87 protein-coding genes and 10 pseudogenes (2 of these 97 cut by a window edge) are annotated in these 115343 nt (G+C 62.7%); 55 read left to right on the top strand and 42 right to left on the bottom strand.

Translation table 11 applies throughout. From position 1 onward, the window contains the following. Window positions 1–538, top strand: the 3' portion of a protein-coding gene (locus XpruCFBP8353_RS08705; protein WP_101362860.1) for a GntR family transcriptional regulator. Its footprint begins 182 nt before the window's first position; 538 of the gene's 720 nt are visible here — the last part of the coding sequence; its start codon lies beyond the left edge, outside the window; it ends in the stop codon at window positions 536–538. Window positions 539–606: 68 nt separating this feature from the next. Here XpruCFBP8353_RS08705 and XpruCFBP8353_RS08700 read toward each other — a convergent pair. The 4 genes and pseudogenes from XpruCFBP8353_RS08700 to XpruCFBP8353_RS08685 all read right to left on the bottom strand — a co-directional run. Next, window positions 607–951 (bottom strand): annotated as a pseudogene (locus XpruCFBP8353_RS08700) (HAD hydrolase-like protein); the annotation flags it as partial. Window positions 952–1045: 94 nt separating this feature from the next. Continuing rightward, window positions 1046–1465, bottom strand: coding sequence for an STAS domain-containing protein (locus tag XpruCFBP8353_RS08695; protein ID WP_101362859.1), 420 nt, complete (start codon window positions 1463–1465; stop codon window positions 1046–1048). Next, window positions 1462–1893: an ATP-binding protein gene (locus tag XpruCFBP8353_RS08690; RefSeq protein WP_101362858.1), complete on the bottom strand. Its 432-nt coding sequence runs from the start codon at window positions 1891–1893 to the stop codon at window positions 1462–1464. Before XpruCFBP8353_RS08690 ends, XpruCFBP8353_RS08695 begins: the two co-directional genes overlap by 4 nt. Next, window positions 1890–3899, bottom strand: a complete 2010-nt coding sequence (locus tag XpruCFBP8353_RS08685; protein ID WP_101362857.1) for a SpoIIE family protein phosphatase — start codon at window positions 3897–3899, stop codon at window positions 1890–1892. The genes XpruCFBP8353_RS08690 and XpruCFBP8353_RS08685 overlap by 4 nt, the downstream gene beginning before the upstream one ends. Before the next feature lie 223 nt (window positions 3900–4122). On the opposite strand from XpruCFBP8353_RS08685, the gene XpruCFBP8353_RS08680 reads away from it, so the two are divergent. From XpruCFBP8353_RS08680 to XpruCFBP8353_RS23375, 7 genes are all read left to right on the top strand, one after another. After that, window positions 4123–4722 (top strand): hypothetical protein, encoded by a 600-nt coding sequence (locus XpruCFBP8353_RS08680; RefSeq protein WP_207759604.1) that lies wholly within the window; start codon window positions 4123–4125, stop codon window positions 4720–4722. After that, on the top strand, window positions 4719–6044 hold the full coding sequence (locus XpruCFBP8353_RS08675) for an XVIPCD domain-containing protein (RefSeq protein WP_101362856.1): 1326 nt from the start codon (window positions 4719–4721) through the stop codon (window positions 6042–6044). Before XpruCFBP8353_RS08680 ends, XpruCFBP8353_RS08675 begins: the two co-directional genes overlap by 4 nt. A 435-nt stretch (window positions 6045–6479) precedes the next feature. After that, the gene (locus tag XpruCFBP8353_RS08670; protein ID WP_101362855.1) at window positions 6480–7481 is read left to right on the top strand and encodes an arabinogalactan endo-1,4-beta-galactosidase; all 1002 of its coding nucleotides are present in this window, start codon (window positions 6480–6482) and stop codon (window positions 7479–7481) included. A 516-nt stretch (window positions 7482–7997) separates the two neighbouring features. Beyond that, on the top strand, window positions 7998–10685 hold the full coding sequence (gene aceE / locus XpruCFBP8353_RS08660; protein ID WP_101362854.1) for a pyruvate dehydrogenase (acetyl-transferring), homodimeric type: 2688 nt from the start codon (window positions 7998–8000) through the stop codon (window positions 10683–10685). A gap of 553 nt (window positions 10686–11238) precedes the next feature. After that, on the top strand, window positions 11239–12876 hold the full coding sequence (locus tag XpruCFBP8353_RS08655; RefSeq protein ID WP_101362853.1) for an anti-phage dCTP deaminase: 1638 nt from the start codon (window positions 11239–11241) through the stop codon (window positions 12874–12876). A 274-nt stretch (window positions 12877–13150) separates the two neighbouring features. Continuing rightward, window positions 13151–13369, top strand: coding sequence for a transposase (locus XpruCFBP8353_RS08650; RefSeq protein WP_101362852.1), 219 nt, complete (start codon window positions 13151–13153; stop codon window positions 13367–13369). A gap of 4 nt (window positions 13370–13373) precedes the next feature. Beyond that, window positions 13374–14108 (top strand): hypothetical protein, encoded by a 735-nt coding sequence (locus XpruCFBP8353_RS23375; protein ID WP_133125633.1) that lies wholly within the window; start codon window positions 13374–13376, stop codon window positions 14106–14108. A gap of 409 nt (window positions 14109–14517) precedes the next feature. Here the strand turns inward: XpruCFBP8353_RS23375 and XpruCFBP8353_RS08645 are convergent, their stop codons facing one another. Continuing rightward, entirely contained in the window at window positions 14518–15216 is a 699-nt protein-coding gene (locus XpruCFBP8353_RS08645) for a transposase (protein WP_101362851.1), read from the bottom strand. Between the two features lie 241 nt (window positions 15217–15457). On the opposite strand from XpruCFBP8353_RS08645, the gene XpruCFBP8353_RS08640 reads away from it, so the two are divergent. The 3 genes and pseudogenes from XpruCFBP8353_RS08640 to XpruCFBP8353_RS08630 all read left to right on the top strand — a co-directional run bounded on the left by XpruCFBP8353_RS08640 (window position 15458) and on the right by XpruCFBP8353_RS08630 (window position 18536). Beyond that, window positions 15458–16012 (top strand): hypothetical protein, encoded by a 555-nt coding sequence (locus XpruCFBP8353_RS08640; RefSeq protein ID WP_243391081.1) that lies wholly within the window; start codon window positions 15458–15460, stop codon window positions 16010–16012. Then, entirely contained in the window at window positions 16009–17652 is a 1644-nt protein-coding gene (locus XpruCFBP8353_RS08635; RefSeq protein WP_101362849.1) for an XVIPCD domain-containing protein, read from the top strand. Before XpruCFBP8353_RS08640 ends, XpruCFBP8353_RS08635 begins: the two co-directional genes overlap by 4 nt. Window positions 17653–17850: 198 nt before the next feature. Continuing rightward, window positions 17851–18536 (top strand): annotated as a pseudogene (locus XpruCFBP8353_RS08630) (transposase). A gap of 71 nt (window positions 18537–18607) precedes the next feature. On the opposite strand, the gene XpruCFBP8353_RS08625 reads toward XpruCFBP8353_RS08630, so the two are convergent. The 5 genes and pseudogenes from XpruCFBP8353_RS08625 to XpruCFBP8353_RS24250 form a co-directional block, all read right to left on the bottom strand. Beyond that, window positions 18608–19303, bottom strand: a complete 696-nt coding sequence (locus XpruCFBP8353_RS08625) for a hypothetical protein (RefSeq protein WP_101362848.1) — start codon at window positions 19301–19303, stop codon at window positions 18608–18610. After that, on the bottom strand, window positions 19300–20142 hold the full coding sequence (locus XpruCFBP8353_RS08620; RefSeq protein ID WP_243391080.1) for a hypothetical protein: 843 nt from the start codon (window positions 20140–20142) through the stop codon (window positions 19300–19302). The genes XpruCFBP8353_RS08625 and XpruCFBP8353_RS08620 overlap by 4 nt, the downstream gene beginning before the upstream one ends. A gap of 12 nt (window positions 20143–20154) precedes the next feature. After that, a complete protein-coding gene (locus XpruCFBP8353_RS24255; RefSeq protein ID WP_243391079.1) occupies window positions 20155–20682 on the bottom strand; it encodes a hypothetical protein in 528 nt (175 codons plus the stop codon). A gap of 396 nt (window positions 20683–21078) precedes the next feature. Further along, window positions 21079–21481: pseudogene (locus XpruCFBP8353_RS08615) on the bottom strand (transposase); the annotation flags it as partial. A 732-nt stretch (window positions 21482–22213) separates the two neighbouring features. Continuing rightward, window positions 22214–22603: a transposase gene (locus tag XpruCFBP8353_RS24250; RefSeq protein WP_243391078.1), complete on the bottom strand. Its 390-nt coding sequence runs from the start codon at window positions 22601–22603 to the stop codon at window positions 22214–22216. A gap of 184 nt (window positions 22604–22787) precedes the next feature. Here XpruCFBP8353_RS24250 and XpruCFBP8353_RS08605 point away from each other — a divergent pair, with 184 nt between their 5' ends. Continuing rightward, window positions 22788–24728, top strand: coding sequence for a WD40 repeat domain-containing protein (locus XpruCFBP8353_RS08605; RefSeq protein ID WP_133125632.1), 1941 nt, complete (start codon window positions 22788–22790; stop codon window positions 24726–24728). An 882-nt stretch (window positions 24729–25610) separates the two neighbouring features. Here the strand turns inward: XpruCFBP8353_RS08605 and XpruCFBP8353_RS08595 are convergent. The 4 genes from XpruCFBP8353_RS08595 to XpruCFBP8353_RS08580 all read right to left on the bottom strand — a co-directional run bounded on the left by XpruCFBP8353_RS08595 (window position 25611) and on the right by XpruCFBP8353_RS08580 (window position 28602). Beyond that, complete coding sequence (locus XpruCFBP8353_RS08595) at window positions 25611–25991, bottom strand: hypothetical protein (protein WP_243391077.1); 381 nt, start codon at window positions 25989–25991, stop codon at window positions 25611–25613. Window positions 25992–26159: 168 nt separating this feature from the next. Further along, a complete protein-coding gene (locus XpruCFBP8353_RS08590; protein ID WP_101362844.1) occupies window positions 26160–27347 on the bottom strand; it encodes an XVIPCD domain-containing protein in 1188 nt (395 codons plus the stop codon). A 3-nt stretch (window positions 27348–27350) separates the two neighbouring features. Then, the gene (locus tag XpruCFBP8353_RS08585) at window positions 27351–27683 is read right to left on the bottom strand and encodes a hypothetical protein (RefSeq protein ID WP_243391076.1); all 333 of its coding nucleotides are present in this window, start codon (window positions 27681–27683) and stop codon (window positions 27351–27353) included. A gap of 220 nt (window positions 27684–27903) precedes the next feature. After that, complete coding sequence (locus XpruCFBP8353_RS08580; protein ID WP_244298147.1) at window positions 27904–28602, bottom strand: hypothetical protein; 699 nt, start codon at window positions 28600–28602, stop codon at window positions 27904–27906. Between the two features lie 725 nt (window positions 28603–29327). Between XpruCFBP8353_RS08580 and XpruCFBP8353_RS08565 the strand changes: the two are divergent. The 7 genes and pseudogenes from XpruCFBP8353_RS08565 to XpruCFBP8353_RS08535 all read left to right on the top strand — a co-directional run bounded on the left by XpruCFBP8353_RS08565 (window position 29328) and on the right by XpruCFBP8353_RS08535 (window position 34839). Beyond that, window positions 29328–29740: pseudogene (locus XpruCFBP8353_RS08565) on the top strand (SymE family type I addiction module toxin). Window positions 29741–29826: 86 nt separating this feature from the next. After that, a complete protein-coding gene (locus XpruCFBP8353_RS24090) occupies window positions 29827–30456 on the top strand; it encodes a hypothetical protein (RefSeq protein ID WP_101362841.1) in 630 nt (209 codons plus the stop codon). 14 nt (window positions 30457–30470) lie between these two features. Then, window positions 30471–31937, top strand: a complete 1467-nt coding sequence (locus tag XpruCFBP8353_RS08555) for an XVIPCD domain-containing protein (RefSeq protein ID WP_207759603.1) — start codon at window positions 30471–30473, stop codon at window positions 31935–31937. 54 nt (window positions 31938–31991) lie between these two features. After that, a pseudogene (locus XpruCFBP8353_RS08550) lies at window positions 31992–32195 on the top strand (SymE family type I addiction module toxin); the annotation flags it as partial. Between the two features lie 248 nt (window positions 32196–32443). Then, window positions 32444–32965: a hypothetical protein gene (locus tag XpruCFBP8353_RS08545; RefSeq protein ID WP_243391073.1), complete on the top strand. Its 522-nt coding sequence runs from the start codon at window positions 32444–32446 to the stop codon at window positions 32963–32965. Window positions 32966–33072: 107 nt separating this feature from the next. Further along, entirely contained in the window at window positions 33073–33975 is a 903-nt protein-coding gene (locus tag XpruCFBP8353_RS08540; protein WP_162301008.1) for an XVIPCD domain-containing protein, read from the top strand. Window positions 33976–34218: 243 nt separating this feature from the next. Continuing rightward, window positions 34219–34839, top strand: a complete 621-nt coding sequence (locus XpruCFBP8353_RS08535; RefSeq protein ID WP_243391072.1) for a hypothetical protein — start codon at window positions 34219–34221, stop codon at window positions 34837–34839. Window positions 34840–34937: 98 nt separating this feature from the next. Here XpruCFBP8353_RS08535 and XpruCFBP8353_RS08530 read toward each other — a convergent pair whose 3' ends face one another. Then, window positions 34938–37196: an ankyrin repeat domain-containing protein gene (locus tag XpruCFBP8353_RS08530; protein WP_101362838.1), complete on the bottom strand. Its 2259-nt coding sequence runs from the start codon at window positions 37194–37196 to the stop codon at window positions 34938–34940. Between the two features lie 179 nt (window positions 37197–37375). Here XpruCFBP8353_RS08530 and XpruCFBP8353_RS08525 point away from each other — a divergent pair, with 179 nt between their 5' ends. Further along, the gene (locus XpruCFBP8353_RS08525) at window positions 37376–38296 is read left to right on the top strand and encodes a hypothetical protein (RefSeq protein ID WP_243391071.1); all 921 of its coding nucleotides are present in this window, start codon (window positions 37376–37378) and stop codon (window positions 38294–38296) included. 172 nt (window positions 38297–38468) lie between these two features. Here XpruCFBP8353_RS08525 and XpruCFBP8353_RS08520 read toward each other — a convergent pair whose 3' ends face one another. Beyond that, window positions 38469–39965 (bottom strand): hypothetical protein, encoded by a 1497-nt coding sequence (locus XpruCFBP8353_RS08520; RefSeq protein WP_101362837.1) that lies wholly within the window; start codon window positions 39963–39965, stop codon window positions 38469–38471. Window positions 39966–40248: 283 nt separating this feature from the next. Between XpruCFBP8353_RS08520 and XpruCFBP8353_RS08515 the strand changes: the two genes are divergently transcribed. Further along, complete coding sequence (locus XpruCFBP8353_RS08515) at window positions 40249–40794, top strand: hypothetical protein (protein ID WP_243391091.1); 546 nt, start codon at window positions 40249–40251, stop codon at window positions 40792–40794. A 75-nt stretch (window positions 40795–40869) separates the two neighbouring features. Continuing rightward, window positions 40870–41229, top strand: coding sequence for an excalibur calcium-binding domain-containing protein (locus XpruCFBP8353_RS24610; RefSeq protein ID WP_407071306.1), 360 nt, complete (start codon window positions 40870–40872; stop codon window positions 41227–41229). 103 nt (window positions 41230–41332) lie between these two features. Here XpruCFBP8353_RS24610 and XpruCFBP8353_RS08505 read toward each other — a convergent pair whose 3' ends face one another. Further along, a complete protein-coding gene (locus tag XpruCFBP8353_RS08505) occupies window positions 41333–42922 on the bottom strand; it encodes an SDR family NAD(P)-dependent oxidoreductase (protein ID WP_101362834.1) in 1590 nt (529 codons plus the stop codon). Window positions 42923–43157: 235 nt separating this feature from the next. Next, window positions 43158–43595: a hypothetical protein gene (locus XpruCFBP8353_RS08500; protein WP_133125631.1), complete on the bottom strand. Its 438-nt coding sequence runs from the start codon at window positions 43593–43595 to the stop codon at window positions 43158–43160. A gap of 671 nt (window positions 43596–44266) precedes the next feature. On the opposite strand from XpruCFBP8353_RS08500, the gene XpruCFBP8353_RS08495 reads away from it, so the two are divergent. Together XpruCFBP8353_RS08495 and XpruCFBP8353_RS08490 are read left to right on the top strand one after the other, a co-directional pair. Further along, window positions 44267–45241, top strand: coding sequence for a glutathione S-transferase family protein (locus XpruCFBP8353_RS08495; RefSeq protein ID WP_101362832.1), 975 nt, complete (start codon window positions 44267–44269; stop codon window positions 45239–45241). A gap of 73 nt (window positions 45242–45314) precedes the next feature. Continuing rightward, window positions 45315–45710 (top strand): VOC family protein, encoded by a 396-nt coding sequence (locus XpruCFBP8353_RS08490; RefSeq protein ID WP_101362831.1) that lies wholly within the window; start codon window positions 45315–45317, stop codon window positions 45708–45710. A gap of 488 nt (window positions 45711–46198) precedes the next feature. Here the strand turns inward: XpruCFBP8353_RS08490 and XpruCFBP8353_RS08485 are convergent, their stop codons facing one another. From XpruCFBP8353_RS08485 to XpruCFBP8353_RS08475, 3 genes are all read right to left on the bottom strand, one after another. Then, window positions 46199–46660, bottom strand: a complete 462-nt coding sequence (locus XpruCFBP8353_RS08485; protein ID WP_162300987.1) for a DUF4126 family protein — start codon at window positions 46658–46660, stop codon at window positions 46199–46201. Between the two features lie 256 nt (window positions 46661–46916). Further along, window positions 46917–47849 carry an alpha/beta hydrolase gene (locus XpruCFBP8353_RS08480; RefSeq protein WP_101363087.1) on the bottom strand — a complete coding sequence of 311 codons (933 nt, stop codon included), beginning with the start codon at window positions 47847–47849 and terminating at the stop codon, window positions 46917–46919. Window positions 47850–47934: 85 nt separating this feature from the next. Next, window positions 47935–48570, bottom strand: coding sequence for a YiiX/YebB-like N1pC/P60 family cysteine hydrolase (locus XpruCFBP8353_RS08475; protein ID WP_133125643.1), 636 nt, complete (start codon window positions 48568–48570; stop codon window positions 47935–47937). Between the two features lie 213 nt (window positions 48571–48783). Between XpruCFBP8353_RS08475 and XpruCFBP8353_RS08470 the strand changes: the two genes are divergently transcribed. Continuing rightward, complete coding sequence (locus XpruCFBP8353_RS08470) at window positions 48784–49119, top strand: DUF3817 domain-containing protein (RefSeq protein WP_101362830.1); 336 nt, start codon at window positions 48784–48786, stop codon at window positions 49117–49119. Window positions 49120–49130: 11 nt separating this feature from the next. Then, window positions 49131–49408: pseudogene (locus XpruCFBP8353_RS08465) on the top strand (alpha/beta hydrolase family protein); the annotation flags it as partial. 118 nt (window positions 49409–49526) lie between these two features. Here XpruCFBP8353_RS08465 and XpruCFBP8353_RS08460 read toward each other — a convergent pair. Next, window positions 49527–51851: a S9 family peptidase gene (locus XpruCFBP8353_RS08460; RefSeq protein ID WP_101362829.1), complete on the bottom strand. Its 2325-nt coding sequence runs from the start codon at window positions 51849–51851 to the stop codon at window positions 49527–49529. 377 nt (window positions 51852–52228) lie between these two features. On the opposite strand from XpruCFBP8353_RS08460, the gene XpruCFBP8353_RS08455 reads away from it, so the two are divergent. Beyond that, window positions 52229–53662, top strand: coding sequence for a GAD-like domain-containing protein (locus tag XpruCFBP8353_RS08455; RefSeq protein ID WP_101362828.1), 1434 nt, complete (start codon window positions 52229–52231; stop codon window positions 53660–53662). Window positions 53663–53712: 50 nt separating this feature from the next. Here XpruCFBP8353_RS08455 and XpruCFBP8353_RS08450 read toward each other — a convergent pair whose 3' ends face one another. Continuing rightward, window positions 53713–54804 (bottom strand): DUF1615 domain-containing protein, encoded by a 1092-nt coding sequence (locus XpruCFBP8353_RS08450; RefSeq protein WP_101362827.1) that lies wholly within the window; start codon window positions 54802–54804, stop codon window positions 53713–53715. Between the two features lie 695 nt (window positions 54805–55499). On the opposite strand from XpruCFBP8353_RS08450, the gene XpruCFBP8353_RS08445 reads away from it, so the two are divergent. Beyond that, window positions 55500–57374: a GGDEF domain-containing protein gene (locus XpruCFBP8353_RS08445; RefSeq protein ID WP_101362826.1), complete on the top strand. Its 1875-nt coding sequence runs from the start codon at window positions 55500–55502 to the stop codon at window positions 57372–57374. Window positions 57375–57569: 195 nt separating this feature from the next. On the opposite strand, the gene XpruCFBP8353_RS08440 is transcribed toward XpruCFBP8353_RS08445, so the two are convergent. Further along, window positions 57570–58115 carry a hypothetical protein gene (locus tag XpruCFBP8353_RS08440; RefSeq protein WP_101362825.1) on the bottom strand — a complete coding sequence of 182 codons (546 nt, stop codon included), beginning with the start codon at window positions 58113–58115 and terminating at the stop codon, window positions 57570–57572. Between the two features lie 674 nt (window positions 58116–58789). Between XpruCFBP8353_RS08440 and XpruCFBP8353_RS08435 the strand changes: the two genes are divergently transcribed. Then, the gene (locus XpruCFBP8353_RS08435; RefSeq protein ID WP_101363085.1) at window positions 58790–58984 is read left to right on the top strand and encodes a hypothetical protein; all 195 of its coding nucleotides are present in this window, start codon (window positions 58790–58792) and stop codon (window positions 58982–58984) included. 20 nt (window positions 58985–59004) lie between these two features. Here the strand turns inward: XpruCFBP8353_RS08435 and XpruCFBP8353_RS08430 are convergent, their stop codons facing one another. Together XpruCFBP8353_RS08430 and XpruCFBP8353_RS08420 are read right to left on the bottom strand one after the other, a co-directional pair. After that, on the bottom strand, window positions 59005–59556 hold the full coding sequence (locus XpruCFBP8353_RS08430) for a hypothetical protein (RefSeq protein WP_165786155.1): 552 nt from the start codon (window positions 59554–59556) through the stop codon (window positions 59005–59007). A gap of 215 nt (window positions 59557–59771) precedes the next feature. Continuing rightward, entirely contained in the window at window positions 59772–60686 is a 915-nt protein-coding gene (locus tag XpruCFBP8353_RS08420) for a class I SAM-dependent methyltransferase (protein WP_108723509.1), read from the bottom strand. Window positions 60687–60855: 169 nt separating this feature from the next. Here XpruCFBP8353_RS08420 and XpruCFBP8353_RS08415 point away from each other — a divergent pair, with 169 nt between their 5' ends. After that, the gene (locus tag XpruCFBP8353_RS08415) at window positions 60856–61731 is read left to right on the top strand and encodes a DMT family transporter (protein WP_162300986.1); all 876 of its coding nucleotides are present in this window, start codon (window positions 60856–60858) and stop codon (window positions 61729–61731) included. Between the two features lie 168 nt (window positions 61732–61899). Here the strand turns inward: XpruCFBP8353_RS08415 and XpruCFBP8353_RS23810 are convergent. After that, window positions 61900–62100: pseudogene (locus XpruCFBP8353_RS23810) on the bottom strand (expansin EXLX1 family cellulose-binding protein); the annotation flags it as partial. Between the two features lie 399 nt (window positions 62101–62499). Next, window positions 62500–64146 (bottom strand): glycoside hydrolase family 6 protein, encoded by a 1647-nt coding sequence (locus tag XpruCFBP8353_RS08410; protein ID WP_207759619.1) that lies wholly within the window; start codon window positions 64144–64146, stop codon window positions 62500–62502. 200 nt (window positions 64147–64346) lie between these two features. On the opposite strand from XpruCFBP8353_RS08410, the pseudogene XpruCFBP8353_RS08405 reads away from it, so the two are divergent. Next, a pseudogene (locus XpruCFBP8353_RS08405) lies at window positions 64347–64679 on the top strand (hypothetical protein). 677 nt (window positions 64680–65356) lie between these two features. Further along, entirely contained in the window at window positions 65357–66733 is a 1377-nt protein-coding gene (gene cycA / locus XpruCFBP8353_RS08400; protein WP_101362821.1) for a D-serine/D-alanine/glycine transporter, read from the top strand. Between the two features lie 87 nt (window positions 66734–66820). Here the strand turns inward: cycA and xopV are convergent, their stop codons facing one another. After that, entirely contained in the window at window positions 66821–67807 is a 987-nt protein-coding gene (gene xopV / locus XpruCFBP8353_RS08395) for a XopV/AopV family type III secretion system effector (RefSeq protein ID WP_165786154.1), read from the bottom strand. Window positions 67808–68051: 244 nt separating this feature from the next. Here xopV and XpruCFBP8353_RS08390 point away from each other — a divergent pair, with 244 nt between their 5' ends. After that, a complete protein-coding gene (locus XpruCFBP8353_RS08390; protein WP_101362820.1) occupies window positions 68052–68963 on the top strand; it encodes a CorA family divalent cation transporter in 912 nt (303 codons plus the stop codon). Between the two features lie 61 nt (window positions 68964–69024). On the opposite strand, the gene XpruCFBP8353_RS08385 is transcribed toward XpruCFBP8353_RS08390, so the two are convergent. From XpruCFBP8353_RS08385 to XpruCFBP8353_RS08360, 4 genes are all read right to left on the bottom strand, one after another. Continuing rightward, window positions 69025–69201, bottom strand: a complete 177-nt coding sequence (locus XpruCFBP8353_RS08385; RefSeq protein ID WP_243391070.1) for a hypothetical protein — start codon at window positions 69199–69201, stop codon at window positions 69025–69027. Window positions 69202–69348: 147 nt separating this feature from the next. Beyond that, window positions 69349–70050 carry an AIM24 family protein gene (locus XpruCFBP8353_RS08380; RefSeq protein ID WP_101362819.1) on the bottom strand — a complete coding sequence of 234 codons (702 nt, stop codon included), beginning with the start codon at window positions 70048–70050 and terminating at the stop codon, window positions 69349–69351. Between the two features lie 410 nt (window positions 70051–70460). Beyond that, entirely contained in the window at window positions 70461–72134 is a 1674-nt protein-coding gene (gene treA / locus XpruCFBP8353_RS08370) for an alpha,alpha-trehalase TreA (protein ID WP_101362817.1), read from the bottom strand. A 262-nt stretch (window positions 72135–72396) separates the two neighbouring features. Then, window positions 72397–73173: a DUF72 domain-containing protein gene (locus XpruCFBP8353_RS08360; RefSeq protein ID WP_101362816.1), complete on the bottom strand. Its 777-nt coding sequence runs from the start codon at window positions 73171–73173 to the stop codon at window positions 72397–72399. A gap of 104 nt (window positions 73174–73277) precedes the next feature. Between XpruCFBP8353_RS08360 and XpruCFBP8353_RS08355 the strand changes: the two are divergent. Together XpruCFBP8353_RS08355 and XpruCFBP8353_RS08350 are read left to right on the top strand one after the other, a co-directional pair. Then, window positions 73278–74037 (top strand): annotated as a pseudogene (locus XpruCFBP8353_RS08355) (DNA-formamidopyrimidine glycosylase family protein). A 352-nt stretch (window positions 74038–74389) separates the two neighbouring features. Further along, window positions 74390–75388, top strand: a complete 999-nt coding sequence (locus tag XpruCFBP8353_RS08350; RefSeq protein WP_101362815.1) for a hypothetical protein — start codon at window positions 74390–74392, stop codon at window positions 75386–75388. A 340-nt stretch (window positions 75389–75728) separates the two neighbouring features. Here XpruCFBP8353_RS08350 and XpruCFBP8353_RS08345 read toward each other — a convergent pair whose 3' ends face one another. Both XpruCFBP8353_RS08345 and XpruCFBP8353_RS08340 read right to left on the bottom strand, forming a co-directional pair. Beyond that, on the bottom strand, window positions 75729–76658 hold the full coding sequence (locus XpruCFBP8353_RS08345) for a GAF domain-containing protein (protein ID WP_101362814.1): 930 nt from the start codon (window positions 76656–76658) through the stop codon (window positions 75729–75731). 552 nt (window positions 76659–77210) lie between these two features. Further along, the gene (locus XpruCFBP8353_RS08340; protein WP_101362813.1) at window positions 77211–80090 is read right to left on the bottom strand and encodes a M16 family metallopeptidase; all 2880 of its coding nucleotides are present in this window, start codon (window positions 80088–80090) and stop codon (window positions 77211–77213) included. Window positions 80091–80319: 229 nt separating this feature from the next. On the opposite strand from XpruCFBP8353_RS08340, the gene XpruCFBP8353_RS08335 reads away from it, so the two are divergent. Continuing rightward, window positions 80320–82926 carry a PAS domain S-box protein gene (locus XpruCFBP8353_RS08335; protein WP_243391089.1) on the top strand — a complete coding sequence of 869 codons (2607 nt, stop codon included), beginning with the start codon at window positions 80320–80322 and terminating at the stop codon, window positions 82924–82926. Between the two features lie 78 nt (window positions 82927–83004). Here the strand turns inward: XpruCFBP8353_RS08335 and XpruCFBP8353_RS08330 are convergent, their stop codons facing one another. The 4 genes from XpruCFBP8353_RS08330 to XpruCFBP8353_RS08315 form a co-directional block, all read right to left on the bottom strand. Beyond that, window positions 83005–83892: an SDR family oxidoreductase gene (locus tag XpruCFBP8353_RS08330; RefSeq protein WP_101362812.1), complete on the bottom strand. Its 888-nt coding sequence runs from the start codon at window positions 83890–83892 to the stop codon at window positions 83005–83007. 149 nt (window positions 83893–84041) lie between these two features. Further along, window positions 84042–84713, bottom strand: a complete 672-nt coding sequence (locus XpruCFBP8353_RS24245; protein ID WP_243391069.1) for a TetR/AcrR family transcriptional regulator — start codon at window positions 84711–84713, stop codon at window positions 84042–84044. Window positions 84714–84809: 96 nt separating this feature from the next. Beyond that, a complete protein-coding gene (locus XpruCFBP8353_RS08320; protein WP_243391088.1) occupies window positions 84810–86996 on the bottom strand; it encodes a methyl-accepting chemotaxis protein in 2187 nt (728 codons plus the stop codon). Window positions 86997–87393: 397 nt separating this feature from the next. Next, a complete protein-coding gene (locus XpruCFBP8353_RS08315) occupies window positions 87394–88818 on the bottom strand; it encodes a cellulase family glycosylhydrolase (RefSeq protein ID WP_101362810.1) in 1425 nt (474 codons plus the stop codon). Window positions 88819–89028: 210 nt separating this feature from the next. Here XpruCFBP8353_RS08315 and XpruCFBP8353_RS08310 point away from each other — a divergent pair, with 210 nt between their 5' ends. The 8 genes from XpruCFBP8353_RS08310 to hemC all read left to right on the top strand — a co-directional run bounded on the left by XpruCFBP8353_RS08310 (window position 89029) and on the right by hemC (window position 99924). After that, window positions 89029–90516, top strand: a complete 1488-nt coding sequence (locus XpruCFBP8353_RS08310; protein ID WP_101362809.1) for a SulP family inorganic anion transporter — start codon at window positions 89029–89031, stop codon at window positions 90514–90516. A 234-nt stretch (window positions 90517–90750) separates the two neighbouring features. Further along, entirely contained in the window at window positions 90751–91731 is a 981-nt protein-coding gene (locus XpruCFBP8353_RS08305) for a GGDEF domain-containing protein (RefSeq protein ID WP_162300985.1), read from the top strand. A 169-nt stretch (window positions 91732–91900) separates the two neighbouring features. After that, window positions 91901–93550 (top strand): M28 family metallopeptidase, encoded by a 1650-nt coding sequence (locus XpruCFBP8353_RS08300; RefSeq protein WP_101362808.1) that lies wholly within the window; start codon window positions 91901–91903, stop codon window positions 93548–93550. A gap of 841 nt (window positions 93551–94391) precedes the next feature. Beyond that, window positions 94392–96329, top strand: coding sequence for a glucans biosynthesis glucosyltransferase MdoH (mdoH, locus tag XpruCFBP8353_RS08290; protein WP_101362807.1), 1938 nt, complete (start codon window positions 94392–94394; stop codon window positions 96327–96329). 154 nt (window positions 96330–96483) lie between these two features. Continuing rightward, window positions 96484–97152, top strand: coding sequence for an alpha/beta hydrolase (locus XpruCFBP8353_RS08285; protein ID WP_101362806.1), 669 nt, complete (start codon window positions 96484–96486; stop codon window positions 97150–97152). 5 nt (window positions 97153–97157) lie between these two features. Beyond that, the gene (locus XpruCFBP8353_RS08280; RefSeq protein ID WP_101362805.1) at window positions 97158–98210 is read left to right on the top strand and encodes a sensor histidine kinase; all 1053 of its coding nucleotides are present in this window, start codon (window positions 97158–97160) and stop codon (window positions 98208–98210) included. A 31-nt stretch (window positions 98211–98241) separates the two neighbouring features. After that, window positions 98242–98979, top strand: a complete 738-nt coding sequence (locus XpruCFBP8353_RS08275) for a LytR/AlgR family response regulator transcription factor (RefSeq protein WP_162300984.1) — start codon at window positions 98242–98244, stop codon at window positions 98977–98979. 30 nt (window positions 98980–99009) lie between these two features. Further along, on the top strand, window positions 99010–99924 hold the full coding sequence (hemC, locus tag XpruCFBP8353_RS08270) for a hydroxymethylbilane synthase (protein ID WP_101362803.1): 915 nt from the start codon (window positions 99010–99012) through the stop codon (window positions 99922–99924). Between the two features lie 254 nt (window positions 99925–100178). Here the strand turns inward: hemC and XpruCFBP8353_RS08265 are convergent, their stop codons facing one another. Further along, window positions 100179–100985 carry a DUF481 domain-containing protein gene (locus XpruCFBP8353_RS08265; protein WP_101362802.1) on the bottom strand — a complete coding sequence of 269 codons (807 nt, stop codon included), beginning with the start codon at window positions 100983–100985 and terminating at the stop codon, window positions 100179–100181. Between the two features lie 585 nt (window positions 100986–101570). Here XpruCFBP8353_RS08265 and XpruCFBP8353_RS08260 point away from each other — a divergent pair. Then, a complete protein-coding gene (locus XpruCFBP8353_RS08260; protein ID WP_101362801.1) occupies window positions 101571–102536 on the top strand; it encodes a helix-turn-helix transcriptional regulator in 966 nt (321 codons plus the stop codon). Between the two features lie 109 nt (window positions 102537–102645). Here the strand turns inward: XpruCFBP8353_RS08260 and XpruCFBP8353_RS08255 are convergent, their stop codons facing one another. After that, window positions 102646–103215 carry a lipocalin family protein gene (locus XpruCFBP8353_RS08255; protein ID WP_101362800.1) on the bottom strand — a complete coding sequence of 190 codons (570 nt, stop codon included), beginning with the start codon at window positions 103213–103215 and terminating at the stop codon, window positions 102646–102648. Between the two features lie 383 nt (window positions 103216–103598). Here XpruCFBP8353_RS08255 and XpruCFBP8353_RS08250 point away from each other — a divergent pair, with 383 nt between their 5' ends. From XpruCFBP8353_RS08250 to XpruCFBP8353_RS24080, 5 genes and pseudogenes are all read left to right on the top strand, one after another. Beyond that, the gene (locus XpruCFBP8353_RS08250; protein WP_101362799.1) at window positions 103599–103910 is read left to right on the top strand and encodes a hypothetical protein; all 312 of its coding nucleotides are present in this window, start codon (window positions 103599–103601) and stop codon (window positions 103908–103910) included. 70 nt (window positions 103911–103980) lie between these two features. Next, a complete protein-coding gene (locus XpruCFBP8353_RS08245) occupies window positions 103981–106074 on the top strand; it encodes a prolyl oligopeptidase family serine peptidase (RefSeq protein WP_101362798.1) in 2094 nt (697 codons plus the stop codon). Between the two features lie 276 nt (window positions 106075–106350). Then, a complete protein-coding gene (locus XpruCFBP8353_RS08240) occupies window positions 106351–108444 on the top strand; it encodes a prolyl oligopeptidase family serine peptidase (protein ID WP_101362797.1) in 2094 nt (697 codons plus the stop codon). Between the two features lie 117 nt (window positions 108445–108561). Next, on the top strand, window positions 108562–109041 hold the full coding sequence (locus XpruCFBP8353_RS08235; RefSeq protein ID WP_243391067.1) for a hypothetical protein: 480 nt from the start codon (window positions 108562–108564) through the stop codon (window positions 109039–109041). Between the two features lie 136 nt (window positions 109042–109177). Continuing rightward, window positions 109178–109453 (top strand): annotated as a pseudogene (locus XpruCFBP8353_RS24080) (AAA family ATPase); the annotation flags it as partial. A gap of 304 nt (window positions 109454–109757) precedes the next feature. Here the strand turns inward: XpruCFBP8353_RS24080 and XpruCFBP8353_RS08225 are convergent. Further along, window positions 109758–110942, bottom strand: a complete 1185-nt coding sequence (locus XpruCFBP8353_RS08225; RefSeq protein WP_101362795.1) for a pyridoxal phosphate-dependent aminotransferase — start codon at window positions 110940–110942, stop codon at window positions 109758–109760. 109 nt (window positions 110943–111051) lie between these two features. On the opposite strand from XpruCFBP8353_RS08225, the gene XpruCFBP8353_RS08220 reads away from it, so the two are divergent. The 5 genes from XpruCFBP8353_RS08220 to XpruCFBP8353_RS08200 all read left to right on the top strand — a co-directional run. Beyond that, window positions 111052–113187, top strand: coding sequence for a S9 family peptidase (locus XpruCFBP8353_RS08220; RefSeq protein ID WP_101362794.1), 2136 nt, complete (start codon window positions 111052–111054; stop codon window positions 113185–113187). 335 nt (window positions 113188–113522) lie between these two features. Next, a complete protein-coding gene (locus XpruCFBP8353_RS08215) occupies window positions 113523–113921 on the top strand; it encodes a YbaN family protein (RefSeq protein ID WP_101362793.1) in 399 nt (132 codons plus the stop codon). A 57-nt stretch (window positions 113922–113978) separates the two neighbouring features. Beyond that, entirely contained in the window at window positions 113979–114224 is a 246-nt protein-coding gene (gene lptM / locus XpruCFBP8353_RS08210; RefSeq protein WP_101362792.1) for an LPS translocon maturation chaperone LptM, read from the top strand. Beyond that, complete coding sequence (gene dapF, locus XpruCFBP8353_RS08205) at window positions 114214–115068, top strand: diaminopimelate epimerase (protein ID WP_101362791.1); 855 nt, start codon at window positions 114214–114216, stop codon at window positions 115066–115068. Before lptM ends, dapF begins: the two co-directional genes overlap by 11 nt. Beyond that, on the top strand, window positions 115065–115343 hold the 5' end (the start) of the coding sequence (locus XpruCFBP8353_RS08200) for a DUF484 family protein (protein ID WP_162300983.1). It continues 393 nt past the right edge of the window; 279 of the gene's 672 nt are visible here — the first part of the coding sequence; it begins with the start codon at window positions 115065–115067; its stop codon lies off the right edge, out of view. Before dapF ends, XpruCFBP8353_RS08200 begins: the two co-directional genes overlap by 4 nt.

Here is a 115343-nt window from a genome sequence, read left to right as displayed (position 1 = left end):
GCTCGCTGCCGAAGGCCTGGTGCAACTGGATGCCGGCCGCGGCAGTCGGGTGACGCGGCTGACGCTGGAAGACCTCAATCAGCTGTTCCCGGTAATGGCGATGCTGGAAGGCCGTTGCGCGCACGACGCGGTCAAGCGCATCGATGCGGCCTGCGTGCAGCGGCTGGAAGACCTGCATGCGGCGATGGAAGCCGCATCGACGGCCGGCGACGTGGCCGAGTACTACCGCAATAATTATCTGATCCACGAAACCGTGCAGCAGTACGCCGGCAATCCGTGGTTGATCCGGGTGACGCACGATCTGCACCGCATCTTGAAGATGCATCGTGGCCGTCAGTTGTTGACGCCCGGGCGCATGGCGCAATCGCTGGCAGAACATCGCGCGCTGATGGACTGCGTGCGACGCGGCGATGCCGAAGGTGCCGAGCGCACCATGCACGGGCACCTGCTGAGCCAGGGCCAGGCCTTGGCAGCATACGTAGCGTCAGGGGGGATGTTGAACGTGCCGGCGCCGTTGCCGCGGATGGGCGGTGTGTAGTGGTTGCCGCGCTGCGTCCAAGTGCATGTGGCATACGGCGCAGAGCGCCGCCTAGATCCCTTCTCTCATAATGCGCGTTGCACGTTCTCCACCGAGTTGGACGACACCACCGCGAGCCGGGTGCCACCGGCGTGCAGCGCACTGAGGGTCTGCGCAATGCCAGGGAACAAGGCCGCCGGCGGTGCGGCGCGCATCAGCCGGATGAAGTTGGCCGCTACCAGCGGCACTCGCCAGGTGGGCAAACCGGACTGCTTGAGCAACGCGCGCGTGCTCAATCGACGGGCATCGTCCACCTCATGCGCTTGCGCTGCACGAAAGCCATGCTGCGCCGCGAGCAGCTGCTGTGTACTCAGAAAAAAACCGAACGAATCGGCCAGCGTGCCGTCGAAATCGAAAATGATCAGTGCAGCCATCGCAAGACGCAGGGCAGGGCGTCATAGCCTAACCAGGATTGCGCCTGCACCCACGCACACATGTCCCCACATGTGCGCGCAGGCGATGGGGCGCTCAGGCTTCTTCGAAGTGCGGCACGATCGGCGTATCGCTGTGCGCGCTCTGTTCGATGACCTTGCGCTGCATCGCGGCCAAGTAGGCGTCCAGCTCTTCGGTGGAGGCAAACACATCGCTTAATGGCACCGCCTTCACCACATCGAAGACCTTGCGGATCTGCGGTTGCGGATTGCTCACCAGCACCTTCCCGTGGCGCGTGGCCAGCGCCTTGCGTGCCTTGAAGATGCAGCGGATGCCGGCGCTGGAAATGTATTCCAGTGCGCTCAGATCCAGCACCAGCGTGGTGATCAGGGTTCCCAGCAACGGCGACAGCGCCGCGTCCAGGTCCTGGTAGGTGTGGGTGTCCAGCCGCCCAGTCAGGATGACGCGTTGACGGGTGTCTTGCGGCGGGTCGATCTGGATGGCAAGCGTGGTCATGACAAAACCTCGGGAACAGGGGCATACGGGTGAAGCAGGGTGACGCGCACCACGTTATATGCACCATCGCGGCGGTAGTCGATGTGATCGGCGAACTGATGCACCAAAAATAACCCCAGCCCGCCGATCGGACGCTGATCGAGCTCGGCATTCAGGTCTGGCAGAGGAATCGCGCGCGGGTCAAAAGCCTTGCCGGGATCGTGCAGCTCCAGCACCAGCGCTTGCGGATCCAGTTTCAGTTGTAGTCGTAACGGTTGTTCCGCGGGCTGACCGTGGGTGAGGGCGTTGCAGCCGAGCTCCTCCACGATCAGCCGCACTTGGCCGATGCGCTCTTCGCCCAGGCCCTCGCGCATCAGCGAGTCTTCCAGCGTGTCGGTGACATAGGCCAGATAGTCCAGCGACGGGGCGATGGCAAGCTCAAGCATCACGGTGTGGTTGCCTCCCCGGCAACATTTCGCCCAGCATGCTCCTGGCGCAGCCGAATCGCCAGCAGCGTGATGTCGTCGTACGGATCGGCCGTGCCGGTGAAGCGGGCGACGTTGGCCATTACCGCCTTGCACTGCGACGCTGCACTGCGATGCGGGTGCAGCGCCGCCTGTAACCGCTCCAATCCGTAGCTGGCGCCGTGCTCGTCCATCGCCTCGGTCACCCCATCGGTGTAGCCGAGCAAGGTCTGCCCGGCGCTCATGCGGCCCTGCAGCACCGGGTAGGACACCTGCGGTTCGATCCCCAGCGGTGCACCGGTTTCCAGCGGCAACGGGTACGCCCTGCCATCGATATCGATCAGTACCGGCGGCTCGTGCCCGGCGCTGGCCAACCAGTAGTCCCCGCTCACCACGTTGATCAGGCCGCACAGCACGGTGGCGAACATGCAGGTTTCGTTGTTTTCGGCCAGTCGGGTGGAAGCGGCAATCAGGATGGCGTCCGGGCGCGTGTACCGGCGCGCGGCAATTTCCAGCACGCTCACCGCGCGCGCCATGAACAGCGCCGCCGGCACGCCCTTGTCGGAGACATCGCCCACCACGAACCACAGCAAGCCCGGTTCGGTTTCGACGAAATGGTAGAAATCTCCGCCCACCGCCTTGGCCGGTTCCAGCCACGCGCAGGTTTCCAGATGCGAACTGGCGCGGTCGAAGGTGCGCCCGGAAGGCAGCATTGCCTGCTGTATCTCGCGCGCAATCTGCAGCTCGCTGTGCATGCGCTCGCGTGCGGCGGTCATTTCGCCGATCTGCGCGATGTGGTGGCGGATCGCATCGCGTGCGCTATCGAACGCGCGTGCCATCACGCCCACTTCGTCGTCGCGTTCGATGTGCTGCAACGGGTATTCGAATTCGCCACGACGAAAATGCTCGGCGGTATCGGTCAGTTCTTCGATCGGCCGCGTCAACGTGCGTGTGATCCGCTGCATCAACCACCACCACACCACCGCACCCAGCAGTGCCGCCAGCGCCACCCATGCCGCCAGCCAGTTCAGACCGGCCAGCACATAGCCTTCCGAGGCCGACAACACGAAGGTCCACCCGCTGCGCCCCACCGCCGCGCTATGGGTCAGAAAGCGCTCGCCGTCGGGCGAGGTATGTGTAAACGAAATCGGCTGGCCAGCAACGACCGCGCGTTGCAACGGCCGCAGATCCGGTCGCGAGCGGGTCACGTACGCATTCAACGAATGATGCAGATTGAGCGCGGGGTCGGGGCTGAAAACCAGCATGCCTTCCGGCGACAACAGCATCGGCTGGATGCCGATATCGCGCGGCAGCTGGTCGATGATCTCGCGCAGATGCTGCAGCGGCAGGTCCACGCTCACCATGCCCACCGGCGGCGCATCCGGCGCATCGCCCGGCCGCCGCAGCGGCAGGTTGTAACTGGTATACAGCTCGTTGCCGCCATTGGTGTTGAGGTACGGCTCGGACCACCACGCGCGGCCTTCGCGCTGCGTGCGCAGGTACCACGGCATCGCGCGATAGTCGTAGCCCAACTCCGCCGCCGACTTTTCGACGGTGCGCGTGCCGTTGCGATGCACGTACCAGACGAACCCCGTATCGCGGGCTTTTTGCGTTCGTGGTTCGATGATCAGCCGCGCTGCACCGATATCCGGGTCGCCACTGAGCGTGGCCAGCAGCAACGCGCGCAGGTTGAACGGCTGCAACCCCACTGCGCTACTGCTGGCCGCCAGCGTGCGCCCGCTCACCTGCACCGAATCGAGTAGCGCCGCCAGGCTGCGCGCGGTCTGCTCGGTCAAGCCATCCACCTCGGTGCGCGCCGCCTCCACCAGCTCGGCGCGCGCGCCCAGGTAGAACACCGTTCCCAGCACCGCCAGCAACACCACCAGCACGGCGGTGGCCGCCAGCAGCACGCGCATGCGCAAGCTGCGGTGCCAGGGCATGCGCACGGCGACCGATGTCTGTTGCGGCAGTGATCGCGAACGGTTGCGCATGGCGCGCTCTCTCCCTGGCAGCAACTGCGTCTGATGATGGCAGTTTCGCTGCCATGCACAACTTTCTATAGCAGGCTCATCCTCACGTGGCCTCGATTGACCGGCCGAGCGCGCGCGAACTAGATTGGCCGCCCACCTGCCACGGAGGCCGGCCTTGCGCCAGATTCTGACCCCAAGCCTGCTGGCCCTTTTGTTTACGGCCTGTAACTCCCCGGAGACCAGCATGACCCAGACCCATTCCCCCGCCACAGAGGCCACCGCAGAAGCCGACGTCGAGGCCGGAGGCCGCGGTCTTGCCAAGTTGAATCCGAGCCCGCGTAAGGCCTATGCGCTGACGCTTACCTTGGATAAGGCGCCGGGTCCGTTTGCGGCAGTGAATGGGTATGCGCAGTACGACGTCAGCAACGACAGCGAATGCGGCCAGATTCATCCTCAAATAGGCGTTGGGCAGCGCATCACGAGCAGCGAGCCTGTTGTGCTGAAAAAGGTCTCTGGGCAGGAATATCAAGGAGTCATCTATCTTGATCTCATGCTCGATGAAGATTATTACGGGCGTGGGGTCTGTCATTGGGGTATGACAGGTGCACGTGTTTCTCTGAAGGCCAGCGGAAAGAAAGAGGAAACCGCATTTTTGCCATTCATCGAGACCAAGGATGTCATTGCAGGAAAGCCGGTCACTCTGTACTTCTGGAAGGGCGGTTATCCCAAGGAAGATATCGCAGACTACGCCGATAATGGCTTGCCCTCGGCGTCGGATTTCAAGCCGGAATTGCGCGATCAATTATTCTCGGTAACGCTCGTCGCTAAAGAGGTTTCGCCGTGAAGCCTACCTCGCAGCAATACGCCATCCTTTCTAACGAGGGCTACGTCGATCACAAGGTCGGTAAGCGTGGCCCCGGTGACCGTGAGCGAGTGGATGTTGGCGGCGAGAGCTACGAAATTCTGGAACACGTCAACAATCGAAAGACGGGGTATCAGGGAACGATCTATCAACGCGTTAGCGGTGGAGATATCGTCGTCGCTCATCGGGGCACCGAGGAAATTCTGCGTGACGCGTTACAGGCAGATGGCTCCATGGTGCTTCAGCGCATCAACCCGCAGGCCGATGATGCGATAGCCCTGACAAAAAGTGCACTTGGCTATGCGGCCAAGCAGGAACAGCGCACTGGGCACGCTCCCGAGGTCACCGTGACTGGTCACTCGCTAGGCGGAGCGCTTGCGCAAATCAGTGCGCACCACTTCGATCTGAAAGGGGAAACCTTCAACGCCTACGGCGCAGCGAGCTTGGCGTATCGCATTCCGGAAGGTGGCACCAGCGTGGTCAACCATGTCATGGCGGCTGACCCGGTGAGTGCAGCATCTCCGCATTACGGAGAGGTTCGGGTGTATGCCAGACCTGACGAGATTGAAACGCTCAGCGCCATGGGCTACAGCAACAGCAGATTGAATTTCCTGATTCCCGATTCACCTGTGGCCTCCGCGGTCAATTCGTTGGGTTCGCACACCATCAAAAACTTCTTGGATGAACGATCCCCGCTCAATGACCCGCAGGCGCGTCAACTCGCAGATCAAAACAAGCGAATGATCAACGAGTACCGATCCGATCTGGACGGGATCCGCGCCGGGATCACCTTGTTGAGTCGGGGGCCGAAGGGCCTGGGCCAAGACGCCATCGATGCCATCCGCGGCCAGCTTGCGCCGGGCGAGCCGGCCAGGCGCGACGCGCGCGAGCATGGCAACAACCACACGTCGTTGCGGATCGATCAACCGGGGCATGTGGGCAATGCGTTGTTCCAGGATGCCCAGCGCGGCGTGCATGCGCAGGATGCACGTGCAGGGCGCACGCCGGATCAGCACAGCGCACAGTTATCCGGTTCGCTCGCATCGGAAATGCATGCCGCTGGCGGTCAGCGCATCGATGCGGTGATGATGAGCCCAGATGCCGCACGGACCTTCGCTGTGCAAGGTCGCGTCGACGACCCGGCACAGTTGCGTGTAAGTGTCGAGACCATGGCTGCAATGAACACCCCGTTGGAGCAGAGCAGCCAGCGTGTTGCCGAAAACGCAGCACGCCAGTCGGTCGCGCTGGAACAGCAGCAGTCGCAGACCCAGCAACAGCAGCAGGGTGCACGCGCCATGGGGTGAGTGGTGCCAGGATCGTGTAACGGTTGCGTCTGGGTGCAGTGACATATCGCCCACGCGCGCATGGCCGCAAGGCGCCGAGCCTGCGCCTGCGCATGAGCATGAGCATGAGCATCTTCGAACGTTGCAGCAAACGCCGGGCTTGCCCGGCGTTTTGCGTTCTTTCGCGCAGTGAAGAGCGGGGTTGCTGCTGCACCCGCACAACAACCCGCCCGCACGACGTGCACGGACGTAAGGTTTTCCTATGTCCAGATATGCCGCAAGTCGCTTGCAGCTATAGCGACCTCAACTGCGCTGTACTGCCGTGTTTGAATCGCCACCGTTTGCAGCGAGGCACGGCCAAGCGCTTGCCACGCCGCGCTCGCGCGCACGACGCAATGCAGGGGAATCAAGCAAGGCGCCATCCGGCGCGTTATCCATCGATCAAGGGAGCGTTCCATGACCATTTTTCGCAGGCACTACCACCGCGTCTTGCTCGTATTGCTGCTGTGTCTGGGCAGCGCCGGCGTCAGCGCGCAGGGCATCGCCAAAGGCGCAGACGTCAGCTGGCTCAACCAGCAGGCCGCAAGCACTCCACCGCAGGTGTTTCGCGATGCAGCCGGCAACACCACCGACTTCATCAAGCTGTTCAAGGATGTCGGCGGCAACGCCATCCGCCTGCGCGTGTGGGTCAACCCTGCAGGCGGTTGGAACGATGGCCGCGACACCCTGGACAAGGCCAAACGCGCCGCCGCGCAGGGCATGCGCATCATGATCGACTTCCATTACAGCGACAGCTGGGCCGACCCCGGCAAACAGACCAAACCAGCCGCCTGGGCGGGCCACTCCGTCGCCCAGCTCAATACCGATGTCTACAGCCACACCCAGGGCATCCTCAAATACCTCAAGGACAACGGCATCACCGTCAGCTGGGTGCAGGTGGGCAACGAGATCAACAGCGGCATGTTGTGGAACGAGGGCAAGACGCCCAACTTCGCCACGCTGGGCCAGTTCATCAACAGCGGTTACAACGCCACCAAGGCGGTGTATCCCAATGCCAAGGTTGTCGTGCATCTGGCCAATGGCTACGACAACGCCAACTTCCGCTGGTTCTTCGACAACCTGCGCTCGGCCGGCGGCAAGTGGGACGTCATCGGCATGTCGCATTACCCGCCCGTCGGCAGCTGGCAGGATTACAACAATCGCCTGGACACCAACATGCGCGACATGATTACGCGCTACGGGAGCGATGTGGTGATTTCCGAGGTCGGCATGGACTGGCAGCAAGCCGCCACCACCCGCGCCATGCTCAGCAACCTGCTCACCCGCAGCAGCAACATCGGTTCGCGCGTCCTCGGCGTGTTTTATTGGGAACCCAACGCCTACCCGGGCTGGCAGGGCTACACCATGGGCGCAGTCAACAACAACGGCCAACTGACCGAAGCGTTGCAGGCGTTCTGACCAGCACGCGTCCAATCGCTCGGCCTTCGTCCGTTCGTCCCGCCCTCTCTCGGTGCGGCATCAAAGCCCCTCTCCCCTCGGGACGAGAAGGCACGGCTTGCGCGCCACTGGCGCGCGTGCCTTGGAGCGCCCGCGCCGCAAGCGCGGGCCGGGGCGCGGAGCGGGGGGTGAGGGGACGGGGCCAAGGCCAAGCCCTCGTGTCATGACAACGGCACAAGGCTTCGCCCGTCCCCGCATCCGCCCCTGCGGGGCACCTTTTCCCCCATGAAGGAGGACAATGTCCCGCTGGGAGAAGGACGCATGCGGCGGCTCCGCCGCGTGCTGGCCCTCATCCTTTGGTCGTACACCGGTCGCGCCCGCGTGCGCAGCACCCGGCATCGCTGCGCCCAAGCACACACCGTCCCATTCCATACGCACCCGTAGCGAGGAATGGCAACAGGTGCGTGCGGTACACTTGCGGGTTCACGAATTCACGATGTCGACACACCCGCGGGGTGTGTCCCCCCGGGAGCGCTAATGAACTGGTTGAACGAAGTGCTGCACAACGATCCGAACCCGCTTGAGACGCAGGAGTGGCTCGAATCGATCAAGGCCGTCATCGACGTCGAAGGCCCGGAGCGCGCCCATCAGCTGCTGGAAGGCATGGTCGAACAGACCCGCCGCGCCGGCGCTTACCTGCCGTTCTCGCCCACCACCGAGTACGTCAACACCATCGCACCGGCCAACGAGGCCAAGAACCCGGGCGACTCCGCGCTGGAGTGGAAGATCCGCTCGATCATCCGCTGGAACGCCATGGCCACCGTCGTGCGGGCCAACCGCAAGCCGGGCGACCTGGGCGGCCACATCGCCTCGTTCGCGTCCAGCGCCACGCTGTACGACGTGGGCTTCAACCACTTCTGGCGTGCGCCCTCGGACACCCATCCGGGCGACCTGCTGTTCGTCCAGGGTCACAGCGCACCGGGCATCTACGCCCGCGCCTTCCTGGAAGGCCGCATCAGCCAGGCCCAGCTGGACAACTTCCGCATGGAAGTGGACGGCCAGGGCATCTCGTCCTACCCGCACCCGTGGCTGATGCCCGAGTTCTGGCAGACCCCCACCGTGTCGATGGGCCTGGGCCCGCTGGCCGCCATCTACCAGGCGCAGTTCATGCGCTACCTGGAAAACCGCGGCCTGATCGAGAAGTCCGACCGCAAGGTGTGGTGCTTCATCGGCGACGGCGAGAGCGACGAGCCGGAAACCCTCGGCGCCATCGCGCTGGCCGGCCGCGAAGGCCTGGACAACCTGATCTTCGTGGTCAACTGCAACCTGCAGCGCCTGGACGGCCCGGTGCGCGGCAACGGCAAGATCATCCAGGAACTGGAAGGCGTGTTCCGTGGCGGCGGCTGGAACGTCATCAAGCTGCTGTGGGGCGGTTACTGGGATGCCCTGCTGGCCAAGGACACCGACGGTGTCCTCAAGAAGCTGATGATGGAAACCGTCGACGGCGAATACCAGAACTGCAAGGCCTTCGGCGGCGCCTACACGCGCGCCAACTTCTTCGGCAAGTACCCGGAGACCGCGGCCATGGTCGCCGGCCTGTCCGACGACGACATCTGGCGGCTGAACCGTGGCGGCCACGACCCGCACAAGGTGTATGCCGCGTACAACCAGGCCGTGAACACCACCGGCATGCCCACCGTGATCCTGGCCAAGACGGTCAAGGGCTACGGCATGGGCTCGGCCGGTGAGGCGCTCAACCCCACCCACCAGACCAAGAAGCTGGACGATGCGGCAGTCAAGCACTTCCGCGACCGTTTCAACATTCCGGTCACCGACGCGCAGCTGGAAGACGGCAAGGTGCCGTTCTACCACCCCGGCGAAGACTCCCCGGAAGTGCAGTACCTCAAGGAGCGCCGCAGCGTGCTCGGTGGCTTCCTGCCCTCGCGCCGTCCCAAGGCCAGCAAGTCGTTTGTCGCGCCCACGCTCGACAAGTTCGAGCGCCTGCTCAAGGACAGCGGCGAGCGTAGCTATTCCACCACCATGTCGTTTGTGCAGAGCCTCAACATCGCCCTGCGCGACAAGGAACTGGGCCCGCGCATCGTGCCGATCGTGGCCGATGAAGCGCGCACTTTCGGTATGGAAGGCATGTTCCGCCAGATCGGCATCTATGCCCCGTTCGGCCAGAAGTACAAGCCGGTCGATGCCGACCAGCTGATGTACTACCGCGAAGACCAGACCGGCCAGGTGCTGCAGCAGGGCATCAGCGAGCCGGGCGCCATCGCCTCGTGGATGGCCGCCGGCACCAGCTACTCGGTCTCCGACGTGCCGATGCTGCCGTTCTACATCTACTACTCCATGTTCGGCTTCCAGCGCGTGGGCGACATTGCCTGGCAGGCAGCGGACATGCGCACGCGTGGCTTCCTGCTCGGCGGCACCGCCGGCCGCACCACCTTGAACGGTGAAGGCCTGCAGCACGAAGACGGCTTCAGCCAGGTCATCGCCGGCTCCATTCCGAACGTGCGTAGCTATGACCCGACCTTCGGTTTCGAAGTCACCGTCATCATGCAGCACGGCATGAAGGCGATGATGGAAGACCAGATCGACGAGTACTACTACATCACCCTGATGAACGAGAACTACGCACACCCCGGCATGCCGGACGGTGCGCAGGAAGGCATCATCAAGGGCATGTACCTGCTCAAGGACGCCGGCAAGCCCAAGAAGGGCGAGCTGCGCGTGCAGCTGCTGGGCAGCGGCACCATCCTGCGTGAGGCCATTGCCGCAGCCGAGCTGCTGGACAAGGACTTCGGCGTCACCGCCGACATCTGGTCTTGCCCCAGCTTCAACGAACTGCGCCGCGACGGCTTCGACGCCGAACGTTGGAACCGTCTGCACCCGGAAGCCGAACAGCGCAAGCCCTACGTCACCCAGCTGCTGGAAGGCCGCCAGGGCCCGGCGATTGCCGCAACGGATTACGTGCGCCTGTTCGCCGACCAGATCCGCGCCTTCGTCCCGATGACCTACAGCGTGCTCGGCACGGATGGGTTCGGTCGCTCGGATACGCGTGCCAATCTGCGCCGGTTCTTCGAGGTCGACCGTTACTACATCGCGCACGCGGCGATTGCCGCGCTGGCGAAGGATGGCAAGATGACGGGTAAGGATGTGGCCAGGGCGATCAAGCAGTACAAGATTGATCCTGAGAAGGCGAATCCTGTTGGGGTTTGATTGGCCCTTAGCCGGGAGCCCTGCGCTCCCGGCTGGCGTCACGCCATCCTAACTTTTAGGTGGCGCGTTAGGCGAAATTGTTGAAAAAGAAAGGCAAAAATTTGACGGTACCGGCACTTGCCTTCATTGGACTGCTGGCTAAACTAGTCTTAGGTACCAGACCGGAGCAGGGGACATGTCGGCGCAAGCGAAGGAGGGGGCAATGGATGGGCAGCTTTCGTTTTCGTTCGAAGCCAATCGTGACATTGATGTGCGTCCAACAGCCTCAACGGTACAGGATCCTTCACCCGCAAGGCAGGCACACATAAATCTCGCTCCAGTGACGTGTATATCCTCGCGTAGATCCTCTGCAGAAAAGCGGGAAGAGAGCGACGCCTATCTGCGAGTAATGGAATATGCGCGCAGTCTTCGGCGCATTTAGGGTGTGCCATCGATTCCAAGAATGGGCGTTCTTAGAATTGTCGTAAATGGGTAGGCTTCGCCAAAGTATTGGCGCACTTGATTAAGCTCCAGTCAAGGTTTACCGTTCTCCCTAATTCTCAGGGAGGGGGCGATGAATTCTGCACTAACACTTGTTTCGTCAGATGCATCTGACGACCAAAAGTTTGATCCCAAACGATCGCTTAAGGATATCTTGGATGGCATTGCCTCTAAGGAGCTGGTCCTGGCGTTCAGTGGCCCGATCGGGGCGGGAGTCAAAGAGGTCATCGACCTTGTTGATAACGAACTGCTTGGCCTTGGATACTCGATAGAGAGAATCAAGCTTAGCGACCTTATCAGGCAAGCCGCGTCCAAGCTGGCTATCACTCCCACCGAGCAAGAATCCGCATCTGCAGCCAGTCGGTACAGGACGCTGCAGGATCTGGGAAATAGACTGCGGGATAGTAAGGGGAATGATGTCCTGGCGCAGCTCTCCGTTCGGCATATTTCCCTCGATCGCGCGAAGAAGAACAAGGGCCAAATCAAAGACCTGGTGCCCGGTAGGGTCGTATATTTGATCGATCAACTCAAGAATCCAAGCGAGGTGGCTCTCCTTAGGGCTGTCTATAGAGAGAATTTTTACCTACTAGGAACGCTTTGCGGTTCGGATCAGAGAAAGAGGAATCTGCAGGCCGAGGGACTCTCTGTAACAGATGCAGAGTCGCTAATGGAGCGTGATCGGAAGGAAGGGATGAGTCATGGGCAGAATCTAGAGAAGACTCTCCAGCTCGCGGATTTCTTCGTCCGAAACTCAAGCTCGAATACCAAGGCGATCAAGGGCCCAGTTGATCGTTTTCTGCGTCTCGTCCATGGCGACCTGTCTGTAACTCCTACGATTCACGAGCAAGGTATGTACGCTGCCTTCTCTGCGGGCTTGGGCTCAGCTTGTATGTCGAGACAGGTGGGTGCTGCGATTATAGATCGCGAGGGGAAGCTCATCGCAATGGGTTGCAATGATGTTCCTCGTGGTGGTGGCGGATTGTATAGAGAAAGTCTGCAACCCGATGATCATCGCTGCATCCACCTAAAGGGTGGGAACTGCTTCAATGACGAGAAGAAGAACAAGGTCAGTGCAGAAATTGGGGTGATGATACTCCCTGACCTTGAAGAGTTTCTAAAAAACAGCGGGGTTTCCGGTTTTGAATCTAAGTCAAAGGAGTTGGCTTCGATAATTTCTAGAAAGATACGCGGAGAATCAAGGCTTAAGGATCTCATTGAGTTCTCTCGCGCGGTCCATGCGGAGATGGATGCTCTTGTCAATCTGGGCAGGACCGGTCAGGGAACATCCCAGGATTCTGTTCTCTATACCACAACATATCCTTGTCATAACTGCGCAAGACATATAGTTGCTGCGGGCGTAAGGGCCGTGTACTTCATAGAGCCCTATGAGAAGAGCTTGGCGACCGAGCTTCACTCGGACGCAATCAGCCATGATGTCGATCAGGAAGTTCCCCTAAGCGAATGGCTAGATCCCGATAGAACCAAACATCGAAAAGTCGCATTTCTCCATTTTGAGGGCGTCTCACCGCGCCGATATATGGATCTTTTCTTTGCCGAGACTAGGAAGGACGCGCACGGGAAAGGTAGAAAGTGGGTTGGTCGGTCTGCGTCTAAGAAAATTCCAGAATACCTCGAAGCGTACCCGGCACTCGAATCCCGAGTTGTGGAGCACCTCGACGAGACAGGGATGGGATTGGATAACGGGGAGTAGATACGCGTTCGGATATTCTGGGATACCTAAGCGGATACCTAAGGGTCAGGTTCACTTATCAGTCGATGGCGCTCTGCTTGCGCGGCCGCTTTGCTGGCCTGATGCCTGCAAAGCGGCGTGTCTTGGCTTCGACCATTGGGGCAAAAGTGGGGCAAAAGCGGACGGAGGTAATTAAGCGAACCGCGATTGTACCGGCCCACGCGGCGATATCTGATAGCGGGGCTGTGTCGCTGCCGTCAGGCCGAGGTCTTCTTCTTGAGCAGGAGGGCCGGCCATGCCGCGTCAGCCGCTTCTGGAACTACCCGGCGTTCTGATGCATGTCGTCCAGAGAGGCGTGAACCGGTGCGCGATCTTCTTGGACAATGAGGATCGGCATCACTACTGCCTGCTACTACGCATGGCCTGCGAGCGCTTTGCTGTGCAGGTGCAAGCGTTTCTGCTGATGGACAACAGTGTGCACCTGCTAAACTTAAAAGCACTAACTAAAGGATGATGCTTTGAAGAAAATAATCCCACTGTTTCTGTTGGTATTTTCGTTGGCGTCGGAAATTGCGTCGGCCGAGATTAATCATGAAAAAGATAGTTATGGCATTGCTATAAACAGGCATATCCAGAAGTGGTGGGAAAACGATTCGCAAAGTACGATTCTGTCGTCTGGCTCAAGTTGCGCTGTGCGTATTTTGCAGATTCCAGGTGGTGAGATCGTGGCTGTTGACGTTCTGCCAAACTGTGAGTTTAACGATTTGGGTCGTTCCATCGCTGTTGAAGCTATCCGTCGCGCCAGCCCTCTTCCCTATCGTGGGTTTGAGAGTTCCTATGAGCGTGAGTTGACGATAGTTTTACGAGCGTCTAATTCGGAAGATCGGCGACTTGCATCCGAGCGTAAGCGGGAAACGGAGGAACTAAGCCGGGGGAACGCCAAGTCTGACGCGCAATGGAAAGCGGGTGCCGGTGCTAGCATGAAGCGAATTCTCTATTCAAATGAGTGCCTTGGTCACCTGCGCTGGGAGCTCCATACATTGCAGCTAAGTGATCCATCTCCCGTCTTTATCACGCTTAAAGAAGATGGTCGGGTGCGGAAGGTCGATGCCGTCGCAGATGGCGTCGTGGATAGATATTTAATTGTAGCGCTGAATTCTGCTCGGCCATGCCAGCGGGTTCCATCTGAGCTACTAGATAGTTCGGGAAGTATCCAGCTTGGCCCAGTTATTCTGGGATCTCGTATCGGGTAATAACGCGAATAACGGGGTCAGGTTCACTTATCCGCGAATAACGGGGTCCGAATAACGGGGTCAGGTTCACTTATCAGTCAATGGCGGTCGGCTTGCGTGGCCGATGCGCGGGCCTGACGCCCGCAAAGCGGCGGGTCTTGGCTTCGACCATCGCGCGGAAGGCGTCGTGGCCCAGGGCGCGCTGCTGCTGTAGATGAAGTCGGATGCTGGCGAGCAGATCATCCGATAGGACTTCTTCGAGCAGAATGCGGTAGGCGTTGGATCGTTCAGTCGGATCATTGCCGAGCGCAAGCCAGCAGGGATGTAGTGTTAGTGCAGAGGGCCCACGCTGATCCAGATTGGCTGGGTAACGGGACCAGCGATATGCCGCCGGGTCGTCGGTCCGGGATAACGGGGTCAGGTTAACTTATCAGTCGATGGCGCTCGGCTTGCGTGGCCGATGAGCGGGCCTGATGCCCGCAAAGCGGCGGGTCTTGGCTTCGACCATTGCGCGGAAGGCATCGTGGCCCAATGCTCGCTGCTGCTGTAGATGAAGGCGAATGCTAGCGAGCAGTTCGTCGGAGAGGGCTTCATCGAGCAGAGCACGGTAGGCGTTGGATCGCTCGATCGGGTCGCTGCCAAGCGCAAGCCAACAGGGATGTGGTGTCAATGCGGAGTGCTTGCGCTGGCCTAGGTTGGCTGGGCAACTGGACCAGCGATACGCTGCCGGGTTATCGGTCAGGCGAGCACGCACCGGATTGAGCTCAATGTAGCGATAGCAGCGAAGGACGTAGTCCGCACTGTCCACAAGACACGCTTTGTACCGCCCCTCCCATAGCGTACCAGTGCGCCCGTGGCGGCCATTGAACAATGCGACGTAGTTTCGTCCAAGCCGCTGCATCAGTTGCCCGATCCGTCCCGCATCAGGTGGCGTGACTAGAAAGTGCACATGGTTGTCCATTAATACGAAAGCATGCAGCTGGCAGCCTGTGGCGTGCATGGCCTCATGCGTCAGTTGCAGATAGCGCAATCGATCGCCATCATCCAGAAAGCAGGGCAAGCGGTTGTTCCCGCGTTGCACGATGTGCTGCGGGATGCCGGGAAGGTCGATGCGTGGAAGGCTGGCCATGGCACAAGACTCGCAGCCCGGCGTTGGTGCTGATATCGAGGAAACCTCTCGAGAGCTGACGACGTAGCCTGAAATTTGTGAAGGAAGTGAACCTGACCCCGTTGGTGCCGTTGGTGACCCCATTGGTACCAAGATCACGGCCTGCGCTGGCGCGTCGGTCATGTCGGTGATGCAAGCATGCATCCCCGGCCATTGGTCCAAAGGCTGACGACCTAGTCGCGGGTCTATTGGTCCTCTTGGTATGCGGATCATGTTGTTGTTATCGTCTTACTGTCTTTTCAAGGCCACTAAGGGTGGATCAGAGGAGTTGCCGATGTTTTGCACGGGAAATTATCGACTCCGACCGCTGCATACGTTGCTTTCCGTAGCGATGGTGCTGGCCACTTCATGTTCAAGCGCTGCGCCCGCGGCCAAAGCTCCCTCCTTTTCCGGAACATGGGGATACGCAAAGAAGTGCGATTCCGGGCACTTTTTGGGCATCACGTTGGAGCAACATGGTAACCACGTAACGGGTGACTGGAGCGAAGGCACAAACTCTCGCGGTGGCGATGGGAAACTCGAGGGAGACATGCGCGAGGCAAAGCTATACGTTCGCTACTGTAGCGACGACGGAGAGGCCGGATACTCGGCCTGCCCTGTTTTTTCCGGAAACGAAGATTATTTCATTTTTGAAAATGGGACGTTGGTTCGCTATCAGAAATATGGCTCCCGCTATGAGCGTGATGTTGTCCTGCATCCCAGTAAGAAAGGACAAGAAGTACCTTTTGATACGAATTGCATGGAGGACGAGCAATGAGCAGGCTGACGGATCAGGAATTACGCGCAACGCTGTACTTTGCGGTAGGAGTTACATCTGAAAGTAGATATGAATCATACAGCCTTGAAGTTGCCGGTGATAATCCTAGAACGCCGAGGCTAGAGCCAGCTGACAATAGCGGATACACCATCGGTACCATTCAGGTTGATCTGGGTCAGCACTATCAACCTGGCAATCCTAATGGCGAGAACGTTCCCCGGGACTTGGTCAATGCCTATCAGGGATGGGCCGCTATCAATCAGCCGCAAAGTGTGCTGAGCGAAGATCAGGTGTCGCAGACCATCGCGGATCTAGGCCGTAACGGCAGAACGATCAAAAGCGAGTTGGGGCGGCCGCTGGATGCGGAGGTCAAGTCGCGATTGGATCAATTCCTTTCTTCCGATGCGGGTATTAACTGGGTGCATGAGCAAGATGTTACGCAGATCAACAAGATCATGGACCGCGCGATTGCACCTTTGCAGCGAAGCGAACTTTATCAGAATGCTTCGTTGGACGATCAGGTGAAATTGGCAGCCATGGTTGGAAAAGCATTCAATCAAAATGAAGCGCTCACGGCGCCTATGATTCGTAACCTCGAAAAAAATCAATACCATTCTGTGGCAGATGTCAGTGTTGCCATCGATGGCCTTAGCCCAAGACGTTCGGGACCACTGGACTACTTGGAGTCGGGCCGCGACGGCGCCTTGAGAGGTGCCGATGTCGTCAACGCGCTGCGCAACGCAAATCGAGAAAGCCCTCTCTCGACGGCATGGGCGAGTGTCCTGGCTGATCCGCTTGTCAATCCAACCGCCCTCAATGCGGACAGGACGCACCAGAACTTGCCGCACGAGTACCCGGTCATCAAAAACCTGTTCATCCATGACGATCGCGCGGGGCAGTTCATCGGGGCTTTGGATAGAGGTGCGACGCATCAGTACGGTCCTGCGGATCGCGCGCACCCAGAGCGTTTCAATGGGCCAGGCTTCTATGCCGCAGGGAATGACCTGGTCAACTGGAACAAGCATGGGCAGGGCCATGCTTTCTTGAACGGTGAATGGAGCTCTGTCGCGCGCGAGAATTTGACGCGCGCCCGAAACCAGGATGGCACCACCGATCTCAATGTGCGGCAGGGAGACCAGACGCAACGGCTAATGCATGTAGACCCTCATGCACCGGAACTTCGTCCTGCCCCGCAACAGCACGGTGGCAGGGCCGGCCCCGACAATCCTGCGCACCCCGATCACGCAATGCTGCTGCAAATCAGGGACGGAGTGCAGCGGCTCGGGAGCCAGGCTGGTGTGCCATTCGATGAGAACAGCGAGCGCGTGTGCAGGAGCTTTCTTGCCGCCTGCAAGGATAATCGAGACCAGTACCCGAATGGCTCCAGCACCTCACTATCCGACAATGCATTAAGCAGAGTGGATCATGTTGTCGCTGGTCCCGAGCGTCTGTTCGCGGTTCAAGGCGAGTTGAACGATCCCGCGCACCTGCGTGCTCATGTGCCCGTGCAGCAGGCGATGCAGACGCCTATAGAGCAGTCCGACGCCAAGCTGATGGTGGCGAACCAGGCAATTGCTCAGGAACAAGCGATGACGCAACAGCGCGAGGTGTCCAGAAATCAGGGGCAGTCCTTGGGGTGACGTTTTCGAGGTGGCTTCGTGTTTCCCGGTTGCCAGGATGACAACGGATAAGTGAGTGGTCGCAACTCCGCATCCGGGCGAAAGGGGATGGAGGTAACTAAGCGAGCCGGTCGTACAGGCACGCGCGGCGATGTCTGATAGCGGGCCTGTGTCGCTGCCATCAGGCTCAGGTCTTCTTCTTGAGCAGGAGGCCCGGCCATGTCCCGTCAGCCGCGTCTGGAACTGCCCGGCGTTCCGATGCATGTCGTCCAGAGAGGCGTGAACCGGTGCGCGATCTTCTTGGACGATGAGGATCGGCGTCATTATTGCCAGCTACTACACGTGGCCTGCGAGCGCTTTGCTGTGCGGGTGCATGCGTTTGTGCTGATGGACAACCACGTGCACCTGCTGGTCTCGGCGGATAAGGCTGGCGCAGTGTCTTCGGCGATGCGGCTCAGCGGCCAATCGTATGTGCAAGCCTTCAACGTCAGGCACCGGCGCAGCGGAACCCTGTGGCAGGGGCGGTTCAAGTCCTGCTTAGTGCAAACCGAACGGTATGTGCTCACGGTCTTGCGCTACTTCGAACTCAATCCGGTACGCGCCCGCATGGTGGCATTGCCAACCGAGTACCGCTGGTCAAGCGTGCACACGCATCTGGGGCTTGCGAAAAGCCAGCTCATCACGTTGCATGAGGTCCATCTGCATCTTGGCTGCGATGCAGCCGAGCGGGTGTCTGTCTATGCAAAATGGCTTCATGCGGGTCTAGCCCGAGAGGACGAACATGCAATCCGCCTTCACCTCATGCAGGAGCGCGCCTTGGGTGACTCGCGCTTCTCCAGGCAATGGTGGAACGTGCATTGGGCAGACCAACGACGTGCCGCCCGCGTGGTCGTCCTGCCGGGTGACTCAGGTTGGTTAATTGCCCCCGTCCCTTTAAATTAAAGGGCCCCAGCAGATATGCCAGAGCCCCTTCTAATCACTCGCCCAGTGTCTGCATTCGGGTGCGCTCCAATTCCTGCCTGAGCACGAACTTTTCGTCCCGCTCGGTTGGACTTGTTGAACTGGCTGTACTTGCGCTCTTGGCACTGCCGCCTGCAGAATTTCCAGCCTGTTTTTCAAGCACGTCTAGGCGCTTAAAGTAGTAGTCGCGATGCTGTTTGCTTACATCTTGCAAACTACCCGAATAGAGTTCGAGCAACCGCTGCTCCTTTGGACTGGGTAACGAGCCTTCGTACCGATCAATGAAGCGGTCTACGACCAAGAGCTTCTTCGGTGAGCCCGGCTTAGAAATGATCCGCTGATCCAAGTCCTGCATGTTTGTGCCGTTGCTTCGATAGGTCGTAACGACCGGACTGCCTGCTCGCGCTGTAATGATGGCGAGATTGTTGAAGAACAGACGGCCGGAGTAATCAACCAGTGCAACAAGCTCCAAGATCCCATCACCATCCAGGTCAACGAACTTGGCTTCGCTAACCGTGGGTTGCACGGTGTCGCCATCAAGGTCGTATTGGACGATAAGCCTCTCAGCGACCCTAGCAAGGTCCGGTGTTTGATTGAGCTTGGCGGCCTGGGATGATTGCCAAGTCACAGGTTTGCCAAGATCGGCGCTCCAAGCGACGAGTGGGGCGGAAGAAGCTATAACGAGTGCGAGTAGTAAGTCATTCATCTTCATTGGATTTTCGACCTCACTTCATTGGTGTAATTCACACCCGTCGGGTTGTTCTGGGTGTTGACCACCCAATTCCAGGAACCATCATTGTTCACAGCTCGGTAATACTGATTCTCCAGGCCCGACGCGGCGCCAGGGCCGTAGAGCGTGATGGCCATACTCTCTAGTTCTACTCCGGTTAGCTCGCGAATACCGGGGGCTGCGGTACGCATCCGACGGTAAAGACGCACTGCTGTGCGCATCTTCTCTCGAAAGAGCGTGTCTGCAGAGGCTGTGTTTTCGATCCAACTCCATGCGTTAAAAACGCCTTGTGAGCCAGTAATTGTGCTGCCTGAGGTCGCAACTTGCATCAGCCCTACATGGCTTCCGCCATCGTAGCTCTCTGTCGGCCATAGACCTGCGTGACCATACTTCGTGATTTGCGTGAACTGACGGTAGTTGCTTTCCTGGTTGGCAATGCCTGTGTAAAGACGCGGAGTGGCTCCGTCGGTGTAAAGCGAAACCAGGCGCGTAGTGATGGTGTCATCCGGGATCTGACTGCCCAAGATGTAGACATACTCAACCGGGCATGCTTGCGCTGCGCTGGTCGAAGCTGCAACCTTCAAACGCCCGCCTCGCGACTGATAGTAGAGCTTGTGCGTAGCAGTGCCATTCGTGGTGAAAGTGCTGGTGAGGCCTGGCATTGACCGAGGTGTGGATGTGTCGTATTCCAGCTCGGCGGTCCAATTCACAGTGCCGGTTGCCGCGCTACCTGCTGCCGTGAAGCTAATATCCCCAGATCGGGTCTGGTTCTGCTGATTAAGCTCGAACTCTGCATCTTTGGTCGGGATTGAAATGCGCAATGCGCCGCCGCTTTAAGCGCTGAATTGCAGATTGTCGATGGCAAAGCCATTTTGATCACCGCCTGCGTCTGCAATTTGGAAGGAGTGCGTACCTGCGGGCGCAGTAAAGGTCACAATTCCGGTGGACTGGTTGCTTGCTGTGCTAAGAACGGCGCCGTTGATGTCACGAAATTCGACCACGGTGGAGGCTACCTGATCGAAGTATCCAGCTTGGAAGCTTAGTGAGGTTGCAGTCAGCTTCGTAGCAGGATTGCTGGGATCAACCAGTTCGGCAACGATCGGCCCCTGGAACTTGGGCGTGCCAGACAATACAGGTGAAGTTGGATTGGAGCTATCGGAGGTAATTTGCGCTGCCGGACTTGCGGGAAAATTGAAGCCTTTGTCTTGATACTGCGTGGTAATGGTAGTTCCAACCGGAAACTCACTGAATGTCAGTTGTGCGCTAGTTGATGTGCACTGTTGTGCGAAACCTGACCCAGCTACGCTCATTGTCATAGCGAGAAGCGAGATGCGGCTACGATTAATTGCAGTCATTTTCATCCATGTCCTTTGGTTGATTGGTCCTGATCTTGATCTTGAGCGGCGAGACGGCATCTACCTCCTTTAATGAGCAGAAAGATGACAGGCAAGGACGGCCTCGTCCTTGTGCGACGAAAGTAAGAGCGTCAGGTCTCTGGGCGCGTTATGTGCGTCATACAGTCCTTTGAACAGGCCGCTTTGCTGCGTCCTAGAGGTACTTCCTGTGTATGGCGTTCCGCCTCGTGCGGCGCCATATGTGCTGTATACGCCACCGCTGAGATCAGCGCAATACCCTACTCTGGCAGCTTACGAAGTTAGGGAAACTCTGGGGGAAAACGGAGAAAAGAAGCAAAAGAAGGGGGCGGAGGCAATTAAGCGAGCGATAACGGGGTCAGGTCCTTGGGTATCCCCAAGTTTTTACGGCACCAGCGTCGTCTGCGAGCGCTCTGCGTCGGGGAGTGTGCGCAAGCGTTCTAGCCAGCGTGAGACAGGTTCCATCGGCCAGCGTCTGACCAACGCCTCGCGGCCGACACGAAGCTTCGAATTGAGCTTGCGTGTGCTGTTGCGCGGCGATAGCCAGTGCGCGGCCGGTGGACTCGCAGCTCAGGCCTGCCTACCAGCCGGCGAAGGTCGCCAGCGTGTTGAGCAACAGCAGGATCTGCAGACGCTCACCGCGTCGGGTCAGGCTGTCTTCCATTGTCTGACCGTAGCGATGCGACTTCAGATCACGAAATGCCAGCTCGATCTGTATCCGTTGTGCGTGCAGGTTGACCAACTGCTTTGCGCTAGGCGCTGGCAGCTGTGGGGAGGCAACGATCAGCTATGGCTCGTGCCAATAAAAAGGCTCAGGTTCACGTGTTCGCTGTCTTGAGTCGCGCCCTGATACCTTGATCGTTGCGCTGCCCGCGTGGACGACACGACCTGCCAGTGGCCTATCGGGTGGGAGCAGGGGGCTGCGGTAGGAATAGGCAAGGGCTGGGGGCGCTATGGAGTAGCCTTGTAGCGGCAAGGCCGGCAGAGATTCCAAGAGCAATCATGACAATTGCGGCGTACTGTCGACGCGATCCAGTGTTCACTGATGTGGATGCCTCTGTGCAATGCGTGCTCCTGGTGAGCATGTCGAGCATTCGCGCTGCACTATCCCAATCATCGCCATGAACAAAAACTTGATGTAATTCATCAGCATCATTTATCTGGGAATAACGGGGTCAGGTTAACTTATCAATCGACGGTGTTCGGTTTGCGTGGCCGATGAGCGGGCCTGACGCCCGCAAAGCGGCGGGTCTTGGCTTCGACCATCGCGCGGGGGCGTCGTGGCCCAGAGCTCGCTGCTGCTGTAGATGAAGACCAATGCTAGCGAGCAGTTTGTCGGAGAGGGCTTCATCGAGCAGGGTACGGTAGGTGTTGGATCGCTTGATCGGGTCGCTTCCAAGCGCAAGCCAACAGGGATGTGGTGTCAATGCGGAGTGCCTGCGTTGGCTAGGTTGGCTGAGCAGCTGGACCAGCGATACGCCGCCGGGTTGTCGGTCAGACGAGCACGCACCGGATTGAGCTAAATGTAGCGATAGCAGCGAAGGACGTAGTCCGCACTGTCCACAAGACACGCTTTGTACCGCCCTTCCCATAGCGTACCAGTGCGCCCGTGGCGGCCATTGAACAATGCGACGTAGTGTCGTCCAAGCCGCTGCATCAGTTGCCCGCTCCGTCCCGCATCAGATGGCGTGACTAGCAAGTGCACATGGTTGTCCATCAAGACGTAAGCGTGCAACTGGCAGCCTGTGGCGTGCAAGGCCTCATGCATCAGGTGCAGATAGCGCAATCGATCGCCATCATCCAGAAAGCAGGGCAAGCGGTTGTTCCCACGCTGCACGATGTGCTGCGGGATGCCCGGAAGGTCGATACGCGGAAGTCTGGCCACCTGGCAGGACTCGCAGAAAGGCATTGGTGCTGATAGCGAGGAAGCCCTCCCGAAAGCTGAGGCCGTAGCCTGAAATTTGGGTAGGAAGTGAACCTGACCCCGTTAGCGCCGCCGTTAGCGCCGCAATAGGCAGGCGACGATCACCTCGGCTATGATCTGCCAGCCTTTCGAGCCACGCGCTCGGAACGAAGACCACTTGGGGATGGGTATGAAATTTCTGACACGGAATGTTGCGTTGCTCGCCATGGCTGCGTGCCTGGGTGGCTGCGGCAATCTCGGCAAAACGATGGAAGAACGCATTACCGATGCGATGCCGCCAGGGAGTGAGGTTCTCGCCGGCAAAGCTGGCCTGGATGCGACGGCGAAGATATTTGCGGCTGATGTTGCGGCGCTGGAATCCGAATATCAGTCAAGGTTGATACGTCGCGCTCGGGAATGCTCGGGGAGTTATGTGCCCTCTTTTCTCTCAAGCGCGCAGGATATCCGCTCTGCGCTGAGCGACAAGGCATGCTTTGTCCGTGCCGATGCGTCGCTCAGCCAATGGCTGGGAATGCGTCGAGCCAGCCTGCTAATCGCCGCTCCGCCGTTGCGCGCTGTCCCCAAATCTCCATTGCAGGTGCTGACGGCGCCTAGTTACATTGCAGATGCGGCATTCGCAACACGGGCTGGCGTCGCCTTGCTGCAACTTGCCGACAAGTACCTGGTGGTGGATATCGGTAGCGGTCAGGTCCTGGCAGAGAGGAATGGTCTCTTCACCTCGGCGACCTTATCACCAAACGGACGGGTGGTGATTTCCAGCAATAGCGAGGGGCGCGTGCAACTCAGTGACACCGAGTCCGGTGACGCGCTCGCGACCTTCTCGATGACGCCTTCGGGAATCCACCTTGTTGGGGATGTAGGTGTGATCTACACGCCACGAAACAACTCCGACCAAAAAATGGGTAACGCGGGGCCTGTGTTTCTGGATTTGGCCAGTGGAAATATGCAGTCGCTCCTTCTGTCATCGCCGGGCCTGCAGATGGTATATCCAGTGCCGGGCAAGCCACTACATTTTCTACTGATGGCGTGGAAAACCATTGCAGAAATCGAGCTGCACCGTGATGCTGAGGGATGGACTACGCGAATCCTTTCCGAACGCGAGATGCCGATCTCTGGATGGGGGCGCTCCAACCTTTCGTCCGATGAGACATTTGCTTTTTCTGTGGCCGGGGGGATCAAACGGATTGCGCTGCCATCACTGCAGGCGTCAAGTATTACGCTATCGCCGCTTATGGCGACGTCTGCAACGACTACGCCGGATCCCGATGCCCTTGTTATCACCGGTTATTTCACCAACGACCCGGAGGGCAGTCGGACATACATTTACTCGATCAGCAAACGCACGCTGGCTGTACTGGACGATGTTCCAGGAGTGGGTAGTCGCGTGCTCTACGTGCCCTCGTTACGCCGCAATGCCGTGATCGACAACGCGCAGATCAGGTTGGTGGAGAGGTTCCAGTCGCAGCCGCCCGTAGACGTGAATACCTATCTTGAGGTGCGGACACAGGCGATTGCCCAGTTGGTGGCTGCACGTAATGCACAACTGAACCAGTCATTGCTCCGGGCTGCTGAAGTAGAGCGGCATGCAGCAGGCAGGATTCCGATGACAACCGAGCAATTGCGCCTACTGCGCGCAGCGCTATTGCGATCTACTGCAACTAACAGCGCACGGGCGACGGCACCACGTTTGCCGCATGGAGAAATGGCTGAGCTTGGGCGAACCTCGCATATTGAAGCGGTCGGCGTTTACGAGGGGCGTAGAGAAACCAGTACGTCAGGGGCCGGCGCCCGCATCGGGACCGTGCAGGTGCGGGTACGACGTTCGAACAAGCCGATCATCCTGGTGCTGAGCTCGTATGAGTCTGTCCGCTGGATAGTGACGCTTGAGCCGGGCGCCAAGCTGGCAGCAGTGCTGACTAGTGGCTACTCGCAATCGCAAGTGTATGGAGCTGGCGCGGCGCGCATCCATCAGGTGGGAAACGCCTATTCCTACCAGCGAGGCGGCGATGGGTACACAGCGCTCGATGCAGAAGTCGTTGCGATGACCGGAAAATCGATTGAGAAATTCCAGGGCCGCTATACCGGTGAAATGTTCATGATCGGTATGTAATCAGTCCAGTACCTGAGAGCAAGGCAATGCCAAGTTGCCACACGCGTAACTTGTTGGACTCACGGCTTGGCTTGGCGAGAAACGAGGAATGCTGGCGGTGTAGGGACCGACTAAGCGTTTGGTTCCCGGCATATCGATGCATACCGCTAGGTCTGCCACTGCAGTCACAATGTCATGTGGCGGAAAGTGATGCGTAAGCGCCTATCCATCGATATCGACGAAACCTCCCGAACGCTGAGGCCGTAGCCTGAAATTTGCGTAGGGAGTTAACCTGACCCCGTTAGCGACCCCGTTAGCGCCCGATACCTTGATCGCTGCGTTGCCGGCGTCGACGACATGTCCACCAGTCGTCTATCGGGTGGGAGCATGGGGCTGCGGTAAGAATAGGCAAGGATTGGGGGCGCTATGGAGTAGCTTTGTAGCGGCAAGGCCGGCAGAGATTCCAAGAGCAATCATGATCACTGCGGCGTACTGGGGACGTGATCCGGGATTCACTGACGCGGGTGCCTCTTTGTGTTGCGTCCTCCTGGTAAGCATGTCGAGCTGTCGGGCTGCACTGTCCCAATCATTGCACTGAACCAAAACCTGATGCACTTCATCGCCATCATTTATCTGCACTCTGTAAAAGCGCCTGCTAGTCTCGTGCTCGATTCGAGATTCAGTGAGCATCAAAGTGAGCGAGTCGCAAAGTATCTTGTCCGTACCCGAGTAGAGGATTTCCATGGAGTGAACGCTCCCATTGGGCCGTGCAGAAAAACGCTGGCGGCTTGAGTGAATAGTGAGATAGGTAGCCGCATGACCGACTGAATGTTGCGGTTACGCATTTTATTGCTAAGACTAACGCGGTCAGGTTGACCTGACCCGCTAGCACAGACTTTAAAACTAAGGTGAAAATTTTTCTTCTGTATCCATGTAAACCAGCAAGACCTCTTCGCCCGCATAGGGCACGGTGACTTTCGGCATCCAAAGCTCGGCTGGTGGTATGACAGCTTTCGCCATCGCATCGCACCTAGCACTAAAGCCACATCTGCGGATGGCAATGCGCAAGACGCCGCGGTCACTTAAAAAGTCAACGCCGGGAGAATAAAATTGGCTTTCCGCTGGCATGCGATAGGTGATTTGGAGTGATGTGGATCCCAGCTTCGCAACTTTGACCGGCTGCACATCACTCTTCCTATAATCAGAGCGCATACTTACTTCTGCAGAAGCAGTAGAGATTGATAGCGAAAGTAATGCTGTCCCAAAGATGAGCCAATTTTTCATATTTAGGTTCATGCCAAGGTTTGGGATCCGTCTAGAAACGTTAGCACCTGCCATCTCGGAAAGCCAAAAGCTAACCTCAAACGCCGGAAGCGAGCTACTTGCAAAGTGTCTGAATACTTACGTGTTGTCTCTGCTAGGCTGGTCGAAAGGCTGCTATGACCAGGGTAATCAGACTTGCAGCCTTGGTGCATCCTGCTTTTGATTCTGCTCCTGAGCTTCAGCAGTCATCGCAAGCGCACGCGTCTGTTCGGCGGATTGCACGCGCGCTTGGCTTTGCTCAACCGAACTCTCCACTGCATCTGCCGTGCGCATTTGCTCACGGTGGTATACGGAGGTGGAGGGATCTCCCTGGACCAGAAAAACGTACTCGCCGGCCGCCGCCCGGGTACCCGCTTGGCCAAGCACCACGTTGTCTACACCTTCTAGACCCTGCTCTTTGGCAAGGGCATACAGGCTCCAGGTCATACGGTCACTTGCCGCATCGGGAACACGATTCAGCGAATGATCGATCCGATGTACGCCATCCTGGATTTGAGCAAACATGGGATCGCTAGGCGATGGAGCCTGTGCGCTGAGCTTGAAACCATCCGATGATCCACGCGACGGTGCGGCCGGATCCTGAGGTACCAATGGCTGCCCACTCGTAGGTGGCACGATTCTACGATCGTCCGCATCGAACCACTGCTTACCGTCAAACCTGTATCCGCTGCGTACCGATGCCGCGCCGACGTCCTGATAAAGGTCTTCCCCAAAATCCGGGGCGTTGACTGTCTCACCTTGTGCGTTCTTCGGCAGAACAGGTTGAACGCCGCTGGCCTTCAGCAAGTTGCTGACAACACCGTTGCTGTTGTTGTACAGCGGAGAATATTCTAGTTGTGCTTGATTGATCTGATCCCCAGCCTTCAGGGCAGACTCAAGTTTTGTGGATAACTCCTGGTCTGAACCGCTCCAGGCAACGATGCGCTCGTGGCGCTCGCCCGGTGCGGGCCAGTCTGGTGCGGTGACTGCCGCTTTCACGATGTTGCCCTTGGCATCCCTCGCAAGAGCCGGCTCGGAAGGATCCAACTGGTTTAAAAGTACTGGCTCGTAGTTGCCGTCTTGTTTTAGCCGGTACCCAATTTCATAAGGGGCAATGTAAGGAGCTGCTTCAACTCGAATGTGCCCAAACTTCTCCCAGCCAAGAACTGTGCTCTCGGCAAAGTTCGCCAGGTCATTCCCTTCGGCCCTGGTGTCTGGTCCCCCGCGTACTACAGTCTGGCTGCCATCGGACTTCTGAAAGAGCAGGTAAAGATGGCGGCGGTCACCAGCAACCTCGCTTGCACCAACCAAGATCATTGCCTTCTTCTGCTCATCCATGACTTATTCCCCAATATCCTGCGGAGCTCGATTCACCACCAGCTTGCTCAAGTAGATTCCGTCAGCAGAATGAAAGCCGACCATCCAGGTAACCGGCACAGCTGGCGCTGTCACCGATGGCGGCACCTCTTTCACGACAGGTGAAAGCGTGCACACCATCGATGCTTTGTAACCTGCGCCGGGAGAGCTCAGCGTTTGGCAGCGAAATCCAAGATCCTCAAGGTTCTTCTGCGCAGTCGTAAGCAGTGACCCGATAGGATTAGCGGCCTGAAGCTCTTGCCTCGCCTTGGAGACAGACTGCTGAGTATTAAAGCCGGCCCGTGAGTCTTGCTGCATGGCAGAGCACCCTGATATGAAGAAGAGACTAGCAGCTGCTAGCAATGCTAAAGAGCTAAGGTTGGCGTGAGGATTCGTTTGCATGACTTGACAGCTCCAACGCAATCACACAGATGGTCATCCATGCGTAGTTCGGTTGCAAGTATGCGCCCCAAGAGATAGCGGAGCTATGAAGTTACAGTGGCAGGTTGACCTGACCTGACCTAGCCTGGCCCCAATATTATGCGTCAGCTGCTATTACGTCTTTCTCTTTGCCCTTTAGCGCCATGTCGAGCAAGTACTCATAGGTCTGCAGCTTACCCCTAGCCGATGTGGCAACCCAGCAGATCATCCAGAAGAACAGCAGGAAAATCCCCACTATTGCTGTCAATTGAGACATCGCTAGAGGATTGCCACCAGCGCGCAGAACCAGAAAGAGCGACGCCGCAACCGGCAGAAGGCCTAGCTTGTCGATGCTTCCGGCCAATAGCGCAATGCGGCCCGCACGGCGTGTATGGCTGTAGCGAGCGTGATCCAGCATGATTTGCAAGGTAGCTGCCGGATACCCTTGCAGCCAGGTCACCTCCTGCATAAATTGCTCTAGCTGATGATCAGTGCGCATTGCTTGATCTAATGTCCATCGACGCAGATCACTCGCGATCCCGTAAATGCCGAGCAGCATCAGGACGCCCAATGCTACTAATGCAACCCGGAGGCCGGCGGTTGCTACCTTTACTAGCAACTGAGGCGGAACACTCGTGAAGCTGAGGAATGATGCAATCAGGGTCGAAGCGATTGCCAAAGCCATGACGATGCCTGCGCCGCGCACGAGGCGGCTTGGGCTGGCGGTATCTGCTGGAAACTCCGGTAGCGCGCTGAGGCGCTCTTCTAATGCCTTGAAAGTCAAGGGCACGACCGGTGCTACGCCGCTACTTTCCATGACGCCTGCCATCGTTGAGTGATACGGCAAGATTAGAGGTGTCTGATCTATACGGCCAGGTGGAAACGTTGGGACAGCACGAAAAATTTTCTCCTAGTGCGCCCGGTGCGTAGCGGGTCTGTGATCTTAAATATCTGAGCACACAGGCTGTGCGTCCGTGCCTTTTGGATCTGCCTTTTAAGAACAGATGGCGACAGTTGACATCGCGATCCGTGCGCTGCAATCTCCAAATCAAGGAGCGTCGAAACTCCTCACACAGCGGTGCCCACCTCCGTCAAACCGGTGGGTTTTTTGTGCCTGCATCCTGCAGGGACAAGCCGACGCAATGCCTGCGTCGGGAGGGCGGCTAATACAACACCCGCAAGGGGAATACGCCCGCCGGCTGTGTGCGGTTTCGAACCTCCCGACATCCCGTCGCCGTTGGCGGCGGTTCTTGGGTTGTTCCAGGATGGCGTTGCCATGTCTACCGCACCATCCATGCCGGCATCTGTGTCGGTTGATCTATTGCCAGCTTCTGCTCACCGCCTGCTGTTAGATGTAGGCGAGGTGCTGTGCCGGCGCGTCGCACGCGCGGCTGTTGAGAAGGCGAGCGTCCATTCCGCGCGTCCGCTGAGTTGCCAGCCCGCTGTGTTGCCGCACACCTTGCGCCGCCGGTTCGCACGCAAGGCCGTGGCATTGCAGCAGTGCGTCGCCGCATCCATCACCCGCCACCAGCCGGAGGCGCCATGACACGCCGCCGCCCACCCACGGCATCTGCCAGCGCACGGCCCGCACGCGGACGCGCCCCGCGCCGCCCAAGCGGATGCAGTGGGTTGTTGTGGAACCCGACCGCATCAAGCTGCCACCGATGCTGCCGCCCGACCCGGACGCTTCCCCGCAAGGCCCCGGAACGCTACGCGCACCCCGCCGCGCCCGCCGCCCGCGCCAATGCACCGTCAGCTACACCCATTACCCCGGCGCCCACGACCACGCCGGCGACCAGCACGTACCCCACGTCCGCCTCAGCGGCCTATGGCTGGAACAACTGGGCTTTGCCATCGGCACCAAGCTGCGCATCAACGCGAGCGAAGGACAACTGCTGATGGAGGTGTTGCCGCCGGTGAAGGTGCCGGCCAAGGCGCGTAGCGTGCGGCGATGATGCGGCAGCTGACATAAGCCTTGCGATTGACCTCGGTGCCGGATGCCACTAGCGTCGCAGCCACACCAGCGCACAACGGACGCTTCATGATCGCGCGCCCCCTCTACGCCTTGCTCGCCACCCTCGCTCTGGGCGCATGCGCCCACACCGCGGCCACCCCAGCACCGGCAACCGTCACGGAGACATCTGCCATGAGTTCCTCAGCCGATCACGTACCTGCAGATCCTTCCAAAGGTGGACCACGTACCGCGCAGGAAGCATTGGAGCGGGTACTGGAGCTGATTCGCACAAGTGCCAGTATTGAATCGTTCACTGCCGACCATGTGTCTCGAGCAATGGGCCAGTCGGTACAGCATCGCGATGATGGTTCCGGGCGGTTCGGTGCCAGCGGAGTGCTGACCCGAAACTGGAACTACGGGTTTGGTCTCAACAAAACCGAAATAAAGCGTGCATGGTTCGAGTTCCTGTTCCTGCCTAATCCGCCAGAAGCGTCTCCGTCTATGTCGGATATCTGCCAGATCGACTTCGAGGCATTTGCAGCGCACCTAGAGAAAATGGGTTTTTCGCGGCAGCGCAATCTTGTCGAGGATGGGCGATGGATGAGCGATATTTTTCAACGCCCAGGGATGCGCGTAGAGCTCTTCCCGCGTGGAGAGGCTGACAAACCTTCGGCGCGCACCACTCATCAGTGCGTCGAGTGGGTTCAAATTCGCTAGTCCAAGGAGCGGACATGTTGAGCCAAGAAGCAAGTCCCGTGGTGGCGTCATTGGGTCAGCAACCAGGTGTCACACGTGAGCATCTGGACAACTTCAACCGGGTCCTGAACGATTCGCCCGAGTTGACCCGCCAGATCAACGAGGCGGTGCAGAGAAAGGTGCTGAAAGGCTTCGCGCCGTTAAACGATCCGCATGCGGGAGGCACCTATGATCCACGCGATCAGGAAATTCACCTGCCGCTTGCAGCGCTGGTGAATGATGCCAACGGCAAGCATGCAGCAGCAGGCGATTTGACTTTCGTCTTGGGACATGAAATTCAGCATAGCCTTTACAGTCCCACTGCTGCGCTTGCGCGGGAACAGTTCAAAACAGAGGCAATAAAAATTGCCCGTAGCACGCACGATTACACTGCTGCTGGCGAGAAGCTGCTGGCCAGTAACCGTGCGGACGAAGCAACGGCCGAAATAGCCGGATGGAACGCTATCGTGAGCGCGGTCAAGAGTCGTAATCCTAATCCTACGCTTGAAGATGTGTACCTGTTTGCGGATGGTCGGGCCAGAGATTTCGTCACGCGCAGCGGTTATCCAGGCGTCTATACGCCCAAGGCAAACCTGACGTTCAATAGCGACCTGACGTTGTCGCCCACGGCGGGTAATGTCGAGGCAACGGGAGTGAATTACTTCGACAAATCGGTCAAGGACACCCGTATCGGTCATGCGGGCCAGTCCGACTACGTCAACCATTACGGTCCGTGGGTGGTCGGCACAGCCGCCATCTACGAGCGACACTACAACAAGTCAAAGCCCGGCGAGCCGGAGCAGCCAATGATCCTGGACATGCAGCGCCTGGGATTCAAAGAAGAAATTTTGGAGCACAACGGCATTGACCTGGGCAGCGACACCCGTCCCATGCCATACCTGGACAGTAGTACGCAGCCGCCAATCCCTGGGCTCTTCCAGCACAGCAAGGACACTCACCTGCACGTCTCGCCGATTTCTGCCCAGGCGCTGGAACAGGAGCTGCGAGAGCGCGACCCGCAGTCGCCACCTTCCCCGTCGCAGACGCCCTCACAGCCAGGCCACCCAGACCACGCGCTGTATCAGCAGATCAAAAGTGGTGTGATGCAGCTCGACGCCCAGCACGGCAAAGAGTGGGACGGGGCAAGCCAGCGTATGACCGCCAGCCTGCTTGCGTTGGCCAAAGAGGAAGGGCTGTCGCGGGTGGACCATGTAGTGCTCAACAATCCGACACCTCAATTGGCTGGCGGCGAAAAGGTCTTTGTCGTCCAGGGCGCCCTCAACGACCCGGCACACCAGCGCGCACACGTGCCGATGGTGGACGCCGTGCAGGCGCCAGAGAACCAGTCGTTCGATCGCCTGCAGGCAATCAACCAGACTCAGGCCCAGGCACGCGAACAGCAGCAGGCGCTGGAGCAGTCGCAGCAAGCCGTTACCCAGGCCGGCCCGTCGATCACGCGTTGAGGTTCAACAACGCAGGATGAAGTCTGGACGCCGCTCGCTATGCGCGTCAATGCACGCCAGTGTGCCGTCAGCTATACCCATTACCCCGACGACCAGCACGTGCCCCATGTCCGCCTCAGTGGCCTATGGCTGGAACAACTGGGCTTTGCCATCGGCACCAAGCTGCGCACCACTGCGAGCGCGGGGGGGGGGGATGGAGCTGCTGGTGTTGGCGGTTCCGGTGGAGCGGTTGTAGCGTCCAGCGAAAAGCGGAGTTAGCCGTGGAGAGGGGCAAGCGATACGATGCAGCATGTTAGCCGCAAGCAGCGGCCAAATGGCCTCATGCTCTTCGAAGCCTACTTCCGTCAAACGTCAGCTTAAAGCTTCACATTTTTAGGAGAGATACGGTGCCCATTGCAAACGATCGAGTGCGCTTTGCAGTTATGGCACTGGCCATTTGCCTGATTGTAGGCTGCAGAATGCAATCACCTCCCGCAAATACACCCATCGCAAAGGAGCAGTCAGGTATGCAATCCACAGTGCCATTCACGCGAAACTTGCCTTCGCACGACGGCGAAGAAATGGTGCTTGAGTTCGAGGTGCCTGCTCTGCCGGACGATACGCATCCGCCGATCTTTGTTGGTGTTCTACTAACTGGAAGTGACACCGACGCGGTGGCAGATGTCGCTGAGCGTCTAGTACGCGCTGACGTCGTTGCAGTCGTGCATCTGGAGCACACTGAGCAGGCCGGATCGGTCCCGGTGGAGCTGCTACGCAGCCAACGTGTTGGAAGAGAGCAAGAGAAGCCCGTCACGATCGCAGTAGACGGTATTGCGAAGGGATTGTTCGCGCTCAATGCAGATGTTGCGACAATGGAAAACGCCGGATTGCCCCCGAGGGATATGGTTTCAGAGGAACTTGCATTCGCTTACAGTACTTCCCTCCCGTCTGGTCGCTATCGTCTTCGTTTGCGCATTGATCAGAATCGGCAGGTTTTGGTGGACGCTAACGCGCAGCTGCTCATTGCTTACACTCACAAAGCAAAATAGGTGTGCATGACATGGATGATCACGGCAAGCGCTACACCGTCACCATTTACGTCGCTTCGGCAGGTACTCCGCTCTTGATCAGTGGCGGAAACTCAATGGCCGGCCACATGTATTACACAGTGAGTGATGGCGCGGAAGTTAATAGCTATGGATTTGCTCCCGCAAAGCACGGTGAGTCAAGTGGGCCAGGAAAGGTCTTCAAAGACGATGTCAGGAATTATAAAGATCCTTATTATTCGCGCACGATGGAGATCGATCAGTCGCAATACGAGAAGCTAAAAGAATTTGGCAGGTCGCCGGCGAAGCATAATTTTGATATGGAGTACGGCGGTGCTTCCAATAGCTGCATCGACTTCACTTGGGGCGCGCTGAACTATGCGGGATTGCACCGCACCACCAAGCAGGGGGTCGACAAGGATTTTGAGGGCGCGCTTAAGCCTGTAGGAAATGTTGATGACATCAAGAGCATCCATGCTCCGATGCCGAACAGTGACTTGAACAAAGAGCACAGCAATCCGAAGCCGCCTCAACTTTTCTGGCAGAAGGTGATTGGAGATGCGCAGGCGCCAGGGGATCAGAGATCTACAGGCGACGCTAACGCAACCGCCGCGAACCAACAGCCTCGTGACCCACTCCATCGCCAAGCCGAGGAGGCAGTTCGCCGCCTGGAGCAGAGCCTGGGCCGTGAATACGACGACAATAGTGCCCGGCTGGCTGCAAGCAGCGCATATCTTGCAAAAGAGAACGGGTTAACAAGGATCGATCATGTCGTGCTGAGCGAGAGCTATAAGTCGGTGCGACAGGGCGAGAACGTGTTCGTTGTAGAGGGGGCGTTGAACGATCCCGCACACAAGATGGCCCACATGAAGACCAACGACGCCATCGCACAGCCGGTTGAACAGTCCCTGGCGCAATTGCAGTCCTTGGGTGAGACGCAGCGGCAGCAACAGTCTCAGCAACAAGAGCAGCAACGCGACCAGTCGATCACTCCGCCGCCTCGGATGGTGTGAGAGCGCTGCATTATTTCTGCGGCTACTGAAAGTTCTGACAACTGTAAAAGATTCGAACCTCCCAACGTGTCGCCTCTGGCGGCGTCGCCTGAGCTTTTTTCAGTAAGACGCTGCCAACAGATGTGCGAGGCAACCGGGTGTGGAATCGCGTCTCCTTGACATGATCGTGCAGATCTATCCTGAGTTCTCAATCTCGGCGTCCGCGCTCACTGGAGAGGTACTGTGCTCACTGCATATCATCGAATGCGTTCTTTGCTTGCGGTAGTGATGATGTGTCTGCTTGCCGGGTGCGGCAAGCAATCGCCGCCTACAAGCGCACTTATCACGAAGGAGCAAGCAGAGGCGCGATCGACGGTGCCGTTGGTGCGAAGCTTGGCCCCCGACGACGATGGGCCGATGGAACTGGAGTTCGATGTGCCCGCACAGGCTGACGATGCGGAGCCGCCGATCTTTATCGGCGTTCGATTTACTGCCAGTGATCCGGATGCGTTGGCCGATGTTGCCGATCGGCTAATAAGCTCCAATATTCTGGCCTTTGTACATCTCGAGCGTATGCAAAAGGTCGGATCGACCAGTGTGCCACTCGAAATTAGTAGGCGGATAGGATGGGGGCAGGTGGCGCCTGCCGCTCTGGGTGCAGATGGTATTGCGCCTGGTTTATTCGCACTCGATGCAGATGTTACGACGATGCAGGATGCTGGGCTGTCTTCTGCGGCGACAGTCTCCCGAGAGCTTGCATTTTCCTATAACAGCTCACTCAAGGCAGGGCATTACCGGCTTAAGTTGCGTATCGAGAAGAACCGTGATGCGCTAGTGAAGGCGAATGCGCAGATCTTGATTGCTTACCCGCATAAAGGGAAGTAACTGCGGAAAAATTCCGACCATCGGTGAGTTATGACTGCCCTACTGGCAGTGCCTGACATCAGCATCGCTGATACGGCTGTCCACAGAGCAGTGCGGTTTTACCGCAACGCCGCACGCACCGTCTGCAACGAGGTGGCAAACAGGTCGACGGCGCGCTTGCCATCGTTGTCCTTGATGGTCTTGTCGGCACCCCTGGCCAGGACGAGCGCGTAGTTGGGCGCGCTCTCATCGTTGCTTTCCTGTTCGGCGGCATAGTGCAGCAGGGTGCGGCCCCTGGCGTCGCGGGCGTTGATGTCGATCCCCAGGCTCAGCAGAAAATCGAGAAAGGCCACTTCCTTCGGAAAGGTATGGCGCGGTAGCCAGTGACGGGCGGTGAGGTTATGCAACAGGGTTTGTTGGCCCGGTTGCAGGGCCAGCGGGTCCAGCCCCTTGCTCATGATCAGGCGCACCAGGTCCGGCTGGAAGCAATAGGCCAGCGACGAACGGCCATCGGCGTCGTTGCGGGTGGCGTCCGCGCCCAGTTCCAGCAGCGCGGTGATGGGGCTGTCGCCGTCGAGCGTGTGGGAGAGCAGCGCCGACTGCAGCGGTGTGTAGTGCAGCGAGTCGTCGGTGTTCTGTGCGATGGCCTGCGCGTTGATGTCGGCGCCGCCGGCGACCAGCACGCGCACCTTTTCGCCGGTGCTGGCGGTGTGCAGCGGCGTGGTGCCGTGGATGTCGCGTGCGTTGGGATCGGCACCGTGTGCCAGCAGCACGCGTGCGGTGGCCACGCCGCCCCAGCCGAGCATGGTGGTGCCGTTGTCCCAGCGTGCGTCCGGGTCGGCGCCGGCGTCCAGCAGCGCTTCCAGCATGTCCAGATAGTCCTGCAGGCTGAGGTGGTTGCGCAGCTTGCTGTCGACGTCTTTCACCGCTTCCTGGCTGGCCTGTTGCAGGGCGCGCTTGGCGGCGCGATAGCGTTCGCGCGTCTCTGCGTCCTTGGCGTGCGCGATCATGCCATCCAGTGAGTCGAGGCTGCCGACACTGTGGCTGTCGATCAGGTACTGGCGATACTGCGCGCGCGTCATTGCGGCGATCGGCCCGCGGGTGACCACCAGGTCGTGCAGCGGCCAGTAACGCTGATTGGCCCAGCCGTTGACGCGTGCGCCGTGCGTGATGAGCCAGTGCACGGTGGCCAGCGTGCTGTGTTTGACCGCGGTATTGAGCGGCAGCAGCCGTGTGTTGAGCGTTGCGCCGGCCTTGAGCAGGCGCTCGATCATGGCCGTGTTGTCGTGCCGGGTGGCGTAATTGATGGCGGTGGAAAACTCCTGGTCGGATGCGGTGTGTTCCATCAGCCAGTCGCTGTCCGGCGTGCAGTCGGGGACGGCGCCTGCCAGCAATGCTGCCTCAACGCCGACGAGTGAATTGGCGCGTGCGGCGTCCAGCAATGCGCGATCGGCCGCGCTGCGCTCCACGATCGGCAGCGGCGGCGTATCGGGGCCGGGTTGCGCCGGGTCGCGTTGCAGCCAGGCCAGCCACGCCTTTGAGCCCTCGTTGCCGGCATCCAGGTAGAAGGTGTCGTCTTTCTGGCCATTGCCGAAGCGCATCCACGAGGCCCATTCGGTGCCGGCCATGCCTAGCGCCGACATCTGGGTGATGAAGCTGAAGAAGTCCGGCGCCAGCGCCAGGCCGTGCAGCATCTCCAGCTCGTGCGAGAAATAGCGCACCGGTTGCCTGGCCGGATCCGCATGCGTGGTGTCGATGGTCAGCCAGTCGCCGTTGATGAGGCTGTAGAAAGCGAACTGGTGTTCCCACAGTGCAGGACTGTTGGGTGCCTCGGACAGATCGCGCGTGGCCAGCTCCTGCTTCCAGTCCAGAAACACGGGCAGGGCCATCGTGTCGATATGGGTAAGGCTCCACACCGCGTCGCGGTTGCAGCTCATCGACGGCAGGTCTTGCTGTTCCATCGCGCGCAGGTGCGAGGGCACAGACCAGCCAAAGCTCACTTGCGCCGACAGCTCGCGCAGGACATGGCGCAGTTGGGCGGGGATCGGCAGGCGGTGACGGCGTTCGAGCGATAGCAGCTGGCGTTCGGTTGCAGGCGGGGCGATCCGCAACGGCGTCACCTGCCAACGGCGCTTGCGGGCGATGGCTTCCATCCAGCGCCATTTCGCTTGCCAGTGCGTCCAGCGCGTCTGCAGGGTGGTGTCCTGCGTGGTGCAGGCGCCGAGCACGCCCGCTGTGGCCAGGGCGACGAGGCCGGCTTCGAGAAACTGACGACGGGTGACCTTGCTCAGGTGCGGTTCCTCGCGGAAGGCGAAAAAGACAGCTGCGTGCAGGGTAAAGGATAACCCGCGAGGCGATCGGTGCCCGGCGGCAGGCAACGTGTACGCGACACACCAGGGCGCGACGCCGGAATGCCTGCAGCGCAGACCTTGCGCTCTGTTGCCCGGGCTCGATAATCGGCACGACACCGTGCGGCGGCTGCGATACGTGCTGCCTGCAGCCAGATGTGGCTGAACTGCATCGGTGCGGGAGCGACGTCAATCCACGGAGGATGCAGATGCAATCGACATCGCAGATGGAAGACAGGTTCACCGCGGCCACACGGCTGTATGTCCTGCTGGCGCGGGACGCACGCACCGGGGTGATCTTCCGGCGTGGGCCCAGCAAGCAGGTACAGCTGATCCGCTGGGACTTGCGCACGGACACGTTCGAGCACGGGCAGTGGTTCAAGGGCCGCATCTACGAGCGGCGTTGCGACCTGTCGCCGTCGGGGCGGCTGTTGGTGTATTTCGCGGCCAAGCACAAGGGCGATTTCGGAACCTGGACCGCGCTGTCGCGCCCACCGTTCTTCACCGCGCTGGCGCTCTGGCCCAAAGGGGATGCGTGGGGCGGTGGTGGCATGTTTGAAGACGAGCAGACGCTGCTGTTGAATCATCGCCCACAGGCAGGCCGGGAGCCGTTCCCGCTGCCGACCGGCTTCGGTCTGAAGCACGGGATGACGGTGCGGCCGTTCGGGCAATGGTCCGGCGGTGGCGAAGACGAGCCGATCGACAGCATGCTGCGGCAGCGCGCTGGCTGGCGAACGCTCGACGGCGGTGAGGGCGAATGCGGCGGTTTGCGAAGCGGCGTGCTCTACGGCTTCACGCGCCCACGCGTGTGGGAGAAGGACGGCAGTGGCGGGCGTCGGCTGCAATCGCTATTGCATGCCGTGGGGCGCCAGAACGATGCGTGGTATGCGATGGATCATCGCGTGCTGGATCGCGACGGCGCCGTGCTGGTGGAGTTGCCCGGCACCGACTGGGCCGACTGGGATGGCGGCGACCTGGTGTTCGCGCGGGGCGGCTGCCTGTATCGATTGTGCAAAAGCGATTTCCGGCGCTATTCCGAGCAGGGTGAGCAGGCGGCTCGGCTGCTGCATGACTTCAGCAAAGCGCGGTTTGCGCCGGTGGCACCCACAGCGGAGGCGCTACGCTATTGAGGGGCTGTGCGCGATGCCTGTGCGCTGCCGGCATTGCAAGCGGACAAGGCCTTGGAATGCGGCGCCGCGTTGCCTGCGCGGCGCCGCGGCTTGCGGCAGCAAAAGGTCGAGCTGCAGGCCTCGGTACACGGCGTCGCCGCGCCAGCCGCGTATCGGCGGCGTGGTGCGGCAATCAGGCGCCATCGTTTGCGCGCAGGTGATCGAGCAGCAGCGGGTGCAGCAGCGGTGGCATGGGAGCAGTGCCTGCCCCGTGCTCCCACTGCTGCAGGAATGGCGCCAGCCATTGGCGATGCCAGACAGTTGGACGGGCGCGTGCGGCCAGCCGCTGGCGCAACTGTTCGACATGTGCGTTGGCACGTGTCTGTTCGCCGAACTCCAGGTGGAAGAACACGAATACCAGCAGCACGCTGTCCGGGCTGGCGAATATCACCTCGGGCGGCACCACGCCGTTGTCGTCGCCGTGTTCCAGCAGCTGCAGCCAGGTGTCGGCGGAGCGTTGGAACCAGGGGCCGGCCAGCTGATCGGTGATGCGGCTGAAGAAGTGCACATCCAGTGCGGGCAGTGCCGTCGCCAGACGGGCCAGGGCAGCGCTCAGCACGGCGTCGCTGTGAGCTGGATTCAGTGCCCAGCCGCCGTAGTCGCCTACGTCCGCGCTGTCCAGGACCTGCTTGCCCAGGAAGGTGGTCGCATCAGCCACGCAATGCAGGTCATGCAGCTGGGTGGTCGCCGCGCGCTGCTGCCAGGCCAGCAGGCGGGCATGCTGCAGCCCCGCCTGGACCATCAGCTCGCCCAGGTTCGGGTCATAGCTGGCCCACAGACACTGACGGCTGCCGTCGTGGTCGCGGATCCATTGCCAACGATGGCTCGCTTCAACCGTGACAGCAGACCAGCCAGCAGCGCGCAGCGATGTGCCCAGGTGTTGCTCCACCAGTTGCGGGAGCAGCTCGCGCAGACGCACCTGCTGACGTCGGGCCTTGTCGCGCGCAGTGCGTAACGCCGCAGGCGTGCGCTTGGGCTGCAGGAAAAACCGCAGACCCATCTCGCGCTCGATCTCACCGGAGGTGCCGCTGTCGGCCAGCCGCGGTACGGCCAGGTCCTCGGGCGCGCCACGGCGAGGCTTGAGCCCACGGAGTGCGGCCAGCGCACGGATGGCGCGCAGGGTGTCGGAAGCGAGCAGGCCGTCCAGGGTGGGGGCGATACCGTCGGCGGCGTCGAAGGTCTCGTCCAGCCAGCCGTTGACCAACAGGCCGTAGCAGTCGGTGAACAACGCGATGTCATCGGCCTGGTGGGCGAGGTCGAGAACGTCGCCGAACACTTCTGCCAGCGGTAGCGTGTGGCCGGTGTCTGGTCGGCGGTAGACCACGCGTGCCTGGTCTTGCCATTGCAGATAGACCTCTCCCTGTGCGCCCTCCAGCCAACCGGGCGCTTCGGCGGCCAGGGCCTGCGCGCGCAGGGTCGCATCGTCGATCTCCTCGACCGCCGTACGCACCAGCACGCCATGGCGCAGTAGCTCGGTGTGCACGCGGAACCAGGTCAGGCCGGTGTCGTAGCGCGCCTGCAGCCCCAGCAGGCTACGCATGAGCGCTGCCTTGTGCGTGCGACTCAAGCTGCCGCGATCGACCAGCTGGACGCAGCGCTCGATCAACTCCTCGATAGCGTGTTGTGACATCCGTGCCTCCTGTGCGTCAGTGGTCAACGTGCGGGCATCATCATGCCAGTGGTCCGGGCGACCGCGTGAGCGGGAAAGGTCGCGGGCGGGAGCCGTGCCGCCTGGCGCGGATCCGCTGCCTGTTCGTGCGCTGCTGCGCACTTTTCATCTCAAGCCATCATCTGTGATCAAGAACCGGCACATCGCGCCGCTATCGCAAGCTCAATGGAATCGTCGGATTGCGATAGTGGAGAGTGCGTTGAACGTATTGCGTGGCTTAGTGATCTTGTCTCTGGTGTCTGCGATGCCTGCCATGGCCGCAGAGCCTGCGCCCTCATCCACTGCAGGTGCCGGCGCGCGCATCCGGATGTTTGGTCAGAATGGCGTTGGCATCGTGCTGTACAAGGATGCGGTGTGCACGGCCAAGTATGGCGAGAAGGTGCGCGCATCCGGCTCGCTGAAGAGCGCTTTCGGGTCGTTGATGGGCTCGGTGAAGAATGAGCCGATCGGGATCCCGGAGACGGAGAATGTACGTCGTCTGGGCGACCGGAAGATGATCGGCTCCAAGCCGTTCTACAAGGAATACGCGATAGAGCCGGGTAAGCCGGTCGTTGTGGAGGCTGGTGCGAGTTCACCGGCACATTGGAATCAGGCGCCTGGGTACCACGTTGGCTGGAGCTGCGGCGCACTGCTTGCGTCCACGTTTGTCCCGGAGCCGGGCGCAGATTACGAAGTGGCCCTGAACCTGGATTTTCGTAGTTCGGTGTGCACGTTGGCGGTCAACCGTGTGGATGCCAGTGGTCAGGTCAGCCCGGTGGATGTGGCGCCGGTTGCCAAAGACTGCAAGTAACTGCAGCCCATCGTCGCAGCAGAAACAAGACAGGTGCAGCGCAAGCGCTGCACGATTGGTAGTGGCGATTCCCGGATGCTTGATTCAATGCCATCACGCCTGTCATTGCTGGCAGCGTGTATCACCGCGATTGCCTGGGTAACCCCCGCAGCTGTCGCGCATCCGGGTGGATTGAACAAGCAGGGCTGCCACAACGACCGCAAGAACGGTGGCTACCACTGTCACCGCGCCGCCAGTGGCGAAGGAAGACCGGCGGCCGCTGCAGAGCCGCTTGATCCGTCCGCGTGGATGCCATCGACCGGGGCGGTCTTCCGCAATTGCGCAGAAGCGCGTGCAGCGGGTGCTGCACCGGTGCGGCGTGGCGATCCAGGATACGGCCCGCATCTGGATCGCGATCATGATGGCGTGGGATGCGAGCCGTCGCGTCGGCGCTGATTCACGACGCCATCCCGCCAGCGCTTCACTGCCACGTAGGGCGCATCCGTGCTGCTAGCATGGGCCACGCATCTGTCCTGGATGCGCGGCCCGGTACCGCCACTCACCAATCCGTCGGCGCGTAATCCTTCAGGAACTGCCCCCACACGTGCTCGCCGGTGTTGAAGCCGTGGATGATCGGGTCGACGATGCGGGCGGCGCCGTCGACGATGTCCAGCGGCGGGTGGAAACGCTCCTGCTGCACCTTGAGTGCGGCGATGTCGGCCGGATCTTCGTCGGTGACCCAGCCGGTGTCCACGCTGTTCATGTGGATGCCGTCGTTCTGGTAATCGGCCGCCGAGGTGCGCGTCATCATGTTCAGCGCGGCCTTGGCCATGTTGGTGTGCGGGTGGCGGGTGGTCTTGAAATTGCGGTAGAACTGGCCCTCCATCGCCGAGACGTTGACGATGTGCTTGTCGCGCTCGGGCGTGCGCAGCATCAGCGGCTTGAGCCGCGCGTTGATGATGAACGGTGCGATGGCGTTGACCAGTTGCGTTTCCAGTAACTCGACCGACGGCACTTCGGCCATCAGCAGTCGCCAGGAATTACGACCGCGCAAATCGACCTGTTGCAGGTCCTGATCCAGGCGCCCGTCGGGGAACAGATGCTGCTGGCCCACCAGTTCGTCGTCCAGCAGCGCGATTTGCGACAGCTCGGCAGCGCGGGTGAGGCCGTCGGCGCTGTCCAGGCCACGTCCGTGTACCGCCGGCAGTGCGGTGGCCGAGGCATCGCGGAGCAACTCCGGAGTGCGCAGTCCCTCATAGTGCCCGACAAGGTTACGCACCGTCTCCGGCAATTCGTGCAGCGCTGCGGTTTCGCCGGCCATCATGTGCGCGTAGAACTGCGGCGGGCGGCGCACGGTCTGGCAGGCGTTGTTGATGATGAAATCCAGCCGCTCACGCGTGGCCAGCAGTTCATTGCAGAAGGCTTCCACGCTGGGGGTGTGGCGCAGGTCCAGGCCAAACACCTGCAGGCGATGGCCCCATTGCGCGAAGTCCGGTTCCTGCGCGTAGCGCGCAGCCGAATCGCGTGGGAAGCGCGTGGTGACGATCAGGTCGGCACCGGCGCGCAACAATTTCAGGCCTGCCTGATAGCCGATCTTGACCCTTCCACCGGTCAGCAACGCCACGCGCCCGCGCAGGTCGGCGGTCTCGGTGCGCTTGAAGAAATTCAACTCCGCGCAGGCCGGGCACATCTGGTCGTAGAAGTGATGCAGCTCGGTGAACTTCTGCTTGCACACGTAGCAATGCCGCAGCTCGGGCGAATGCAGCGGCTCCGGCGTCTCGGACGCGTTCTCGCCGTTATGCGCGTCGTGCAGGCCTGCAGCATGCGGCGGGAAAAAGTTTGGCGTGCTGAACACCGGCTTGCGTCGCAGTGCGCGGATGCCGCGTTGTTCCAGCAATGCTTCGGCCTTGCGCACCTTTTCCTGATGGCGCTCACGCTCGCGTTGCTTGAGCAACTGCCGCCGTGCCTTCGGCTCGGGGTGATAGACCTTGGCCACCACCTGGTGCAGGCGCACGCGGTCGGCTTCTGGCAGGGTGTCCAGTACGCTGCGGTCGGCGTCGATGGCCTCCAGCAAGTCCAGTGCCGCGCGCAGGCGGTCGGTGAGCGGCAGGTCGTCGTTGGCGGGCAATGGCGGGGCAGTGGTGTTCAAGGTAGATCCGGAAAGTAGCAGTGGAAAGCGAAGCTAAAGGCAACACGCAGCGACCCAGGCAGCGCGACGTTGCGGTATCGCGTGTCGTGCGGGACTGGACTGATGCTATCGACAGTGAGCATTTTCGCCGATTCTTGCGTGTGGGTGCCAGAATCTACCGGCCGGCACGCCTGAATTGCGCAAAATCTCATCCGACCCCGGCAAGCTGGACTGCCGTTGCTCGCTTGATCGTTGCCTAGTTGGCAGCAGATGCCTTGGGCACAATGACCTCGCCATCGGCGGCGCCGTCGACGGTTAGGGTAAGTGTTCCCGAGCGTGCAATGTCCGGTGGCGTGATGGGCGGCAATCCACGCAGCGCTGCCAGATGCTCGGGAATTCTCGCTTCTTCTTTGGCGACAAAGGTGTCCCGGTCGACCTTGCCAGCTTCATCCTTGTAGCTTCGGCTGAAGTAAACTTTTGCAAGCGTTCCTCCAGGCGCAGTTTGCCAGTGTGCAACCTGGTACTCCACGGCATCGTCGCGCATTTGTGGTGTGGCAGCCGCCGTCTCGTTCTTGGTGGGGAAGACATGGATTTGCTTGAAGTGTGGATTTCCGCTGCGCTCTCCGGTCTGGCGTACCCGTTCCAGATTGGCCCCTGGACTGCTGCCGTCGGAGTGATGGAAAACGCCAATCATCGTGCTCCACTTGTTCAGGCTTTGGCCCTTCGGGATATATTCAACATAACGAAGTGAGCTCTCGAGCGATTCAGAAATATAGCCAACATAAAAAGGGTTCCTTCGAATTCAATCCGTCTCGGAACCCCAGGTATGTCGATATTGGCAAGGATGGATGTCGGAGAAAGGCGGGCATCAATCTGCTTGCCACCGCAGCTCCCTTGAACTTCGGTGACGGTACGTAAGTCAACTTTTTGGTTCGCGGGGTCGAATTCAACGTCGACCTTATCAGTGCCATCATCATTCCCCCCATCCATATCCCATCGCTTCACGCGAAAAGCGGATGATGTATGGCTTTCCAAGTGCCCTGGTCACTTGTTTGGCTGTCCAGCCAGGTTTGATGGACTGTGCTTTTTCGCAATCAATCGGTCTTGGTCTCGTTGCCGACGCAAGCGGTGCGCATAGAAGAGATGCCACGAAAATCGCCGTGTACCACAATGTGTGCCAGTGGTGCATGGCGATCCTCAAGATCTTGACAAAAGTCGATTTTTTCTCGGCTCGACATAGTTTATTGAAAATTTTCGGGCGCTTCACTACAGGTGTTGGAAAAGACAGCATATGCGTGCCTCTCACGCATTCTCCAACTCGTGTGAGCTACGGTGAAAGCCTGTAATGTGCATGGAGAAGACATCATGGGCCTGCTGGTCGATGGCAAGTGGCAAGATCGTTGGTATGACACCGACAAGAGCGATGGGCGCTTTGAGCGGTCGCAATCGCAATTTCGTCACTGGGTGACAGCCGATGGCTCTGCCGGGCCGCATGGAGAGGGCGGATTTCAGTCGGCGGCGGGGCGTTATCACCTGTATGTGTCATTGGCGTGCCCATGGGCACATCGCACCTTGATCTTTCGCCGCCTCAAGGGCTTGGAATCGCTGATCGACGTATCGGTCGTGAATTGGTTGATGCGCGACCAGGGCTGGACGTTCGATCCTGGCCCGGGCGTGATCGCCGATCCGCTTCACCACGCCCAGCGGTTGTATGAGGTGTATCTCAACGCCGATCCGCACTACTCCGGGCGAGTGACCGTGCCGGTGTTGTGGGACCGCGAGCGCAACACGGTGGTGAGCAACGAGTCGGCCGACATCATCCGCATGTTCAATAGTGCCTTCGACGAGGTAGGGGCGACGGAAGGCGATTTTTATCCGGAGCCGCTGCGTGAGCAGATCGACGCGGTCAACGCGCGTGTCTATGACACTGTCAATAATGGCGTATACAAGGCAGGCTTTGCGACCACCCAGGCGGCCTATGAAGAAGCGGTGGCGCCGTTGTTCGAAAGCCTGGATTGGCTGGAAGCACGCCTGAGCGCACAGCGCTATCTTTGCGGCGACCGCCTCACCGAAGCGGACTGGCGCCTGTTTACCACGCTGGTGCGCTTCGATGCGGTGTACGTGGGGCACTTCAAGTGCAATCTGCGGCGCATCGCCGATTATCCACACCTGTCGGGATTCCTGCGCGAGCTTTACCAGATGCCCGGGATTGCCGAGACGGTGAACTTCCAGCACATCAAGGGTCATTACTACCAGAGTCACGACACCATCAACCCGACCGGTATCGTGCCGATGGGGCCGGTGCTGGATCTGCATGTACCCCATGGCCGTGGTGGCTGATTCACATGTCCGACATTGCCTGCTCTCCGCGGTCGCGTATGCTTCGCACCCACACGATTAACAGGATTACGTCATGCTCAACCATGTGATGGTGGGATCGAACGACATCGCGCGTACGCGTGCGTTTTACGATGCGGTGTTAGGCGGCGTCTTCGGCGCACCCCCGCCGCTTGTCAATCAGGCGGCCACGGGGCATACGCGCCTGTTCTACCGGCATGCGGGCAGCACCTTTTGTGTGAGCGAGCCGATCAACAACGAACCGGCAAGTCCTGGCAACGGTGCAACCATTGGTTTCAAGTGTGACTCGCCGGAGCAGGTGCAACAGTTTCATGACGTCGCGGTGGCTGCAGGTGGTGCCTCCATCGAGAATCCGCCCGGTTTGCGTGAGAGCAGCATGGGGCCGACGTGGTTGGCTTATGTGCGCGATCCTGATGGAAACAAGCTCTGTGCGATCTATCGCCAAGCGTGAGCGATGCCGAAGCGGCGTGCCGAGTACGCCGCGTGGCCTGCAGGAAATGGAGTTTCCATCCGCGCCCAATGGTGCGCCTGCGCGCAGGCTGGTGCCATCTGTTCCTGAGAACTTGATGGCACTTGACGACCCGCTAGACCCCAGGTTCGCACCGTCGTTCGAGATGAGTGTCGAGCACCAGCTCAGCGGATTGAGGTGTCCCGGCATCAGCGCAACGTGCGTTGGAGCGACGATGGTCAACACTCACCTGCATTGCACTGTGCCAGGGCAGCGATTTACTGCCCAGTAGCCGGTGTGGAGTGTGTCGCAAGGCTGGAGTGCAATGGACGAGGTATCTTGCCGAACTAGCCTAGGCGCAGTGGCGATATCCCTGATGTAGGTTGCATTCTCCAGCAAGCGCGCGTGACGGCGCCCAAGCGCTGGGCGACCGTGGCCTGCGCATCCAGTGGCAGGCTTTCACGCACTACGCATGAGTCAGTGGACGTGCGTTATCGCTTCGCCGCATCGCGCATGATCAGCGTCGCCGCACCTACCGAAATCGCATCTTCGACAACGCCGGTGCTGGTCTGGCCATAGCGCTCGATCGCACGCATACGCGCATTGAAGGTGAGATAGGCTGCGGCAACTGCGGTCGTTGCGCCGAGCAGTGCGGCGATGCCGCGTTGTTCACGCGGTGCCAACGCCGTGCCGACGATGACGCCGGTGGCGATGCGGGCGATCATTCCGGGAAGCACGATGCGGTCCGGAGCGGTCTTCATCTTGTCGCCGGCCAGTTCGCCGCCAGCCAGTGCCAGCATGCCGGCCGATGCCAGAGGATTGGCGAGCAAGCCGGGCGCGCCATTGTCGGCGGGAAGCTTGCCGGTGCGTGCAGCATTGGCGACGGCCGCCAGCGGCGTCATCGAGCGCATCCCGGCAACGGCGCCCATCAAAATGGAGTGGATCAAAGCCATGTGCACCTCTGCATGTGCGCGACCATCGCAGGCCGGATGCGCTGCGCGTGGCACGTCGTTAGTGATTCGCGCAGACTAGGGCGTGGCATGTGTGGGAGTTGGCAAGACCCTGTGCACGCCGCGCATTGCTTGTGTCCGCATGCGGCTGGTCCCCTAGGCAAGGCACTGGCAGGCCGTCAGGTGGCGGATCGCGGCTGACAATGGATTTGCTTGCCGCTAACGCAGGACGTCAGCATTCCGACAGCATCCCGTGCTGTCACCGCTCGCTCCGATCGTCAGCCTTGATCCCGAGCAACTTCTTCAAGCCGTGCGTGATGCCGCGTGGCCCGATGCTCAGGTGGTCCTCGTCATTGAGGACTTCCAGTGCGAGATGCAACGACGGATAGCCGCGTGCGCGCAGTGTCTTCGCCATGATCTGTGCGTCGATGACCATGTCGTAATTCTGGTGGTAGCGCACTTGCTCATACTCGCCAACGTACATGTACACCTGCGCCGGCAGATCGCCATGCGAGGCGGCGAAGGTCTTTTCCTGCGCCACCATGGCATGCTCGCCATACCAGTACGACGGGCTCCCCAGGATGTAGCCGGAAAACATCTCAGGGCTGCTGAGCAGAATGTCCGTGCCGAGCAGGCCGCCGTACGAATGACCCAGATACAGGCGCCGCTGTTCATTGGTTCGATAGCGGTTGGCAACGAACGGCAACACCTGCTCGCGCAGGTAGCGGATATAGGCGGCACTCTTGCCGTGGGTCGCAACCGGCGCTGCGGTGGGGCCATCTTCCGGCGTAGGCGTGTAGTCGCGCCTGCGGCTGGGCATGGGCTCCTCGCCGACGGCGTAGGACAGCCCAACCAGGATGAACTCCTCGATGGCCGGGCCTTCGCCATTCAAGCGACGCGCGATCTGTTTGACCAGCGCAAACGCGTAGTCGCCGTCGGTGGCATACAGCACCGGGTAACGCCGTTGCGGATTGTCCGCATAACCGCGTGGCAGGGCGACAAAGACCTGATAGCGACGACCTGAGACTGGATCCGGCACGTCCCAGACCTGCGTATCGGCCAGTTCGTAAGGGTGGCCCTCGCCACGCTGGCTGCCGGGTAGGTGGGCAGGCGTGCGCGCTGTGATTGTTGCCTGCGGCGTCGCTGCTTCAGCCGGCGCCGGCGCCTTGCCGCAGCCGACCAACAGCACGATTCCCAATCCTGCCAACAACACATTCTTCAAAACAGCCTCCTGCAGGATGACGTCGGACTCGTGTGGCGCACTCGGCACGCGGCGTTTAGTTGAGGCGACCAATCGAGGTCAACGCCGCTGTTTTGGCCATGTCGTTCGGATTGGTGCCTGGCATGTCCTGCGGCACGGGCATGCCTTTGCTGCGGTAGAAATCGGTCCAGTACGGCGAAATCTCGCCGGTCTGCAGGTTCTTGAAGTTCATCGGTTGCAGGGCAAACACGTGATGCGCGCGGAAGGCGCGCTCGATGAAATCCGAGCAGTAATAGCTGTTGTCATCCTGCACGTAAGTCTCGTTGTAGGGCTTGCCGAGCATGCGCCGTGCCTGGGCAATGGCATCGGGGATGGCAGGGCGATGTTCGGTACCGAGCCGGTATACGACGATCTGCCGCTGCTTGGCGGTGGCCTCATCGATAAATGCCTGCAGTGGTTGCTCGCGCGAGCCGTGTTCGTCGGCGTGCAGCACCACCGCGGTATCGCCGGCATGCGCCACCAGCGCGACATGATCGAAGCTGAGCTCGCCTTGCGTGCCGGTCGCGTCGTCGATGGCGCCGCTCAGGCCGGTGCGCGCCGCGGTGACGAACAGCAGGTCGCCATCGCGCACTTTCAGCGCCAGCGCCGTGGCGGGCAATAAGGCGACCAGCAGTAACAACAGCAGTGCGATGCGCATGGTGCGAGGCTTCAGGACAACGAAGCCGGCATTATCGCCGGGATGGGCGTTGGTGGCGCCAAACGCATGTGAGCACTGCGCGCGTGCCACCCGCATCGGGTAGCAAGGCGCATGCGCTTGCCAGGCCTTTGGACGTCAATTCGTGGTTCTGAACTGTAGACTGGCCCATGCCAGCGGGCGTCGCCGCCGCCATCGCGTCGCGGCAATCCCTGTCGTCTGGAGTGGTGTATGCGTGTGTCTTCTGCGTTGTCGCCGATCGGCCGGTTGTTTGCATTGGCTGCGTTTTTCGAGGGGCTGACCTGGGCCGGATTGTTAGTCGGCATGTTTCTGAAATACGGCCTGCAGAACACCGAGCTTGTGGTCTGGGTGTTCGGGCGCCTGCATGGCGCGGCGTTTTTGTTCTACGTCGCGGTCAGCGTGATCGCCGCATTGCGGCTGCGCTGGCCTTGGTGGGCGTGGGCCTTGAGCCTGCTGGCGGCGTTGCCGCCGTTGGTGACGGTGCCGCTGGAGATGTGGTTCCGGCGTATCGGCTTGCTGTGCCAGCGGCAACCTGCTGCGCACTGATCCGCTGCGTGCTCGGCGCGCGCAACGCCCTTGCAGCACGATCGCCGGCCAATCTGGCCAGCCAGATCAAGGTGCCGGTGTTTCTTGCAGCCGGCAGCAAGGGCGAGCGTGCACCGATCGAGTACACCAAGCGCATGGAGCACGCACTCAAAGCTGCCGGCGTGCCGGTGGAGTCGCTGTACTTCCCAACGAGGGCCATGGGTTCTACACCCAGCCGCACCACCGCGAGTACTACACGCGCTCGCTGGCGTTTTTGAGCAAGCAGCTGGGTGGCAGCACGGCGAAGTGAGTGGCCAACGTGTCAACCGGGTTTGCCCGGATGACACGTGTGGCCTGGCCATGTGGTGTTGCCAACCGTTAGCCGCGGAGATAGCGCACCATCGGTCACCGCACTGCCTGCATGTCGCTCAATTCGCCGGCATCGGCTTCATCTGGTACTGCGCCGGCGGGGTGGCGCCGAGCAGGTACTGCACGAAATAGTCCCAGCGGCGGCGGGTGACGTACGGCGTGAGGTCGCCGTAGCCGTGCTTGGCGTTGGGCAGCATCAGCATGTCGAAGTTCTTGTTGGCCTTGATCAAGGCATCGGCCACCAGCAGGGTGAGGTACGGCGGCACGTTGTCGTCCAGGGTGCCGTGCACCAGCATCAGCCGGCCCTTGAGCTTGCTGGCATGGGTGGCGTTGGCCTGGTCGTCGTAGTTGGAGGTGCCGTCCTTGTTGACGATGTGCTCGCCGTGATACTTCTCGGCCCAGTCGTCTTCGTAGCCGCGGTTGTCGTGGTTGCCGCTTTCCGACCAGGCCACCTTGAAGAAATCCGGGTAGCGCAGCATCGCGGCGGTGGATGCATTGCCGCCGCCGGAGTGGCCCCAGATACCGACGCGGCCCAGATCGATCCAGGGGTAGCGCTGACCCAGTTCCTTCAAGCCGGCGACCTGGTCGGGCAAGGTGTTGTCGCCCATGTTGGCGTACCAGGTGTCGTGGAAGCTCTTGGAGCGCCACGGCGTGCCCATGCCATCAATGGCGACCACGATGAAACCCAGCTCCGCCAGCGATTGATTGTCGCCATGGCCGGCGAGGAAACTGCGCCCGCGCACCGAGCCGGTTTGCGGGCCAGGGTAGACGTAATCGATGACCGGGTACTTGCGCGCCGGGTCGAAGTTGCTGGGCTTGAACATCAGGCCGTACAGCGTGGTCTTGCCGTCACGTGCCTTGACCGTGATGGGCTCCGGCGGCACCCAGCCGGCGGCCTTGAGGCGCGTGATATCGGCGGTGGCGATCGTGCTGACAGTGCGGCCATCGCCGGCCTCGCGCAGCAACGTGACTGGTGGCGTGACCGAGGTGGAATAGGTGTCGACAAAGCGTGCGCCACCGGGCGACAACGCGATGCTGTGGTTGGCAGGTTCGGGGGTGAGCAATACTGGCGCGCCGCCATCCAGACTGACTTTCCACAGCTGCTGGTAGTACGGGTCCACGCCCGCGCTGCGACCGACGCCGACAAACCAGGCGGTGCGCGTGACCGGATCCACGCGCAGCAACTCGGTCACGTTGCCGTCGCCCGTGGTGATGGCGCGCTTGGGTTTGCCGGTGGCCAGATCGTAGAGATACAGCTGGCCCCAATCGCTGCGTTCGGAAAACCACACTGCCTCGTTGCTGGCCGGCAGATACGCCCAGTTGGCGGCGACCTGGCCGCTTTCGTAATAGGTTTTGACGGCTTCGTCGAAGGCGGTACGTACCGCGCCCGTGCTGGCATCGGCAATACGCAACCAGGTTTGCTTGTGGAAGCGCGAGGTGGAGGCGAAGGCCAGCGTCTTGCTGTCCGGCGCCCACTTCACATCGTCCCACAGGCCCGGCGAGCAACTGACGTCGTCGCAGAGCGTGGAGCGGTGTTGATCCGGCGGTGTCTTCAGGCGTAGCACGCTGCGGGTGGGCACGTCGACGATGACGCGCTCGATCATGGTCACGTCCTTGTCGCCGGCCAGCGGATATTTCCACGACTGCAGTTCCGGATGCCCAAGCTTGGTGCTGACCAGATACATGTCGCCGGTCTTGCGTTGGTCCTGCTGGAAGGTGGCGATCTTGCGGGAGTCCGGCGACCAGGCCACGATGGCATTGTCGGTGTGCTGCCAGCCGGCGTTGTCGGTGGCGTAGCCGAAGTTCTCCACGCCATCGCGGGTGAGCTGGGTTTCCTGGCCGCTGGCCAGATCGCGCACCCACAGATTCCACTTGCGGATGAAGGCTTCGCTGCGCTTGTCCGGCGACAGCACGCCCGGCTCGGCCTTGTCCTTTGCATACAGCTTGCTGCAGCGCGCACGCGCATCGCAGACCACGGCGGTACCGCGCACATTGAGGCGGTAGCGACCATCGGCGGTGACCTTGACCACCGGCGCGAAGGTATCGGCCTTGAGCGGCTTGTCGCCGGTCTTGAGCAGCGTGTTGAGCGAGGCGACCAGCGCGGACTGTTTGAAGATCGGTGCGGTCTTGCCGGTGGCGGTATCCAGCTGCAGCAGCCGGTTGCCCTTGGCATCCTGATCGACATACACCACATGCGTGGCGTCCAGCCAGTCAATGCGGGTGGCGGCGTGGTCCACCAGCGGCTGCGCGGCGTAGCTGATCAGCCGCTCGGCGCGCGCGTAGTCGGCCTCGGTGACGGCAGGCGTCTGTGCGCTGGCGAGTGCCGGCAGGGTGGCCAGGGCGATGGCGACGAACAGGTGCCGCAACGGCAACGGGGTGGGCATGGAAGTCTCTCCGGGACGAAAGGAGCGCGCAACGCGGTCGGCGCGACCGTCCGATGCTACCCGCCATGTGGGCCGGGTGCCTCTGCCAGAAGTCGTGTTTGTGCCTCGGCGACCGAAGCGGGGCGTATCCGTGATCGAGCGGTTGCCAAGCGGATCGCCCCCGGTCCGGCACCGCTACAGCGTGACCGTGGGGGTTCGTCGAGCGCGATGCCCATCGAGGGAGAGAACACCCTTGGACTGCACTTGGGCCGGTGATCGGTCAGCCGTTGACGATGGGAATGTCCCCGCCATGAACTCCGCTTCTCGGCGTCCACACAGGACCATGCGGCACGATCTGGGTTGACCGAACGCACGCAACGTCGACTGGAGGCCGTCTGATGTCCTGGTTTCGCCGCTTGGCACTGTCCCCCTTTCTCAAGGCGCACCCGCCGCGCAAGACGCAGCCTGCCCCGGCGGATCTGATTGCCGCCTATGCGCCGGTGTTGCCTGCCAGCCTGCTTGAACTCTGGCGCCAAAAAGGACTGGGGCACTATGGCGACATGCAACTCGCGCTGATCGACCCCTGGCAATGGCAACCGGTGCTGGATCGCTGGATCGTCTCGCCACCCGATGCGGTGCGGCGTATTCCGATCGCGCTCACCCCCTTCGGCGCGCTGCTGTACTACCGCAAGCTGACCGCCACCGACGAAGACGTGGTCTACCTGGACCCGGTCTCCAAAGCCGCCGCTGACCTGAGCTGGCGCCTGGACGACTTCTTCAACCAGTCCCTGTGCGAGGCGGAATTCTGCGACTCCCTGATCCCATCGGCCCTGCTCGCCGCCGCGCGCAAGGAGTGCGGCGCACTGGCTGCGGGCGAGGTCTACGAGATTGATCAGATGCTGTTTTCGATGCAGATGTTGCGGGTCGACAAGGTCGATGCGTTGGCGCTGCACACCCGACTTCGCGATGCTGTCGATGGGACCGCAGCCGTCGCCGATGCACCTACGACCCATGGTGACGCATTGCCTACAGCGCAGCGCTCAATGTTCGAGGACATCGTCAACGGGTCACAGTCCAGCAACGCGCTGCACGGCCTGTACCTGTCGTCGTATATCGATTGGCATCGCATGCTGGCGCTCGAACCCGACGGCCAGTATCGCCTGCTGTTCTGGAAAATCGATCATCGCAGTCTTGCACGCACCGATGTGCGTGCGTATGCGGGCCGCTATGCGGTGACGCATAGCGAGATTGGCGACGAACACGTGACGCTCGATATCCGGCTGCGCAGCGACTCCAGTGGTAGCGATGCCAACGATGCGCAGCTGGTGGTCATGCGCTCGGGGACCGACATGTTCCTGCTGCGCGCCGACGAACTGGCAGACATGGCAACGGCGATGGACGGCTCGAAGACGCTGGGCCGCAGCGAGTACTACTTTCGCAAGGTCACGTTGAGCGACGCATTCGCCGAGGAGCCATCCGGTGGACGCGCTGCGCCGCCGCTTGCCGATCTTCCACGCGCGTTGCAGCAACGGGTGACTGCCGAAGCGATCGTCGCCACCATCACCCATGTGGACGACGTCGACCCGGACGCTGAAGACGACGGCGCCGGCACCGTCATGTGCACCCTGGACCGAGGCCAGGGCGATGGGCTGCGCATGAACATGCCGCTGCGCTCGCCGCCAGACACGGGGCGTGGCCTGTATGGCTGGGTCTGGGAGATGCACCCCGCAGCGTGTCGGGTCGGCATCAAGTATCAGCGCGATAGCGATGGCAAGGTGGAACACGGTCCTGTTGTCGGCGATGTGTTGACCAGTCGCCTGAGTGGGGAATGAGATGCCGGTGCGCAGTGCAGGCAGTGCGCGCAGCGCGGCAAGCCAGTCGCCTACTTGCCCATGCAGCGCTTCCAGCGCTCGTTGACCCGCTGCGCAAACCAGGCGGTGGTGAGGGTGCGGGTGATCTTGGGGCTGTCCAGGGTGATGCCCGGCAGCACGGCACGCGGTAGCGGCTTGCCGGCACTGCGCTCGGCCAGCGCGAATACCTGGCGATACAGCGCGGTGTCTGCGAAATCGGCGGTGTTGCCGGCCTCCAGTGCGCGGCGGAGCTCGCGGTCGCTCATCGCCAACTGGCTGCCCAGGCTGCGTGCGGCGCGCTCGGTGCCGCCGGGTGCATCCAGGCTGGCGCCCGGTGTGAGCAGGTCACCGTCCAGGGCCAGTGCAATCCCGCTGGCCTTGCTCAGCGCGGCCTGGAAGGCGGCATTGCGGCTGGCGTACCAACCGGCATTGAAATCGGCGAAGCGATACAGCAAGGCATCGTAGTTGGCCGGATACCCCAGCAGATGCAGCGTGCCGAACCACAGCCCGCCACGGCGGCTGAAGACCTCATGGCGGATCGAATCGTCGGGCGGGTAGGGATAGCGCTGCGCATGTTGTTCGGCAAACGCAATGCTCACCTGCATCGGCCCGGCGGTATGCACCGGGTTGAACCCGTCGAACAGTCGTCCGCCCAGTGGCACGCTGCCGGTGAAGTCTTCGAAGATGCGGCTCAGTTCCTGCTCGGTGCGCGCCGTCGCGATGCGCGTGGCATAGCTGCGACCATCTGGCGAATTCAGACGCAAGGCGGCATCGACCATGAAACCGGGAATGTGATGTGCACTGGCGCGGCGGTCGATCTCCGCGCGCGCGATCTTCCCCAGGTTGGGCACCACCGGGTTGGCCTGGTAGGTCGACTCCTGCTCGGCCACCGCCAGCACTGCGCAAATCTGCTCGGCGCTGGTCTCCAATGCTTGCGAAGACAGCGCCACATACACATCGCTGGCCCAGCCGGCGCGGTCCGGCACGCTTGCCGGCAGACGCCGCGCGATATCGGCCTTGACCGCATCCGGCGAACGTTGTGGCGTACGCGGGGCCTGCGTGGCACAGGCCGATAGCAAGGCGATGGCGAGCAGAGCGAGCAGGCGGGGCAGGGGCGATGTCACGGCGTCTCCGGAAGATCGAGGGGCGGCGGCTGCCGTACGGCAGTTTACGCGGCGCGCCCGTGGGAGCTTTCATCTTCCTGCTGCGTCAGCCTGCGTTGCCTTGCCATACCAATGACAGCAGGAGTTGGGGACATGTGCTGGGGTGCGAGTTTCGTTGTTTCAGGTGCATCGTGTGATACCAACGCGACCGAGTCGGTCTGGATGGCGTCTGCGATGCAGTGCGGTGTGCCGCGTTCTGCGGACCGGCGTGTCAGGCGCAGATTTCGGGAGACGGTAGGCCGTCATCGGTAGCGATCAATGCCTGCTGCAGACCTGTGCAGCGAGCGCACGAAAGCACTGGTAGCGCGTCCGGCCATCAGTGATGGCTCGCCAGGCACGACGTCGTCAGCAGTGCTGCGTCGACGCAACGCCAACGCGGGCATTTCGTCTGCGAGATTCAAGACTGGCACACCCTTGCCGATAACAAGCTCGACCTCATGCGCGCCGATCACGTGATCGGCTGCGCTGCTCAGTCATCATTGCAATCGTATGACGGCAGGATGGTGGCGCTCTCGCCAGAGGTTTCACTGGATTCCATCGCTGTCCAACCGTGGGAGTGCTTGAGATGCCGCAGCAACCAGCAAGCCGCCACCGGTGCGGAGATGGCCCGACCTCGGCGTACGCACGTTGCGGGCCGTCATCGCCGTGATGGCGCGATGAGCATGCGCGTGGTCCGGTGGCGAAGCCGGCTCGTCGCGTCCGCCTTGCTGTTGGTCAGCGCCATGGTGTCGGCGCAGCCGCAGCCGTGGAAGACGATCGAAGCGGCAACCATCGACGATCCTGTGGCCGCATTGCAGATCGCCCGAGGCGCACTGCAGCGGGCCCATCGCGATCAGGATGTGGATGCCGAGTTCTGGGCCTTGCTGGCGCAGGCACGCGTACTCATTTCATTGGAAGACAGCGAACGCCGCAAGGTCGTGCTTGCGCAAGCGCGTGGAAGGATCGACCAGTTGCACGGCAGCGCCACGCAAGCGCAGCTGTGGCTGGACATCGTGCAGGCGCTCAGCGATGTGCGCGAAGCCCCCAATCGGGTCATGGTGGCGCGCCTGGAAGCGCTGCGCCAACGCGCACGCGCGCTGAGCCGCAACGATCTGTTGTGCGAAGTCGAGGCGGTCGACATGTGGAGCATGCTCGCTTCCGGCAGCAGCGATGAATCCTGGAGCGCGGCGCAGGCCAGTTACCAATGTGCGGCGCGCGAAAACATCCTGGGACTGGAGCTGGATGCGTTGACCCAACTCGGGTCGTTGGCCAGCCGCGTCGGTGGCCGCTCCGCTGAAGACAATGAAACCGAAGACTACCTGCAACGCGCGCTCTCGCGCCTGCATGATCAGCCTGCACGCTTCCAGCGCAGCCTGATCGAATACGAGTTCGGTACGTTGCTGGCGGCACGTCGACCCGCAACGGCGCTGCTGCATTTCAGGCGCGCGCTGGCGCTCAGTCGCGAACTGCGCGACCAGGCCGGCGTGGCTGCAGCGCTGACCAGTGCCAGCGAGGCCCTGATCGAAACCGGCGGCGCGGCCTCCGCCTTGACGATGGCGCGCGAGGCGCTGCCGTTGATGCAGAAGCAAGGCAACATTGGTCGCGTTGCGGCGTGTCACGCTGTGTTGCTGCAGGCCTTGACCGCGTTGAAGGCTGACGATCTGGATGCCGAAATTATCGCTGCCAAGGCCGCAGACGACCCCAACCTGACCTTGAATCGACGCGCGCAACTGGTGGGCGCGATCGCCCAGGCGCTGGCATCGCAAGGCCGCCACGCCGAGGCCTACCAGGAACTGCAACGCGCCAACACACTGCGCGCGCAAAGCCTGGATAGGCAGCGCGATACCGTGATGTTGCGGCTGCAGGCACGCTACGAAGATGCACGCCGCGGCGCTGAAACGGCAGAGCTGCGCCGCCGCAGCGAAACATCGCGACTGGCACTGCAGGCGCGCGAAGCCGGGCAGCGCGCCTTGTGGATCGCGTTGTGCGCGGCGTGTCTGTTGCTGATCGGTGCATTGGTAGTGCTGGCATTCGGTGCACGTCACCGCCGCCAGCTGTCGCGGCTGGCGATGCGCGACGAACTCACCGGCCTGCCCAACCGGCGTGCCATTCGTGCCGAGGCGCAACAGCACATCGAGCAGGCCTTGCGTTCGCACACGCCGTGCATGCTGGCGTTGATCGATCTGGACAACTTCAAGCAGATCAACGACCTGTATGGGCATGCCATCGGCGATGCGGTGCTCAAGGCACTGGCGAGCGCATCCCGGCTGGCGTTGCGCACGCAAGATCGCCTGGGCCGCCTGGGCGGAGAAGAATTCTTCCTGGTGTTGCCGGGCTGCAGTGAGGAAGAGATTCCTGCGGTCTTTGCGCGCCTGCGCAGTGCGGTGGCGGCAATGGAAATCACCGGCCTGCCGACCGACCAACCGGTGCGCTTTTGCATGGGCGCGGTACGCGTCATCGCCGATACCGGGCTGGATGTGTTGCTGAGTCAGGCCGATCTGGCGCTGTATGCCGCCAAGACCGCCGGACGCGATCAATGGGCGGTGTGTTGATCGCTGGATGCCCGCTGCGTTCAATGGCACAGCGTGGTGCATCAGCGTTGTCGCGGCACAGCGTTCGAATGATCTGATGTGTTGCGCAACGAGTGCCGGAAGGTGCATCTGCGTTGGCACGGTGCAACCGGCAATCGAGTTGCGCCCTGCATGTCACATGCAGTGACCCGCAGGGCGCAAGTTGCCACGTGTTCCTTACTGACGCACTTCCTGCATCGGAATCTTGTGCTCGGCGGAATACGCGCGCTGCGCGGTATTCAGTGTTTCCATGTCGGTGTTGAGTTGAGCGGAGGCGGTTTCCAGATCCTGGGTCAGCGGCGCCAACTCGGCGTTGGTGTAGCCGTTGGGCAGTGCCGCAACGCGTTCCAGCGCGGCCATCATCGCGTCGGCGCTCTTGAGGTAGGCCGAGAGCTTGCTGTCCAGATCTTTGGCATTGTCCGGCACGCCCGGGGCCATGGCGGTATTGGCCTGTGCATTAGCGGCCAATGCCTTGCGCTGGCCGCCCAATGCGATCTTGTAGCGTTCCAGCGGCTTGAGCGCGACGGCGTCGGCAATCAGACTCTGCCCGCGATCGCCGGACACCCACGGGTCGATGATGGTCACCGCACCATTCCAGACAGAAATGTTGTGCAGCAGGTAGTCGCCGGAGGAAAGCTTGGAGGCACCGGTGCCTCCGTTGCCGCCGCAGGACGCCAGTAACAGGCCGAGAGAGACAAGCAGGAGGGTGGTGAACGTCTTCAAAGGGAAAGATCCTCGGTGGGAGGCGGCTGCCATGGACATGGCAGACCGGCGAGACCCCAAGGAACGTCCGGGCACGGCGCAGTGCGCACCTGCCATCCATCTTCCTTGAGACACATGCAGCGTGGAGCGTTCCGTGGCACTCGGGCGAGTGTGCTGTGGGGTCATTGTACCGGCTGCTATCGCTGCGCACCTTGCAGGAACAGGTCGTTGGCAGGTGCAGCTGCCATCTGTGCATGGTGCAGCAGATGCACGAGCTGCGAACGCTGCCGCGCCGTCGATTCACGCTTTCGTCTCTGGTGACGCTGTGGCAGCGGGCGATCTGCAACGCAGCTGCATGCGTGCATGCCGCGGAGTAGCAAGAGCGGCAGATGACGCGAGCGGTGGTCAGGTGGACATGGACGGCGTGCAGAAAAGTGGGTGACAGAGGGCCACGCGCCGAGGTCGAGCGACGGTTGAATCGGCACCCACCCGATGAGCGTGCAGTCGTTTTGTCGGTCGGTCTAAACTGCCACAGGCGTAAACTGCACCGCCATGACGTAAGACATGCGCGCTTGAAAAAACGTCGTCCACCCCCGCTGCCGGCGTCTGGACGTGCCGCCTCGCGTATAACCGACTGGATCGTCGCTGGAGTGGCTGTGCTCGTGGCGATCGCATGTTGCGGGCGCTTGTGGTTGTTGCTCGACGCGATCCTCCAGGGCCGCTATGCCAGCGTCGTCCGGGGCCGGCCAGCCAGGGTCTTTCTTGCAGAAAGCGACCCGCATCGCTTCTGGATATCCATCGGCTGGGATGCACTGCTGAGCTGCATGCCATTGGCGATGATGGGCGGGTTTGCCTATGCCAACTGGAAGGCACGTCGTCGCCGACGGTGAGTGCGCCAGTCAAGCGACACTCAGGGATTTTTTTGCCTGCGTGCACGCAACTGCGTGCCACGCATGGGCCAGGTGTCGTAGCTGTAGACGAACTGCTTCTGGTCGGCGCCTGCGGTGGGATCGCAATGCCAGGAGCTGGCGACGCTGCCGGGTTCCAGTGCCCCGCCGACTTCGCGCACCGGCTGTGCTTCGAAGGCGCAGATGGGCCCGTAGACCGCCACGTCCCAGTCCGGTCGCGACGTTGGATGTGCGTGCTGTACCAGCACGATATCGCTGCCCTGGAAGCGACGGACTTGCGCGGCGTGCTGACGATCGATGCTGAAGTAGCATGGTGCGCCGATGCCCAGCACCAGGACTTCGCCGTCACGCACCACGGCGCAGTTGCCCTCGTCTTCGCCCAGGTGAATCACACGCCCGGCCAGCGTTGCAGTGGTGACGGGATAGCGCGTGGTGACTTCAGACATCGGCTGCGGTGGCGCGCTTGGCGATGCCGATGGTGTCTGCGCGTGCGTGGGTGCAGCGGTGACCAGCAACAGCGAGGCCAGCAAGACCGTGATCAAAGGGGCGCGCATGCAACGTCCGTGTCGAGGGCGGGGCAGTATCGCAGATCCGCCCAGCGGCTGGCTGCAAGCGATGCAGCCGCTGCGCTGACCGCCATGCCGGCGTTGCGCGCGTTGTGAGTCGCCATGCAGTGCGCACGCGTGCTGTTGGCGAACGCTGCTGCGCATCTGCCAGACGATCGCCAACCGCGTCGTGTTGCCAGCTTCAACAGTGCCGTGACACGCACTCAGCGCCGTGCAGGCAAGGTCGCCAGCACGCCATCCAGCGCAAGTTGCGTAGTGAAACCGGCCTTGGTCAAGCGCTTGCTCACTTCGTTGGGCACATCGCGCCCGCTGGTGAGCCTGTTGGGCGCGCCGGTGTAGTGAAACAGGCGCCCGCCACGACGCAACACGCGTGCCAGCTGATCGTAGAACACCTGCGCATACAGCTCGCCAGCTATGCCGAAGCGCGGTGGATCATGCAGGATGGCATCGACCGAATCGTCGGCCAGCGTGGCGACGTGCTGCGCGATATCGGCATGGGTCAGCTGCAGGCGCCCGCCGGCAGCAGCAGCGTCCGGATCGGGCGACCATGGATTCAGTGTGCGCAGCCACAGCACGTCGGCATTCTTTTCGAACGAGAGCAACTGCGCGACGCCAGCCTCCAGGCAGCAGGCGGCGAAGTAGCCCAGACCACCGCAGGTGTCCAGCACGGTCTTGCCGCGCGGATCCACCAAGGCCACCTTGCGCCGTGCATCCTCGAACGGCGACAACTGCGCCGACGGCAGCATCTTGATACCGTCGATCTCGAACGTCGGCGCGCCCCATTGGGTGGGTACCAGCTTGATTAACGCACCGCTGTAGCGCGAGATCGGCGCGAAATCGTCGCCATCCCAGAAGTACAGCGTGCGGTCCTTGAGCTTGCCCGGATACGGGTAACCCCGGCCGCGCCATTGCCAGGTTTGTGCATCGAGCTGGGCGGTATCGGTGCTGCGGCCCAGGTCGAGTGACCCGGTCCAGTGAGTCAGACCACTTCCGCGCGCAGCAAGCAGCGCTTGGGCATCGGCGAGAACGAGTAGGGGGCCGGAGTAATGGGGCACGGCTGACAGCTCTGTGTGCGAGACGCGGACGATACCGCACGGATGCAAGGACGGGGCCGGCATCGTAACCGACCTGTCGCGGTCGAGCATCCCGTGAGGGGCCGCCGCGGTCTCCACGCGTAGCACCGAGGTGGACTGCGTACGCCGTTTCGCTGACACACGCCGCACCGCATACTGCATGCAATCCGTATCGACACCTCGTCCGATCGGCGTCAACCGTGGAGTGTGGGCAATGCTGAAGGGTGTGTTGTTGGGGTTCGCCTGCTATGCGGCCTATTCGATCAGCGATGCGTTCGTGAAGCTGCTTGAAGGCACGCTGCCAGTCTACGAAGTACTGTTTCTCGGCGCGCTGCTGATGCTGCTGGCGGTGCCGTTCCTGAAAAAGCCCGACGACCAGCTGCGCGAACTGGTGATGGCCAAGCAGCCGGCACTGTGGCTGCTGCGCGCGCTCACGGGCGCCATCGGCAATCTCACCTCGGTGATCGCCTTTACCACCTTGCCGATGGCCGAAGCGTTCGCGCTGATCTTCCTGATGCCGATCTTTGTCACCGTGCTGTCGGTGATCTTCCTCAAGGAAGAAGTGCACTGGCGGCGCTGGTCGGCGGTCATCGTCGGCTTCATCGGCGTGTTGATCGTGCTGCGTCCCGGCTTTCGGCATCTCACCCACGGGCATGTGGCGGCGATCGTGTGTGGCCTGGTCGGTGCCATCTCGGTGATCGCCTTGCGCATGGCCGGGCATAGCGAAAAGCGGCTGACCTTGTATGGCGCCGGGGTGATCGGCCCGTTGGTGATGGGCGGGATCATGATGTTGCCCAGCTTCGTCTGGCCCACGCTGTCCCAATGGGGCTTGTTGGCGGGCTACGGCCTACTCGCCGGGCTGGCCGCTATCTGCATGATGTACGCCACGCGCATGGCGCCGGTCAGCGTGGTCGCACCGACCCAATACAGCCAGATGATGTGGGCCATCGCCTTCGGCTACCTGCTGTTTCACGATCATCTGGACTGGCCGATGGCCGTGGGCATCGCGCTGATTCTGGGCGCGGGTTTGTTCACCCTGGTGCGCGAGGAACAGGTGTCGCGTTGGTGGCGGCGGACGAAGATCGTGTGAGTGCTGCGTCGTGCCGGCCGGTTGACTGGCAGTGGGGCGGGATTCGAAAAAGCCCCGGTCCGTCAGGGGCACAGACATCGAGGCAGTTGCGATCCCCAATCCTGCGTCCCGACCCATCGCTGACCAGAACCCGGTGCCGCACGCGGAACGCCCCAGCGCTCGATGAGGCGCGCATCGTCGCTGGCGTTGTTCCGATGCAGTCGCGCCGCGATAGACGGCGCGATCGAAGCCGGGCCAGGTGACCCCGCGAATGTGCAGCGTCTGACCCGTTGCATCGACAAGGGGAGCTTGCGTACTGACCTGCATCGCCGGCGCGGTGACCGGGATGAGCGTTGCGAGCGCGATCAAGAAATGGATGTGTGATGGCATGGACGTCTGCTGGAGTGTGTTATGTACGTTTGCGTGCGAAGCGGCCTGTGCGGGTGGAGACAAAAGGGCGCAGCTCCCGGCAACGCGCGCGATGCAGTCCAGGCGTGCCGCAGGCGCTCCCGTCCGGGTTGGCCGTCACCGGCACGGTGGGCGTTGCGCCGCTTGCCGTGGCGCTACCGAGCCTGTGCCATGCAGCGCCCGTTCCGCCGGCGACGGCATCTGCTCCGATGTCATCTCATTCGAAGCGCATGCCGCGCTCCAGACAGAGGTAGAGCAGCACGACAGCGATTGAAATGGCGGGCGCAAGGCGCCGCCATCGTTGTTGCAGCGCTCCTCCCGCGGCCGAGGAGCGGTAGAGCACACTAGCCTCTACCGCTCTGTGGCAACGCAGTTATCGCATCACCGATGCGGCGTCGCGCTCACGGTGACCGAGCTGGCGCCTGCACCCGATGCGCCGTTGGCCGTTACCTTGTAGTAGTACGTGGTGCCGTTGGTGAGCGCCTGGTCCACAAATGAGGGCGAGGTCAGGCCCGATGCGACGGTGATGGGAGCAGCGGCTGCGTCGGCGACACGTTGCACCGTGTAACCCGTGGCACCGGCAACGGGCGACCAGCTGAGCCTGACCTTGCCATCCGCTGCATTGGCGGTCAGCCCCTTGGTCGCCGTCGGCCGACTGGCGGGCACCGCGTCGGTCGACGCCGACTGCAGCGCCGCCTTGGCCGAGGTGCCGATGGCGGGATACGCGTTGGCGACCAACTGGAGGAACTGCGCGTGGAACCAGTTACCGGCGATCGGCGCGTCCGGCAAGGCACCCGTCAACGTGCCGTCCGGCGTCGTATAGGTCGGGTCGCAGTATCTGTCGAAGCCCTTGCCCTGGTTGTTGGGGATGGACTTGCTGGAGCCGTCGGATTCGCCAGCTCCCTTGCCCCACACATAGGCATGGATATGCCCGCCGGGTGCCGCGGTCGGCGGCATGCCGATCCCCGCACCACTCTGATTGCACCAGTTGCCGCGATGGAGGCGACGGTCCACGCGTCCGGAGTCCACGTAGGTGTTGATGTCATTGCCGCTGGCAGATGCAGGGCGCGCTTTGCCGCCCCAGCCGTTGCGACCGGTGTCGATCAGAAAGCCGATCTTGCTGGGCCAACCCGCGCCGACGAAGCCGTTGTAGAGCGCTTCCGCATAGGTCGATTCGTCGAAGAAACTGTTCCATTGATAGAAGTTGGACGAGCGAATGGGCTGGCCACCGATCGTCAGGTCCGGATTGGGCAGGTTCGGCTCATGAAGCGGCGTGTAATTGGCGGTGTTGGTGATGAAGCCATCCGCACTGGCCAAACCGGCTGCCGTTCCCTGCACGACCCGTGTGTATAGCGAAATTACCGGGCTACGGTTGCTATCCCACCCCAGCCAGCCGGAATGGCCGATATCCAGGTAATTGTAAAGATTGGGAATGGCATGGAGCTTGTCGAGCGCGTACTTGATGGCGGCCTCGTAAATGCCGCTGGATGCCGCCTGACCGCAGGCGGGCGTGCTTTTATTGGTGACAAGATTCGGAAGGCTGTCCGGCTCGATGATGTTGACGATCCGAAGATCCTTGTATTTCGGATTGGCCAACGTCGATGCGATGACGTCGATGTATTCGGTCTTGTAGCGCTGCAAGCCGGCTTGCGTCAGTGGTAGCTCGCCGTTGGAGGCCAGCGCATGGCAGTCGCGCCCCGGCATGTCGTAAATGACAAAGCCGACCGTGATAGGCGTATTGGCCTTTTTCTGCGCCAATGCCGCATCCAGGTGGCCTTGCAGACTTAGGCGGCCGGCGTTGCGCGAGCCGCCATAGATCGCGTTGATCGAATCCAGCCAGACGGAGGTCGGATAGGACTTGACGACCTGCATCTTGGCTTTCAGTTGCACATCGTTGACCTTGACGATCGACGCGTTGACTTCCTTCGAATAATCGGGATTGACATACCCGCTCGCGCCGACAAACGGGTTGTCGACATGGCTCTGGGCGGATCCGGCAACGGGAACGAGCAGCGCGCCTGTCAGCAACGAAACGGCGAGCTTGGACGTGACGCAGGGTCGGAGGTTTGTCGAAGATGACATTGAATTTCGCCTTGAGATGGGAAGTGGTGAAACGGTGTGTGATAGTGAAATATCAAGATGTCGCGTGATTCTCCGAGACTGGTGGTTTCTCTCGATGGATGCCCGCTCGGGGTGAGTGATGCACGTCGCAACCGAACGCGCCCCAGGTGCGCGCGTGCATCGGTGGTCCTGCGCCGTGGGCGATCGGCGCAGGAGATGGTGCGGTATGTCGCATTCAAGCGGCTCGCCGTATTCGCGCATCGGTCGGCGCAACGCGTCGACTCCGTTGCCCGTTTGAGCGCAGCTGCAGCGGGCTGACGCCCAGGCGCACCGGGCGATTGTGTGCCGCGTCGTTGCGGCTCATGACCGCTTTCGTCGACCCGCCTGCCCCGACCATTGGCCGACATGGCCGGCGTATCGATCGACAACGGCAGCAGGGCTTGCAGGCAAGGTGTGGCTGGAGATGTATGGGAGACTGTCTGGCGAGGCGAAGAACGTAGAAGGCCAGCATCGATGGCGCGAATCCGTGCGCGGCCTCTAGAAATCGAGCGCTACCATAAAGCAGATCCTGGAACTGTGGACGACTACACTCACCATCTGCGAGAGGTGTGGAGTTATTGCAGATGCCGATTATGTGGAGACGCCAACGCCAACGCAGACGGATATCGGTTATTCGGAGGGGAGATTCATAAAGATAATCTCGAAAATTATTTAATGCTGCCCGAAATGGTTTGTTTTCGATTTAGGAGCGGGGCGGAAAAGTATATTTCCCTGGATTATGTTGGATGTCAGTCTCGGTTGGCGTCGTGGTTCCGGGACATTCCGCCACAGCTCCCGATGCCCGGTGCCTGGCGGTGAACGTGAACCAGCGCGTCTGACCTGGATGCCGGTGTCGGAAGACCTCGGGATGGTTCGATGCGAGGTCGCTACGGTCGAGATGGCGTGAGCAGGTACCGGCAGACTGAGCTGCATGCAGTGCGAATTGTCTCCGCCGGGAGCGCGGTACGGCCTGAACGCTGGTTGCGGTCTTGGGGCGGTGCAGGTCTGCGACGCGGGCCTTGCCCAGGTCGTTGCAGGGGACCTGTCCACCACAGCCTGGCATAAGGCGCGCCCCCTGGCACGCATGGGCGCGATCTCGTATGTTGACTAGCTTGCCCACTCCTCCGGTGTCGTGCCCATGTCTGACCCGTCCGCGCCCGATCATCTGCAACGCAGCCTGTCCAATCGCCACCTGCAGTTGATCGCCATCGGCGGGGCGATCGGGACCGGCCTGTTCATGGGCTCGGGCAAGACGATCAGTCTGGCCGGGCCGTCCATCCTGTTCGTCTATCTCATCATCGGCGCGATGTTGTTCTTCGTGATGCGCGCGATGGGCGAGCTGCTGCTCTCCAATCTGGAATACAAGTCGTTCATCGACTTCTCCACCGACCTGCTCGGGCCGTGGGCCGGGTTTTTCTGCGGATGGACGTACTGGTTCTGCTGGATCATCACCGCCATTGCCGATGTCATCGCGATTGCGGCCTATGCGCAGTTCTGGTTTCCGGGATTGGCGCCGTGGATCCCCGCGGTCTTGTGCGTGTTGTTGCTGCTGAGCCTGAACCTGGTCACGGTGAAATTGTTCGGCGAGATGGAATTCTGGTTCGCGCTGATCAAGATCATCGCCATTGCCGCCTTGATCGTGACCGGTGCCGGCCTGGTGGTGTGGGGCTTCCGTTCCCCGTCGGGCAACGTGGCCTCGCTGTCGAATCTGTGGAACGACGGCGGCATGTTCCCGATGGGCATCGGCGGGTTCTTTGCTGGCTTCCAGATCGCGGTGTTCGCCTTCGTCGGCATCGAGCTGGTCGGCACCACCGCTGCAGAAACCGCCGACCCGCGCCGCAATCTGCCCAAGGCGATCAACTCGATTCCGGTGCGCATCTTGATCTTCTACGTGCTCGCGCTGATCGCCATCATGGCGGTGACGCCGTGGCGGCAGGTGGTGGCCGACAAGAGCCCGTTCGTGGAGTTATTCGTGCTGGCCGGTGTGCCGGCGGCAGCGAGTCTGATCAACTTCGTGGTGCTGACCTCGGCCACCTCCTCGGCCAATAGCGGCATCTTTTCCACCAGCCGCATGCTCTACGGCCTGGCCGAAGAACAGCATGCGCCCAAGGGCTTTGCCAAGCTGTCGCGTGCGGCGGTGCCGGCGCGTGGCCTGCTGTTTTCCTGTCTGTGCCTGTTGCTGGGCGCGATGCTGGTGTACCTGATTCCCAACCTGGTCACTGCGTTCACGCTGGTCACGACGTTGTCGGCAGTGCTTTTCATGTTCGTGTGGTCGCTGATCCTGTGTGCCTACATCGCGTACCGGCGCAAGCGCCCGGAGCAGCACGTGGCCTCGGCGTTCAAGATGCCCGGCGGCGTGCTGATGTGCTACGTATGCCTGGCATTCTTCGCCTTCGTCATCGTGCTGCTGACCTTGCAGGACGACACACGTCAGGCATTGCTGGCCAGCCCGGTGTGGTTCCTGCTCCTGGCCATTGGCTATGCAGTCAAACGCCGCGAGAACCGGCAGCGCTGAGCGAGCCGTGCGGCACTCATCCGGAGTGCAGCGTGCGGTGCTCACCGCACGCTGCGAGCTGTCATGTCGATGCGCGCGTACGGCGCATCATTCACCGTTCGGGTCAGAATGCGCCGCTTCGCCTTCCTCTGCCGGGCTCGGCGGCGCTGTGGCCGCGGCGGCGGGCAGACGCTGCAGCGGGATCTGTTTCTTTGCTTTCCATTCCGGCGTGACCGTCAGACCGTAGTGCTGAAAGAGCTTGGCGACGTTTTCCAGATGCTGTGGTGTGCGGTCGGCATATTCGCTGAATCGCCCCGAATCGTTATCGATGCAGAGCTCGCCGTCCGGGTTGTAGTACAGGGTACCGCTGAGGCGCGCTTCCGGTAGCAGGCGGTTTTCCTGCCAGGGGGTCTTGTTCCATGGTTGGCCGCCCACGAGGGTGACATGGCCTTGCGCGTATGGCTGTTTCTTCTTTCGCGCATCCTTGTTTGTCATCGGCTCGTCCAGGACCACGCCAGGATGCCCTTCGCCGATGACCAGGCTGCCATTGCTGGCGATGTTCCATTTGTACTCCACTTTCTTGTCGCGCAGATCGTCCAGGCGCAGCCGCTGAGCCAGTGGCGTACTGGACGGGACGCCGGTTGCAGTCTGTTCGTGGAACGTGGGTGTGCTCCTGATGCGATCGATGGCGTCCTCGCTCAGCCCGAGATCCTTGGAGAGCTTGGCTGGATCGAGACGATGCGGCATTTCCAGTGCCGGACCGGTCGAGACGAACAGGCGTGTTGGATTGATCTTGACGTGCGCGGGGGCCTCAGTGATTTCCTGAGCCTGGATCGGCGTCCGGTGGACACCGTCGTTCAGATGCTTTCCTCGCGCGGGCTGGGTGCTGCCGAACAGCGCATCGAGATGGCTGCTGTCTGCGACGAACGCCCGCGATTGCTCGGTGGCTGATGCGCTTCGGCGCAGACGAGGCAGCCCGCGGAGCTGGGAGTGGACGCCGATGCGGATGTCGTCGCAAACCGATGGGGCATGTCGCTGATCAACATGACCGATATGCTCGTGTAGCCCGCGAGACGCCGAGCCGGAGATTTTCATGCGCGTACTCCTGGAATGCGTGGGCGGAAATGTAAGACAGCCAGAACGTGCATACCGCTCACAGCAGAATCGATGTGCGATTTGGCGAAAGCTTTCGCTGCCTTGCGGACACCGCACGGCGATCGCTTGCGTGACCAGGTACGGCCATCGCAGCCATCGCGGCCGTCGCCGATGGGCATGTGCCGGCGTTGACGCCATGGGGGACGCGGAGGATGCTTGGGCTCTTTCATCTCACAGTCGATGCATGATCACGATCCACCCGATTGCCGGAACCCAGCATACCCACGGTTGTTGGGTCGACTTGTGCCAGCCGAGTCCGCAAGAGTTGGCGCAAGCCGCTGAAAAGGCGGGGTTCGCATTGCCCGATCGTGCGGCGATTGGCGAAATCGAATTCAGCAGCCGGGTACGCCGCCAGGGCGATGTGCTGTTTCTCAATGTGCCGCGGTTCCAGGACGAGGACGGCCCCACTGCACCGTTGGGGTTTGCGCTGTCGCCCACCATACTGGTGACCTTGCGCGAGCAGCGCATCGGCTCATTGGAGGCATTGACCGCGCGGCTGGAACACGAGCCCTGCCACAGCTCGGACGATTTGCTGCTACGCATGTTCGATCAACTGGTGGGGCGTTTGGCAGACCGGCTCGAGGCGCTCGAAGCGGCAGTCACCGAAACCACGCGGCAGGTGTTCGACAGCCCACACAAGACCAAGGACCTGGAGCGCATGCTGCACCAGGTCGGCGACATGGGCCGCCAGCTTGGCGGCCTGCACAACGCCGGGCAAGGCATGCTGCGTCTGGTCACTTACCTGGATGGCGCCGCCCCGGATTGGTTCGGGACCGATGCAGCCAAACGCATCACCCTGCTGCACAAGGACCTGACCACCTTGAGCGAATTCCAGCAGCACATGGACGACCGCATCGAGTTCCTGCTCGACAGCGTGTTGGGCATGATCAACATGGACCAGAACAACGTGATGAAGGTGATGGCGGTGGCGTCGGTCGTCGGCATCCCACCCACCGTGCTGGTCGGCATCTGGGGCATGAACTTCTCTTACATGCCCGAACTCAAGGGGCACGACCACTACTTCTGGGCGCTGGGCATCATCGCGCTGAGCGTGGTGGTGCCGTTGGCGTGGTTTCGCAAGCGTGGATGGGTGTGAGACCGGTCGTTGCGTATTGGATCATGCAGCGCATCGAGGCAGATTCGACTGGACTAATGCGCTAGTACTTCAGGTCCGGGAAGAGAAAGCCGCACACGCGGTCGCTGATCTGCGCGGCGCGATCCATGCGCTTGCAGGATGTGGTGTGTTTGGTGGTGTCCAAATGCGACTTGCTTTCTGCGATGCCCTCGGCACCGATGTAATGCCAGTGATCTGCACCCTCGCAGCGCACCTCCATCGCTGAATTCCCGATGTCATGAGCATGGCCAGCGCAATGGCGGCGAACGCCAAACACAGTCCCGGGAGCAGAACGATGGACGCAGCTTTGCGCATGAAGTCAGTACCAGTAAGTTGCCCAGCCACGCATCGCGCAGCTGGGCATCGATCATCCGCCCTTGGATTGCTGGAAGCTGGCTTCTTCATAAGGCTGCACCACCACCCAGCCTTCGCCGGCAAAGCGCATCTGCAGGCTTTCGCCCGAGCCGCGGCCCAACAGCGTGCCGATCGACACATCGGTGACCAGTTCCGGGGTCAGCGTGCCGGACCAGGCGACGGTCGCGTTGGGGTCGGTGAACACCGGGCCGCTGGCAGCGGTGACCGGTAGCGTCAGCGGTTCGTAGTGCGAGGTGATCGCCACGATGCCGTGGCCGCTCAGGCGCACGTTGAACAGCCCGCCCGAGAGCATGCCGGCCACTTTGCGCATCAGGGTGATCTTGTGTTCGACACCGGCTTCGAACGCCAGCACATCGTTGCCGTTGACGAAGATCGCCTCGCCATTCAAACGCAGCAGCGTGACCAGCTTGCCGAGGTCGGCCAGATAGACGCGGCCCTGGCCTTCGGCCTTCATCAGCTGCATGCCTTCGCCGCTGATGGCTTTTTTCAGCAGATTGCCCAGGCCTTGTTCGAGCAGCCCCTCGCGGGTGAACTTGACGTTGCCGGTGCGCGCGACCATGGCGCCGGCCTTGGACCACACCATGCCGTCCAGGCGCACTTCCAGCAGATGCGGGTTTTCCAGCTCGAACGGATCGGGGCTGAGGTCCTTCTCCTTGGAGTGGGCAAGAAAGTCGTTGAGCGTGCGTACGGCCATGGGTCCGTCCTTTAGGCAAAGAGTGCGCATGATACGCGGCCGTCTACGTTGCGGTCGCGGGATGGCACCTATGTGCTGCGCATCACCGCGCGCGATTACAGCGGCAATATGGCGATGACCAATCGCGATCTGCGTGTACGGGTGAATTGGGCGCTGCGATCCAGGCAGCGGCGCTCACTCACCGCCAGCCAGACGTGGGCGATGCCCGGAGTCGGCATGGAGCGCTCGTTTGCTGCGGTTCCTGCGCGCCACGCACGCCCTTCATGATTGCTCGCCAGGGTTGAGAACAACTAGGGGGCGCGCACTGTTGCCGTGATGGCTGTGCTGCGCAGCGACGACGTGCACCTTCAAATCTCCAGCAACCCTCCGATCCTGCCGCTGCCACGCAACGCGCAGCAACGGGACAGTCCTCAGCGCGCCGTGGCCTCGGGCTTGCGCACGCGCTTGGCGGGTGCGGCTTTGGTGTCCTTGCCCGGATACAAGTTCAACAGCATCAAGGTGACGCCGTTGGTCCAGCCGAAGCCGTCCTGCAAGGCATATTCGCCACCGCCGCCGCCGGCTGCATCGGTTTCCAGGCCGTATTTTTCGACCAGCTTGTGCTCGCGTGCGAATAGCGCCTGCACCTGGGCGAGGAAGCGCTCGCCGATGGTGCGTGCCAGCGCGTCTTCGCCATAGCGGCGCAGTCCGTCCACGGCCACCCATTGCAGCGGCGCCCAGCCATTGGGCTCGTCCCATTGCTGGCCGGTCTTCACTGCGGTGGTGGCCAGGCCGCCCGGGCGCAGCAGCGTGTGACGCACGGTGTTGGCGGTGCGCTTGGCGTGATCGTCCGAGGCCAGGCCGGCGAACAGCGGATACAGCGCTGCGGCGGTGACCTGATTGCTCAGCGTACGCGTCTGCCAGTCGTAGTCGGCGTAATAGCCGGCCTTGTTCCACAGGTGCGCATCGATGGCCTGCTTGCGTTGCTGTGCGAGTGCGGCGTAATCGCGCGAGCACTCCGCGCCCGGCTGCGCGCAGGCCTGGGCCAGGGTGCGTTCCAGGTGGTAGAGCAGGCTGTTGAGGTCGATCGGGATGATGGCGGTGGTGCGGATGGTGCGCAGGTTCTGGCCGTCGGCCAGCCAGCGGCTGGTGTAGTCCCATCCGCTCTCGGCGCCGGCACGCAGGTCGCGGTAGACCTCGGCGGCCGGGCGGTCTTTCACCTCGGCGGCGGTGCGGGTGTCGTGCAACCAGGCTTCCGGGCGCGGGGTGTCGCGCTCGTCCCAATAGCGGTTGAGCACGCTGCCATCGGCCAGGCGCACGACATGGCGCACTGCCTGGCCGGGCTGCAGGTCGTCGCTGCCCTGCATCCAGTAGGCGTATTCCTTTTGCAGCTGCGGCAGGTAGCGCTGATAGACCGCTTCGCCTTCCACGCCGGCCTGCAGTTCCACCATGTAGGAGAAGAACGGCGGCTGCGAGCGGCTGAGATAGTAGGTGCGGTTCCCGTTGGGAATATGCCCGTAGGTGTCGATCAGGTAGGCGAAGTTGTCCAGCATCTGGCGGCTGAGCGCGGTCTCGCCGCTCTTCACCAAGCCCAGCATGGTGAAGTAGGAATCCCAGTAATACACCTCGCGGAAGCGCCCGCCCGGGACCACGTACGGGTGCGGCAGCGCCAGCAGGCTGCTGTGCGGCGGCACGTGGGTCTGGCTGCGCACCAGCTTGGGCCATAGCAGATCGATGTGCTCGCGCAGCGCGGTGTCCTGACGGATCGCGTCGGTCTGCACCGGTGGCGATTCTTCGAAATTGGCGTCCACGAACTTGCGCAGGTCGAAACCGGGGTGATCGTGCTGGGCCAGATAGTCGGCATTGATCAACGCCGGGTCGCGCAACGGCAGGAAGTCGACGAAGTGCTTCTGGTCGTCGAACAGCTCACCACGCTGCACAGCCTGAAACAGCTCCGGGTAGGCCAGGTCCGGCGTCGGCGGCGTGGGCGCCGGCGCATTGACGACCGATGTGTCCAACGGCGCGGCAGTCAGTGTGCACGGCGCGACAAACATGCTCAGCGACAGGCCAAGCAGCGACGTGCAGCACGGGGGCGCGGCAGAACTCATGGCATCTCCAGAACGGGCAGTGGCGTAGGGCATGGTAAACGACCGAAGTGGCGGACGGGACCGAGTGAGGTGCCGGCATGCCGGCAGGCTTCGCACGGGAACGACTGGATTCAGCAAGCTGATCCGGCGTGATGCCGGAGCGCGTGTTGATTCAGGCGTATCGGCGCGGATCCGGGCAGCTTGAATTTGCAGCACCCGCGCGCCGTAGCCGCTGCAAGATGCGCGCCAGACAGATGCATCGGAATGTTGCCGCCGACCCGCGCTAGCGCTTGCGCTCGGTGCCCAGCAGGCGCTGCAATTCCAGCGCATTGGACATCGCACAGCCGGCAGCGGTGTTGTCGAAGATCACCCAGCGTTCGGCCAGCGGCTGCGCGTTGTCGGATGGGCCGGCGCGCACCGCGGTGGCCAGGGCCTGCAACGCGGCGGCGTCGTAGCTGCTGTAGTAGATGCGCGGGGCGCCATGCCAGCGCCAATACAACGGCGCGGCAGCCGGGTTCGGGATGGCGGCCGCGGGCACCGGCGCCGGGTCGGCGGCGCCGCGTGCAATGCGGTGGCGTGCGAGCAAGGCCTGCGCGGGTGTGGCGAACCAGCTGGCGTGGCGCGGTTCGCAAACCACGCCGCCGTCCCAGCGCCGGCGCAGCATCGCAAAGAACCGTGACGCCACCGCAGCATCGAAGGCCGCGCTGGGCGGCAGTTGCAGCAGCAGGCAGCCCAACCGCGTCCCCAGCGCGCCGACCTGCGCGAGGAAAGCGTCCAGCAGCGGCCCGGTACCGTGCAGGCGTGCGTCGTGGCTGATACTGCGCGGCAGCTTGACCGAAAAACGAAAATCCTCCGGCACGCTGTCGGCCCATCGCGCGTAGGTCATGGCGCGGTGCGGGCGATGGAACGAGGAGTTGATCTCCACGGCATCAAAACGCGTGGCGTAGCGCTGCAACACGCTGGCGCCCTCGCCGAACTGCGCGCGGTCGGCGGCGGGAATCGACCAGCCTGCGCAACCACAACGCACGCGTGCAACTGCACTGGATGGTTGAACTGGCATGGCGGGTGAGGTGAGGGTGGCAGCCCTGTATGCAGGCACGCGCGTCAGGATGTCGTGTGCATCGCAATCACGGCCGGATCACCGGCCGCTTCGATACTTGGCGCATGCCAGAAGGTCCCTCACGTGTCATCACTGCGCGAAGACACCGAAGCGGTTGTCGGCCGCAAGATCCTGCGTGTGTCCGGCAACAGCAAGCAGGACATCGCGCGTCTGGATCAGCAGAAAGTGCTGGCGCTGCGGAGCTGGGGCAAACGCCTTTTTTTTTCGAACGCGCGCATTTCAGCGCGCGCATCCACTTTTTGTTGTTTGGCAGTTATCGCATCAACGAGAACAAACCCAACGCGGTGCCGCGCTTGTGCCTGGAATTTTCCAAAGGCCAGCGACTGCATTTTTATGCGTGTTCGGTGCAGTTCATCGAGCGTCCGCTGGATGAAGTCTACGACTGGACGGCGGAGGTGATGAATCCGCTGTGGGATGCCGCGCAGGCGCGCCGCGCCCTGCCTGTTGGCCGCCGATGCATTGCTCGACCAAACCATCTTTGCTGGCGTAGGCAACATCATCAAGAACGAAGTGCTGCACCGCATCCATGTGCATCCCGAGAGCACGGTGGGCGCGTTGCCGGCGCGAAAACTGGGCCAATGGGTCACCCAAGCGCGCGATTACAGTTTCGATTTCTACACCGTTTCGATTTCTACACCTGGAAAAAAAGCCTGCGTGCTGAAGACGCATTACCAGGTGCACACCAAGACCAGCTGCCCGCGCGATGGCGCACCGCTGCAGTGCCGAAAGCACTTGGGCAAGGCCGGGCGCCGCGCGTTCTTCTGCGAGGTGTGTCAGCGGTTGTACCGCGCCGACGGGCCCTGATGGCTGCAGTGGCACTCCGGAAAACAGCGCTGGCGGTCGGCCTCAGCCCGCGCGGGCGGCGGCATGCGTGCGCTCGCGGTTGGCCTGCGCATCACATGGCCACCGATCTGCCTGCCGAGTTTCTCGACTGCGTTATGCCGTATGCGGTCAGTGGTCGCGCCATCCCTTGCGCGCAGCGGATGCTCCAATCCACGTGCGCCCACCTGCGGCTCAATGTGAATGGCGGCTGGCCCTTTCCGGCCAAACAACGAATTACAAACGCGCGCCCGCGCCGCGCCCGCTAGATTTGCGCGTCGCACACCGGGGTTCGCCGGGTGGCACCCGCATTCTCATCTCATCGGTCTCCCGCATTGTGACTACCAGCAGGAAGGAAGCGCTTGTCCCGCATGTTGCCGCTGTCGCATGCACGGGCGCCATCCTGTTCTTTCTTGCCTGCCTGTTGCTGTACATGCCGCCACCGCGCCAAACCCCGCAACACGACGATACGTTGCAGGTGTATTTCGTGCCGCGGCCGCAACAAGCGCCTCCGGCTCCGCCGGAACCGCCACAGGAATCCGAGCGTCAACCACGCGCTGCATCCGCATCGGCTGCACGCACGGCGCCGCCACCCACGCGCACGCCACCGCCGCCGCGGCAGGTAGCTGCCGCGAATGCACCGGCCAGCGACTCCATGTCGGCCCAGCTGTATACCCGCGACGGGCGCCTGCGCATGGCGCAGGCCGACCCGATGGCGCAGACCGGCAGCGCGGTGCCGCCGGGCATGACCGACGAGCGTGCGCAGGCCAAGGCGCGCAACGTGATGGAACGGGTCAACCCGGTGCAGTACCAGGAAACCCGCTTCGCCAAGGACTGGAAGAGCGACGGCACGCTGGGCGATGTGGCGATGCAGGAAATGAATCGTGGCATGAAGAAGTTCAACGACATGCTCAATGGGCCGCAGACTCAGGTCGCCAAGGCGCGACCGCCGCCGGACGTGCGCTTCAATCCAGCGCTGGCCGGCAATCAGGCCGAGATGGGCAGCGAGGCGACCGGCGATGCTTATAAATCGGCGCCGATCGCGCACGAAACGCTGCCCGACCTCAAGGGCGAAGCCAGCCGTCGCATCCGCGAGGCGTTGGCGGCGCTGGAACAGCGTAGCGCGCGTTGCGATGCCTCCACGCGCAAGTCGCTGTTATCGCCGGTGCGCACGCACCTGTCGGATCTGGAGCGTGCCGAGCACGCCTTGAACAACGGTGCCGATCCGGTGATGGCCGCGCAGATGCTGCCGCGTCAGGCCGACAGCGCCTACGACCTGGCCCGCCGCGCGCTGTGGTACGCCGATCGCCAGTTAAAGCAGTGTGCGCTGGGGTGAGTGTGCGTTCGTGTTGCTGTGTAGACGCAGCGTGGAAGGCAGCAGGGTCGTTGCGAAGGTGAGCAATGCAGTGGTGCCATACCCTCACTCCACCCCCGTTGTCCGGCCCGCGCCCGCGACGCGGGCGCTCCAAGGCACGCACACCGGTGGCGTGCAGGCGGTGCTTTTTCGCCCCGATGGGAGAGGGGCTTCAATTGCTTCCGCCTGGTCCATCGTTCAAGCCAAGCGGTGAGAGCAAGTCCACCAAGCAACACCGCTGACGCCTCGCTTCCAGCCCTCGCCTGGTGGGAGGGGTTGGGGTGAGGGTACGTGCGCGAAGCAATGGATCAGTTCGCAGGCCTCAGGCCAGGCTCTGCCGGTAACGATCCTTTTCCGTGCTCAGCGCGACCTCGGCGCGTAGAAATACCTGGCCGATCGGTTCATCCGGACGGGTGGATTGCGCTTGGCCCAACAGGACGGTCAGGCCCAGCGCATGTTGTTGCTGGGCGATCTCGCGCAGGCGTTGCAAGGTGCGCTCGGCATCGGGGCCGCGCAGCACGGCGATGAATTCCGCACTGTCGGTGACACGGTCGATGCTGTTGCCCGGTCCCTGCACCAACGCCGCGAAGGCTTGGTCGAGCTGCTGCAAAGTGCGGCCGAGCAGACGCTCGCTCTGGCGTTCGGCCAGTGCGGCCAATTCCTGCACCTCCAGGATCACCAGGTGGTAGCCGGTGTCGGCAACGGCCTGGCTGGCGACCGGGACGACCGGCTGCAGGATGGCATCGCGCTCGACTTGCAGTTCGCGCTTGCGCTCGTCGAGCAGGCGCATGGCCACCCGTGCGAGCGCCTGCAGGCCGGTGCGCTGAATGTCGGTGAGGGTGCGTGGCTCGGTGTCGAGCACGCAAACCGTGCCCAGTGCAACGCCCTCTTCGGTGACCAGCGGCATGCCGGCATAGAAGCGCGCACCGGTGTCGCCGGTGACCACCGAGATATCGGCAAATCGGCTGTCCTTGCACAGGTCGGGTACTTCCATCAACTGATCGGGGCTGCGGATCGCGTAGTCGCACACGGCCTGGCTGCGGTCGGTCTGCTGCAGGCCCAGACCCAGCTGGGCCTTGAACCATTGGCGGTCGCGGTCCACCAGCGACATCAGCGCGATCGGTGTGCCGCACAGCGAGGCCGCCACCTGCACGACGTCTTGATAGGTGTCCTCCGGCAGGCTGTCGACGATGCGATAGCCGTCCAGGACTTGTTGGCGGGAGGCTTCGTTAGCTAGGGGCATGTCTTTCATCGAATAAGCCAGGCGAGCGCGAACGAGGAATCAGCAAGGATACCGGCAGCGTCGGTAACGCGGCGTGGGTGTTGCGGCGGGGATGGCGCGGGTAGGCCAGCGCCGCGTGATGACTGCAACGAATAAACCGGTGTTGCGTGCCGATTGGGTACGTATGTGTCGTGGCCAAACACAGGCGACCGATCTAACCGGCGCTGTGTGCACCGCACGCCTTGGCGAATTCTGTCACGGCGTGCGCGGCGGGGATGGCATCGCATCGGCGGTACAAGCCCGACGGTGGCCTGCCGGTGTCAGTGCCGCTTCAACACCACGCAGCATGGTGAACGCCTTGCTGCTGTCGAACCCGGTTGCAGGCATCAACCAGAGGGGGACACGGCGTGCGGCCCAGTGACGCGGTGCTGCAGCAACCGTTGGGATCGCGCACCAAGCGGCACCACTACCGGACGATCCGATGAAAACTGCCGCGCCTGGCCACCACACGCCGCATCGGCCTGGCCCCTGCCAGCACCGGCCACGCTGCGTGCAGCAGCGCAGCCGGTGCGACAGGTGCGATCAGCGCTTGACCGGTTTGCCGTCCACATCCAGCACCTGCACCTGGCCCAACTTGAGCGCACGCACCGGGGCTTCGATCTTTTTCAGGTCGCCGACGATGACCCAGGTCATCGCTTCTGGCTTGATGATCTCCTTGATGGCTTTTTGCGCGGCCGTCTGGTCGATCGCTTCCAGGCGCGGCTTGAGCGTTTGCACGTAGTCGTCGGGGCGGTCGAACTGCACGATGCCTTCGATCGCACCCAGCACCGCGCCGGTGGTTTCGAAACTGCCGGGCAGGGCACGAATGCGCTGGTTCTTGATCTTCTCGATCTCGTCGGTGGTCAACGGCTTGTCGCCGATGATGGCGGTCGCTTCCTTGAAGATCTCATTGGCCGATTCGGCGGTCTTGTCGGTCTGCACCGGTGCCGAGAACAGGTATGGCCGCTGGCCCTGCGCATCCATCATGCGGGTGCCCGCGCCATAGGCCCAGCGCTTGTTTTCGCGCAGATTCATGTTCAGGCGCGAGGTAAAGGTGCCGCCGAAGGCGCCGTTGGCCACACCGATCGCCAGGTTATCCGGTGCCTTGGTGGACGGGGCCAGCAAGCCGGCCAGAATCACCGACTGCGGTGCGTCCGGGCGGTTGATCAGATACACGCGTGGCTTGGGCTGGGCGGCGACGTTGGCCAGGTTCTTCTTCGGCAACGCGGTGGTCGGAGCCTTCCAGTCGCCGAAGACGGCATCGAGCTGCGGAATGATCTGCGAAAGCGTGGTGTCGCCGGCCACCAGGATGCGCAGGTTGTCCGGACGCAGCCATTGGCTGTGGAAATTCTGCAGATCCTGGGCGTTGAGGCTCTTGATCGCCGCCTCGGTGCCGCTGCCGGTGAGCGGGATGCCGTACGGGTGCTTGTCGCCGAAGAGCAACGGCGGCAACGCGCGTAGCGCCAGGCTGTTGGGCTGGGTCTTTTCCTGGGCAATACCGGACAGCCATTGGCCGCGGACGCGTTCGATGTCGGCGGCCTTGAATGCCGGGTTGCGCACGATGTCGGAGAACAACTGCAGCGACGGCTGCAACTGGTCATTGAGCGCATCCAGCGAAGCGCTGCAGCTGTCCAGATCGCAGCCGACCGCGGTGATCGCACCCAAGCGCTGGCGGCGCTGCGCCACTTCCACCGAATCCAGCGCGGTGGTGCTCTCGTTCATCAGTGCGGCGCTGAAGCTGGCGGTACCGAGCTTCTTACCCTGATCGGCGGCGTAGCCGGCGTCGAACAGCAACTCCACCTGGGTGACCGGGATGGTATGGCGCTCGGCCAGGATCACCTCAATGCCGTTCTTCAACTTGCCGCGCTGCAGTCTGGGGAAGCTCAGGTCCGGGAACTGATCGGTCTGCGGCACGCCCTTGCTGCGATCCAGCGTGGAGGCGGTGACCTTGAACGTGCCCGCGGCCGGCAGCTTCGGCGCCGGCTTGCCAGCTTCTTCGCCACGCGCGACCACCGCCTTGTCTTCGGCGGCCGGATCGAAATCCTTGCCGGCCGGCAGCACGGTCAACAGGTAATCGCCCTTGCCGAACCACGTTGCCGACGCCTGTTTGACGCTGTCCACGGTAGCGGCCTGGACGCGCTGCAGATCTTTCTTGTAGGCGCCCGGGTCGCCGCGATAGACCTGGCCCTCGGCCAGGATCACCGCCTTGCCGGTGAAGCCGCCCACCTTTTCCAGCCCGCGCACGAAACCGGCGCGGTAGGCCACCTGTGCGCGCTGCAGTTCGTCGGCGGTCGGTCCCTGGGCGATGAACTTCTTGAGTTCTTCGTCGATGACTGCCTCGACCTTGGCCGGATCCACGCCGTCCTTCACGTCGGCCTGGATCTGCACCTGGCTGGACAGCGCAAACGGCTGCACCGAGGCGGAGACCTCGTCCACCAGGTTGTCCTGATAGACCAGGCGCTGGTATAGCCGCGAGGTCTTGCCGCCGCCGAGCACGGTGGTGGCAAGATCCAGCTGGATCATGGCGTCGCTACCCAGCTGCGGCGCGGCCCAGGTGCGGTAGATGCGCGGCTGCGAGACATGGTCGTGCTGCACGCCGCGCTTCTGCGCCGCCAGCGGGGTCACCCACGGCTGCTGGCGCGCCACCGGCTTGCCGGACGGAATATCGCCGAAGTACTGCAAGGCCTTGGCGCGCGCCTGCGCCACGGTGATGTCGCCGGCCAGCACCAGGGTGGTGTTGGCGGCGCCGTAGTTGTCGTTGAACCACTGTTTGACGTCGGCCAGCGAGGCCGCATCCAGGTCTTCCATCGAGCCGATGGTGTCGTGCTGGTAGGGGTGGTTGGCCGGGAACAGGTTGGACAGGATGTTCTGGTCCACGCGGCCATAGGGGCGGTTCTCGCCCTGGCGCTTTTCGTTCTGCACCACGCCGCGCTGGGTATCGAGTTCCTGCTGGCCGATGGCACCGAGCAGGTGGCCCATGCGGTCCGATTCCAGCCACAGCGCGGTATCCAGCGCGGTGGTCGGCACGGTTTCGAAATAGTTGGTGCGGTCGAACCAGGTGGTGCCGTTCATGTCGGTGGTGCCGACCTTTTCCAGCGGCGCGAAGAAGCTGCCCTTGTTGTTCTCCGAGCCGGAGAACATCAGGTGCTCGAACAGGTGTGCAAACCCGGTCTTGCCGGCCGGCTCGTCGCCGGAGCCGATGTGGTACCAAATGCTGACGGCCACCATCGGCGCCTTGTGGTCTTCGTGCACCACCACCGTCAGGCCGTTGGGCAGGGTGAAGCGGGTATAGGCGATGTCGGGAATGGCGCTGCTGGCCGTGCTCTTGGACAGGCTGGCCGGGGCGGCGGCAACGGCGGGGGCAACGCAACCGGCAGCGACGCCGAGCACACCGGCGATCAACAAGGACAGCGGACGCAGCATGTGACACTCCAGAACAGGGCAATCGACCGAGGGTAGTGGCTGCTTGGCGGCGCCGCAAATGCTGATGGGCAGGGGATGGGCGGGGTTTGCTGCGGATGGAACGCAGAAGTTGGCAGTACTGCGTGCCGGCGCGGCCGCTTTCTAGAGCCCGCTTGTGTGAGCGAGCCTGGCCGCGTTGCTCAAGTTGCTCGTCGCCTCGCCGTTACTTTGGGCGACCTACCCTGACCAGATGCTACCCGCCGATCACGCCATGACCGTCCTGTTGCCGCCCGTGCCGATCCCCGTCGACGACGATTTGCGCGTGGACGCAGTGCGCCGGCTGGGGGTGCTGGACACCGAGGCCGAGGCCGAGTTCGACGATATCGCCTGGCTGGCGTCGCATGTCGCCGGCGCACCGATGGCACTGGTGTCGCTGCTGGATGCCGACCGGCAATGGTTCAAGGCGCGCTGCGGTACCGACCTGGAGGGCACGCCGCGCAGCGCGTCGTTCTGCTCCTACGCGGTGATGGGTACCGAGTTGATGGAAGTGCCCGACGCCGAGGCAGACCCGCGCTTCGTCAACAACCCGTTGGTGACCGCCGCGCCCGGTGTGCGCTCCTATGTCGGGGTGCCGCTGGTCGGCCGGGAGGGCTATGCCTACGGCACGTTATGCACGCTCAGCACCAAATCGCGCGTGCTCGACGACCAGCAGAAGCAGGCGCTGATCCGCCTGGCGCGGCAAGCGGTCAGCCAGCTGGAAGCGCGCCGCGATCGGCTTGATGCGCAGGCGCAGCGGCAGACCCTGAGCATGCTGCTGGAAGCCATGCCCGACGGCGTGGTGGCCTGCGGCACCGACGGTTTGCTGCGCGAGTTCAACCACGCCGCGCGGCAATGGCATGGCACCGACCCGCGCGTGCTGCCGCCTGAGCAATGGGCGCAGCATTTCGATCTGTACAGCGCGGACGGCAAGCGGCTGCTGCCCACCGACGCCATCCCGCTGCTGCGCGCCTGGCGCGGCGAGCACGTGCGCAATGCCGAACTGGTGATCCGTGCCAACGGTCAGCCTCCGCGCAGCGTGCTGTGCAATGCAGACCCGGTGGTCGGCGACAAGGGCACGGCGTTGGGCGCGGTCTGCGTGATGCACGACATCACCGAGCTCCGGGATGCCTCGGCCGCGCTGGCTGGCGAACGCGCGCGGCTGCAGGCGCTGGTGGACGCCTCGCAGGACGTGGCGATCATGGCGTTCGACCCGCAGGGCCGTCTGGAACTCTTCAATCCCGGTGCCGAGCGCCTGCTCGGTTACAGCGCCGACGAGGTGCTGGGCATCTGCCCGACGCAGTTCCATCTGCCGGCCGAACTGGAACGCCACATGGCGACGCTGGCGTTGTCGCCGCCGTCGTATGTGAGGCTGGCGGCGGCCGCTGCCGGCGATGTGCTGGCCGAAGAACTCTGGACCCTGGTGCGCAAGGACGGCGAACTGCGTCGTGTGCGCCTGTGTTTCAACATCATCCACGACGCGCAGCAAGGCCTGGCCGGGTATCTGGCGATGGCCATCGACGTCACTGCCGAATTGCAGGCGCAGGCCGCCGCGCAGCTGGCCGCCGAGCGCTTCACCGGTGCGTTCGAAACCGCGCCGCAGGGCATGGCGATCGTGTCGCTGGAAGGCGAGTGGCGCGACGTGAATCCTTCGCTGTGCAGCATCCTGGGTTATCCGCGCGAGCATTTGCTGCGCACGACCTTCCAGCAGATCACCCATCCCGACGATCTGCAGATGGACCTGCAACTGGTGCGGGATCTGATCGACGGCAAACGCGGCAGCTACAGCCTGGCCAAGCGCTACATCAGCCAACAGGGCACGGTGATCTGGGCGCAGCTGTCGGTATCGCTGGTGCGCGATAGTCGCGGTGCGCCGGTGCATTTCATCTCGCAGATTCAAGATGTGACCGAGCGCCATGTGGCAGCCGAGCGGCTGGCCGAAAGCGAGGCGCGTCTGCGCGCGATCAGCGATGCGACGCCCACGTTGGTTGCCCAGTTCGATTCCGAACAGCGCTACCTGTTCGCCAATGAGGCACATCGCGCCTGGCTCGGTATGGAGCCTGCCAGCCTGGTTGGTCGCCATATCACCCAAGTGTTGGGCGAAGACCTCAACTCCGCCGCGCGCGCTGCATTGGCACAGGCAGTGGCCGGGCAGCGCGCCAGTTTCGAACATGTCTTGCATGGCGGCGCCAACTCGCGCGATGTGGAAGTCACCCTGGTGCCGGAAATGCACGGCACTGCGACGCTGGCGCGGGGGTTCTTCCTGATGGCGCACGATGTTACTGCGCACAAGACGCTGCACCGCTTGATGCACGAACGCGCCACCCGCGATGCGTTGACCGGACTGCCGAACCGGCATGCCTGGTCCGAAGCGCTACAGGCGGCGATTACGCAGGCGCACCAGCAGCAGCTGGCGGTGGCGGTGATGTTTCTGGATCTGGATGGCTTCAAACGTATCAACGATACCTACAGCCACCGTGCTGGCGATGCAGTGTTGGTCGCGTTCGGCCATTGCCTGCAACGCGCGGCTGGCGAGCGCTATCTGGTCGCACGCCTGGCCGGCGACGAATTCGTGGTGTTGCTGGATGCGCTGCATGATCCGCAAGCCGAATGCGCCGCGATAGCAGATCGCATCCGCACGCTTGCGGCGGAAGGCGCCATGTTCGGCGACCAGCATCTACCGATCCAGCCCAGCATCGGTGTGGCCTGGCAACACGGCGCACAGGCCGAGGCGGCCAGCTTGATGCATGCCGCAGACGAGGCGATGTATGCGGCTAAACGCGCACGCTTGCCGGACGGGATAAAAGCATCCCGCCCCTGAGCGCGTTGGCGTTGCATTGCGCCGCGTGCTGGATGCCGGCACCTGCTGGCGGCGCAGGTCCAGTACGCGGCGATCGGCTCAGTAGCGCATCAGCGCAAGATCGGCCAGCAGGCCGGGGCCACCCGGTTGCCATCCCAACCGTTGTTGCGTCTGTGCGCCGGATGCAGGGAGATCGTGGCTGGCAAATCGCGTCAGCCAGCCGAAATGCGCCTGCGTCTGGTCGACCGGCAGCGCGACCACCGGCACGTTCAAGCCATGGCCGATGGCCTCGGCGATCGCGCGCAGCGGGACGCCCTCTTCGGCAACTGCGTGATACTTGCTGCCGGCATTGCCGGCTTCCGCCGCCAGCCTGTACAGGCGTGCCGCATCCCGCAGGTGGACTGCCGGCCAGCGGTTGCACCCATCGCCGACGAACGCCGATCGTCCAGTTGTGCGCGCCACCTCGATCAAGTTGCTGACCAGGCCTTGCTTGATCCGATCGTGTACCTGCGGGAGCCGCACCACCGACACATTGACACCGCGCTGCAGTAGCGAGGCGGCGGCTTCCTCGGAGGCCGCGCGCGGCAATACGCTCGAACTGGCGATGGGATTGGTTTCCAGCGCTGGCTCGCCTGCCACTGCGTTCGCCGTCCCGGTAGTGGAGGTGATGACCAATGGACGCTTGGAGCCGGCCAGTGCCGAGCCAAGCGCGTCGATGACATGCCGATCTGCCTCGCAATTGGCGACAAAGCGCGAGAAATCGTGGTTGAACGCGGTGTGGATAACCGCATCGGCCAGCGCAGCCGCCTGCTGCAGGCCATCGAGGTCGTCAAGCGTTCCGCGATGTACCTGCGCGCCTGCGGCGACAAGCGTGGCGACGGCTGGCTCCGAGCGTGCCAACCCGGTGACATGGTGACCGGCATGGAGGAGGTCGGCGATGATGGCAGACCCGATGAATCCGGTCGCGCCAGTGACGAAAATGCGCATTGCGTGTGCTCTTGAGGGTTGTCCAGAGCGACTATCCTGCGAGCGATGAGCCGCTTGCGAAACTCGCATTGCGTGCGTGACCGGTGGGCCTGCAATGGCAGTGGATGCAGCGTGCGCCTGCGTCGGCGATGGCCGCCACCGCTCACATTTCAGCCGCCAGACCACGGTGAAACGGATGCTGTGCGGCGCGTGTGAGGGTCTTCCGGCGCTAGCGCGGGCATGCCCAGATAGCCGAACACGGCGCGGCCGATGCGCTGTTCCAGACCGGCGCGATCGTGCTCTCCACGGTCGCCGGCCGCATTGACCATGCCGCGGACGATGGCAATGACATCGTCGATCGCGGCGGCGCTATCGGCTTGCGACGGGATATCTGCACGTTCCAGTAATTGGCCGACCAGTGCCGCCATCGCGACGATGAAGGGCGCCAGTTCCCGGGCAATCACTGGGCGTGTCTGCTCGAAGTCGAGCAGGCGCGCCAGCTCCGGTCGATGCAGTTGCTGATTGACCGCAGCGCCGATGAGCCGCAACAACGCGCCTCGACCATCCGGCGCCTGCCGCGCGTCCCCGGCGTCGGCCAGAAACGCATTGCGCTCCCGTTGGCACAACGCAACGATGAGCGCGTCCTTGCCGGGAAAATACTGATACAGCGAACCGATGCTGACCCCGGCTCGCTGCGCCACGCGATTGGTGGTCAGCCGCTCCGCTCCGTCGGTCTCCAGCAGACACGCCACCGCCTCCAGAAGGACGGCGACGGTGTATTCGGCTCGCGATTGCTGCGGAACCTTGCGCGGACGTACCGCCGATGGATGCTGTTTGGTCACGATTCCAGGCAGTCAGAAGCCGGTGCGGCCCCGCAGTCTACCGACATCGCCTGTCACACATGGGCGCTGGCCCACCTGCGTGGCAGGCGGCGTCTGTCACGCGCTGAGCCTGTGCGAATGCCCGGGCTGCGTGTCTGCGGCCTGCCTGGCGGCGGTGCGCTCGATCGACGACACGCGAACACGCGGCGTTGCGTCTTCCGATGCCAAGCGGAACACCGCTATGGCACGGGTCAGGTCCGCGGCTTGATCTTCCATGCTGCGCGCCGCCGCGGTGGCTTCTTCCACCAATGCGGCGTTTTGCTGGGTCATTTCGTCCAGCTGCATTACCGTGGTGCTGACCTGCTCGATGCCGGCGCTTTGCTCGGTGCTGGCGGCGGTGATCTCGGCCATGATCTCGGTCACGCGCTTCACCGAGCTGACCACGTCGGTCATGGTGCTGCCGGCCTGTTGCACCAACTCCGAGCCTTGCGCCACTTTTTCCACCGAATCAGAAATCAGTTGTTTGATCTCCTTGGCGGCACCGGCCGAGCGCTGCGCCAGGGCGCGCACTTCGGTGGCAACCACGGCAAACCCACGGCCTTGTTCGCCTGCGCGTGCCGCTTCCACCGCTGCATTCAAGGCCAGGATATTGGTCTGGAAGGCGATGCCGTCGATCACTCCGATGATGTCGGAAATGCGCGCGGACGATTGCGTGATCGCCTGCATGGTGTTCACCACTTCCTGCACCACGCGACCGCCGCTTTCGGCCACTTCCCCGGTGCCCTTGACCAGTTGGTTCGCCTGCCGCGCGTTGTCGGCGTTCTGGCGCACGGTGGAGGTGAGTTCTTCCATCGAAGCGGCGGTTTCTTCCAGATTCGCCGCCTGATGTTCGGTACGCGTGGACAGGTCGGCATTGCCGCTGGCGATCTCGCCTGCCGCGGTGTTGATCATTTCGGCCGAGTGCTGGATACCCTGCACGATACTGGTCAATTGAATGGCGGTGCGGTTCGCCGCATCGGCCAGACGACCGAAAGCCCCTTCGTAATGCGACGCCACGCGCTGCGACAGATCGCCATCGGCGATCGCGGCCATGATGCGGCCTACATCGTCCAGCCCTGCGTCGGCCTGCTGCATCAGCCGGTTCAAGGCCTGCACCATTTCCGCAAACGCGAACTGATAGCGCGCCTGATCGCCACGTGCGGAGAAATCGCCGCGCGCGGCTGCATCGGCCAGACGCGCGATGTCGCTGTTGATTGCCGACAGATTGTCTTTGACCGTATCCAGCGCCTGATGCAGGGCTGCGCGCTGGCCAGGCAGGCGACGCATGTCGCGGCGTAGATCGCCACGGCCGTAGTCGCTCATCACATCCATGGCTTCGTTGATGGCATCCAGGTGTTCGAACACCACCGTGTTGACGCCGTGCGCCAGCGTGCCGTAATCGCCAGGAAAATCTTCCGGAATGCGGTGCGCGATGTTTTCGCCCTGCTGCAGGCGGATCATCGTCTGCATCTCGCCATTAAAGCGCTGTAGCTGGTTTTGCATCTGCTGCATGCTATGCATCAGCTGGCCGGTTTCGTCGCGCGATTCCACCCGGATGTCGTTGTCGAAGTGGCCCGAGGCGATCGCCTCGGCAGTGCGCGAGGCGGCGCGTAGCGGCGCCGACATGGCCGAGGCGATCAACCAGCACAGACCGATCACCAGCGCCACCAGGGCGCCGCCAATCAACGTCAAGGTGCGGGTGAATCCCAACGCCTGCACTTGAATGTCTTCGGCGTACACGCCCATCACCAGCACCCAGTTCCAGGCCGGGAAGGTTTTGGCGTAGCTGATTTTCGGCAGCTGTTCCTTCTTGCCCGGCTTGGGCGCGTCGTAATAGCTGAAGCCGTCGCCGCTATCGATGGCGGTCTTGATGTCGCGATACACGTACTGCCCGGCATCGCTCTTGTAGTCGGTCATGTCGCTGCCGACCGGACGCTTGGGATGCATCAGGATGCGCATCTGCGGGTCGACGATGAAGAAGTAATCCACGCCATCGTTGGTACGCATATCGGCCAGCGTGGTGCGTGCGGCTTCCTTGGCTTGCTCCAGACTCAGCTCACCGGCTTTGACCTTGTTGGCGTAGTGCTGCATCACGGTGAGGCCCATCTCCACCTCGGTCTTGACGCTGAGCTTGCGCGCCTCAACCAGGTCCAGATATTGCAGGCGCGCTGCGGCCATCGCCAGCAGGATCACGCCCACGGTCAATAGCGTGCACAACAGCACGAACTTACGGGTGAGTGGGAGATTGGCAACGTAACGACGCAACAGGGAAACAACCGGCATGAGAACGACATCCAAAACGCGCACAAGCGCCATGGTGTGGATAACGGCTGATGAACGCCGGTGTTGAATGCCATCTGCGGCAGCGTCTGCTTATTTGAGATATGCGTTGCGTAACGACGGCATGCAGATGTGAGTCCAGGGGCGCCATTGGTTGTCATGCGCGTGTTCGATCACAACGCATCGCATCCAATGGCTCTCCTGCGCTGTCTACGTTGTCCTTGTCACTGTCTAGGTTGTCCCAAGGACATCTGCCGTGTTCAATCCGCTCGCAAACAACACAATGATCAGCCGCACTGCACGAAGCACTCCGTCGTGCAGTGCGGCCCGCAGAAGTCTTCGATGCACTGGCGGCGCGCGCTGCATGCATGCCGCCAGTCGCTCAGCTTGCCGCGCAGAAGCCAAACTCAGCCGTTGCACCGGCAGCCAGGGTACGGTTGAAGTCCACGCCGCTGGCCTGGAGCGTGCTGCCGCTCTGCGACCAGGTGACATTCCAGGTGTTGTTGACGGTGCCGGTGACCGTCAGCGAGATCGACCACGTGCCGCTGGCGGTGCCGGTGTTGGTGACTTGCACGCGATTACAGTAGCCACCGTTCCACGTGCTGTCCGGGATCACCTTCGTGCTGAAGCCAGTGCTCGGCGTCGGTGTTGGAGTCGGCGTGGGGGTTGGCGTTGGCGTCGGTGTGATGCTGCTTGCTGTGCCCCACAGTGTCCGCAACAGGGTCATCTTGTCTTCCCGCACAGTGGTCCAGTCGTCGCGCAGGATGCCGCCGGTGTCGCCGCTGTTGGGGTTCCACGACCAGTAGAACGCTTCGTTGATGCCCTTGCTGCGCAGGTACTTCACCAGCGCGTCCTGCCACACCTTGTCGCGCGCATCGCCTTCGCCGTACTTGCCGCCGAATTCGCCGAGCAGCAGCGCGTGATTGCCGGCGAACTGGCCGAAGTGACGGTCCCAGATGGCGGGCATGTTGGTGGGGAAGTTGCTGTCGTTGAAGTACGGCTGGACAAACACATCAGGGCCGTACACATGCGGTGCCAGCAACAGACGGTTGGCCGGAATATTGAGCGGGGTGCAGGCCAGCGGCTGCAGGTTGCCGCCCCAGAAGGTGCCGCCATTGGTCGAGCAGACCGGGTTGTCGGTGATGCCTTCCACCGCAATGATCCACTTCGGCGCTACCGCCAGGACGGCGGCCGATCCACGTTCGGCGGCCTTGTTCCAGTCGGTGGCAGCATTGCCGGTGCCCCAGGTAGCGGCGCCGTGCGGCTCGTTCTTCAGATCCACGCCGATCACGCTCGGCACGTTCTTGTAGCGATTGGCGACAAAGCGCAGATCGTCCAGCCATTGCGCTTCGGAATACGAGCCGGTGTACCACAGCTCGGAAATGGCGGCGCAATCGGGGGTGTGGTGATCCAGCAGCACATACATGCCACGTGCGTTGAATTCGTTGATCACCTTGTCGAGAATCTGCAGCGATGTCAGGCCCTGCAAGTCGGCGTTGCGGCTGTAGTCGATGCTGGTGGGCATGGTGTCGCTGCGCAGCGTGGCCGGGCAGAACGGCAGGCGCACGGCATTGAAGCCCAGGCCCTGCATCTGGTTGATCATCTCCTTCCAGTTGCGTGCCCATAGACCATGCATGACATGGTTGCCGGTTTCGAACCCAAACACGTTGACGCCCTTGAGCTGAACCACGTTGCCCTTGTCGTCGACGATCTTGTTCTTGCTGACCGAATAGCTGAAAGCCGGTGCAGCGGTTAGCGCTAACACAGTTGCCAATGCAAGCGTACTTGCAGCCCTGAAGATGGACATGATGGTCTCCCTGGATAACCGAACTCGACAGCCGAGCGCGGTAGAGGGGGGCATCTTGGTCTGCGACTGCGCGGCGTGGCGTGACCGGTGCCACAGAAGAGCGCAGTGGCGCACCGATCACACCCAAGCTGCGGGCGAGGTCGCTTTCCCGCACACTAGGGTTGCTGCGTGCTGTCCGCAGGCTGTCCTTTCTGTTCCCGGAGTGTCCCAATGTCCTTATTGCGTGCCGACTTGGCGCAATGGCGCGCCTCCCCCGCGCGCGAACTACTGGCCGGTGCGGTGGCCACGTTTGCCCTGATTCCCGAAGTGATTGCATTCGCGTTCGTGGCCGGGGTGGATCCGCAGGTGGGCCTGTTCGCATCTTTCGTGATTGGCATCGTGATTGCGTTCTGTGGCGGACGTCCGGCGATGATTTCTGCGGCAGCAGGCTCGGTGGCGCTGGTGGCTGCACCGCTGGTGGCTGCGCACGGGCTGCCGTATCTGCTGGCTGCCGGCTTGCTGGCCGGCGCAGTGCAAATTTTATTCGGACTATTGCGGTTAGGCGTGCTGATGCGCTTCGTCAGTAGCTCGGTGCGCACTGGTTTCGTCAATGCGCTGGCAGTGCTGATCTTCACGGCGCAATTGCCGCATCTGCGGGGCGCCAATCTGACCACCTGGGTCATGCTGGGTGTAGGCTTGGCGATCATCTACGGCCTGCCGCGTCTGCGCGTGCCGGGGTTATCGGCAATTCCCTCGCCGCTGGTGTGCATCCTGCTGCTCACCGTTGCCGGCACTGCGCTGCATCTGCCGCTGGAGACCGTGGCCGATCTTGGCAAGCTGCCCAATGCCCTGCCGTTCCTGCAGTGGCCCTCGGTCCCGTTGACGCTGGAAACGCTGCGCATCATCGCGATGCCGGCGCTGGCGATTGCGATGGTGGGCTTGCTCGAGTCGATGATGACCGCGCGCGTGGTCGATGAACTCACCGACACGCCCAGCAACAAGAACCGCGAATGCACCGGGCTAGGTATCGCCAACGCTGCGGCCAGTCTGTTCGGTGGCATTGCCGGCTGCGGCATGATCGGGCAGACCGTGGGCAACGTGAAATATGGCGGCCGTGGCCGGCTATCCACATTGTTTGCCGGCGTATTCCTGCTGATCCTGATGGTGGCGCTCAAGCCATGGGTGTCGCAGGTGCCGGTGGTCGCGCTGGTGGCGATCATGGTCATGGTGTCGGCAGAGACCTTCGACTGGCGCTCGTTGCGCACGGTGGTCACCAACCCGCGCACGTCCAGCGTGGTGATGGCGGCCACTGTGGCGGTGACGTTGTTCACCCACAATCTTGCGGCAGGCGTGGCGGTAGGCGTGCTGCTGAGCGGAGTGTTCTTCACCTTCAAAGTGGCCGGGCTGCTGCAGATCACGCACGACGACAGCGCCGCAGGCGTGCGCACCTACACCGTGCGCGGACAGGTGTTCTTCGCCTCGGCCGATGTGTTCATCGACGCCTTCGATGCACGGCAGGTACCCGGCAGCGCGGTGGTGCTCGATGTCAGCCGCGCCCACTTCTGGGACATCACCGCGGTGGCGGCACTGGACAAGGTGGTGCAGCGCCTGCGCCATCACGATCTGGATGTGCAGGTGAAAGGCTTGAATGCGGGCAGCAGGCGCCTGATGCAGCAGCATGCCCTGGGCGAGGACGCGTTGGAGTCTGCGTTGCCCTGAGCAGGGCCACACGGCCTGGGCGCTATCCGCAGCCATGCCGCGCACGCAGTGCCCCGGCTGTCAATGCGCTGCGCGCAGCTGCGAACGAATTCAAGTTCGGGTGGGCGATGCCGATGATTCGGCATCGTGATTGCCGGTCGTTGCCGTGAAGCCAGTGCGTTCCAGCCCGAGGTGTGTGTCTGCATGCCCTGCCCGGCGCTGCGGGCGCGTGTCTGTTCCCGGGGGAGCGCGCTCATGACCAACGCACCCTTGCTGGAACGGATGGTGGACCTGACCGCCATCCGCGATGCCGATCTGCTCGACCTCAGCCTGTTGCGTACCGTGCGCGAGGTCTGCGCTACCGAAGAACTGTCGCTGCTGCGCATCGCCCCGGACGGCCGCAGCATGGCCGAAACGCGTCTACGCGACGACGGCCGGCTGTCGCTGACGGTGGCCGAGATCCACGATGCGCAGACGCGTGCGCAGCTGGCCGAGGTGCACGGGCCGGGCGATGTGGTGCGGCTGCAGGAAGACGGCCGCGCCTTGCTGGTCTACCCGATGATGGAAGCGCGCGGCATCCGCACCTGCCTGCGGGTGGGCGGTGCACGCATTCCTGGCAGTGCCGAGCAAGCGATGCTGCAGGGCTTTGCGCGCTTCTTCCAGAATTACCGTAGCCTGCTCGACGACGCCCAGCGCGACGCACTGACCGGCCTGCGCAACCGCAAGACCTTCGACGATGTGATCCTGCGGCTGTTTGCGGGCGGTGCCGAATCCGTAGCCGAGCAGGGCGTGTGGCTGGGCATCGTCGACATCGATCACTTCAAGCGCGTCAATGACACCTTCGGGCATCTGTACGGCGACGAAGTGCTGCTATTGGTTGCCCAGCTGATGCAACGTACGTTTCGCCAGGACGACCTGCTGTTCCGCTTCGGCGGCGAAGAGTTCGTGATCGTGTTGCGCGGCGTGGGCCGCGATACCGCTGTGAGTCTGTTTGAACGGTTCCGGCTGGCCGTGGCCGAGCACCTGTTCCCGCAGGTGGGGAAGGTCACGCTCAGTACGGGCATCGTCGAACTGATCCACGGCCGGCTGATCAGCGAAATGCTGGACGAAGCCGACAAGGCGCTGTACTGGGCCAAGCAACACGGCCGCAATCGCGCGGCGGTCTATGCCGAGCTGATTGCCGGCGGGCAGTTGCAGCAGGTGACACAACCGGTGGGCAGCGTCGATCTGTTCTGAGCCGCCGCGCCGCGTTGAAACAGGCCAGCGGCCCATTGGCCATAGACAAACGCATCGACCTTCATCCGGTCACAGCGCAATGGCACTGCACGCATCGGCGCAGTTGCAGGTATCGGCCTGCACGCGATGCTGGCTACACTCCAGTGCTATCCATGCTGTGGGGTGTGCAATGAAGCGAGTTGCCGTAGGACTTCTGGCGATGGCGGTCTCTACCGCGCTGATGGCGGCGACGCCGAGTTTCGATGGCGCGCGCATCTCGCGCGACGTTAAGGAACTGGCCTCCGACGCCTATGAAGGCCGCGGCCCGGCCACTGCCGGCGAAGAAAAGACCATTGCCTACCTGAGCAAGCAGTTCGCCGAGGCCGGCCTGCAGCCGGGCGGCGATCTGAGCAGCGGCAAGCGTGCCTGGACCCAGGCCGTGCCATTGCGGCGCGCCGATATCGTCGGCACGCCGACGATTGCCGTGCAGAACGCCGGCAAGCCGCACGCGCTGACCCAGGGCAAGGAAATCGCTATCCGCGCCGCACTGGATGGCTCATCCACGGTGGATATTGCCAACGCGCCGCTGGTGTTCGTCGGCTACGGCGTCAAGGCGCCGGAGCGCAACTGGGACGACTTCAAGGGTGTGGACTTGAAGGGCAAGATCGCCGTGGTGCTGATCAACGACCCGGATTTCGAAACCGGCAAGGGTGATTTCGACGGCGTCGGCATGACCTACTACGGCCGTTGGACCTACAAGTACGAAGAAGGCGCGCGCCAGGGCGCACTCGGCGTGTTGGTGGTGCACGAAACCGCACCGGCCTCGTACGGCTGGGACACGGTGGCCAGCTCCAACACCAACACCATGTTCGATGTGGTGCGCGATAACCCGCGCAGCGCGCATCCCACCCTGGAAGGCTGGATCCAGCGCGATCTGGCCACGGAGCTGTTCACGCATGCCGGACTGGATTTCGAGGCCTTGAAGAAGCAGGCGCAGACGCGCGGCTTCAAGCCGGTCGAACTCAAGAACCAGCGTTTGAGCGCCAGCTATCAGGTCAAATCCGACGTGATCACTTCGCACAACGTCGTGGCGCGGCTGGAAGGTGGCAAGCGTCCCAACGAAACGCTGATCTACAGCGCGCACTGGGACCACATCGGCGTCGGCAAGCCGGATGCACGGGGCGACACCATCTTCAATGGTGCATTGGACAACGCCAGCGGCACCGCCGCGCTGCTGGAACTGGCACGCGGTTTCGCCAAGGGGCCAAAGCCCGAGCGCTCGGTGGTGTTCCTGGCCGTCACCGCCGAAGAGAAGGGCCTGCTAGGTTCGGAGTTCTACGCCTCCAAGCCGCTGTATCCGCTGGACACCACGGTGGCGGTGATCAACATGGACGGCATGAACCCGTTCGTGCCTTCGCGCGATTTCGGTATCTACGGCACTGCAAAACTCGAACTGCTCGATCAACTGAAGAGCGTCGCCGCGCAATCCAAGCTGCGCTACACCCCCGATCCCAAACCGCAGGCCGGCTATTTCTTCCGCTCCGATCATTTCTCCTTCGCCAAGCGCGGTGTGCCGGCGCTGTCGTATGCAGCCGGCCAGGATTGGGAAGTGGGCGGCGTGGCGGCAGGCAAGGCCGCGGCCGACGACTACACCGCCAAGCGCTATCATCAGCAAGGAGACGAATGGAAGCCGGATTGGACGTTCGCCGGCGCCGCACGCGACTTGGGCGTGTTGTATGCGCTAGGCCAGCAGCTGGCCGATTCGCGTCAGTGGCCGAACTGGAGCCAAGACTCGGAGTTCCGCGCCACCCGCGACGCCAGCGAGGCGGCACGCGAGTAACAACCGCTGCCAACGCTGCTGCTCGGCGATCAGGCGCGCTGCGGTGGTTCGTGCGGCATGTCGTGGGTGTACACGCCGCTTTGAGTGTGCGTTGCCCGCCGGGTGCTTGTTCTTGTTGGCCATCGCCACCTGCAACTGTTCTGGTGCGGTGTCCTCGCTGCTTGCAGGACCGTTGGCGGCATGGATGCCGCCAACGAGCCCCTACAGATGGGTTCACGGCGAGTCTTGCAAGCGGCGGGGGAACGCGCATTCGACCAGCCAGGCTTTGCCCCAAGTCACCGAACGCATCCGCACAACGCAACGCCCCGGACTCCGGATTGTCGTTGGGCAAGCAACCAGCAATTGCCTGGCGCGTTGTCCCGCAAACGCCGGGGGCACCGCGCACGCGCACTGCCAAGCATTGGACCTAAGGGCTTGACCGTATCGAATGCCGCTGTACCGCCAACACCCCGTCACTGCAACCGATTGCACGTCTTGGCACACCAATTGCAGTTCTCCCGCATGACAGGCTTGCCGGTGGCCCGTGACAGCGTCCACGTCACACTGCAATCTGTTGGGGTTGCGTTCGGTCGCTGCGGCGTAGTCTGCCGCGCGGTCCTCGTCGGGAGGGGCGAAGACCGCAAAGCGGCCTTCGTTCCTTTAACGGTCGATTCTTTAAGATGAGCTGCGGCGTGAGGTCGCAGCCAGGAGAACTTGTGCATCGGAGTGGTTTCAGAGCGTCTTGGTCGCACACCGTCGGGCTCGCCCGCGTTACCGCGTGCCAGGCAACATCGCACTGCATGGCGGGGATGGACCTCCCGTTTCAGCCCGCACTGTCGCCCTCGCGCGACGGGCAGCCCTGATGGATGGCACCGTGACTCGTTCCCCGACACCAACTGCAATGCCCCCCGTTTCTGCGCTTGATGCCGGTCAGCCCACGCTGCCACCGGAAGCGCCGTTGGCAATGCCCGAGCAGAACTTGCGCGAAGGTAGCCTGCAAGTGCGCCACCAGCGCACCTCGCCAGCCGGCATCGGCGTGCGGCGCTTCTATCTGATCGGCGGCACCTTCGCCACCACTGCCGTCGCGGTGTGGGTGATGCTCAGCGTGCTGTGGCCTGACGGCATCAGTGTGCTGGAAGGCTGCCTGCTTGGACTGTTTATCCTGCTGTTCGCCTGGATCGCCATGTCCTTCGCGAGCGCCGTGGCCGGCTTCGTCACCGTCGTGGCCCGAGCCGGGCGCAAGCTCGGCATCGACCCGGACGAATCGCTGCCCGCGCTGCGCTCACGCACCGCGCTGTTGATGCCCACGTATAACGAAGATCCGCGCCGGTTGCTGGCCGGCCTGCAGGCGATCTACGAATCGGTGGCCGAAACCGGGCAGCTGGAGCACTTCGACTTCTTTGTCCTCAGCGACACCACCCGCGAGCACATCGGCCGCGCCGAGGAACTGGTGTATAGCGAACTTTGCGACCGGGTTGGCGGGCATGGCCGCATCTTCTACCGCCGTCGCGCCGACAATGCCGCACGCAAGGCCGGCAACGTGGCCGACTGGGTGCGCCGCTTCGGTGGCAGCTATCCGCAGATGCTGATCCTGGACGCCGACAGCGTGATGACCGGCGACACCATCGTGCGGCTGGTCGCTGGCATGGAAAACAACCCGGACGTGGGTCTGATCCAGACCCTGCCGGCGGTGGTCAACGGGCAGACGCTGTTTGCGCGCATGCAGCAGTTCGGCGGCCGCGTGTATGGCCCGATCATCGCCTTCGGCGTGGCCTGGTGGCATGGCGCCGAGAGCAATTACTGGGGCCACAACGCCATCATCCGCACCCAGGCCTTCGCCGATCATGCCGGCCTGCCGTCGCTGCGCGGGCGCAAGCCGTTCGGCGGGCATGTGCTCAGCCACGACTTCGTGGAAGCGGCACTGATGCGGCGTGGCGGTTGGGCCATGCACATGGTGCCGTACCTGCAGGGCAGCTACGAAGAAGGCCCGCCCACGCTCACCGACCTGCTGATCCGCGACCGCCGCTGGTGCCAGGGCAATCTGCAGCACGCCAAGGTGGTCAGCGCCAAGGGCCTGCACTGGATCAGCCGCATGCACATGCTGATCGGCATCGGGCACTACTTCACCGCACCGATGTGGGGCCTGCTGATGCTGATCGGTATCGGCATTCCGCTGGCCGGCGGCGGCATCGATCTGGCCGGCGACCTGCCGTTCTCGCCCGCCCGTTACTGGCATGGCAGCAGCCAGGGCAATGCGATCTGGATCTTCGTCTGCACCATGTTCGTGCTGCTGGCGCCCAAGCTGCTGGGCTACATCGCGCTGCTGCTCAACCCGCGCGAACTGCGTGCCTGCGGCGGCGCCATTCGCGCGCTGCTGAGCATCCTGCTGGAAACCGTGCTGGCCGCGCTGATGGCGCCGGTGGTGATGTACCTGCAGTCGCGTGGCGTGTTCGAAGTGCTGGCCGGCAAGGATTCGGGCTGGGATGCGCAGGTGCGCGACGACGGCAAGCTGTCGTGGCCGGCGCTGTTGCGCAGTTATGGCGGCCTGACCGTGTTTGGCCTGTTCATGGGGGCAGTGGCCTATGCGGTCTCGCCGGCGCTGGCCGCGTGGATGGGGCCGGTGATCGTCGGCATGGCGTTGTCGATCCCGGTGGTGGCGCTGACCTCGCTGCGCCGCAGTGGCATGGCGCTGCGCCGTGCCGGCATTTTCTGCATCCCCGAAGAACTCGATCCGCCCAAGGTGCTGGTGCGCGCGTCTGAGCTGCGCCGCGCCGCCGCGCTGGAACCGTCGCTGATCTGAGCCCCCACCGGTGCTGGTCCTGCTGATCCAGCGCCGGTGGGACGTTGTGGAGTGGCTGCCCGTCGCGGCTACATGCGCGCAGCGCCGTCTGCGTGCCGGTGATCTGGCCCGCCCGTCGCACAAGGCATAATGCCCAGCCCGCAAGCGGAGCTGGATGATGCTGGAAGTAATCGAACGCGAGACCGGACCGAACCCGCAATGGAGCGTGCTGTGGCTGCACGGCCTGGGCGCCGATGGCAGCGACTTCGCTCCGATGGTGCCCGAGCTGGTGCGCCCGGACTGGCCGGCGCTGCGCTTCGTCTTCCCGCATGCGCCGATCCGCCCGATCACCATCAATAACGGCGTGCGCATGCGCGGCTGGTACGACATCGTCGGCATGGACTTCGCCAGCCGTGCCGACAAGGCCGGCATCGCCGAATCGGTGGCCCAGGTCGAGGCCTTGATCGCCCATGAGCAGTCGCGCGGCATCGCGCCCGAACGCATCCTGCTGGCCGGCTTCTCGCAAGGCGGCGCGGTGACGTTGGCCGTGGGCCTGCAGCGCAGCGTGCCGCTGGCCGGGTTGATCGCGCTGTCGACCTATCTGCCGGATCCCACCGCGGCCGCCACCCAGCTGCAGTCGGCCGCAACCCGCCAGCCACTGTTTATGGCGCATGGCACGGCCGATCCGGTGGTGCCGTTCGCGGCCGGCCAGGCCAGCATGCAGACCTTGCGCACGCTCGGCTTCGCCCTGGACTGGCACACCTATCCGATGGGCCACCAGGTCTGCCTGGAAGAGATCGAGGCCTTGCGCGACTGGATGCAGGCGCGCTTCACCGCCGCCTGATCCCCATGGCCCAGCCCGCGCCGCAGATCGCCTGGATGCCGGACCTGTGCCGGCTGCCACGGTTGGGCGCGATGCTGGGGTTGGCCGAACTGGTGGTGCTGGTGGTAACCCTGGTGCCCGATGCCGGCGCCGCGCGCAGCATCACCCTGTCGCGCTTCGTCTCGGCCAGCGGCCTGGCGCTCTGGCTGGCGCTGGCAGTCACCGTGTTGTTGTGTGCACTGCGGCCTTCGCTGTCGCGACTGCCGGCCAGGCTGGGTGGGCTGGCCGCGCTGCTGATTGCCGCGCTGGTGGCGATGCTGGGCGCCGGCATCGTGCACGGGCTGTACGCCGTCCTGGGCCAGGCCCCGCTTGGTCCGTTGGTCGGTTTCTGGCGCTTCACCCTGGGCAGCGCCGCCACGGTGGTGCTGATCACCGCGCTGGCGCTGCGCTATTTCTACGTCAGCGACCGCTGGGAAGCGCAAGTGCAGGCCAACGCGCGTGCCGAAGCCGACGCCTTGCAGGCACGCATCCGCCCGCACTTCCTGTTCAACAGCATGAACCTGATCGCCAGCCTGCTGCGGCGCGACCCGGTGGTGGCCGAGCAGGCGGTGCTGGATCTGTCGGATCTGTTCCGCGCCGCGCTGGGCGCCGGCGAAGGCGTGTCCACCCTGCGTGCCGAGTGCGAGCTGGCCGAGCGCTATCTGGCCATCGAATCCTTGCGTCTGGGCGAGCGCCTGCAGGTGCGCTGGCACCGCCAGGAACCGTTGCCATGGGAGCTGCCGATGCCGCGCCTGGTGCTGCAGCCGCTGGTCGAAAACGCGGTGCTGCACGGGGTCTCGCGCATGCCCGAGGGCGGCACGCTGTACCTGTCGCTGCGCCAGCGCGGCAGCCAGTTGCAGATCCGCATCGTCAACCCCGCTCCGCAACCGGGAACCCAGTTGCCGCTGCTGGCCGGCGCCGGGCATGCGCAGGCCAGCATCTCGCACCGGCTGGCGTTCCAGTTCGGTGCCGGGGCACGGATGGCGGCCAGCTGGGCTGAAGGCTACTATGCCTGCGAGATCACATTGCCGCTGCCGTGAGGGGAAAGTCACTGCAGCAAGGGGGATGTCCATGACGGCCACGCAAGTGCGGGTGCTGATCGCCGATGACGAGCCACTGGCGCGCGAGCGCCTGCGCATGCTGCTGGGCGAGCATCCGCAGGTCGAGGTGATCGGCGAGGCCGAAAACGGCCAGCAGGTCCTGCAGCAGTGCGAACAGCTGCATCCGGACCTGGTGCTGCTGGATATCGCCATGCCCGGTGTCGACGGCCTGGAAACCGCGCGGCTGCTGCGCCAGAGCCAACCACCGCCGGCGGTGGTGTTCTGCACCGCCTACGACCAGCATGCCTTGTCGGCGTTCGACGCTGCCGCGCTGGATTACCTGATGAAACCGGTGCGCCCGGAACGTTTGGCCGCGGCCCTGGAAAAGGTCGCCACGTTTTTGGCCGGGCGCGTGCCCGGCGTCGCGCCGCGGCCGTTGCGCACCCACCTGTGTGCGCGTCTGCGTGGCAGCCTGCGGCTGATCGCCATCGGCGACATCCGCTACCTGCAGGCCGAAGAGAAGTACGTCATCGTCCACCACGCCCGTGGCGAAGACCTGATCGAAGAGTCGCTGAAATCGTTGGAAGACGAATTCGCCGACCGCCTGGTGCGTATCCATCGCAATTGCCTGGTCGCGCGCGACGAACTGGTGGAACTGCGTCGCAGCGGCGATGGTCAGGTGCACGCGGTACTGCGCAACGTGCCGCAAACCCTGGAAGTGAGCCGTCGTTGTGTGGCCAGCCTGCGCGATCAATTGCGTCAACTGTGAGTTCTGCGCCGGCTCCGCGATAATGCCGGCATGACCACGCTCCGTATCGCCACCCGTAAAAGCCCGCTCGCCCTTTGGCAGAGCGAACACGTCGCCGCCGCGTTGCGTCAGCACCACCCCGGACTGGAGGTCGTGCTGGTGCCGATGAGCACCCGTGGCGACGAAGTGCTGGACCGCTCGCTCGCCGCGATCGGTGGCAAGGGCCTGTTCCTGAAGGAGCTGGAGCTGGCGATGTTGCGCGGCCAGGCCGATTGCGCCGTGCATTCGCTCAAGGATGTACCGATGGAACTGGACGACCCGTTCGTGCTGCCGGCGATCCTGGAGCGTGGCGACCCGGCCGATGCGCTGGTGTCCAATCTCTACGCCAGCCTGCAGGCGCTGCCGCTGGGCGCACGCGTGGGCACGTCTTCGTTGCGTCGCCAGGCGCAGTTGCGCGCTGCACGCCCGGACCTGGAATTGATCGACCTGCGCGGTAACGTCAACACGCGGCTGGCGAAGCTCGACAACGGTGGCTACGACGCCATCGTGCTGGCCTGTGCTGGCCTGCAGCGGCTCGGGTTGGACGCACGCATCAGCGCGCGGCTGGATGCGCCGCAATGGTTGCCGGCGCCTGCGCAGGGCGCGGTAGCGGTGGAATGCCGTGGCGACGATGCGCGCATCCACAGCTGGCTGGCGGTGCTGGATGCCGGCCGCACGCGCGCCTGTGTGGAAGCCGAGCGGGCCATGAATCGCGCGCTGCACGGCAGCTGTCATGTGCCGGTGGCCGCCTTCGCGCGCTGGGAAGGCGAGGGTTTGTTCCTGCAGGGCATGGTCGGCAGCGCCAGCGACGGCCGCTTGATCCATGCCGACGCGCACGGCAGCGCCGAAGCTACCGAAGACCTGGGCCGCCGCGTTGCGCAAGGCCTGTTCGACAAGGGCGCCGCGCAGTTGCTGGCCGAGCTGTGACGCGACCGCGGCGCTCACGCGTGGCGACTTGATCCATACCGCCAGCGGCATCTGACGTCACTGCATCGACGCGGTCGCGACTGAGCAAACCCAACGCCGGATCGCCGCGATGCGGCCTACCCGGAGTACGCGATCCTGGCACGAGCGGCCTTGGCCGCAAGAAGCGTTACCGGGAGGCCATCGCCAGCAAAACCACCGCGGGCTTCACTGGGAAAGCCCGCGCGGCCAAACCGTTCCTACAGAGCGCCAATCGCTTACTTGAACGTGTAGACCAGATTGACCGTCGTCAGCGTATCGGTCTTCTTGTCGCCGTCGCTGACCTCGCTGTTGTGGCGCATCTGCCACGCAGCCTTCAGCGCGAAATGCGAGTTCATGCTGACCTGCACGCCGAAATCGTTCTGCGCGTAGGTGTTGTATTCGCCCGATTCCACCAGCAGCGTGTTGATCACATCGGTGTTGTCGGTGACGGTGTACTTCAGGTCGAACAGGCCGCGGCCGATCAGGCCGGTTTCGTTGCGGTCTTCGTTGCTGTTGTGCGCGCGGCGCACACCCGGGCCCACCTGCGCGTCCAGATAGAACCGGTCGGCGTCGATCAGGCGCGTGCCGTAGCCGATACCGAAGGTGGCCAGGCGGTCGTAGGTGGCGAAGTCGTCGTGCTCGTAGCGGCCGGTGGCAGTGAGCTGGCGGTGTTCGCCCAGCTGCAGTGCGCTGCCGACGCTGCCGGTGTAACGCTCGGCAGTGGTCTGGCGTTCGCGCGTGGTGCTGCCGTCCTCGTTGGTGTTGGTGTATTCCGAGCTCGAACGCAGTGCAGTGGCATCCAGGCTGTGGATCCAATCGCCGTCGGTGTAGCGCAGGCGCACACGGCCGTTGAGGCTGTCGGTGGTGCTATTGCCGTTCGCGGCAGCGTAGCCGAGCTCGCCGCTGCTGCCGCTCCAGGGCGAGGGCACCAGCGCAGCGGCAGGGTCAACCGGCGTCGGCGCGACCGCGATCGACTGGGCCCACACGGTGGGCGTGATCAACAACAGTGGCAACAGGGCAGTCAACGGGGCACGGCGGGACATTGGCAGCTCGCTTTGGAGGGCAGGGGATGGGTGGAAGCGATTTCATGATAGCGGACTGTGCGGTGCCGTTATTGACAAGTGAACGTGCCGCTTCATTGAGGGTTCGGGCACAGGACACCGCGTGCTGCCGGGCCGATCTGCCCGGTCGTGTGCAAATGGCGACAGCAAGGGGCTGTGGCTGGCGGCATGGCCGGGAGGACGGTCGCTCGTAGCTGGTATGACCAAGGATGGTTCGGGCGCGGCGCTAGGCTCTAGGTGTGGGCCGGAGCGACCTGCGTGTCGGCGCTTGCGAGTGGCCATCGGCACCTGGCGGCGCCAGAGGTAACCCGAGCCCGGTACACGGCACGGCTCCGAGCGCGCCCTCGCGTCAGCAGGCAAGCGACACTGGCAACACATGCCGCCCACCGGCCTGGGCGGACGCTGGCTCGACCCCCGGCACGCGGTGGATGTTGCGACCGACCCAACAGACCATGCACCTGGGTCGGACGTAATCTGGGCACTCGCCACTGTCTGCCTATCGCCAGCGGCCCATCGCCAGACGGCGATGCTCACCACGCCGCGCAAAGACTCGGACATAATCGACGCATGGACCGCTATGAACGCATCAACTCCCTGCATCGCTTGCTCAAATCGGCACGCTATCCGGTCACGGTGGCGCGGCTGCAGGATGAGCTGAGCTGTTCCCGCGCAACCGTCTACCGCGATCTGGCGTTTCTGCGCGATGCGCTGATGGCGCCGGTAGAAGGCGACGGTGAATCCGGCTTCCGCTATCTCTCCGGCGAAAGCGACCGCTTCGAATTGCCGGGCCTGTGGTTGAGCTCGGAAGAGCTGCACGCGCTACTGGCGTCGCAACAATTGCTCGCGCGGACCGGCGGCGGCGTGTTGTCTTCGATGCTGGCACCGCTGCAGCAACGTATCGAAGGCTTGCTCGCTGCCCAGGCCGGCGTCTCGCAGTGGCCGGTGGATCGGGTGCGCGTCATTCCACACCGCGGCCGCAAGTTGGACGAAGCCAGCTTCCGCACCGTGGCATCCGGCGTGCTGGAGCGCAAGCAGCTGAGCTTCGATTACCGCGCACGCTCGACCGATGAATCGACCAAGCGCACGGTGTCGCCGCAGCGCATCACCCACTACCGCGACAACTGGTATCTGGACGCGTGGGACCACGGCCGCGATGGTGTGCGTAGCTTTGCGGTGGACCGCATCAACCATGCGCGCCTGCTCGATGCCGCCCCGCGCGATGTGCCCGACAGCGAGCTGGACGAGCAGCTGGCCGCCAGCTACGGCATTTTCTCCGGGGCGCCCAAGGGCTGGGCGACCATCGTGTTCAGTGCCAAGGCCGCGCGCTGGGTCGCCGACGAACATTGGCATTCCAAGCAGCAGGGCCGTTTTTTGCCGGACGGCCGCTACGAGCTCAAGTTGCCGTACAGCAATTCGCGCGAACTGCTGATGGACGTGCTGCACTACGGCTCGGATGCGGAAATCGTCGAACCCATGTCGTTGCGCGAGCAGGCCAAGGCGTTGTTGTCGCTGGCATTGAGCAATTACGACTGAGTCTGGCCGGCAGTGAATCCCTGCGCCGCGTGGCGATTGCGGGGCGTGCATGCACGACGATCGACAATGCGCCACTGCCCAGGCGCCTGGGCAAGACGACCAGGAGTGCTCAGCGCTTGTTCGGCACCTCAAACCCCAGGCGGTCCACCTGCTCGCGCAGCTGCGGCACGCGCTTGAGTTTGTCGGTGTAGATCGAATAGTCGTCGCGCATCTTGTTGACCAGCATGCGGTACTGATCGCGGCTCATGTCCGGCTTGCGCGCGAAGATCCAGGCCAGGTCGCGGCCCGGATAGGAGATCAGCATCCAGGAGCCGTCCGAGGCGATTTCCAGGATGCGCTGCTTGGCCGGGATCACCTTGTAGAACCACACCCGCCAATCGCGGTTGCCGCTGTCGGCATCGACCGAGGCGCGCGCATTGACTTCCTTTTCCGGTTCGCCGAACCCGTCGCGGTACAGATAGCGCACCGCCACCTTGCCGTCTTCGACCAGGGTGTATTCATCGCGACTGGTGACGTGACCACGCTCGACCGCGTTGGGCATGCGCGCAATCACGTACCAGGTGCCCATGATCTTGGACAGATCGACTGCCGGCTCGGTGGCGGACGTGTCCTTGGCGTGTGCCACGGGCAGGCCGAGGACGAGCAGAAAAGCGAGGGCGATCGTAACGGTCAGGCGCATCGCAACATCACAAGGAGGCAGTTGGAGCAGCACACTACCGCATGCAGGGGGCAAGTTCGCGTCAACGGTCGGGTCTGGCATCGGTGCCGGGATGTCTTCAGCGGATTGTGGGCGGTCGGGACTGGCTGACGGGCGCCGATCAGGCGTTGGCGTCGCAACCACAGAGGTGTGGCGCGCGGCAGCAGGCCCGTCGCCGCTGGCGTATGGGTTGCCGGGACGCCGACATCGCAGCTGTCAGCAGCTGCGATCGGGCCGAGCCTGTGTGCCCTTGAGACGGCGGCAGAGCCGCGCGCCGCACAGGCCCGCGTCAAGGTCGCAGCCGGTGAGATGGACTGCGGCAATCCTGCGGGCCTGTCGTGATCCTTCCTGCACGGAGTGCCGCCATGTCGCATCGTCCTTCTTCCCGTTCCGAACGTCCTGACCTGCGCGTACTACGCCCGGTGCGGCAGATCGCCCTGGCCGGGCTGGCCCTGGTCCTGGTGTGGCCGGCCGCGCGTGGCACCAGCGAGTGGATCGGCTGGTTGCCGCTATGGCTGGTCGGCATGCCGATGCTGGCGTGGTGGAGCCTGTATCGGTTTGCCTTGCCCACCCTGGCCGGACGTGGTGGGCGCCGTGTTGCGCCCCGCCGGCGCGGGCCACAGGCACAGCGTCGGCGCGTCGTTTCGCGTGCAGCGACACGGCTACGCACCGCCTGATCAGCGCACGGCAGACGTGCGTTTGGGGCGTGCTACGGTTGGGTCCGTTTATTCGCTCACGGAAGCGCCCATGTCCAAGTGTGTCTCGGTATGCCTGGTCACCAGCCTGATCGTTGCTGGCAGCGTCTGTGCAAAAGACCGTACAAGTTCCCGCGACATCTATCTCTGGCTGGAAGACGTCACCGGCGCCAAGGCCCTGGCCTGGGTCAGGACGCAGAATGCCCGGACCGAAGCCCGGCTGGCCGCGAGCCCGGGCTTCAAACACATGGAATCCAGCATCCGTGAAGTGCTGGACTCCGACGCGCAGATTCCGTTCGTGCGTAAGGACGGCGAGTATTACTACAACTTCTGGCAGGACAGGCAGCACGAGCGCGGGATCTGGCGGCGCACCACGTTGGACGAGTACCGCAAGGCTTCGCCGAAGTGGGAAGCCGTGCTGGATCTGGATGCGCTCAACAAGGCCGAGGGCGAGAACTGGGTCTGGCATGGCGCCGACTGCCTGCGGCCCGACTATCGGCGCTGTCTGATCTCGCTGTCGCGCGGTGGCGCCGATGCGCACGTGACCCGCGAGTTCGACATGGTCGCCAAGCAGTGGGTCAAGGACGGTTTTTTCCGACCGGAGGCCAAGGGCGAGCTGAGCTGGATCGACCAGGACACGGTGTATGTGTCTACCGATTTCGGGCCCGGTTCGCTGACCGGCTCCGGCTATCCACGTATCGTCAAACAGTGGAAACGCGGTACCCCGTTGCGCGCGGCCACGATCGTCTACGAGGGTGTGCCGAGCGATGTCGATATCTCGGCGGTGCACGACGATACGCCGGGGTTCGAGCGTGATTTCGTGTATCGCGCGCTGCAACTCCACAGCAGCGAGATGTATCTGCGCAAGCAGGACGGCAGGCTGGCCAAGGTCGATGCCCCGGACTCGTCCATCAAACGCGTCAAGCGGGAGTGGCTGACGCTGCAATTGCGCGATCCGTGGACGGTCGCCGGCAAGACCTACAAGGCCGGTTCGCTGCTGGCCACGCGCTTCGACGACTTCATGGCCGGCAAGCGTCAGTTCGAGGTGCTGTTCGAGCCCACCGACACCACATCGTTGGACAGTGTCATCTGGACCCGTTCGCATCTGGTCATGAACGTCCTGGACGACGTCAAAAGCCGCCTGAGCGTGGTGACTCCATCGCCGCGCGGCTGGATCAGGAGTGCCTTTGTCGGCGCACCGGCATTCGGCAGCGTCCAGGTGGGGGCAGTGGACGAGGACGACAGCGATGCGGTTTGGCTGATTGCGACCGACTACCTCACGCCCACGACGCTGTCGTTGGCGCAGATCGGCAGCGCACCGATGCCATTGAAGGCCTCGCCTGCGTTCTTCGATGCCAGTAAGCAGACGATCGAGCAGCAGTTCGCGACCAGCAAGGACGGTACGCGCGTGCCGTATTTTCTGGTGCGTCCCAAGACTTTGGTGCTGGACGGCAGCGCGCGGACGCTGATCTACGGATACGGCGGCTTCGAAGTCTCGTTGACGCCCGAATACTCCGGCAGCCTGGGCCGAGCCTGGTTGGACCAGGGTGGCGTCTACGTGGTGGCCAATATCCGGGGCGGCGGCGAATACGGCCCGCGCTGGCACGATGCTGCGCTCAAGCAGAACCGCCACAAGGCCTACGAGGACATGGCAGCTGTTGCTGAAGATCTGATCGCACGCAAGATCACCTCAGCCAGGCATCTGGGCGTGCAGGGCGGCAGCAACGGTGGCTTGATGGCCGGAAATATGCTCATGCAGTATCCTCAGTTGTTCGGTGCGGTGGTGGTGGATTCGCCATTGCTGGATATGCGGCGCTACAGCCATCTATTCGCCGGCGCGTCGTGGATGGGGGAGTACGGCAATCCGGATACGCACGATTGGACCTTCATCCGGACCTTCTCGCCGTATCACTTGTTCGATCCGCACAAGACCTATCCGCCGGTGATGTTCACCACCTCCACGCGCGACGATCGGGTGCATCCGGCGCATGCACGCAAGCTAGCGGCGAAGATGATTGATGCCGGCAAGGACGTGACTTATTACGAGAATATCGAGGGTGGCCACGGCGGCGCAGCCGATAATGCACAGGAGGCGTATCTGGAGGCGCTGCAATACAGCTTCCTCTGGCAACGCTTGTCCCAGTAGTGCGGGCCAGTAATCTGGCGCCGATGCCGATGCCGATGCCGATGCGTGAGGCATCGGCACCGCGCGTAGGACGATGCTCCACGCCCCGTGAGATCGTAGCGTTTCCGTCGTCGCCTGACCCGTTAGCGCACAACCAACCGCGCGGTCGTTGTCGTCGACACACAGCGTGAGGTTGGTGGCCGCTCGTGTGCCGGCGCGCGCAACCTGACCTTCGGCAGGGGGAAGCCTGCACGCCGCTGTGCTACGTTCCGGCCGTTAGTTCTCCCGGAAAATGTCATGCCCAAGTTCGCCTCGATCTGCCTGGCTGCCGGCCTGATCGCCGCTGGCACCGTCTCTGCAGAGGAAACCGCCGTGTCCAACGATCCCTACGCCTGGCTGGAAGATGTCACCGGCGCCAAGCCGCTGGACTGGGTCAAGACCCAGAACGCCAAGACCGAGGCGCGCCTGGCCACCACGCCGGCCTTCAAGCAGATGGAAACCAGCATCCGCGAAGTGCTGGACTCGGACGCGAAGATCCCGGCCGTGCAGAAGATCGGCGACTACTACTACAACTTCTGGAAGGACAAGCAGCACGAGCGCGGCCTGTGGCGGCGCACCACGCTGGACGAATACCGCAAGCCGGCGCCGAAGTGGGAAACGGTGCTGGACCTGGATGCGCTCAACAAGGCCGAAGGCGAGAACTGGGTCTGGCACGGCGCCGACTGCCTGCGCCCGGATTACCAGCGCTGCCTGATCGCGCTGTCGCGCGGCGGCGCCGATGCCGATGTCACCCGCGAGTTCGACCTGGCCGGCAAGCAGTGGGTCAAGGACGGCTTCTTCCGTCCCGAATCCAAGGGCGGGCTGGGCTGGATCGACCAGGACACCGTCTACGTGTTCACCGATTTCGGTGCCGGCACGATGACCAGCTCCGGCTATCCGCGCATCGCCAAGCAGTGGAAGCGCGGCACTCCGCTCAGCGCCGCCACGGTGGTGTACGAGGGCAAGCCGACCGACATGTACATCGCCGCGATGCACGACGACACCCCCGGATTCGAGCGCGATTTCGTCAGCCGCACGCTGGCCTTCTACAACGACGAGCTGTATCTCAAGGGCGCAGACGGCAAGCTGGTCAAGGTGGACGTGCCCAATTCGGCCAGCAAGTCGGTCAAGCGCCAGTGGCTGACGCTGGAACTGCGCGAGCCGTGGACCGTGGGCGGCAAGACCTACAAGGCCGGCTCGCTGCTGGCGACGCGCTTTGATGACTTCATGGTCGGCAAGCGCAGCTTCGATGTGCTGTTCGAGCCCACTGACACGACCTCGTTGGCCGGCGTGGCGTGGACCAAGTCGCATCTGGTGTTGAACGTGCTGGAAGACGTCAAGAACCGTCTGAGCGTGATCACGCCATCGCGCGATGGTTGGAAAAAGAGCGCCTTTGTCGGTGCGCCTAGCTTCGGCACCGTCGATGTCAGCGCGGTGGACAGCGACGACAGCGATGCGCTGTGGCTCACCGTCACCGATTATCTGACCCCCACAACGTTGTCGTGGGTGGACGTGGGCGCTGCACCGCAGCCGCTCAAGACCATGCCGGCGTTCTTCGATGCCGGCAAGGACAGCATCGAGCAGCACTTCGCCACCAGCAAGGACGGCACCCGCGTGCCGTATTTCCTGGTGCGCCCGAAGTCCTTGAAGCTCGACGGCAGTGCGCCGACGTTGCTGTACGGCTACGGCGGTTTCGAAATTTCGATGACGCCCAATTACTCCGGTGGGCTGGGGCGCGCCTGGCTGGAAAAGGGCGGCGTCTACGTGGTGGCCAATATCCGCGGCGGTGGCGAATACGGCCCGCGCTGGCACCAGGCCGCACTCAAGCAGAACCGCCACAAGGCGTATGAAGACATGGCCGCGGTGGCCAAGGATCTGGTTGCGCGCAAGATCACCTCGACCAAGCATCTGGGCGTGCAGGGCGGCAGCAATGGCGGCCTGATGACCGGCAACATGCTGACCCAGTATCCGGAACTGTTCGGCGCGGTGGTGGTGCAAGTCCCGCTGCTGGACATGAAGCGCTATAGCCACCTGCTGGCCGGCGCCTCGTGGATGGCCGAATACGGCGACCCCGATACCGACGACTGGAAATTCATCCAGACCTTCTCGCCGTACCACCTGTTCGACCCGAAGAGGACCTACCCGCCGGTGATCTTCCTGACCTCCACACGCGACGACCGCGTGCATCCCGGCCACGCCCGCAAGATGGCGGCCAAGATGATCGAGGCCGGCAAGGACGTGACCTACTACGAGAATATCGAAGGCGGCCACGGCGGTGCAGCCAATAACGCGCAGGCAGCGCACATGTCGGCACTGGCGTATAGCTTCCTGTGGGAGCGTCTGGCCGACTGATCGGTTGGCACAGGCCACATGATGCGCTGCGCGACACGGAGCCGCCGGCACGATGCAGCGGCCTCGTGGCGTTTTCGCTCAAACTAAAACAAACATAGACGACGCGGGGTGTGATCGATGTTCGGCTTGATGCTGACCTTGGCGGTCGGCGCGTGCGCGGTCGAGAATGCACGCTACGTGCTGCGCGACGATGCCGATACGCAAGCCCGCTTTCTGGCCGTTGCCAGCGGTCCGCACTGGCCGGCGCAGGTGGCCTTGCGGGTGCATTCTTCCCGTACCGGAGGGGATGCATGGTTTTTGCCCTGGAGCGGCGGCAGCGACGACAGCCAGCACATGGCGTCCACCGCCGATGTGACCGCGCCGGGTTGGCAGGCCCCGGATCCCGATGGTGGGCCGCGCCCTCTGGGCGATGTGGGCTACATCGGCACCGATGCCACTTATCGTGTCCTAAGCGAGCTTCCACGCGCCGGCATGCCGGCGCCTGCGCATTTCCTGTTGCCCGACTTGCGTGAAGCGCTGTGGTACCGAGCGGCGCCAGGCCAGCGGCAAGCGATTGCACGGCAGTTCTTCGATTTGGACAGCTGTGCACCGAGGTAACACTGTGTGGCGCGCTCGGCCTGGTTGTTGCCGCCGCGATGCCCATGAGCGATATCCCTGGCGGGGCGGAATGAAACTCGAGGATCTCGGGCCGAGGATGTGCATTCTCGGGCCGTCCAACAGCGGTAAATCGACCTTGGCCCAGGCGATCGCGCGCAAGCGCGGATGCGCATGCGTGCATCTGGATCAGCTGCATCATTTCCCAAACACTGCCTGGTTACCTCGCCCCAGGCAGGACTTTTTCGCGCTTCACGATGTGGCTATTGGCGCAGAGCAGTGGGTGATGGATGGCAATTACCTGGGGTGCCTGCCGCAGCGTCTGGCGCGTGCAACGGGCGTTGTTCTATTGGACATTCCGGTGACGACCAGCCTGATGCGCTATCTGCGCCGAACCTGGGTCGAGCAGCGCCGTTGCGGCGGCCTCGATGGCGCCAGGGAGCAGGTGAGGTGGGAGATGCTGCGCCACATCGCGGTCGTCGAACGCAGGAAACGCAAAGAACTTGCGAGGATATTCGAGCGCAGCAGCTTGCCGAAGATCGCGTTGCTGACGGTGCCGGCGATCGATCAATTCTATCGCCTTGAAAATTTGAACGCGCCAGGTCTGCGCCAGTGACAGCGGCTCCCCGCGCGGTGTCACGGCACAAGGCGATTGACCGCGAAGCTGCGCTCAATACGTCTGATGGATGGCAGGTGCTGTGGCGTCACGCAAGACACGTCTACAGACTGCGTAACCCACGCGCAATGCGCTCCACTGCCTGTTCCAGGCGCGGCAGGCTCTGGGTGTAGGCGATGCGCACGTGTTGGTTGGATCGATGGAAGCCGAAGTCGATGCCGGGAGTAAAGGCGACGTGCTCGTGTTCCAGGAAATGCGCGCAGAACGCTTGCGCATCGTCGGAAAACGCGCTGATGTCTGCGTACAGATAGAACGCGCCCTGCGGTTCGACGGCGATGTTGAAGCCAAGCTGGCGCAGCGCGGGCAGCAGATAATCGCGACGTTGCTGGAACTGCGCGCGGCGCGCTTCGAAGATGGCGATGCTCTCTGGCGTGAAACACGCAAGCGCTGCATGCTGCGCAATGGTCGAGGCGCTGATGTAGAGGTTTTGCGCAAGTTTTTCCAGCTCGGGCACCGCGTCGGGCGGGGCGATCAGCCAGCCCAAACGCCAGCCGGTCATGCCGAAGTACTTGGAAAAACTGTTCAAGACGAAGGCGCTGTCGTCGACTTCCAGCACGCTATGCGCGTCCAGGCCATAGGTCAGGCCATGATAGATCTCGTCCACCACCAGGTGTCCGCCGCACGCACGCAGCGCCTGCGACAACGCGGCCAGTTGCTCGCGTGACAGTACGCTGCCGGTGGGGTTGGCCGGCGATGCCACCAGGGCGCCGACGCTGTCGATGTTCCAGCACGCGTCCACCAGCGCCGGGGTCAGTTGGTAGTCGGTGTCCGGCCCGACCGGCACCAGTTGTGCGGCACCTTCGACCAGGCGCAGGAAGTGGCGGTTGCACGGATACCCGGGGTCGGCAAGCAGCCAGTGCTTGCCCGGGTCCACCAGCAGGCTGCTGGCCAACAGCAGCGCGCCCGAGCCGCCGGGCGTGACCAGGATCCGCTCCGGGTCGACGCTGCGGCCATAGCGCTGCGCATAAAACCCGGCAATCGCATCGCGCAGTGCCGGCAGCCCGCGTGCGGCAGTGTAGCGGGTGTGGCCGGCCGCCAGTGCCGCCTGGCCGGCAGCGACAATCGGCGCGGCGGTGGTGAAATCGGGCTCGCCGATTTCCAGATGGATCACATCATGGCCGGCCTGCTCAAGCGCATTGGCGCGAGCAAGCAGCGACATGACGTGGAACGGGGCGATGTCCTGGCTGCGGCGGCTGTAGCCCGACGCGGGCGAAAGCAAGGGGTCCATTGCGAAGATCATAGACCAGCATGACCTAGGACACATGACGCCCGGCGACGGGCTCTTCCACACTCGGGCGCTGGGATGGCATTGCGTTCATCCGACGGACCCCAATCTGATGAAGCAAGCCCTCACTCTTCTGATCGCCAGCCTGATGACCACATCCCCCGCCTTCGCCGCCCTTCCTTCGCCACCAGATGTCGCCAGGCATCCGCATATGGTCAAGGCGCCGTTCGGCGCGACCCGCAACGACGACTATTACTGGTTGCGAGACGACAAGCGCGAAGACAAGGCGATGCTGGCCTATCTCAACGCCGAGAATGCCTACACCGACAAGCTGATGGCGCCGCTGAAGCCGTTGGAAGAAGCGCTGTATACCGAGATCGTCGGGCGCATCAAACAGGACGATGCCAGCGTGCCGTACCGCCAGCGTGGCTATTGGTATTACACGCGGTTCGAAACCGGCAAGGATTATCCGATCCAGGCGCGCCGCAAGGGCAGCATGGACGCGCCGGAAGAGATCCTGCTCGATGTGAACAAGATGGCGGAAGGCAAGGGCTATTTCAGCGTCGGCGATGCCGAAGTGAGCCAGGACAACCGCATCCTGGCCTGGGCCGACGATGCCGTCGGCCGCCGCCAATACACCATCCGCTTCAAGAATCTGGACACCGGCGAACTCTATCCGGACGCCGTGGAAGGCGTCTCGCCCAACGTGGTCTGGGCCGACGACAACAAGACGCTGTTCTACGTCGAAAACGACCCGGAAACGCTGCTCACCGTGCGCGTGAAAAAGCACGTGCTGGGCACGCCGTCCAAGGACGATGTGCTGGTGTACGAAGAGAAAGACGACAGCTTCTACATGGGCATCGGCCGCACCCGCGACGACAAGTACATCACGATTGCTGTTGAAAGCACGGTTTCTTCGGAAACGCGCTATGCGCTGGCTGCCAAGCCGGACACCTTCAAGGTGCTGGCCAAGCGCGAGCGCGATGTGGAATACCACGCCGAACATTTCGATGGCCGTTGGGTGATCCGCACCAATGCCGATGACGCCAGGAACTTCAAACTGGTCACCGCGCCCACCGATGCGACCACGCGCAAGCAGTGGACCGATTGGGTGGCGCACGACGACAGTGTCTACATCGAAAATTTCGAGTTGTTCGATGGGTTCACCGCCATCGAAGAACGCTCCGGCGGGTTAGAGCGCGTGCGCCTTCAATTCAACAGTCCGCACATGGATGTGCGGGCTCCTGCGGGGGAACCGCAATATGTCAAGGCGGATGAGCCGGCGTATTCGATGGGCCTTTCGGTTAATTCCGAGCCGGACACCGCGTGGTTGCGCTATAGCTACACCTCGCTGACCACTCCGGCCACCACCTACGAGCTCAACACCGCCACTGGCGAGCGCAAACTGCTCAAGCAGCAACCGGTGATCGGCTACGACGCCAGCAAGTACGTGACCGAACGCGTGTGGGTGACCGCGCGCGACGGCGTCAAGGTGCCGGTGTCGCTGGTCTACAAAAAGGGTTTCAAGAAGGACGGCAGCGCAGCGTTGTTCCAGTACGCCTATGGCAGCTACGGCATGTCGATGGACCCGTCCTTCAATCTGCCGGCGATCAGCCTGCTGGACCGCGGTGTGGTGTATGCCATCGCACATATCCGCGGCGGCCAGGAGATGGGCCGGCAGTGGTACGACGATGGCAAGTTGCTGCACAAGAAAAACACCTTCAACGACTTCATCGATGTCACCCGCGGCCTGGTCGCACAGGGCTACGCCGCCAAGGACCGCGTGGCTGCGTCCGGTGGCAGCGCGGGCGGCCTGTTGATGGGTGCAGTGGCCAACATGGCCCCGCAGGACTACCGTGTGATGGTCGCGCAGGTGCCATTTGTCGATGTGGTCACCACCATGCTGGACGCCAGCATTCCGCTCACCACCAACGAATACGACGAATGGGGCAACCCGGAAACCAAGGACTATTACGACTACATGCTGTCGTACTCGCCGTACGACAACGTGCGCAAGCAGGCGTACCCGGCACTGTTCATCGGCACCGGATTGTGGGATTCGCAGGTGCAGTATTGGGAGCCTGCCAAGTGGGTGGCCAAGCTGCGCGACGACAATACCGGCACGCAGCCGATCGTGTTCCGCACCAACATGGAAGCCGGGCATGGCGGCAAATCCGGCCGTTTCCGCCGCTATCGCGAACTCGCCGAGTCGTATGCGTTCGTGCTGGACCAGTTGGGCGTGAAGTAGCTCGAAGGCTGGGAGTGGGAGCGGGATGTGGGATTCGTGATAGCGGGTGGCGTGGTCTCGGGAGCTCGCTGCTCGTTCGGACGCGAGCGACTCGCATCTCTTCCATCTTCCGCTCCGTAGTCTGGCTTTTCCTGAATCTGCTGAGTGCGTCCGCTGCGTCGTCCTAGATCGCGCGGAGCACCGCAGGCAGGCGCCCCTGCAAATGGGGGGCATCCTGTCTGCAGCGAGGCTGGGCGCCATGCAATGTACGGCGCCCAGCGCGCCCTTCCGCAGCGAACACAATCACCGCCGCGGGCCGACTCACCAAACCTTATCGCTGGCCGTATCATTTGCGCATGACGCGACCGACTCGATTCCGCTGGGCCTGGTGGTTGCTGGCCTACGCCAGCCTGGCGACCGGCATCGTCGGGATTTTCGTGCCGGGTCTGCCGACCACGGTCTTCATCCTGATCTCGGCCTGGGCCGCCTCACACGGTTCGGAGCGCTTGCATCACTGGTTGTTGTCGCATCCGCGCTTCGGCCCGGCGATCGTGGAATGGCAGACCTACCGTGCGGTCAGCCGCAAGGCCAAGTGGATGGCGACGCTGACCATGGCGCTTTGCGCCGCGATCATGCTGTGGTGCGTGCCGGTGGTCTGGGTCAAGTGCCTGTCGATCGGCAGCATGGCCGTCGTGGCGATCTGGCTGTGGCTGCGCCCCGAACCTCCCCCGCGCCCGCTGCCGGCCGCGCACTGAACACAGCACGTGCGCCGAGCGCACGGCCGTAACGGTGTTCTGGCTATACTTCGGACCATGAGCATCATGTCCCGACCGTCTGTTCGTCTCGCACTGGTTGGTGCGAGCCTTGTCCTGCTTGCCGCCTGCGGTAACAAGGGCCCGTTGGTAATGCCGCAGAAGCCGGTGCCGGTGGAAGCCCAGCCCGTGCCACAGCCGCAGCCGGCGGAAGAGCCCACGCCTGCGCCCGAACCGGTGGACAGCAGCGCCGCCAGGCCCGCACCCACCAAAGACCAGCCCGCTAGCAGCGGCAATGAGCGCTGACGGTCGCAGCGAGCGTCTGCGTTTCACCAAAATGCACGGCGCCGGCAACGATTTCGTGGTGCTGGACCTGCGCGACGGCACGCCGCCGCCAGATGCCGCGCTGGCAGCGCAATTAGCCGACCGACACGTCGGGGTTGGCTGCGATCAAATCCTGACCATCGAAGCGCCGCGCAGCGAAGGTGCCGTGGCTGCCTATGGCATCTGGAATTCCGACGGCTCCGCCGCGCGCCAATGCGGCAACGGCGCGCGCTGTGTCGCCGCGTGGCTGGTGCGCGATGGCACCGCCCAGGGCGAGCATTTCATGATCGATAGCCCCGTCACCGCGCATGCAGTCGAACGCCTTGATGGCGATCGCTACGCGGTGGCGATGGGCATGCCGCAGTTCGAGCCCGCCCAGATTCCGCTGGCCGGGTTCGCGCATGCGCGCGACGAATATGCGCTGCCGGTGCACGGCGAGACCGTGCGCTTTGGCGCGGTGTCGATGGGCAACCCGCATGCGGTGGTCGAAGTCGGTCGCGTGGATGCGGCGCCGGTCGAACGCGTCGGCGCGCTGCTGCAGCAGAACGCCGCGTTTCCCGATTCGGTCAATGTGGGTTTCGTGCAGGTGGTCGACCCTACGCATGTGCGCCTGCGCGTGTTCGAGCGCGGCGTGGGAGAAACGCTGGCCTGCGGCAGTGGCGCCTGTGCGGCTGCGGTGGTGCTGATGCAGCGCGGCCGCGTCGAGCGCGACGTGCAGGTGTCCTTGCCAGGTGGCGAGCTGCGCATTCGTTGGCCCGGTGACCACGCGCAAGTGGTCATGTCCGGCCCGGCTGTGTTCGTCTTCGATGGAGAATGGAACCGATGAGCGAGAACACGGACAAATTCGGCGCGCACGAAGTGGCCACCTGGCTGCGACGTCACCCGACCTTCCTCAAACAGTTCCCGGATCTGGCGGTGAGCTTGCTGGTCCCGCGCGACGACGGCCCCGCCGCCTCGCTGGCGACCTACCAACTCGAAGTGCTGCGCGATAAGAATCGCGAACTGTCGCGTCGCCTGCACGAGCTGGGCAGCAATGCGCAGGAGAACGAGCGGCTGGCGGTGCGTACGCATCAGCTCACGCTGGCGTTGATGCGCCAGACC

The sequence above is a fragment of the Xanthomonas prunicola genome, assembly GCF_002846205.1.
Taxonomy (GTDB): domain Bacteria; phylum Pseudomonadota; class Gammaproteobacteria; order Xanthomonadales; family Xanthomonadaceae; genus Xanthomonas; species Xanthomonas prunicola.
Note: the sequence above shows the minus strand (reverse complement) of the source record. Positions and strands in the feature narration are given on the sequence as shown.

What these genes read in the sequence shown, in the direction of transcription:
- XpruCFBP8353_RS08535 (WP_243391072.1), top strand. Translation starts at nt 34,219, where the DNA reads ATGCGTTCTTTGCTTGCGGTAGTGATGATGTGTCTGCTTGCCGGGTGC.
- mdoH (WP_101362807.1), top strand. Translation starts at nt 94,392, where the DNA reads ATGGATGGCACCGTGACTCGTTCCCCGACACCAACTGCAATGCCCCCC.
- XpruCFBP8353_RS08490 (WP_101362831.1), top strand. Translation starts at nt 45,315, where the DNA reads ATGCTCAACCATGTGATGGTGGGATCGAACGACATCGCGCGTACGCGT.
- XpruCFBP8353_RS08635 (WP_101362849.1), top strand. Translation starts at nt 16,009, where the DNA reads ATGAGCAGGCTGACGGATCAGGAATTACGCGCAACGCTGTACTTTGCG.
- XpruCFBP8353_RS08315 (WP_101362810.1), bottom strand. Translation starts at nt 88,818, where the DNA reads ATGTCCATCTTCAGGGCTGCAAGTACGCTTGCATTGGCAACTGTGTTA.
- XpruCFBP8353_RS08225 (WP_101362795.1), bottom strand. Translation starts at nt 110,942, where the DNA reads ATGGACCCCTTGCTTTCGCCCGCGTCGGGCTACAGCCGCCGCAGCCAG.
- XpruCFBP8353_RS08265 (WP_101362802.1), bottom strand. Translation starts at nt 100,985, where the DNA reads ATGTCCCGCCGTGCCCCGTTGACTGCCCTGTTGCCACTGTTGTTGATC.
- XpruCFBP8353_RS08245 (WP_101362798.1), top strand. Translation starts at nt 103,981, where the DNA reads ATGTCCAAGTGTGTCTCGGTATGCCTGGTCACCAGCCTGATCGTTGCT.
- XpruCFBP8353_RS08590 (WP_101362844.1), bottom strand. Translation starts at nt 27,347, where the DNA reads ATGGATGAGCAGAAGAAGGCAATGATCTTGGTTGGTGCAAGCGAGGTT.
- XpruCFBP8353_RS08695 (WP_101362859.1), bottom strand. Translation starts at nt 1,465, where the DNA reads ATGACCACGCTTGCCATCCAGATCGACCCGCCGCAAGACACCCGTCAA.
- XpruCFBP8353_RS08285 (WP_101362806.1), top strand. Translation starts at nt 96,484, where the DNA reads ATGATGCTGGAAGTAATCGAACGCGAGACCGGACCGAACCCGCAATGG.
- XpruCFBP8353_RS08240 (WP_101362797.1), top strand. Translation starts at nt 106,351, where the DNA reads ATGCCCAAGTTCGCCTCGATCTGCCTGGCTGCCGGCCTGATCGCCGCT.
- XpruCFBP8353_RS08685 (WP_101362857.1), bottom strand. Translation starts at nt 3,899, where the DNA reads ATGCGCAACCGTTCGCGATCACTGCCGCAACAGACATCGGTCGCCGTG.
- XpruCFBP8353_RS08460 (WP_101362829.1), bottom strand. Translation starts at nt 51,851, where the DNA reads ATGCCCACCCCGTTGCCGTTGCGGCACCTGTTCGTCGCCATCGCCCTG.
- XpruCFBP8353_RS08595 (WP_243391077.1), bottom strand. Translation starts at nt 25,991, where the DNA reads ATGAAAAATTGGCTCATCTTTGGGACAGCATTACTTTCGCTATCAATC.
- XpruCFBP8353_RS08455 (WP_101362828.1), top strand. Translation starts at nt 52,229, where the DNA reads ATGTCCTGGTTTCGCCGCTTGGCACTGTCCCCCTTTCTCAAGGCGCAC.
- XpruCFBP8353_RS08485 (WP_162300987.1), bottom strand. Translation starts at nt 46,660, where the DNA reads ATGGCTTTGATCCACTCCATTTTGATGGGCGCCGTTGCCGGGATGCGC.
- XpruCFBP8353_RS08520 (WP_101362837.1), bottom strand. Translation starts at nt 39,965, where the DNA reads ATGTCACAACACGCTATCGAGGAGTTGATCGAGCGCTGCGTCCAGCTG.
- XpruCFBP8353_RS08525 (WP_243391071.1), top strand. Translation starts at nt 37,376, where the DNA reads ATGCAATCGACATCGCAGATGGAAGACAGGTTCACCGCGGCCACACGG.
- XpruCFBP8353_RS08680 (WP_207759604.1), top strand. Translation starts at nt 4,123, where the DNA reads ATGACCCAGACCCATTCCCCCGCCACAGAGGCCACCGCAGAAGCCGAC.
- XpruCFBP8353_RS08330 (WP_101362812.1), bottom strand. Translation starts at nt 83,892, where the DNA reads ATGCGCATTTTCGTCACTGGCGCGACCGGATTCATCGGGTCTGCCATC.
- XpruCFBP8353_RS08215 (WP_101362793.1), top strand. Translation starts at nt 113,523, where the DNA reads ATGACGCGACCGACTCGATTCCGCTGGGCCTGGTGGTTGCTGGCCTAC.
- XpruCFBP8353_RS08335 (WP_243391089.1), top strand. Translation starts at nt 80,320, where the DNA reads ATGCTACCCGCCGATCACGCCATGACCGTCCTGTTGCCGCCCGTGCCG.
- XpruCFBP8353_RS08300 (WP_101362808.1), top strand. Translation starts at nt 91,901, where the DNA reads ATGAAGCGAGTTGCCGTAGGACTTCTGGCGATGGCGGTCTCTACCGCG.
- XpruCFBP8353_RS08540 (WP_162301008.1), top strand. Translation starts at nt 33,073, where the DNA reads ATGTATTACACAGTGAGTGATGGCGCGGAAGTTAATAGCTATGGATTT.
- XpruCFBP8353_RS08345 (WP_101362814.1), bottom strand. Translation starts at nt 76,658, where the DNA reads ATGAAAGACATGCCCCTAGCTAACGAAGCCTCCCGCCAACAAGTCCTG.
- XpruCFBP8353_RS08585 (WP_243391076.1), bottom strand. Translation starts at nt 27,683, where the DNA reads ATGCAGCAAGACTCACGGGCCGGCTTTAATACTCAGCAGTCTGTCTCC.
- XpruCFBP8353_RS08445 (WP_101362826.1), top strand. Translation starts at nt 55,500, where the DNA reads ATGAGCATGCGCGTGGTCCGGTGGCGAAGCCGGCTCGTCGCGTCCGCC.
- XpruCFBP8353_RS08650 (WP_101362852.1), top strand. Translation starts at nt 13,151, where the DNA reads ATGCCGCGTCAGCCGCTTCTGGAACTACCCGGCGTTCTGATGCATGTC.
- XpruCFBP8353_RS08605 (WP_133125632.1), top strand. Translation starts at nt 22,788, where the DNA reads ATGAAATTTCTGACACGGAATGTTGCGTTGCTCGCCATGGCTGCGTGC.
- XpruCFBP8353_RS08385 (WP_243391070.1), bottom strand. Translation starts at nt 69,201, where the DNA reads ATGGAGGTGCGCTGCGAGGGTGCAGATCACTGGCATTACATCGGTGCC.
- XpruCFBP8353_RS08495 (WP_101362832.1), top strand. Translation starts at nt 44,267, where the DNA reads ATGGGCCTGCTGGTCGATGGCAAGTGGCAAGATCGTTGGTATGACACC.
- aceE (WP_101362854.1), top strand. Translation starts at nt 7,998, where the DNA reads ATGAACTGGTTGAACGAAGTGCTGCACAACGATCCGAACCCGCTTGAG.
- dapF (WP_101362791.1), top strand. Translation starts at nt 114,214, where the DNA reads ATGAGCGCTGACGGTCGCAGCGAGCGTCTGCGTTTCACCAAAATGCAC.
- XpruCFBP8353_RS08645 (WP_101362851.1), bottom strand. Translation starts at nt 15,216, where the DNA reads ATGGCCAGCCTTCCACGCATCGACCTTCCCGGCATCCCGCAGCACATC.
- XpruCFBP8353_RS08280 (WP_101362805.1), top strand. Translation starts at nt 97,158, where the DNA reads ATGGCCCAGCCCGCGCCGCAGATCGCCTGGATGCCGGACCTGTGCCGG.
- XpruCFBP8353_RS24610 (WP_407071306.1), top strand. Translation starts at nt 40,870, where the DNA reads ATGCTTGATTCAATGCCATCACGCCTGTCATTGCTGGCAGCGTGTATC.
- lptM (WP_101362792.1), top strand. Translation starts at nt 113,979, where the DNA reads ATGAGCATCATGTCCCGACCGTCTGTTCGTCTCGCACTGGTTGGTGCG.
- XpruCFBP8353_RS08655 (WP_101362853.1), top strand. Translation starts at nt 11,239, where the DNA reads ATGAATTCTGCACTAACACTTGTTTCGTCAGATGCATCTGACGACCAA.
- XpruCFBP8353_RS08235 (WP_243391067.1), top strand. Translation starts at nt 108,562, where the DNA reads ATGTTCGGCTTGATGCTGACCTTGGCGGTCGGCGCGTGCGCGGTCGAG.
- XpruCFBP8353_RS08250 (WP_101362799.1), top strand. Translation starts at nt 103,599, where the DNA reads ATGTCGCATCGTCCTTCTTCCCGTTCCGAACGTCCTGACCTGCGCGTA.
- XpruCFBP8353_RS08515 (WP_243391091.1), top strand. Translation starts at nt 40,249, where the DNA reads ATGCCTGCCATGGCCGCAGAGCCTGCGCCCTCATCCACTGCAGGTGCC.
- XpruCFBP8353_RS08545 (WP_243391073.1), top strand. Translation starts at nt 32,444, where the DNA reads ATGCAATCCACAGTGCCATTCACGCGAAACTTGCCTTCGCACGACGGC.
- XpruCFBP8353_RS08380 (WP_101362819.1), bottom strand. Translation starts at nt 70,050, where the DNA reads ATGGCCGTACGCACGCTCAACGACTTTCTTGCCCACTCCAAGGAGAAG.
- XpruCFBP8353_RS08260 (WP_101362801.1), top strand. Translation starts at nt 101,571, where the DNA reads ATGGACCGCTATGAACGCATCAACTCCCTGCATCGCTTGCTCAAATCG.
- XpruCFBP8353_RS08640 (WP_243391081.1), top strand. Translation starts at nt 15,458, where the DNA reads ATGCGGATCATGTTGTTGTTATCGTCTTACTGTCTTTTCAAGGCCACT.
- XpruCFBP8353_RS08580 (WP_244298147.1), bottom strand. Translation starts at nt 28,602, where the DNA reads ATGGAAAGTAGCGGCGTAGCACCGGTCGTGCCCTTGACTTTCAAGGCA.
- hemC (WP_101362803.1), top strand. Translation starts at nt 99,010, where the DNA reads ATGACCACGCTCCGTATCGCCACCCGTAAAAGCCCGCTCGCCCTTTGG.
- treA (WP_101362817.1), bottom strand. Translation starts at nt 72,134, where the DNA reads ATGAGTTCTGCCGCGCCCCCGTGCTGCACGTCGCTGCTTGGCCTGTCG.
- XpruCFBP8353_RS08430 (WP_165786155.1), bottom strand. Translation starts at nt 59,556, where the DNA reads ATGCGCGCCCCTTTGATCACGGTCTTGCTGGCCTCGCTGTTGCTGGTC.
- XpruCFBP8353_RS08310 (WP_101362809.1), top strand. Translation starts at nt 89,029, where the DNA reads ATGTCCTTATTGCGTGCCGACTTGGCGCAATGGCGCGCCTCCCCCGCG.
- XpruCFBP8353_RS08220 (WP_101362794.1), top strand. Translation starts at nt 111,052, where the DNA reads ATGAAGCAAGCCCTCACTCTTCTGATCGCCAGCCTGATGACCACATCC.
- cycA (WP_101362821.1), top strand. Translation starts at nt 65,357, where the DNA reads ATGTCTGACCCGTCCGCGCCCGATCATCTGCAACGCAGCCTGTCCAAT.
- XpruCFBP8353_RS08555 (WP_207759603.1), top strand. Translation starts at nt 30,471, where the DNA reads ATGTTGAGCCAAGAAGCAAGTCCCGTGGTGGCGTCATTGGGTCAGCAA.
- XpruCFBP8353_RS08420 (WP_108723509.1), bottom strand. Translation starts at nt 60,686, where the DNA reads ATGCCGGCCCCGTCCTTGCATCCGTGCGGTATCGTCCGCGTCTCGCAC.
- xopV (WP_165786154.1), bottom strand. Translation starts at nt 67,807, where the DNA reads ATGAAAATCTCCGGCTCGGCGTCTCGCGGGCTACACGAGCATATCGGT.
- XpruCFBP8353_RS08305 (WP_162300985.1), top strand. Translation starts at nt 90,751, where the DNA reads ATGACCAACGCACCCTTGCTGGAACGGATGGTGGACCTGACCGCCATC.
- XpruCFBP8353_RS08340 (WP_101362813.1), bottom strand. Translation starts at nt 80,090, where the DNA reads ATGCTGCGTCCGCTGTCCTTGTTGATCGCCGGTGTGCTCGGCGTCGCT.
- XpruCFBP8353_RS08500 (WP_133125631.1), bottom strand. Translation starts at nt 43,595, where the DNA reads ATGATTGGCGTTTTCCATCACTCCGACGGCAGCAGTCCAGGGGCCAAT.
- XpruCFBP8353_RS08275 (WP_162300984.1), top strand. Translation starts at nt 98,242, where the DNA reads ATGACGGCCACGCAAGTGCGGGTGCTGATCGCCGATGACGAGCCACTG.
- XpruCFBP8353_RS08470 (WP_101362830.1), top strand. Translation starts at nt 48,784, where the DNA reads ATGCGTGTGTCTTCTGCGTTGTCGCCGATCGGCCGGTTGTTTGCATTG.
- XpruCFBP8353_RS08360 (WP_101362816.1), bottom strand. Translation starts at nt 73,173, where the DNA reads ATGCCAGTTCAACCATCCAGTGCAGTTGCACGCGTGCGTTGTGGTTGC.
- XpruCFBP8353_RS24090 (WP_101362841.1), top strand. Translation starts at nt 29,827, where the DNA reads ATGATCGCGCGCCCCCTCTACGCCTTGCTCGCCACCCTCGCTCTGGGC.
- XpruCFBP8353_RS08625 (WP_101362848.1), bottom strand. Translation starts at nt 19,303, where the DNA reads ATGAAGATGAATGACTTACTACTCGCACTCGTTATAGCTTCTTCCGCC.
- XpruCFBP8353_RS08255 (WP_101362800.1), bottom strand. Translation starts at nt 103,215, where the DNA reads ATGCGCCTGACCGTTACGATCGCCCTCGCTTTTCTGCTCGTCCTCGGC.
- XpruCFBP8353_RS24255 (WP_243391079.1), bottom strand. Translation starts at nt 20,682, where the DNA reads ATGAAAATGACTGCAATTAATCGTAGCCGCATCTCGCTTCTCGCTATG.
- XpruCFBP8353_RS08415 (WP_162300986.1), top strand. Translation starts at nt 60,856, where the DNA reads ATGCTGAAGGGTGTGTTGTTGGGGTTCGCCTGCTATGCGGCCTATTCG.
- XpruCFBP8353_RS08390 (WP_101362820.1), top strand. Translation starts at nt 68,052, where the DNA reads ATGATCACGATCCACCCGATTGCCGGAACCCAGCATACCCACGGTTGT.
- XpruCFBP8353_RS24250 (WP_243391078.1), bottom strand. Translation starts at nt 22,603, where the DNA reads ATGCCTTTCTGCGAGTCCTGCCAGGTGGCCAGACTTCCGCGTATCGAC.
- XpruCFBP8353_RS08670 (WP_101362855.1), top strand. Translation starts at nt 6,480, where the DNA reads ATGACCATTTTTCGCAGGCACTACCACCGCGTCTTGCTCGTATTGCTG.